The sequence below is a fragment of the Parabacteroides sp. PF5-9 genome (genome assembly GCF_029893105.1).
Taxonomy (GTDB): domain Bacteria; phylum Bacteroidota; class Bacteroidia; order Bacteroidales; family Tannerellaceae; genus JARXWG01.
Genome location: NZ_JARXWG010000016.1, coordinates 1 through 101,644, shown reverse-complemented (window position 1 = coordinate 101,644; position 101,644 = coordinate 1). Strand labels below are relative to the sequence as shown.

General features: G+C 40.9%; 101 protein-coding genes. 44 read left to right on the top strand and 57 right to left on the bottom strand.

Annotated elements, in window-relative coordinates; translation table 11 throughout:
• Positions 1-324: 324 nt before the first annotated feature.
• The 4 genes from M2135_RS10510 to M2135_RS10495 form a co-directional block, all read right to left on the bottom strand.
• Entirely contained in the window at positions 325-1,569 is a 1,245-nt protein-coding gene (locus tag M2135_RS10510; RefSeq protein ID WP_280748457.1) for a hypothetical protein, read from the bottom strand.
• A gap of 34 nt (positions 1,570-1,603) precedes the next feature.
• Positions 1,604-3,580: an OmpA family protein gene (locus tag M2135_RS10505; RefSeq protein WP_280748456.1), complete on the bottom strand. Its 1,977-nt coding sequence runs from the start codon at positions 3,578-3,580 to the stop codon at positions 1,604-1,606.
• A gap of 226 nt (positions 3,581-3,806) precedes the next feature.
• The gene (locus M2135_RS10500; protein WP_280748455.1) at positions 3,807-5,066 is read right to left on the bottom strand and encodes an AGE family epimerase/isomerase; all 1,260 of its coding nucleotides are present in this window, start codon (positions 5,064-5,066) and stop codon (positions 3,807-3,809) included.
• Between the two features lie 7 nt (positions 5,067-5,073).
• Positions 5,074-7,593: a glycoside hydrolase family 9 protein gene (locus M2135_RS10495; RefSeq protein ID WP_280748454.1), complete on the bottom strand. Its 2,520-nt coding sequence runs from the start codon at positions 7,591-7,593 to the stop codon at positions 5,074-5,076.
• 754 nt (positions 7,594-8,347) lie between these two features.
• Between M2135_RS10495 and purH the strand changes: the two genes are divergently transcribed.
• The 14 genes from purH (at position 8,348) to M2135_RS10425 (ending at position 26,473) form a co-directional block, all read left to right on the top strand.
• Positions 8,348-9,871, top strand: a complete 1,524-nt coding sequence (gene purH / locus M2135_RS10490; RefSeq protein WP_280748453.1) for a bifunctional phosphoribosylaminoimidazolecarboxamide formyltransferase/IMP cyclohydrolase — start codon at positions 8,348-8,350, stop codon at positions 9,869-9,871.
• Between the two features lie 19 nt (positions 9,872-9,890).
• Positions 9,891-10,910, top strand: a complete 1,020-nt coding sequence (locus M2135_RS10485; protein WP_280748452.1) for a rod shape-determining protein — start codon at positions 9,891-9,893, stop codon at positions 10,908-10,910.
• Between the two features lie 76 nt (positions 10,911-10,986).
• A complete protein-coding gene (gene mreC, locus M2135_RS10480) occupies positions 10,987-11,841 on the top strand; it encodes a rod shape-determining protein MreC (protein ID WP_280748451.1) in 855 nt (284 codons plus the stop codon).
• Positions 11,834-12,352 (top strand): rod shape-determining protein MreD, encoded by a 519-nt coding sequence (gene mreD / locus M2135_RS10475; RefSeq protein ID WP_280748450.1) that lies wholly within the window; start codon positions 11,834-11,836, stop codon positions 12,350-12,352. Before mreC ends, mreD begins: the two co-directional genes overlap by 8 nt.
• Entirely contained in the window at positions 12,342-14,195 is a 1,854-nt protein-coding gene (gene mrdA, locus M2135_RS10470) for a penicillin-binding protein 2 (protein ID WP_280748449.1), read from the top strand. Before mreD ends, mrdA begins: the two co-directional genes overlap by 11 nt.
• Entirely contained in the window at positions 14,185-15,630 is a 1,446-nt protein-coding gene (gene rodA / locus M2135_RS10465) for a rod shape-determining protein RodA (protein WP_280748448.1), read from the top strand. Before mrdA ends, rodA begins: the two co-directional genes overlap by 11 nt.
• Positions 15,631-15,732: 102 nt before the next feature.
• Entirely contained in the window at positions 15,733-16,086 is a 354-nt protein-coding gene (rpsF, locus tag M2135_RS10460) for a 30S ribosomal protein S6 (RefSeq protein WP_280748447.1), read from the top strand.
• A complete protein-coding gene (gene rpsR / locus M2135_RS10455; RefSeq protein WP_280748462.1) occupies positions 16,086-16,355 on the top strand; it encodes a 30S ribosomal protein S18 in 270 nt (89 codons plus the stop codon). Before rpsF ends, rpsR begins: the two co-directional genes overlap by 1 nt.
• 22 nt (positions 16,356-16,377) lie before the next feature.
• Positions 16,378-16,821: a 50S ribosomal protein L9 gene (gene rplI, locus M2135_RS10450; RefSeq protein ID WP_280748446.1), complete on the top strand. Its 444-nt coding sequence runs from the start codon at positions 16,378-16,380 to the stop codon at positions 16,819-16,821.
• A 177-nt stretch (positions 16,822-16,998) separates the two neighbouring features.
• Positions 16,999-18,189, top strand: a complete 1,191-nt coding sequence (locus M2135_RS10445; protein WP_280748445.1) for an N-acetylmuramoyl-L-alanine amidase — start codon at positions 16,999-17,001, stop codon at positions 18,187-18,189.
• A gap of 31 nt (positions 18,190-18,220) precedes the next feature.
• Complete coding sequence (locus M2135_RS10440) at positions 18,221-19,105, top strand: MlaD family protein (protein ID WP_280748444.1); 885 nt, start codon at positions 18,221-18,223, stop codon at positions 19,103-19,105.
• A 363-nt stretch (positions 19,106-19,468) separates the two neighbouring features.
• Positions 19,469-20,866 (top strand): chromosomal replication initiator protein DnaA, encoded by a 1,398-nt coding sequence (gene dnaA / locus M2135_RS10435; protein WP_280748443.1) that lies wholly within the window; start codon positions 19,469-19,471, stop codon positions 20,864-20,866.
• Between the two features lie 256 nt (positions 20,867-21,122).
• On the top strand, positions 21,123-23,660 hold the full coding sequence (locus M2135_RS10430; RefSeq protein ID WP_280748442.1) for an adenosylcobalamin-dependent ribonucleoside-diphosphate reductase: 2,538 nt from the start codon (positions 21,123-21,125) through the stop codon (positions 23,658-23,660).
• Between the two features lie 125 nt (positions 23,661-23,785).
• Positions 23,786-26,473, top strand: coding sequence for a 4-alpha-glucanotransferase (locus M2135_RS10425; RefSeq protein WP_280748441.1), 2,688 nt, complete (start codon positions 23,786-23,788; stop codon positions 26,471-26,473).
• A gap of 10 nt (positions 26,474-26,483) precedes the next feature.
• Here M2135_RS10425 and M2135_RS10420 read toward each other — a convergent pair whose 3' ends face one another.
• Entirely contained in the window at positions 26,484-27,698 is a 1,215-nt protein-coding gene (locus tag M2135_RS10420) for an alpha/beta hydrolase (protein WP_280748440.1), read from the bottom strand.
• Positions 27,692-28,582 (bottom strand): TIM barrel protein, encoded by an 891-nt coding sequence (locus M2135_RS10415; protein WP_280748439.1) that lies wholly within the window; start codon positions 28,580-28,582, stop codon positions 27,692-27,694. Before M2135_RS10415 ends, M2135_RS10420 begins: the two co-directional genes overlap by 7 nt.
• A gap of 75 nt (positions 28,583-28,657) precedes the next feature.
• Here M2135_RS10415 and M2135_RS10410 point away from each other — a divergent pair, with 75 nt between their 5' ends.
• The 3 genes from M2135_RS10410 (at position 28,658) to M2135_RS10400 (ending at position 31,902) form a co-directional block, all read left to right on the top strand.
• Positions 28,658-29,989 (top strand): MATE family efflux transporter, encoded by a 1,332-nt coding sequence (locus tag M2135_RS10410; protein WP_280748438.1) that lies wholly within the window; start codon positions 28,658-28,660, stop codon positions 29,987-29,989.
• 65 nt (positions 29,990-30,054) lie between these two features.
• A complete protein-coding gene (locus M2135_RS10405) occupies positions 30,055-31,332 on the top strand; it encodes an O-acetylhomoserine aminocarboxypropyltransferase/cysteine synthase (RefSeq protein WP_280748437.1) in 1,278 nt (425 codons plus the stop codon).
• An 87-nt stretch (positions 31,333-31,419) separates the two neighbouring features.
• The gene (locus M2135_RS10400; protein WP_280748436.1) at positions 31,420-31,902 is read left to right on the top strand and encodes a YkgJ family cysteine cluster protein; all 483 of its coding nucleotides are present in this window, start codon (positions 31,420-31,422) and stop codon (positions 31,900-31,902) included.
• Between the two features lie 870 nt (positions 31,903-32,772).
• Here M2135_RS10400 and M2135_RS10395 read toward each other — a convergent pair.
• Genes M2135_RS10395 through M2135_RS10380 form a run of 4 tightly spaced genes read right to left on the bottom strand, consistent with a single transcriptional unit; the run spans position 32,773 to position 35,048 of the window.
• Positions 32,773-33,183, bottom strand: coding sequence for a secondary thiamine-phosphate synthase enzyme YjbQ (locus M2135_RS10395; RefSeq protein WP_280748435.1), 411 nt, complete (start codon positions 33,181-33,183; stop codon positions 32,773-32,775).
• 7 nt (positions 33,184-33,190) lie between these two features.
• Positions 33,191-33,490, bottom strand: coding sequence for a nitrous oxide-stimulated promoter family protein (locus M2135_RS10390; RefSeq protein ID WP_280748461.1), 300 nt, complete (start codon positions 33,488-33,490; stop codon positions 33,191-33,193).
• 10 nt (positions 33,491-33,500) lie between these two features.
• Positions 33,501-34,376: an NAD kinase gene (locus M2135_RS10385; protein WP_280748434.1), complete on the bottom strand. Its 876-nt coding sequence runs from the start codon at positions 34,374-34,376 to the stop codon at positions 33,501-33,503.
• Between the two features lie 12 nt (positions 34,377-34,388).
• Positions 34,389-35,048 carry a CBS domain-containing protein gene (locus M2135_RS10380; protein ID WP_280748433.1) on the bottom strand — a complete coding sequence of 220 codons (660 nt, stop codon included), beginning with the start codon at positions 35,046-35,048 and terminating at the stop codon, positions 34,389-34,391.
• Between the two features lie 86 nt (positions 35,049-35,134).
• On the opposite strand from M2135_RS10380, the gene M2135_RS10375 reads away from it, so the two are divergent.
• From M2135_RS10375 to M2135_RS10320, 12 genes are all read left to right on the top strand, one after another.
• The gene (locus tag M2135_RS10375) at positions 35,135-35,854 is read left to right on the top strand and encodes a pyridoxine 5'-phosphate synthase (protein WP_280748432.1); all 720 of its coding nucleotides are present in this window, start codon (positions 35,135-35,137) and stop codon (positions 35,852-35,854) included.
• A 23-nt stretch (positions 35,855-35,877) separates the two neighbouring features.
• On the top strand, positions 35,878-36,594 hold the full coding sequence (locus M2135_RS10370; RefSeq protein ID WP_280748460.1) for a MotA/TolQ/ExbB proton channel family protein: 717 nt from the start codon (positions 35,878-35,880) through the stop codon (positions 36,592-36,594).
• A gap of 38 nt (positions 36,595-36,632) precedes the next feature.
• On the top strand, positions 36,633-37,043 hold the full coding sequence (locus M2135_RS10365) for a biopolymer transporter ExbD (RefSeq protein WP_280748431.1): 411 nt from the start codon (positions 36,633-36,635) through the stop codon (positions 37,041-37,043).
• A 34-nt stretch (positions 37,044-37,077) separates the two neighbouring features.
• Positions 37,078-37,905, top strand: coding sequence for an energy transducer TonB (locus M2135_RS10360; RefSeq protein ID WP_280748430.1), 828 nt, complete (start codon positions 37,078-37,080; stop codon positions 37,903-37,905).
• An 18-nt stretch (positions 37,906-37,923) separates the two neighbouring features.
• Positions 37,924-38,472, top strand: a complete 549-nt coding sequence (locus tag M2135_RS10355) for a DJ-1 family glyoxalase III (protein ID WP_280748429.1) — start codon at positions 37,924-37,926, stop codon at positions 38,470-38,472.
• 489 nt (positions 38,473-38,961) lie between these two features.
• Positions 38,962-42,141 (top strand): SusC/RagA family TonB-linked outer membrane protein, encoded by a 3,180-nt coding sequence (locus M2135_RS10350; protein ID WP_280748428.1) that lies wholly within the window; start codon positions 38,962-38,964, stop codon positions 42,139-42,141.
• 12 nt (positions 42,142-42,153) lie between these two features.
• Complete coding sequence (locus M2135_RS10345; RefSeq protein WP_280748427.1) at positions 42,154-43,737, top strand: RagB/SusD family nutrient uptake outer membrane protein; 1,584 nt, start codon at positions 42,154-42,156, stop codon at positions 43,735-43,737.
• Positions 43,738-43,823: 86 nt separating this feature from the next.
• Positions 43,824-43,955, top strand: a complete 132-nt coding sequence (locus M2135_RS10340; protein WP_280748426.1) for a hypothetical protein — start codon at positions 43,824-43,826, stop codon at positions 43,953-43,955.
• A 108-nt stretch (positions 43,956-44,063) separates the two neighbouring features.
• Positions 44,064-44,243 carry a hypothetical protein gene (locus tag M2135_RS10335; protein ID WP_280748425.1) on the top strand — a complete coding sequence of 60 codons (180 nt, stop codon included), beginning with the start codon at positions 44,064-44,066 and terminating at the stop codon, positions 44,241-44,243.
• A gap of 43 nt (positions 44,244-44,286) precedes the next feature.
• Complete coding sequence (locus M2135_RS10330; RefSeq protein ID WP_280748424.1) at positions 44,287-46,731, top strand: glycoside hydrolase family 9 protein; 2,445 nt, start codon at positions 44,287-44,289, stop codon at positions 46,729-46,731.
• Between the two features lie 17 nt (positions 46,732-46,748).
• The gene (locus M2135_RS10325; RefSeq protein ID WP_280748423.1) at positions 46,749-47,978 is read left to right on the top strand and encodes a DUF5009 domain-containing protein; all 1,230 of its coding nucleotides are present in this window, start codon (positions 46,749-46,751) and stop codon (positions 47,976-47,978) included.
• Between the two features lie 647 nt (positions 47,979-48,625).
• On the top strand, positions 48,626-49,321 hold the full coding sequence (locus M2135_RS10320; RefSeq protein ID WP_280748422.1) for a S24 family peptidase: 696 nt from the start codon (positions 48,626-48,628) through the stop codon (positions 49,319-49,321).
• 550 nt (positions 49,322-49,871) lie between these two features.
• Here M2135_RS10320 and M2135_RS10315 read toward each other — a convergent pair.
• Positions 49,872-50,708 (bottom strand): S1-like domain-containing RNA-binding protein, encoded by an 837-nt coding sequence (locus M2135_RS10315; RefSeq protein WP_280748459.1) that lies wholly within the window; start codon positions 50,706-50,708, stop codon positions 49,872-49,874.
• Positions 50,709-50,908: 200 nt separating this feature from the next.
• On the opposite strand from M2135_RS10315, the gene M2135_RS10310 reads away from it, so the two are divergent.
• The 8 genes from M2135_RS10310 (at position 50,909) to M2135_RS10275 (ending at position 59,346) form a co-directional block, all read left to right on the top strand.
• Positions 50,909-51,736 carry a polysaccharide biosynthesis/export family protein gene (locus tag M2135_RS10310; protein WP_280748421.1) on the top strand — a complete coding sequence of 276 codons (828 nt, stop codon included), beginning with the start codon at positions 50,909-50,911 and terminating at the stop codon, positions 51,734-51,736.
• Positions 51,737-51,769: 33 nt separating this feature from the next.
• The gene (locus tag M2135_RS10305; RefSeq protein ID WP_280748420.1) at positions 51,770-53,377 is read left to right on the top strand and encodes a Wzz/FepE/Etk N-terminal domain-containing protein; all 1,608 of its coding nucleotides are present in this window, start codon (positions 51,770-51,772) and stop codon (positions 53,375-53,377) included.
• 23 nt (positions 53,378-53,400) lie between these two features.
• On the top strand, positions 53,401-54,855 hold the full coding sequence (locus M2135_RS10300; protein ID WP_280748419.1) for a hypothetical protein: 1,455 nt from the start codon (positions 53,401-53,403) through the stop codon (positions 54,853-54,855).
• Position 54,856: 1 nt separating this feature from the next.
• A complete protein-coding gene (locus tag M2135_RS10295; protein WP_280748418.1) occupies positions 54,857-55,786 on the top strand; it encodes a hypothetical protein in 930 nt (309 codons plus the stop codon).
• A 59-nt stretch (positions 55,787-55,845) separates the two neighbouring features.
• On the top strand, positions 55,846-56,607 hold the full coding sequence (locus M2135_RS10290; protein ID WP_280748417.1) for a glycosyl transferase family 2: 762 nt from the start codon (positions 55,846-55,848) through the stop codon (positions 56,605-56,607).
• The gene (locus tag M2135_RS10285; protein WP_280748416.1) at positions 56,601-57,644 is read left to right on the top strand and encodes an N-acetylneuraminate synthase family protein; all 1,044 of its coding nucleotides are present in this window, start codon (positions 56,601-56,603) and stop codon (positions 57,642-57,644) included. Before M2135_RS10290 ends, M2135_RS10285 begins: the two co-directional genes overlap by 7 nt.
• A 12-nt stretch (positions 57,645-57,656) precedes the next feature.
• Positions 57,657-58,166 carry an HAD-IIIA family hydrolase gene (locus tag M2135_RS10280; RefSeq protein ID WP_280748415.1) on the top strand — a complete coding sequence of 170 codons (510 nt, stop codon included), beginning with the start codon at positions 57,657-57,659 and terminating at the stop codon, positions 58,164-58,166.
• 217 nt (positions 58,167-58,383) lie between these two features.
• A complete protein-coding gene (locus tag M2135_RS10275) occupies positions 58,384-59,346 on the top strand; it encodes a sialidase family protein (protein ID WP_280748414.1) in 963 nt (320 codons plus the stop codon).
• Between the two features lie 105 nt (positions 59,347-59,451).
• Here M2135_RS10275 and M2135_RS10270 read toward each other — a convergent pair whose 3' ends face one another.
• From M2135_RS10270 to M2135_RS10245, 6 genes are all read right to left on the bottom strand, one after another.
• Complete coding sequence (locus tag M2135_RS10270; RefSeq protein ID WP_280748413.1) at positions 59,452-60,636, bottom strand: glycosyltransferase; 1,185 nt, start codon at positions 60,634-60,636, stop codon at positions 59,452-59,454.
• On the bottom strand, positions 60,633-61,877 hold the full coding sequence (locus tag M2135_RS10265; RefSeq protein WP_280748412.1) for an O-antigen ligase domain-containing protein: 1,245 nt from the start codon (positions 61,875-61,877) through the stop codon (positions 60,633-60,635). Before M2135_RS10265 ends, M2135_RS10270 begins: the two co-directional genes overlap by 4 nt.
• Positions 61,878-62,075: 198 nt before the next feature.
• Positions 62,076-62,912 (bottom strand): phospholipase A, encoded by an 837-nt coding sequence (locus tag M2135_RS10260; protein WP_280748411.1) that lies wholly within the window; start codon positions 62,910-62,912, stop codon positions 62,076-62,078.
• A gap of 167 nt (positions 62,913-63,079) precedes the next feature.
• Positions 63,080-64,390: a Gfo/Idh/MocA family oxidoreductase gene (locus M2135_RS10255; RefSeq protein WP_280748410.1), complete on the bottom strand. Its 1,311-nt coding sequence runs from the start codon at positions 64,388-64,390 to the stop codon at positions 63,080-63,082.
• 45 nt (positions 64,391-64,435) lie between these two features.
• Positions 64,436-65,200: a porin family protein gene (locus tag M2135_RS10250; protein WP_280748409.1), complete on the bottom strand. Its 765-nt coding sequence runs from the start codon at positions 65,198-65,200 to the stop codon at positions 64,436-64,438.
• Positions 65,190-66,311, bottom strand: a complete 1,122-nt coding sequence (locus tag M2135_RS10245) for a PCMD domain-containing protein (protein WP_280748408.1) — start codon at positions 66,309-66,311, stop codon at positions 65,190-65,192. The genes M2135_RS10250 and M2135_RS10245 overlap by 11 nt, the downstream gene beginning before the upstream one ends.
• A 476-nt stretch (positions 66,312-66,787) precedes the next feature.
• Between M2135_RS10245 and M2135_RS10240 the strand changes: the two genes are divergently transcribed.
• The 4 genes from M2135_RS10240 (at position 66,788) to pdxB (ending at position 71,527) form a co-directional block, all read left to right on the top strand.
• Positions 66,788-68,248 (top strand): Gfo/Idh/MocA family oxidoreductase, encoded by a 1,461-nt coding sequence (locus M2135_RS10240; RefSeq protein ID WP_280748407.1) that lies wholly within the window; start codon positions 66,788-66,790, stop codon positions 68,246-68,248.
• Between the two features lie 64 nt (positions 68,249-68,312).
• Positions 68,313-69,287 carry a sugar phosphate isomerase/epimerase gene (locus tag M2135_RS10235; protein ID WP_280748406.1) on the top strand — a complete coding sequence of 325 codons (975 nt, stop codon included), beginning with the start codon at positions 68,313-68,315 and terminating at the stop codon, positions 69,285-69,287.
• 252 nt (positions 69,288-69,539) lie between these two features.
• Entirely contained in the window at positions 69,540-70,364 is an 825-nt protein-coding gene (locus tag M2135_RS10230; RefSeq protein WP_280748405.1) for a DUF6383 domain-containing protein, read from the top strand.
• A 50-nt stretch (positions 70,365-70,414) separates the two neighbouring features.
• Positions 70,415-71,527: a 4-phosphoerythronate dehydrogenase PdxB gene (pdxB, locus tag M2135_RS10225; protein WP_280748404.1), complete on the top strand. Its 1,113-nt coding sequence runs from the start codon at positions 70,415-70,417 to the stop codon at positions 71,525-71,527.
• Positions 71,528-71,542: 15 nt separating this feature from the next.
• On the opposite strand, the gene M2135_RS10220 is transcribed toward pdxB, so the two are convergent.
• Both M2135_RS10220 and M2135_RS10215 read right to left on the bottom strand, forming a co-directional pair.
• Entirely contained in the window at positions 71,543-72,643 is a 1,101-nt protein-coding gene (locus tag M2135_RS10220) for a glycosyltransferase family 4 protein (protein ID WP_280748403.1), read from the bottom strand.
• Positions 72,640-73,716 (bottom strand): radical SAM protein, encoded by a 1,077-nt coding sequence (locus tag M2135_RS10215; protein WP_280748402.1) that lies wholly within the window; start codon positions 73,714-73,716, stop codon positions 72,640-72,642. The genes M2135_RS10220 and M2135_RS10215 overlap by 4 nt, the downstream gene beginning before the upstream one ends.
• Before the next feature lie 146 nt (positions 73,717-73,862).
• On the opposite strand from M2135_RS10215, the gene M2135_RS10210 reads away from it, so the two are divergent.
• Positions 73,863-75,179: a UDP-glucose/GDP-mannose dehydrogenase family protein gene (locus M2135_RS10210; RefSeq protein WP_280748401.1), complete on the top strand. Its 1,317-nt coding sequence runs from the start codon at positions 73,863-73,865 to the stop codon at positions 75,177-75,179.
• On the opposite strand, the gene M2135_RS10205 is transcribed toward M2135_RS10210, so the two are convergent.
• Positions 75,180-76,979, bottom strand: coding sequence for a DNA mismatch repair protein MutS (locus tag M2135_RS10205; protein WP_280748400.1), 1,800 nt, complete (start codon positions 76,977-76,979; stop codon positions 75,180-75,182).
• 426 nt (positions 76,980-77,405) lie between these two features.
• Between M2135_RS10205 and M2135_RS10200 the strand changes: the two genes are divergently transcribed.
• Complete coding sequence (locus tag M2135_RS10200) at positions 77,406-78,896, top strand: glycoside hydrolase family 30 beta sandwich domain-containing protein (RefSeq protein ID WP_280748399.1); 1,491 nt, start codon at positions 77,406-77,408, stop codon at positions 78,894-78,896.
• Positions 78,897-78,911: 15 nt separating this feature from the next.
• The gene (locus M2135_RS10195; RefSeq protein ID WP_280748398.1) at positions 78,912-79,562 is read left to right on the top strand and encodes a pentapeptide repeat-containing protein; all 651 of its coding nucleotides are present in this window, start codon (positions 78,912-78,914) and stop codon (positions 79,560-79,562) included.
• 550 nt (positions 79,563-80,112) lie between these two features.
• On the opposite strand, the gene eno is transcribed toward M2135_RS10195, so the two are convergent.
• From eno to M2135_RS10010, 37 genes are all read right to left on the bottom strand, one after another.
• Entirely contained in the window at positions 80,113-81,396 is a 1,284-nt protein-coding gene (gene eno / locus M2135_RS10190) for a phosphopyruvate hydratase (protein WP_280748397.1), read from the bottom strand.
• Between the two features lie 170 nt (positions 81,397-81,566).
• Positions 81,567-82,088 (bottom strand): 50S ribosomal protein L17, encoded by a 522-nt coding sequence (rplQ, locus tag M2135_RS10185; RefSeq protein WP_280748396.1) that lies wholly within the window; start codon positions 82,086-82,088, stop codon positions 81,567-81,569.
• 7 nt (positions 82,089-82,095) lie between these two features.
• Positions 82,096-83,088 (bottom strand): DNA-directed RNA polymerase subunit alpha, encoded by a 993-nt coding sequence (locus tag M2135_RS10180; RefSeq protein ID WP_280748395.1) that lies wholly within the window; start codon positions 83,086-83,088, stop codon positions 82,096-82,098.
• 5 nt (positions 83,089-83,093) lie between these two features.
• Positions 83,094-83,702 (bottom strand): 30S ribosomal protein S4, encoded by a 609-nt coding sequence (gene rpsD, locus M2135_RS10175; protein WP_280748394.1) that lies wholly within the window; start codon positions 83,700-83,702, stop codon positions 83,094-83,096.
• A 122-nt stretch (positions 83,703-83,824) separates the two neighbouring features.
• Positions 83,825-84,214 carry a 30S ribosomal protein S11 gene (gene rpsK / locus M2135_RS10170; RefSeq protein WP_280748393.1) on the bottom strand — a complete coding sequence of 130 codons (390 nt, stop codon included), beginning with the start codon at positions 84,212-84,214 and terminating at the stop codon, positions 83,825-83,827.
• An 11-nt stretch (positions 84,215-84,225) separates the two neighbouring features.
• Positions 84,226-84,606, bottom strand: coding sequence for a 30S ribosomal protein S13 (gene rpsM, locus M2135_RS10165; protein ID WP_280748392.1), 381 nt, complete (start codon positions 84,604-84,606; stop codon positions 84,226-84,228).
• 35 nt (positions 84,607-84,641) lie between these two features.
• Positions 84,642-84,758 carry a type B 50S ribosomal protein L36 gene (gene ykgO / locus M2135_RS10160; RefSeq protein ID WP_082913950.1) on the bottom strand — a complete coding sequence of 39 codons (117 nt, stop codon included), beginning with the start codon at positions 84,756-84,758 and terminating at the stop codon, positions 84,642-84,644.
• Between the two features lie 12 nt (positions 84,759-84,770).
• Positions 84,771-84,989 (bottom strand): translation initiation factor IF-1, encoded by a 219-nt coding sequence (gene infA / locus M2135_RS10155; protein WP_280748391.1) that lies wholly within the window; start codon positions 84,987-84,989, stop codon positions 84,771-84,773.
• A gap of 15 nt (positions 84,990-85,004) precedes the next feature.
• Positions 85,005-85,790, bottom strand: coding sequence for a type I methionyl aminopeptidase (gene map, locus M2135_RS10150; protein ID WP_280748390.1), 786 nt, complete (start codon positions 85,788-85,790; stop codon positions 85,005-85,007).
• 2 nt (positions 85,791-85,792) lie between these two features.
• On the bottom strand, positions 85,793-87,136 hold the full coding sequence (gene secY, locus M2135_RS10145; RefSeq protein WP_280748458.1) for a preprotein translocase subunit SecY: 1,344 nt from the start codon (positions 87,134-87,136) through the stop codon (positions 85,793-85,795).
• Positions 87,137-87,583, bottom strand: coding sequence for a 50S ribosomal protein L15 (rplO, locus tag M2135_RS10140; RefSeq protein ID WP_280748389.1), 447 nt, complete (start codon positions 87,581-87,583; stop codon positions 87,137-87,139).
• A gap of 28 nt (positions 87,584-87,611) precedes the next feature.
• A complete protein-coding gene (gene rpmD, locus M2135_RS10135) occupies positions 87,612-87,788 on the bottom strand; it encodes a 50S ribosomal protein L30 (RefSeq protein ID WP_280748388.1) in 177 nt (58 codons plus the stop codon).
• A gap of 17 nt (positions 87,789-87,805) precedes the next feature.
• Entirely contained in the window at positions 87,806-88,315 is a 510-nt protein-coding gene (gene rpsE, locus M2135_RS10130; RefSeq protein WP_280748387.1) for a 30S ribosomal protein S5, read from the bottom strand.
• Positions 88,316-88,320: 5 nt separating this feature from the next.
• The gene (rplR, locus tag M2135_RS10125; protein ID WP_280748386.1) at positions 88,321-88,665 is read right to left on the bottom strand and encodes a 50S ribosomal protein L18; all 345 of its coding nucleotides are present in this window, start codon (positions 88,663-88,665) and stop codon (positions 88,321-88,323) included.
• A 21-nt stretch (positions 88,666-88,686) separates the two neighbouring features.
• Positions 88,687-89,238: a 50S ribosomal protein L6 gene (gene rplF, locus M2135_RS10120; RefSeq protein ID WP_280748385.1), complete on the bottom strand. Its 552-nt coding sequence runs from the start codon at positions 89,236-89,238 to the stop codon at positions 88,687-88,689.
• Positions 89,239-89,254: 16 nt separating this feature from the next.
• A complete protein-coding gene (gene rpsH, locus M2135_RS10115; RefSeq protein ID WP_280748384.1) occupies positions 89,255-89,650 on the bottom strand; it encodes a 30S ribosomal protein S8 in 396 nt (131 codons plus the stop codon).
• Positions 89,651-89,707: 57 nt separating this feature from the next.
• Positions 89,708-89,977, bottom strand: a complete 270-nt coding sequence (rpsN, locus tag M2135_RS10110; protein WP_280748383.1) for a 30S ribosomal protein S14 — start codon at positions 89,975-89,977, stop codon at positions 89,708-89,710.
• A gap of 6 nt (positions 89,978-89,983) precedes the next feature.
• On the bottom strand, positions 89,984-90,547 hold the full coding sequence (gene rplE, locus M2135_RS10105; protein WP_280748382.1) for a 50S ribosomal protein L5: 564 nt from the start codon (positions 90,545-90,547) through the stop codon (positions 89,984-89,986).
• Positions 90,547-90,867 carry a 50S ribosomal protein L24 gene (rplX, locus tag M2135_RS10100; protein ID WP_280748381.1) on the bottom strand — a complete coding sequence of 107 codons (321 nt, stop codon included), beginning with the start codon at positions 90,865-90,867 and terminating at the stop codon, positions 90,547-90,549. Before rplX ends, rplE begins: the two co-directional genes overlap by 1 nt.
• Positions 90,868-90,885: 18 nt before the next feature.
• The gene (gene rplN, locus M2135_RS10095) at positions 90,886-91,251 is read right to left on the bottom strand and encodes a 50S ribosomal protein L14 (RefSeq protein WP_280748380.1); all 366 of its coding nucleotides are present in this window, start codon (positions 91,249-91,251) and stop codon (positions 90,886-90,888) included.
• Between the two features lies 1 nt (position 91,252).
• A complete protein-coding gene (gene rpsQ, locus M2135_RS10090; RefSeq protein WP_280748379.1) occupies positions 91,253-91,510 on the bottom strand; it encodes a 30S ribosomal protein S17 in 258 nt (85 codons plus the stop codon).
• 9 nt (positions 91,511-91,519) lie between these two features.
• Positions 91,520-91,717, bottom strand: coding sequence for a 50S ribosomal protein L29 (gene rpmC / locus M2135_RS10085; RefSeq protein WP_280748378.1), 198 nt, complete (start codon positions 91,715-91,717; stop codon positions 91,520-91,522).
• 5 nt (positions 91,718-91,722) lie between these two features.
• Complete coding sequence (gene rplP, locus M2135_RS10080) at positions 91,723-92,157, bottom strand: 50S ribosomal protein L16 (protein ID WP_280748377.1); 435 nt, start codon at positions 92,155-92,157, stop codon at positions 91,723-91,725.
• A gap of 19 nt (positions 92,158-92,176) precedes the next feature.
• Positions 92,177-92,920 (bottom strand): 30S ribosomal protein S3, encoded by a 744-nt coding sequence (gene rpsC, locus M2135_RS10075; RefSeq protein ID WP_280748376.1) that lies wholly within the window; start codon positions 92,918-92,920, stop codon positions 92,177-92,179.
• Positions 92,921-92,926: 6 nt separating this feature from the next.
• Positions 92,927-93,337, bottom strand: a complete 411-nt coding sequence (rplV, locus tag M2135_RS10070) for a 50S ribosomal protein L22 (protein ID WP_280748375.1) — start codon at positions 93,335-93,337, stop codon at positions 92,927-92,929.
• A gap of 49 nt (positions 93,338-93,386) precedes the next feature.
• A complete protein-coding gene (rpsS, locus tag M2135_RS10065; RefSeq protein ID WP_280748374.1) occupies positions 93,387-93,656 on the bottom strand; it encodes a 30S ribosomal protein S19 in 270 nt (89 codons plus the stop codon).
• Positions 93,657-93,676: 20 nt separating this feature from the next.
• Positions 93,677-94,501, bottom strand: a complete 825-nt coding sequence (gene rplB / locus M2135_RS10060) for a 50S ribosomal protein L2 (protein ID WP_280748373.1) — start codon at positions 94,499-94,501, stop codon at positions 93,677-93,679.
• 7 nt (positions 94,502-94,508) lie between these two features.
• Entirely contained in the window at positions 94,509-94,802 is a 294-nt protein-coding gene (gene rplW, locus M2135_RS10055) for a 50S ribosomal protein L23 (RefSeq protein ID WP_280748372.1), read from the bottom strand.
• 11 nt (positions 94,803-94,813) lie between these two features.
• Complete coding sequence (gene rplD / locus M2135_RS10050; RefSeq protein WP_280748371.1) at positions 94,814-95,443, bottom strand: 50S ribosomal protein L4; 630 nt, start codon at positions 95,441-95,443, stop codon at positions 94,814-94,816.
• A complete protein-coding gene (gene rplC, locus M2135_RS10045; protein ID WP_280748370.1) occupies positions 95,443-96,060 on the bottom strand; it encodes a 50S ribosomal protein L3 in 618 nt (205 codons plus the stop codon). Before rplC ends, rplD begins: the two co-directional genes overlap by 1 nt.
• 20 nt (positions 96,061-96,080) lie before the next feature.
• Complete coding sequence (gene rpsJ / locus M2135_RS10040) at positions 96,081-96,386, bottom strand: 30S ribosomal protein S10 (RefSeq protein WP_005634728.1); 306 nt, start codon at positions 96,384-96,386, stop codon at positions 96,081-96,083.
• A gap of 68 nt (positions 96,387-96,454) precedes the next feature.
• Positions 96,455-98,584 (bottom strand): elongation factor G, encoded by a 2,130-nt coding sequence (gene fusA, locus M2135_RS10035; protein ID WP_280748369.1) that lies wholly within the window; start codon positions 98,582-98,584, stop codon positions 96,455-96,457.
• A 32-nt stretch (positions 98,585-98,616) separates the two neighbouring features.
• The gene (rpsG, locus tag M2135_RS10030) at positions 98,617-99,093 is read right to left on the bottom strand and encodes a 30S ribosomal protein S7 (protein ID WP_280748368.1); all 477 of its coding nucleotides are present in this window, start codon (positions 99,091-99,093) and stop codon (positions 98,617-98,619) included.
• A 147-nt stretch (positions 99,094-99,240) separates the two neighbouring features.
• A complete protein-coding gene (gene rpsL, locus M2135_RS10025; RefSeq protein WP_280748367.1) occupies positions 99,241-99,630 on the bottom strand; it encodes a 30S ribosomal protein S12 in 390 nt (129 codons plus the stop codon).
• A gap of 360 nt (positions 99,631-99,990) precedes the next feature.
• Positions 99,991-100,419 (bottom strand): HU family DNA-binding protein, encoded by a 429-nt coding sequence (locus tag M2135_RS10020; protein WP_280748366.1) that lies wholly within the window; start codon positions 100,417-100,419, stop codon positions 99,991-99,993.
• A gap of 168 nt (positions 100,420-100,587) precedes the next feature.
• A complete protein-coding gene (locus tag M2135_RS10015) occupies positions 100,588-101,052 on the bottom strand; it encodes a hypothetical protein (protein ID WP_280748365.1) in 465 nt (154 codons plus the stop codon).
• Positions 101,053-101,143: 91 nt separating this feature from the next.
• Positions 101,144-101,323, bottom strand: a complete 180-nt coding sequence (locus M2135_RS10010) for a hypothetical protein (protein WP_280748364.1) — start codon at positions 101,321-101,323, stop codon at positions 101,144-101,146.
• Positions 101,324-101,644 lie beyond the last annotated feature (321 nt).

Below are 101,644 nucleotides of genomic sequence, written 5' to 3'. Positions count from 1 at the left end.
TTTTATTTCCTAGCCCAAAAATCCTATCTATTAACTTATTAAGTTTTTAGTAAACCAATTGACGGTCGTTTATTCTTTTAAATCTAATTATAAAATTAGACCTAACGTCTATTGTACTACTTGTTGAATATGTAAATCTTTCAAAGAACTCTTGTTTTTCCTTTCAAAAAAACTGCAAACGACTTCTCGATTGCGGGTGCAAAGGTAGTGTTTTAAAACATACTTCCAAATGTTTTTGAAGATTTTATTATTTATTTTTACTCAACCCCTATCGATCAAAAAGCACTACACTTTTCTAACTACATGAAAATGAATAATTATCACTTAAGGAAATGGTTGATAAAGATAAATTTCTTTTTTCTTCAAACGCTTTCCTTTTATCGTATAGCCTATACTCCAATAGAGATATTGCGCCTTACTGAAACGGTTTGCCCGTATACCAAATGTTCCAAAGAGATTATCTTTCAAATATGCTTTAGCGCCAATTATTTGATAAAAGCGATAATCATAGTCGTTTGTATGAAGAATATTATACCCCAGTTGCGCAAAGAAAGAGACATAAGGCAGAGACATCTCCCCTTTAATGGAAAGCCCCAAAGAGAATCGGTTGTGCCACGACCCCAGTTTAACCCGATCATAAAACATTCCATCATCAGGATGTTGTTCCCGCCAAACCTTCACTTCAGAACTTTCATCATACACTAACTCCACACTTGGCCCCCACTTATATTTATAGTTCGGTACGAACAACGTTGCATAACTTAATCCGAACACCTTAAAATCCCGATCTAAATAGCGGGAAGGAAGTCCGGTTTCCAGTGTATCTATTTTAATATGCCTTGATGTTGTAGTAAAAACGATATCATAGTCCATTCGCTTTTCAAATACAGGAGGAGTCAGTTTCTCTTTTGATGTAATACCTACAGGTTTATCATTAAAATTATAGACCAATTCAACAAAAGGGGCAAAAAGATTGACACCTTTATTAGGTAATCGCTTCGCACCATTAGAAAAATGTGTTAGTCCCAACCCGAAATTAAGATCCCAAACCTCATTCAATTTTTTCTTCAAATAAACATTTGCGCCAACATGCACATTCGTCTGTCCTCCAACAGCCACATTCTTCGGATTATCAAAAGCGTCATAAGGAGTCCAGTTAAACGACATTCCGAGATTAAGTTCATATTTGAGAGGCAATGATCCTATCTGGCCTAAGTCGCCTCCCTGAAACAAATAAAAGGAAAGAGGCACCCCTAAACCTTTTTTATTATAAAACTTAGCGACATAAAATCCGACACCATAGTAAGGCATACCATAAGCAACGTCCTCCCATTCATCTCCAGTAGAACGAATGCCATATTTTAAAGAAAAAGAGTTATAAGCCGGAATTCTACTTCCTTCTTTTATATATTCATTGGTTTTAAGAATTAAACCGCCCATTGTATTCACGGCTAAAAATTGCGGTTTCCTCTTCTGATCAGATATACTGTCCCGAAGGAGTCCCTGAGCAACAGAAACACCTCCTATTAATATAAATAGTAGTAGAATTAGTAGTTTGTTATTATACATAAATTATTTTCAACTTATATCACTTACTCTTCTATTAAAACAGGTTATAGTTCGTTCTTAACACTTTGAATTCTGTTCGTCTGTTTATTTGGTCTGCGATCTCCTGCTGTTCCGGAGTCAATGCCAAGACAAACTCCTCCGTCAATACATCACCTTCATTCAAAAAGTCATATTCTTCGGCCATTTTCTTATTGATCACTTTGGGCATACTCTCACCATATCCTTTTGCTTCCAGACGATCTGTTGCAATTCCCTCGGCAATTAAATAATCGACAACCGATTGTGCTCTGCGCTGAGCCAACCGCTCATTATACTCATCCGTCCCTTTACGGTCTGTATGTGCTCCCAGTTCAATTGTCACATTCGGATTATCATTCAGCATTTTAATCATCTCATCCAATGCTTCTTTTGACTCAGGTCGCAAAGTGGCACTATCGAATGCATAGAAAATATTCTCTATAACAACCGGCTTACTCAATGGAGAGAGGTAAAAATCTACTACATAGGTTTCATTTGCCTCTTCCGGATCGGTTTTCAGTTCAAAATTCTGATTCAGATATCCTGGAGCACTGGCCATCATTACATAACTGATATCCCGCTCAAGTTCAACCTTATAAGTTCCATCCTTTCGCACCAAAGCTTTTTCATTCAGCCCATCACGACCAACAATACGAACCGTAGCCTCTTCGATCGGATACTCATCCACATCAAATACGATTCCTTCTATAAATATCGTATATGTTGGATATTCAAAAGAATAAATATGATCATACCCACGGGCATCATTTCTATTTGAACTAAAAAACCCCCATTCATTCTTTCCTGCAAAAGTAATTCCGAAATCGTCTCCCATTGAATTGATTGGAGCACCCATATTCTCTACAGTCCAATGCCCCACACTATCCTGAGTCGCTTTAAAAAGATCCAGACCTCCCATTCCCGGGTGTCCGTTAGAGGCAAAATAAATCGTTACCGAATCTCGTACATACGGAAACATTTCATCTCCCGGCGTATTTATTTCCGGGCCTAAATTTTCCATCGGCCCAAAATCACTTCCCACCAAACGGCAACGAAACAGATCTTTCCCTCCATAACCACCTACAGCATCCGACACAAAATAGAGATATTTCCCATCCGGCGATGCAGCCGGATGCCCCAAAGCGGTAACAGAATCTTTAACAATACTTGTCCGCGTCCCTTTCCCCCACTTTGCACTGCTACGAGTAGAAACATATATTTCCGATGTCCGGGATCCTTCCGGATCCTGCGCGCAATAGGTATAATACATGGTATTGCCATCGGGAGAAAAAGAAGGGGTTCCCTCATCAAATTCAGTATTAACTCCATCCTCCAGTTCCTCCGGATTCAACCAAACGCCTTGTTCGTTTTGCTTGACGTGATAAAAATTATTATTATTCTGTCCGGTAATCGCACTGGTTTTTGCATCTTTGTCACGCGAACGTGAAGAGGCAAAATACAATTGATCGTAATTATCACCCGCCAACATCGGACTAAACTCTCCCCGGCGAGAATTGAATTTTTCAAATCGCCTCACTTCATATTTTGTCGGATTATTCCGCCACACCAAAGCCTGTTCACTTCCTTTTATGCCATTTAGAGCTAAAGTATTCTCCGGATCATTCAATAGATATTCCTTATAATACTTAATCGCATCAGCATATCTACCGCCCTTTTGATACATCTGACCTAAACGCAAATAGAGTATACTATCCGGATAATTATAACGCAGTGCATTCATATAACCACTGGTTGATCTGGCAGTACTATTAATTAGTCGATAACATTCTGCCATTCTGAATGCTACATACCCGCGTAAATCTCTTTTTTGTGGAGAAGTTTTCGTATATATTTTCCTGTACATCCCGGCTGCTTCAAAATATTCGCCAATCCGTTGTTTCTCTTCTGCATCAGCCAACTTAACCGTCTTGCAGGAAAAGAGTGATAAAACCGAAAACAGGAATAATATATAGGTAATAAACCGTGATTTCATTAATCAGTCAGACATTATTGTGCGTGCAAATATAACGAATTCATCTGAGGGTTATTGTATTTCGGGTTGGATTAGGTCAATCAAACAAAAAAAGAGGTAGTTTCAAAAACCATCAGACATTAGCCTGTGATAATCTACTCCTAACCCCTTGCTGATACATAAACAAAATTAAAACTGTTTTAGTTCAACAAACACCTTGATTTATTTTGTCTGCAACAAAATGTCACTACTCTTCCAATAATTCATGCCTCACATATAATTCAAACCCCATACGGCTATTATGGTACGGGCATTTCCACATATCAGCTTTTGCACGGCTCTTTCGAGGAGAACCATCCAACATCACACCTCTATACCATTCGCCGAATTCTTTATCGATCAAATGGTCTTTTATCCAAGTCCATGTTTTGAATGCAGCATCCAAATATTTCTGGTCTTTAGTTATCTGCCAGGCATTATAAAAAGCGACCACCGCTTCAGCCTGAGGCCACCAATCCAAACCACCTTTGATTTCACCTTTATCTCTTTCATATAACAAAGCTCCATCTTGGGTCCTTCCCTCTTCCATCTGGGTATCTACAAGCTTCAAGGCTATGTGACCTATTTTTTCAATAATTGTCTCATCACCCAACACTTCAGCTGCTTCAAACAACAACCACGACAACTCCATATCATGTCCGTAAGAGTCGATCTCTTCCAGGTTTTGCCAATCCATGGAGAGAAACAATCGCTCGTGCCATCTCTCCTGATCCAGAATTTTATCTGTAAAAACATCGATAAGACCTCTCAATTGTTTTTCCAAACCACGATCTTTCCAAACCAGATAAAGCGTGGTATAAGCTTCGAGAACATGCAAATGTGTATTCATCGTTTTTGCGGCAACGCCTTTTCCGTCATATCCATACCGCTCCGGTTTTTGCCAGTCACGCGTAAACGATTCAATATATCCACCGTTTACCGGATCATAAGCATACTTTTCCAACGTTTCATACAATGCAATCGCCTGTTGTAAACTCTCTTTATTGCCTGTTGCTCTGAAATGTTCTGCCAGACCATAAACTGCATAAGCTATACCATAGGTTTGTTTTTCGACATTGGCCGGAGTTCCATCTGCTGCTACACTCCAATAAGAACCCCCATATACCGGATCAATAAAATTGCGAATAAAATAGTGTTGTGCACGATCTGCCATCTCTTTGTATATCGCGTCTCCAAACAAACGATAAGCTGTAGAGAACGTCCAAAGGATACGTGCATTTAAGACTCCGCCTTTTTCGACCTTTTCCATCGGCGTTCCGTCATTACGGATACCGCCGTAAAAACCGCCAGCCGGATCGGGAGCATACTGCAACCAGAAAGGCAGAATATTCTCTTTTAAATCTTTTACAGCCTCATCTACCAACTCCTTATCAGGTTGGTCTTGTGCAGTTATACATGATGATAACTGCACAAGTAGAATAAGACATCCGGCAATCCAACACCTCATATATGACTTATTTAGACAATAACTGTTGAGCAGCCAGTACCAAGAACATATAATGAGAAGATCCACCCCCCATTACATATTCAACTTGTTGCCAGAGATAAGGAAACTCAAGAAGTTCCGGAAAATCAGGTCTAATCAAAGCCGTTCCAGACACCACCCCACCCGGGATATACGACCAGTCGGCTCTATTCAAACCATAACCGACAGTAGCCGAAACGGCACCTACACCCGATGCAAAAGAAGAGGTATTAGACCCTGGATGACAACCTAAAATAAAGTTCAATGCATTATAGATATAATCCGGCCCGAAAATATCGGGATAAGCGGTGTGTAAAAAGTAATGATTATACCCGAACGATTGAATATTCCATCCGGCTCCCCATATATGCGGACGATACGGAATGCCATAAGGAGTTTCCGCCCCCTGTTTGTCCAGTTCAGTACGTAACCCCTCCAAAGCATTACGAACCGCCTTGGTAAATTTAGCATCATTCAGTTTCTTCTCGGCACGACCGATAAACCAACCTACGCGACTAATATTTCCGGTTATAAACTCCGTCTGATCTAAAAGATATTTCTTGTATTTATCTTCTCCTGTTGTGAGATATAACTCCGTTGCAGCATGCACTTTTGCCGATCGCGAACGGTTAGTCTCTTCCGTTACATCGAACAATTCACGCGCGCATTGCAAAGACTGCACACTCAACGTATCATTAAAACCTTTCAACACCCGTGACGCGGCTGCCATTTGTGCAGCAGTAGTCAGTTCCCTACTCGGGTTGTTTTCAGTAAACACCCACCGGTCGTCTTCATTTCCCGGTACATTATCGGTCATTGCCGCCGCATCACCCAATAAGACATACCGACGCAGATCTTCCGTAATAATCCCCCGGTAAAGACGTCCTAATGCACGATAGCCACCCACTACCGTTAGTGCACCATTCTCTATCTGTTGTAAAAGGTCCGGTTTTCCATCCGGTTGATGAATTTCCGTAATTCGCGAGAGTTGATCGATCGAAGTCACATCATAATCCACATCAAAAGCCTCATAAGCCAACGTCAGGATATAAGTCTCACCAGCCTGAGACTCCACCCTGAGGTCAAAATCTCCGGCATCATGCCAACCACCGATATTCAGTCCTGGCACAACATCTCCCGGATTATATTTAGTCAATGTGGAAACACCTTGCACATAACCGTCGATATGATTAAAATCAACCGGCGCCATACGGGCATCATCCATATGGCAGTAGTCGTGCCATACCCGATATTTCTCATTGATACGCATATGACACATCTGTACAGGCAGAAAATATTCCAATACAGGCTGCCAGACACCACGGTCGTACACATCTTTCGCTATTCGAAAAACAGAAGAAACGGCATCCCCGTAACGCACCTGATAAAGCCCCTCATCGTTGACATCAGAGAAATCAAATTTCAGATAATTATAACGCAGGAACTGCCCCCACTCTTCTCCTTGTTTCACAGCCACTTCGCGTTCTCCTTCGGAAGTGATCTTGTACAATGTTGGTTTGTGGCGGTTATAATCCCTTTTATCCAGTTCTATGATTGCCGCTTTGGGCTGGTTCGGATGATATCCGATCTGCGACGTTTGTACGACTGGTTTATACAACCAATCATTTACTACATTCGGAGTTATTACCCATTGGATAGCTCCTTTCGTTTTACCGGCAGGGACTTCACTCCGTACAACAAACCAACCGTTATTATGATTCATTCGTCCATCGTATAATTTCAGGTCGGCTCCCTTTGTCTCAATAGTATATTTATTATATGGATCATCCGGACGTACAACAAATCGTTTGCCTATCGCATAAGGCTCAGCCACAATATCATCGGCAATCATCGGGCTATACCCTTTACCTGTCAGCTGTTCTGCCGAAGCTTTTCCTTCGGGATTAAAATTCCCCCGATGCGGATGATTAGCCGGTTCGTACTGTGTCGGCCCGTTAGGCTGTTGTGGGAAAATACCTGTTTGACTATCCATAATCCATGGTTTACCGAAAAGCGCTCCCGGGAAAAGTTCCAGGTTAAAACCGACCTTTCCGAGAAATTGCTGTGGAATCGGACGATCCAGGTCGACTGTCACGATAACAGAGCCACCCTCACCTTTTACCGTGACCGTATAGTTAAAGACCAGATCAGGATAGATCATCGGGTTAAAACCTGTCATATGACGGGATGTGTCGGGATAACTCAGATAAGCCGTAATTGTATTGCCGGAAGGATCCACTTTGCGATCACGTTGTTTAGGCACCGGCTGCCATTGCCCGGGAGTCGGCTCGAAGCGGATATCACCGTTCGTTGCCACACGATTTCCATGCATAATCAGCGACACTCCTCCCTGATGTCCCTCAGGGTAAATATCGTCGAATGCCATCACCTCAACACCCTTCTCTTGAAAATAACCGGTGGTACCCACCTTAAAACCCTGCGCATAAAACAGAGGCATTGCAAACAGAACATTCAATAAAATAAGACAGATCAGTCTGTGTTTCTTCATATTTTTCATTTTTTAAGGAGGAGATCCCGTCTGTTTGGGTTCCTCATCGTTAGTTTTTCTTAATCACTCACACACGTTAGTTTTATGCAAATGTATATCAATCTCCTGGATTTTTTTTCATGATTTTATGGAATCCCCCATATTTTTATCTGCCTACAAAGTCAATCACACCGATCTGATCTTTACAGAAGGCATCTATAGCCAAAGTAGACACACTCCTGTATCATTCATTCACCTGCAAACAACCATAGATTAATACAGCATCAGCGTTGCCTGTTCCTTCATCTAGTTTTCGAAAAATCCACAAGCTATTTTCGACATCACCCCATGAAAATAAAACATGGTTTCGACTGTTTCCCTGTAGCATGCGGACTACTTTTCTGTTACACCTACCTCTGTTTTCTGTTAGAGGTACGTCTAAAACAATTTAGAGGTACGTCTAAATTCATTTAGAGGTAGGTGTAAAACATTTTAGAGGTACCTCTAACAGAAAAGTGTTATAAAGTGCCCAAATAAACCGATAGCAACGTTACGCTTTTTGTTCTGATTCGTTCACGATGTAGCGCTGTAAATAAGGGGAATTTGTTGGCTGCTTCATTTTTTACGGATAACACAGTCCATTTCAATATTTTCAAAGAATTCAAAAATTCTACGGTTGATTTGCGAATTGTATAAAATTTAAACAACCTCAGTTACAGAGATTAGAAATTAATAGCTACTTTTGTGTTCAAAAAACATTAAAATATCCGATAAAATGACAGAAAAAAAGCAGATCAAGCGTGCGCTGGTCTCCGTATATTATAAAGAGGGACTTGACGATATTCTGAAAAAGCTTCACAAAGAAGGGGTTAGTTTCGTCTCTACAGGAGGGACTCAATCATTTATCGAATCATTAGGTCTGCCTTGTGAGGCAGTGGAAGACCTTACCGGCTATCCTTCTATTCTAGGTGGACGTGTGAAGACTTTACACCCTAAAGTATTCGGAGGAATTTTAACACGACGTGACAATCCGCAAGACCAGTCTCAAATTACCGAATATGAGATTCCTGAAATCGATTTGGTCATTGTCGATCTTTATCCCTTTGAAGAAACAGTTGCATCGGGAGCGGAAGATCAAGCGATCATCGAAAAAATAGATATCGGTGGAATTTCTTTGATTCGCGCTGCTGCAAAAAATTATAAAGATGTAATTATCGTTGCATCTAATGCACAATATCAACCCCTGATGAATCTGTTAAACGAAAAAGGAGCAACAAGCACACTGGAAGACCGTCGCTGGTTTGCCAAAGAGGCCTTTGCTGTTTCATCCGGATACGACAGTGCCATCTTTAACTATTTCGATCAGCAAAACGGTTCTTATCTTCGTCTGGCTGTAGACCACCCGATGTCTTTACGGTATGGAGAGAATCCGCATCAGCCGGCTAAATTCTATGGAAAGTTCAATGAGATGTTTGAACAGATCCACGGGAAAGAGATCTCTTACAACAACCTGTTGGATATCGATGCCGCTGTGAACCTGATCGATGAGTATGAAGAGTTGACCTTTGCTATTTTAAAACACAATAACGCTTGTGGTATTGCCTCTCGTCCGTCTTTATTAGACGCATGGAAAGATGCTTTGGCCGGAGATCCCGTATCTGCCTTTGGCGGAATTTTGATCACCAACCAGGCCATAGACGCTGTTACTGCAGAGGAGATCAACAAAATATTCTTTGAGGTTATTATTGCTCCCGCATATGATCCGGCTGCATTGGAAATCTTACAACAAAAGAAAAACCGGATTATTCTTGTCCGCAAACCTGTAAAGACCGGATCTGAACAAATCAGAACCCTACTGAACGGTGTGTTATCCCAAGAAAAAGACCTGAGCATTCAGACAGCTTCCGACTTGGAACCAATAACAGATAAAAAACCGTCCAGTCAGGAAGTTGAAGACCTTCTGTTTGCCAACAAACTTGTCAAAAACAGCAAGTCGAATGCCATCACATTGGTTAAAAACAAACAGCTTTGCGCCAGTGGTATCGGACAGACATCTCGTGTAGATGCATTGAGACAAGCGATTGAAAAAGCAAAATCTTTCGGATTTGATCTGAATGGAGCCGTGATGGCTTCGGATGCCTTTTTCCCTTTCCCCGATTGTGTAGAGATAGCCCATCAGGCAGGAATCACTGCAGTGATTCAACCTGGAGGATCTGTCAACGACCAACTCTCTGTGGACTATTGCAATGCACATAATATCTCTATGGTAAAAACAGGCATTCGTCACTTCAAACATTAACCTAAATAACAAAAGAAATATGGGTTTATTTTCTTTTACACAAGAACTCGCCATGGATTTGGGAACTGCTAATACAATCATTATCAGCAATGGTAAAGTGGTAGTAGACCAACCATCGGTTGTCGCTCTCGACCGGCGCACAGACAAGGTACTGGCAGTTGGGGAAAAAGCGCGACAAATGCATGGGAAAACACATGAAAACATACGAACAATCCGTCCTTTACGCGACGGGGTGATCGCCGACTTCTTTGCTGCCGAACAGATGATTCGCGGTATGCTTAAAATGATCAACCCCAGAAGCCGGTGGTTCTCTCCTTCTCTACGCATAGTCGTCTGTATCCCTTCGGGAAGTACGGAAGTAGAACTTCGTGCGGTTCGCGACTCTGCCGAACATGCCGGCGGACGTGATGTCTATATGATTTACGAACCGATGGCTGCGGCAATTGGTATCGGCATCGATGTAGAGGCGCCGGAAGGAAACATGGTCGTGGATATCGGTGGAGGAACGACCGAGATTGCCGTTATCTCATTGGGCGGGATCGTATCGAATAAGTCCATCCGTATAGCCGGAGATGATCTGACTGCCGACATCATGGAGTATATGCGTCGTCAGCATAATGTAAAAGTCGGAGAACGGACTGCCGAAATGATAAAAATCAATGTTGGTTCGGCACTTACTTCTTTGGAAAATCCACCGGAAGATTATACGGTTCACGGGCCGAATCAGATGACAGCCCTCCCGATGGAAGTACCGATCTCTTATCAGGAAATTGCGCATTGTCTGGAAAAATCCATCTCCAAAATGGAAGCGGCTATTCTAAGTGCATTGGAGCAAACGCCTCCCGAATTATATGCCGACATCGTTAGAAACGGTATTTATCTGGCTGGTGGAGGAGCGCTTATGCGCGGATTAGACCAACGGTTGACCGACAAAATCAATATCAAGTTCCATATCGCAGAAGATCCTCTGCATGCTGTGGCAAAAGGAACAGGTATTGCGTTGAAAAATATTGATAAATTTAATTTCCTTATACGATAAAAACAGCCGTCAGAAGAGACAATACAAACAAAATGATTGTCTCTTCTAACTATTCGTTATTATTCTACTGTAGCTTATGCGTAAACTGCTCGATTTCCTGCTCAGGAAAAGGCATTGGTTTCTATTTATTTTATTGGAAGCATTGTCACTGATGCTGGTTTACCGGAATAATGCATATCAGCGAAATATCTTTATCAGTTCAGCCAATGTCGTGACAGGGCATATCGCTTCTCTATCGGGAACCATCACCTCCTATTTCGACCTGCGCAACATCAACAAACAACTACTGGAACGTAATGGAGAATTGGAAATTCAATTATTGGAGTTGCAAGACCGCTTAGAATATCTTTTAGAAGATACGATGCGTTTCTCCGGTATGACAAACGACTCCATCGGATGGTTTCCTTACGATTTTATAACAGCAAAAGTGGTCAACAATAGCATAAGCCACCTCTCCAATTATATTACAATCAATAAAGGTCGGAAAGATGGTATCATTCCGGATATGGGAGTCGTCTCCCAATATGGTGTAGTCGGACTAATCTCTACCGTTTCCGAACATTTTTCGGTGATTATCCCTATATTAAACCCGAAATTTCGCCTGAGTTGTAAAGTGCTTGGCAATAATTACTTCGGTTCTTTAAGTTGGGATGGCAGAGATGCGCAATATGCCCGGTTAGACGAGCTACCTCGTCATGTACAATTCCAGCAGGGAGACACGATCGTCACCAGCGGATATTCGGCTGTATTCCCAGCCGGTTTGGTTGTCGGCACAATCGCCGATTTCGAACGACAGCAAAACGATAATTTCTATTCGTTAAAGATCAAACTGGAAACAAATTTCCAGACTTTACGAAACGTCAGAGTTTTCCGGAATTATCAACAAAATGAACAAATAGAAATCGAACAGGAGGCTAAAAAAAATGATTAACAACATTATACGTAGTCTGATCTATTTTGTTATGCTGGTATTGGTGCAAGTACTTGTTTTAAACAACATCCAATTTCTGCGCATGGCTACCCCCTTTCTCTATCTATACTTTATCCTTAAGCTGCCGTTTGGGATATCACGTTCACAGCTTATTTTTGCCTCATTCCTCATTGGTATTGTCATCGATGCGTTCTCCAATACTCCCGGGATGCATGCTGCCTCATGCACGTTAGTCGGCTTTCTGTGCGATCCGTTCATACGCTTTTTTATTGGTAAAGAATTGACGGACGGCACTTTCCCCTCTTACAGGGTATTTGGTTTCGCAGGTTTTCTCAGATATACGTTAACAATCGTATTGATTCATCATACCACACTTTTTTTAATTGAATCGTTTACGCTATTTGACCCCTTGTTTCTTATTCTTCGTATATTTGCAAGTGCAGTGACCACTACATTATTAATATGTATAGTGGAGGCGTTTAATATGGAACCTCAAAAAAGTGGAGACTAACAAACACTATTCATTCGAAAACAGACGTTTTGTTCTGGCCGGGGCTGTCATTGTCACCGTCATTATTTTTATTGTCCGTTTGTTTTTTCTGCAAATCATAGATAATGACTACAAAACATGGGCCGACAGTAATGCATTTCTGAAAAAAACACTTTACCCTTCACGTGGAATGGTGTATGACCGAAACGAAAAACTACTGGTATACAACCAGCCGGCTTACGATGTCATGTTGATCATGCGCGAAATTCAGCCATTCGACACCTTAGATTTCTGCAATACGCTGGGAATCACAAAAGAGATTTATGAAAAACGAATTATTGACATCAAAAACCGTAAACTGAATCCCGGATATTCCCCATTTGTCCCCCAGGTATTCATGAATCAGCTATCGGCACAAGAATATGGCATATTGCAAGAAAAACTGTACAAGTTTCCGGGATTTTATATACAGAATCGCACTATTCGTGAGTATGAATATCCTAATGCCGCACATGTTTTAGGGAATATCGGAGAGGTTAATCGCCAAGACATAGAGAACGACTCTTACTATGTACAAGGTGACTATTCCGGACGTAATGGAGTGGAGCTCTCTTACGAAAAATTGTTACGCGGCGAAAAAGGGGTAGAGATACTTTTACGGGATGCCCATGGGCGGATCAAAGGGAAATATGAAGATGGGGCTCATGACATTGCTCCTGTTTCAGGGAAGAACCTGCAACTCTCCTTAGATATCGACTTGCAGGCTTACGGTGAACAACTTATGCAAAATAAGCTGGGCAGCATCGTCATGATCGAACCCGCGACCGGAGAGATTCTCTGTATGGTTTCAGCACCAACGTTCGACCCGCATATACTCGTCGGAAGACAAAGGGGACGCAACCATGATCTGTTATCCAAAGATCCCAACAAACCTCTTTTCGACCGAGCTTTAATGGCTCAATATCCACCGGGCTCAACATTCAAACCGGCTCAAGGCCTTATCTTTTTACAGGAAAAAATTATTACTCCGGAAACACTCTATTCATGCGCTTACGGATATACTTACAGGGGAGGTAAACCGGCTTGCCATGGTCACTATTCGCCATTATCGCTGGTTCCGGCACTCGCAACGTCGTGTAATTCCTATTTTTGCTGGGGATTACATGAGATGCTCGACAGTCGCCGCCGTTACCCTTCTATTCAAGAGGCTTTTGAAACATGGAAAAACCATATTGTCACGATGGGATATGGTTACCGCCTTGGGGTTGACTTGCCGGGAGAAAAAAGAGGATACATCCCGAACAGTCAGCTTTATGATCGCACGTACAAAGGACGTTGGACATCAAGTACAATCATCTCCATAGCCATCGGGCAAGGTGAGATAATGGCCACTCCTCTGCAGATCTGCAACCTGGGAGCCACTATTGCCAATCGAGGTTATTTCTACACACCACATGTCGTTAAAGAGATTCAAGATTCATCTTTGGACACGCTATATACCAATCCTAGATACACCTCAGTCGAACAACAATACTATAATTATGCCGCAGAAGGAATGCTTCAGGCCGTACTAAACGGTACCTGCCGGGGAGCAGCAATTCCCGGTATTCAGGTGTGTGGCAAAACCGGTACGGCAGAAAACCCCCAAGGAAAAGATCATTCTATTTTTATGGGATTCGCTCCATACGACAATCCCAAAGTGGCTATTGTTGTTTTTGTTGAAAATGCAGGTTTCGGTGCAACTTACGCTGTGCCGATCGGAAAACTGATGATGGAAAAATACTTGAACGGAGAGGTTTCCGAAGCCAGTAAATATACTGAAAACTATATCATGAATGCGATAATCACCCCACATGCGTTATAGGAAAGGTGACATCTGGAAAACGGTAGATTGGCTGACCATACTGTTGTATTTTATAATGGTTATTGCCGGATGGTTTACGATTTGCGGTGCAAGTTATGAATTCGATAGTACCAGCCTATTTGACCCTGCCGGCCGTCCCGGATCACAGCTATTGTGGATGGGTCTGTCGCTCATCCTGATCTTTTTTATCCTGATGCTGGAAAGCGATTTCTACGATATATTTGCCTATCTCATTTACTTTGCCATTATCGCCTTATTAATCGCTACAATATTCCTAGCTCCGGACATTAAGGGTTCGCGCTCCTGGCTCGTGATGGGACCTATTCGTATACAACCGGCCGAGTTTGCCAAGTTTGCAACAGCCTTAGCGGTGGCAAAGCTGCTCAACAGCTATGGGTTTAATCTGAACACATTAAAAAGCTATCTGACAGCATTATCACTGATCGTTCTTCCTATGATCTGCATCTTAATGCAGAAGGAGACAGGATCGGCACTCGTCTATCTCTCTTTTCTCCTCGTATTATACCGCGAAGGGATGTCGGGATATATTCTATTAGCCGGTATATCAGCGATTCTTTTTTTTGTCACCAGTATGAAATATTCGGAAGAGATGGTAGGCATCACTCCTTTGGGGGAGATGATTGTTTTATGTATGATTTTGCTGTTGACAGCCGGACTCGTCTGGTTTATCCGAAAAGATAAAAAAACGGCTAAAATCATGCTTATTATCATGGCCGTCGGTTTTCTTGCCGGATATATGGCATCCTTCTTCATTCCTGTCAATTTTGTCTGGGTTGCCCTGGGATTGATCGGATTGACTCTCGTATATCTCTGCTATCTTTCCTATAAAAACTGGGTGCGTCATTATGCGCTGATCGGATTCTTCACCATTGCCGCAGTCGGATTTTTATATTCGGTAGACTATGTCTTTGATGAAATACTGGAGCCGCATCAGCAAATCCGCATCAAGGTTTCCTTAGGGCTGGAAGACGATCCCACAGGCGCAGGGTATAATGTCAACCAATCTAAAATAGCAATCGGCTCAGGGGGCTTTCTGGGTAAAGGTTTTCTGAATGGGACACAAACCAAATTAAAATATGTACCCGAACAAGATACAGACTTTATCTTCTGTACGGTAGGAGAAGAAAAAGGGTTTGTTGGATCAACTCTTGTACTTATTATCTTCACCATATTTATCCTGCGGTTAATTGTATTGGCCGAACGTCAGGACAACACATTTTGCAGGGTTTACGGATACAGTGTAGCCTCTATCTTCTTCTTCCATCTGGTGATTAATATCGGCATGGTGATCGGCCTGACCCCAGTGATCGGCATTCCGCTCCCTTTCTTCAGCTATGGCGGATCATCGCTGTGGGGATTTACTATTTTGTTATTTATCTTCCTCCGTCTGGATGCTTCACGCAAAGAACGGTAAAATCAACACACAAAATATACTTCATAAAACATTTGTCACTAAACAAATTATCACTATCTTTGCACCGCATTTTTTATTAACATTTAAAATAAAACAGCGTTTATGAACAATTACGAAACCGTTTTCATTTTAACTCCCGTTTTGTCTGATGCACAGATGAAGGAAGCGGTAGAAAAATTCACAAACCTCCTCAAAGCAGAAGGAGCAGAGATTGTGAACGAAGAGAACTGGGGATTGCGCAAGTTAGCCTACCCTATCGACAAAAAAACAACTGGTTTTTACCAATTGGTTGAGTTTAAGGCCAATCCTGAAACAATTGCCAAATTGGAAATCAACTTCCGTCGTGACGAACGTGTTATTCGCTTCTTGACTTTCCGCCAGGATAAGTATGCAGCCGAATACGCCGCTAAGAGAAGAAATCTGAAATCATCTAAAGAAACAGTAAAAGAAAATTAATTATGGCAGCACAATCAGAAATCAGATATTTAACTCCGCCGTCAGTAGACGTTAAAAAGAAAAAATATTGCCGTTTCAAAAAGAACGGTATCAAGTATATCGATTACAAAGATCCTGAGTTCTTGAAAAAATTCCTGAACGAACAGGGTAAAATTCTTCCGCGTCGTATCACTGGAACTTCTTTGAAATTCCAGCGTCGTATCGCTCAAGCTGTAAAAAGAGCACGTCATCTGGCGTTGCTTCCTTATGTAACCGATTTAATGAAATAATAATAAAGAGAGGAGACAGAATATGCAAGTTATTTTGAAAGAAGATATGCCTAACTTAGGCTACAAAGACGATATCGTAACAGTAAAAAACGGTTACGGACGTAACTTTCTAATCCCCCAAGGCAAAGCTGTGATCGCTTCAGAATCTGCCAAGAAAGTATTGGCAGAAAACCTGAAACAACGCGCACACAAACTGGCAAAAATAAAAGAAGATGCCATTGCTTTAGCTGCTAAGCTGGAAGGTGTTTCATTAACAATCGGCGCAAAAACAAGTTCTACAGGTACAATTTTTGGCTCTGTCGGAAACATTCAGGTAGCTGAAGCGTTAGAGAAAAAAGGATTTGAAGTAGATCGCAAGATCATCTACATCAAAGATTCAGTAAAAGAAGTAGGTACTTACAAAGCGACAATCAAATTACACAAAGAAGTTTCAGTAGAAATTCCATTCGAAGTAGTTTCTGAGTAATTCAGTCGTAAGAAAATAAAAAAAGGCTGTCCTAAAATAAAAAAAGGATAGCCTTTTTTATGTTTATAAGGAAATTTTCAAATAACATCCTCTCTTTAGCATGATTAAATAAACAAATGTTTATTCCAAATCAGTAAAAATCACTACATTTGCCCTAAATTTAAAGGGAATTAACACGTGCACCAAAGGTTTCTTTTACATATCGTTCTATTTTCACTCCTTCTCTTTTTCGTACCGCCCCTTCTTGCACAAGATAAAAATTTTACAATTGTCATTGATGCCGGTCATGGAGGAAGAGACCCCGGAGCAGTAGGAGTTACTGCCAAGGAGAAAGATATCAACCTGGCTGTCGCTCTTAAACTGGGCAAATTGATATCCTCTAACCACAAAGATGTCAAGGTCGTTTACACACGTGACAAAGATGTTTTTGTCGATCTGGACGAAAGAGCAGATATCGCCAATAAAAATAAAGCCGACTTATTCATGTCTATTCACGTGAATGCAGTCAGCAGACGAGGAAGTACTGTTGAAGGAACAGAAACATATACATTAGGGTTGGCACGTACCGAGGAAAATCTCGAAGTGGCCAAACGTGAAAATGCGGCCATTCTGCTTGAAGATGATTATATGCAGAAATATGAAGGATTTGACCCCAACTCCACAGAATCGTACATCATCTTTGAACTCATGCAAAACAAACATATGGAGCAAAGCATCAGCCTGGCTTCTGAAATACAAAAATCGTTTGTTGGTGCTAAAAGAGAGGATCGCGGAGTGAGACAGGCTGGATTCCTGGTGTTAAGAAAAACAAGTATGCCAAGTGTCCTTGTAGAATTGGGCTATATATCCAACCGCAATGAAGAACGGTTTTTAAGTTCCAACCAGGGACAAAACCAATTATCTGCCGCATTGTATAACGCCTTTGAAAAATTCAAACGGGAGTACAACCGTAAGCAGGGCGGTGCACTGGCCGGTAGTACTGTTCAAACCCAAACGCCGCCACCTCCGCAAGAGGAAGTGATTATTCCGGAAACAACTCCTACCCAGGAGAAAAAAACAACTCCGGTTGCCAATCCGAAAATCAACGAAACTGTAACCGTAACCACTCCCCAAAAACAACCGACACCGGAGGAGGCGGTTATATACCGTATCCAAATATTTACATCCGGCGAAAAATTGAACGAAGATTCGCGCCATTTCAAGGGATACAAAAACGTTAGCTACTATGTGGAAAACGGAATATATAAATACACATACGGCGAAACGTCCGATCCCAATGAGATCAAAATACTTCGGGAAAAGGTGAGCAAAGATTTTAAAGACGCATTTGTTATAGCCATTAAAAACGGCAAAAAAGTAAAAAATTGAGAGAACGATATCTATATAATTATTGAAGAAGATGAAACTATCATTTACGAAAGAGGCAAAAATAGGACTGGTTACAATCATCAGTTTAGCGTTATTATATGCTGGGATAAATTACCTTAAGGGTATTAACCTATTCAAACCGGTCAACCATTATTATGTCGCTTTTAATAATGTAAAGGATCTGGCGATTTCCAGTCCGGTATATGTGGAAGGATTTAAAGTCGGACTGGTTCGTTCTATTTCCTACGACTATAACTCGATCGATAAAATAATCGTAGAGATCAATCTGGATAAGGAAATGAGAATTAACAAAGACAGCTATGTTGTTCTTGAGAAAACACTTATGTCGGGGGGAGAACTGCATCTTCACTTAAACAAATACGTATCTGAATATATCAAATCAGGCTCAACAATAGAAGGACGTTCCGGCAGTGATCTGTTGCATACAGTACAGGAGAATATTTTACCTGGAGTAGAAGCGCTATTACCTAAAATCGATTCGATCCTGGGAGGACTACAGAACTTAGTAAACCACCCGGCTTTAACCCAATCATTGGGCAATATCGAACAGACTACTAAGCATCTGGCAATCTCCAGCCAGCAACTCAATCAGTTATTAAATAAAGATGTGCCGGTAATTGTCACAAACCTCACAACGATGACTGAAAATTTTGCAGATGTAAGCAACGACTTAAAAACGCTTGATTTTCAGTCGACTATAAATTCAATCAACGAAACCTTAGCCAACCTCAAGGTGACAACCGATAAATTGAATTCGCCGGATAACAACCTGGGACTTTTATTGAACGATAAAACACTTTACAACAACTTAACCTCTACTACTGAAAGTCTCGATAAGCTTTTAATCGATTTCAGAGAAAATCCTAAGCGTTATGTGCATTTTTCGGTGTTTTGAAAATCATGACACCCACTAATCTTTATTTAGAATCATTCTAATTTGCAAAAAAATATGTTCGCCATTTAAGCCCCCCTGTTAAGATATTCAGGGCAAGTTATATAGAGAAATCTTACCTACTTTTTAGCTTTATGAAGCTTAATTTTAACAATCGCCAAATCCCCGATGGATTGGCGACTCTTGATTTTAACAATCAAAACAAAGCATTGAAAAACAAGAGATTAACCGTAACACACTGAGAGTAAACCGTATATTAAAGATATAAAAACCACAAGCAAAAACCTGTTTTTTTTTTCAGATTTTAATTTTAAACTTTGTACGACAGAAAGAAAGAAATGAAAGTTATTGGGATAATTTTGAAACATGCAAACTGACCATCAAACATTATGGAATAAATGCCTTAACGTTATTAAGGATATCGTGCCTGAACCAGCATTTAACACGTGGTTCATGCCAATAATACCGTTATCATACGAAGAGAATAAGTTTACTATTCAAGTTCCGAGTCAATTTTTCTACGAATATTTAGAGGAGAAGTATATTAATGTATTAAAAGTGACCATCCACAGGATCATCGGAGCAGGAACGATTCTCAACTACCGGATTATGGTGGATAAAACGACAGGGGGAACTGTTGATTATCCGACAGAACATAATTCCATCGCCGTAAAAAAGATCACGCCTAAGGACGCCAACAAGGCTCCTACACCATTCACACAGACCGCCCCACAGGACTTGGATCCGCAATTGAATCCGAAATACAGTTTCGATAATTATTTCGAGGGGGTCAGCAATAAACTGGCGCGAACGGCGGGAGAAGCTGTTGCTCAAAATCCGGGCAAAACAACATTCAATCCTCTTTTTATATATGGAGGTTCCGGTGTTGGGAAAACGCACTTATGTCATGCAATAGGCGCACGCGTGCGCGAACTGCATCCTGAAAAGAAGGTTCTCTATGTATCATCACACCTTTTCCGGGTTCAATTTACAGACGCTATCCGGAAAAATACGACCAATGACTTTTTGAATTTCTATCAGAATATTGATGTCCTGATCATTGATGACATACATGAACTGATAGGGATGGATAAAACTCAGAATACATTCTTCCATATCTTCAATCACCTCCATCAGTTAGGTAAGCAATTGGTTTTAACATCCGACAAGGCGCCAGTAGACTTACTCGGCATGGAAGAACGATTGATCACCCGCTTGAAATGGGGATTGACGGCAGAGTTAAGTCGTCCGGATGTTGAACTTAGAAAGAAAATCCTGAAAGACAAGATCAATCAGGACGGCATATACATATCAGATGATGTTTTTGACTTCATCATTAATAATGTGACGGATAATATCCGTGATCTGGAAGGTATACTGGTCTCATTAATGGCTCACGCTGTTATTTACAACCGTGAAATCGACCTCGCTCTAGCAAAAAGAGTGATCAGTCAGGCCGTCCGATTAGAGAAAAAACAGTTATCCGTTCAGAAAATCCAGGAAGTAGTCTGCAAGTATTTTAATCTTGAATTGGCTCTTGTGCAAACCAACTCACGCAAGCGTGAGATTGTTCAGGCTCGACAGATCACCATGTATTTATCTAAAAAATATACCGACTGCTCGTTCTCACATATCGGTAAAATTGTAGGCAAAAAAGATCACGCCACCGTACTACATGCCTGCAAAACGATAAAAGATCAAATAGAAACAAATAAATCATTCCGTCTTTCGGTAGAAGAAATTGAAGGGCTATTGAAAAACTGACCATAGAGATCTCTAAAAAAAGAAAAGGATGTTTCGTCATTGAAGCATCCTTTTCTTTTTAAGACAACCTACAACTAACACTTGTTTCCCTTTTGGGAAAACTTTTCATCCATCAAAAAAATATAAAGTGTTAATTATAAATCAAATCGAAAAAAAAACGGAAAACTTTTCAACAATTAGAGTTTTTGATTTGTTATAATTTGGATACTTGACAAAGTATTTTTAAACTTGCAGTCTCAAGTAATACCAACATACAGTGAATCAGAAAACGTATACATTTGACGAAGCGTACAAAGCCTCATTAGGCTACTTTACCGGTGATGAATTAGCCGCTAAAGTATGGGTTAACAAGTACGCCCTTAAAGATGCATATGGGAAAATCTACGAACAATCTCCCGAAGACATGCATCGCCGTTTAGCAAGAGAAATTGCCCGTGTAGAGAAACAGTATCCAAACCCTTTATCAGAACAAGAACTTTTTGAGTTGTTTGATCATTTCCGATATATCGTTCCACAAGGGAGTCCGATGACCGGAATAGGAAACAATTTTCAGATAGCCTCTCTCTCAAACTGTTTTGTGATAGGTTTAGACGGAGAAGCCGACTCCTATGGTGCTATTATCCGGATTGATGAAGAGCAGGTGCAATTAATGAAACGTCGTGGAGGCGTTGGTCACGACCTCTCTCACATTCGCCCCAAAGGATCACCGGTAAAAAACTCAGCATTGACATCCACAGGTTTGGTTCCTTTCATGGAACGTTATTCGAACTCCACCCGCGAAGTGGCTCAGGATGGAAGACGTGGAGCATTAATGTTAAGTGTTTCGATTAAACATCCCGATTCGGAATCATTCATTGACGCCAAGATGACCGAAGGGAAGGTTACCGGAGCCAATGTTTCCGTAAAAATAGACGATGACTTTATGAATGCCGTCATTAATGGCATCCCATATACCCAACAATATCCGACAAATTCGAACTCTCCGACCTATACAAAAGAGATCGATGCTGTTGCATTATGGAAAAAAATAATCCATAATGCATGGAAATCTGCCGAACCGGGCGTTTTGTTCTGGGATACGATCATTAAAGAATCCGTACCTGACTCCTATGCAGATCTTGGTTTCCGTACCGTATCAACCAATCCTTGCGGTGAGATTCCGTTATGTCCATACGATAGCTGCCGCTTATTGGCCATTAATCTTTACTCGTATGTCGTCAATCCATTTACTAAAGAAGCCTATTTCGATTATGAACTATTCAAAAAACATGTCGGACTGGCTCAACGTATTATGGATGACATCATCGATCTGGAATCAGAAAAGATCGAAAAAATACTTGAAAAGATTGATGCAGACCCTGAATTTTTAGAAGTAAAGCAAACAGAACGGCATTTATGGGAAAAGATTCAGAAAAAAACATTACAAGGACGCCGTACCGGTGTTGGCATCACAGCCGAAGGGGATATGATCGCAGCATTAGGTTTACGCTACGGATCGGAAGAAGCCATTGAATGTGCAGAAAATGTACAAAAAACATTAGCATTAGCAGCTTATCGTTCTTCTGTAGATATGGCAAAAGAACGTGGTGCGTTTGAAATTTTCGATGCTAAACGAGAAGAGAAAAACCCGTTCATCAACCGTTTGCGTGAAGCCGACCCCGAGCTCTATAAAGACATGAAGAAATATGGACGCCGGAACATCGCCTGTTTAACAATTGCTCCAACCGGAACAACCAGTTTAATGACACAGACCACCTCCGGTATCGAGCCAGTCTTTCTTCCTGTTTATAAACGTCGTCGTAAAGTAAATCCGAATGATGCTGATGCACGTGTAGATTTCGTGGATGAAACAGGAGATGCGTATGAAGAATACATCGTATTCCATCATAAATTCGTCACTTGGATGGAAGCGAACGGCTATTCGGTAGTCAAAAAGTACACCCAGGAAGAAGTCGACGAACTGGTTGAAAAATCACCTTATTACAAAGCCACATCCAATGATGTAGACTGGCTTCAAAAAGTACGTCTGCAAGGCAAGGTTCAGAAATGGGTAGACCACTCTATCAGCGTAACAATCAATCTGCCGGCTGATGCTACTGAAGAACTGGTAGAATCCTTATATATCGAAGCTTGGAAATGCGGCTGTAAAGGATGTACAGTCTATCGTGACGGTTCACGTTCCGGCGTTTTATTATCCGCAGAAGAGAAGAAGAAAGAAGATTGTAACTGCATGGAACCGCCTGTTATTGTCTCCACCCGTCCGCGTGAATTGGAGGCAGATGTGGTCAAATTCCAAAACAACAAAGAAAAATGGATCGCTTTTGTCGGTTTATTAAATGGCCGTCCCTATGAAATCTTCACCGGTTTAATGGATGATGATGAAGGATTAATGTTACCCAAAAACATCTCCAAAGGAACCATCCTCAAGAGTTATGACGATGACGGACATAAACATTATGATTTCCAGTTTAAAAACAAACGAGGCTTCAAAATGACCTTGGAAGGACTGGATGGCAAATTCGACCCGGAGTTCTGGAACTATGCCAAGTTAATTTCAGGAGTACTGCGTTACGGTATGCCGATCGACCAGGTCATCAAACTGGTTCAAGGTATGGAACTCGACAGCGAATCGATCAATACCTGGAAAAACGGGGTTGAACGGGCACTGAAAAAATATCTTCCGAACGGCACTGAAGCCAAAGGACAAAAATGTCCGACTTGTGGATACGAAACTTTAATTTATCAGGAAGGATGCCTTATCTGCACCAATTGTGGAGCATCCAAGTGCGGATAATTAACCGACAACATATTTTCAGCTAAATGAAGAGTGGGAACTTTTGCAATATACTATTTGCAAATTAGAAGTTCACCACTCTTCTTTTTTATACCTTTACGTCATTTAATCAACAAAATCATCAGATGAAAGTCACTTTCAATATAAATTTCCATACGGTATGGGGACAACGTATATGCATCGTCGGTTCAACAAAAGAATTAGGTCTATGGGAGCCTACTTTAGCCAAAGAAATGCATTACATCGGTGATGGTAATTGGCAGCTACAGCTTGAGATCTCCCCGGAAACCTCCTACATTGAATACCGCTATTTTCTTTGTATCAATGAAAAACAGATCTTTGAGGAGTGGGAAAAGAATCATCGCATAGATTTCACTGATAATAAACAACAATACACCCTATATGATCACTGGCAAATCCGTCCTGCCAACCATTCTTTTTACACCTCTGCTTTTACTAAAAGTTGGTTTGCACATCCTTGTTCGGGCAACGAACAAACGGTAAACAGTCACCGGAAAATAATCATTCAGGTATTTGCCCCACAAATAGAAAAAAATCAAACAGTAGCCATTTCCGGTAATCAAAATTACCTGGGCAATTGGAACCCTGATCATGCATTAACCTTACACTGCCCATATGCTCCTTTATGGTCTATTGAGTTAGATGCCAATCGGATCAGTTTTCCTTTAGAATACAAATTTCTGATTCGTACAAACAATGCACCTCAAACGGTTCAATGGGAAGAAGAAGCAAACAGAGTATTCAACCCATCTGTACAGCAATCAAATGAAACTATTGTTATTTCCGGTTTATATTTCCGCGACAAACAGTTCGATTGGAAATGTACCGGCACAGTTATTCCTCTCTTTTCTCTTCGCTCCGAAAAGAGTTTTGGCATTGGAGACTTCAGTGATCTGCACCTATTGATTGACTGGGTCAAAAAAACAGATCAACGCCTGATTCAAATATTACCTATAAACGACACGACCATGACTCACAGTTGGCGTGATTCATACCCTTACAGCGCCATATCCATTTATGCTTTACACCCTATATACATCAGTTTACATGGGTTGGGAAAATTAGACAATACAGATAAAATGAGGAGATATGCCGCCAAACAATTGGAGTTAAATGCAAAAGCAAATGTCGACTATGAGGCTGTCCTTACCTGTAAAATGGATTACTGTCGTGATTTTTTCAAACAGCAAGGAACTGAAATCCTACATACAGAAGCATTTCAATCATTCTTCGCCGATAACGAAACATGGCTGATCCCATATGCCAGTTACTGTTACTTAAGGGATATGTACGGAACATCTGATTTTGATCACTGGGGGAAATACAGTTCCTATAACCCAAATCAGATTCATCAGCTTTGCCGACCGGAACACGAAGCTTGGCCCGAAATCTCTTTTTACATCTTCCTTCAATACATCTTACATATACAATTTAAAACCGTCTCCGACTACGCACGTAGCCAAGGAGTTGTTTTAAAAGGAGACCTGCCTATCGGGGTCAACCGGACCAGTATTGAAGTCTGGACCGAACCTAAATACTTCAATCTCGACAGCCAATCAGGAGCACCACCGGATGATTTCTCGCTGATCGGACAAAACTGGGGATTCCCGACTTACAACTGGGATAAAATGGAGAAAAACCATTTTGCGTGGTGGAAAAAACGTTTCCATAAGCTAAGTGACTATTTTGACTGTTTCCGAATCGATCATATCTTAGGCTTCTTTCGGATTTGGGAAATACCGACCGACTATATACAGGGACTTTGCGGACATTTTTATCCTGCACTCCCGTTATCCCGAGATGAAATAGAACAATACGGGTTCCCTTTTGACGAAGTCCGTTTCACAACTCCGCATATCAACCGTACATTCCTCGCCGAATTATTTGGCGAATACACGCAAGAAGTTGAAGGAACCTACCTGATACAATCGTCTTCACATCATATGGTATTGAAACCTTTTTGTGAGACACAACATCAAATAACAGACTTATTCGCAGGAAAAACAGATGAAAAATCCATGATCATAAAAAATGGATTATATGCGATTGCCAACGAAGTCCTTTTCCTTCATGACCCGCGTGATCAATCCAAATTTCATCCACGAATATCTGCCAGTTCATCTTATATCTACAAAGAATTAAGCGCCACAGAGCGCTACGCTTTCGATCAGCTATACTGGGACTTCTTTTATCATCGCCATAATGAATTCTGGAAAACACAGGCCTACAAACGATTGATCCCATTGATGAATAGTACCGAGATGCTTGTCTGTGGCGAAGATTTGGGAATGATTCCACAATCTGTACCCGAAGTGATGAATAAACTGCAAATCCTCAGTCTGGAAATTGAACGCATGCCGAAAACATCCGAGCGTGAGTTTACCGACCTGCAACACCTGCCCTACCTATCGGTATGTACAACTTCCACACATGATATGTCACCTATCCGCAACTGGTGGAAGGAAGATCGTCATAAGACACAACGCTATTATACCGACATATTAGGATATTCCGGAGATGCACCCGGGGAGTGTACTGCTGAACTGGCTACGCAAATCATCCACAATCACCTGATGAGCAATTCGATGTTAACAATCATACCCATGCAAGATTGGTTTGCTATTGACGATTCCATCAAACAGCAAGATATTTCATCCGAACGCATTAATATCCCTGCCGATCCTATGCATTACTGGCGCTATCGTATGCATATTTCGCTGGAAAAATTGATTCAAGCCGATGAATTCAACAATAAGATAAAAGCCTTAATCCATCAGACAGAAAGAAAATAGACACAACACATTATTGTTCGGTATTAAAGACCAATCGCTGCAATACCGCCAGATAAAAACTGACAGCCGTTTCTTTGTGGTCTGCCTCAACCGCAATCAATTCAACCTGAGATCCGGCTGATTGAAATGCACGCATGGCATGTTCGGCATTGACAAATGGCACAACCTCATCTTTTGTGCCATGAACAAGCAAGAGCGGCGCCTTTGGTCGCCAGTCGATAACTGAATTTTCCCTTAAAAAAGTATAGAGTTTTCTGAATTCCGGATTCAGTTCCGGCGTAAACATATCCGGATGCATATAATCCGACATCCGATGAGAACCAATAGCCCGATCGATCTGTCCCAATGAATACAATTTACTGACACACCATGCGTCGTAGTTCGAAAGCAACGGTTCCAGAAATATCTGAGAAAAATCCAGATTCAGCTGATCGGCATAATTCAATCCTACAATCGTAAACGGAACGACAGACGGCTTATCGATATCATTCTGCATAATATAAAGATCCATCATCACCTCCGGTTCATAAGGTCCTCCTCCGGCAAAAATAAAATTAATCGGGAGCTGCTCCGCATATCGCTCTTCTGCCATTTGAGCAAATGCTAAAGCGACATAGCCCCCTTGCGAATAACCGACAACAGTAATCGGGTAATCAATCGCTTTCCCCAACTGCTTCATATACTCCCTGACGGCAAAAACCATATCGACCGAAACCCGCCCCGAACTCTCGGCGTGCAGATAAGGATGGGGCAACGTCACCGTAGCACCGAACCCCAGATAATCCGGACAAATCACCACATAACCAAACATTGCCAATGCCGCCTCTACAGAGATCATCTGTATTGTAGGCGATTCACGATCGGCCGCAATGGTATAATGTTCACCGACAATCACACCGCGTATCACTCCCGATGTCGGATAAGCGACGATTCCTGAGGCTTCAACCGGATTCCCTTGCGGATCTTTTGTCCGATAACGCAATGCGTCTACCTGAATCTCTTGCTCGGGCAATAGTTGCAGATTGCTATTTTCCGGATCAGCGCCCAACCGCTCCGCAACCGTAAAACGGTTAAGTTCAACCGAGTTTGTAATAGCGACCAGATAAGGTTCATCCGGTTCTTCAGGCAAAGGATAATGTGGTGGCAACTCCCATATCGGTAGGCAGCTGAAACTGCCTACCAGAAACAGGGTCAATAAAAATATATACTTAATCTGTTTTACCATTTGACATAAGGTGCATGCATCAGAAAGTCAAAATCATACTTCAACGCTTCCAATGGAGTCATGTTATAACGTTCCTGCTCAACATAATAATCTTCCAACACAGCCATATCAGCGACAGCAAATAAGGCTTCAAAATCAACCAATCCTTTACCAAATTCCGTACTCCCTTCTCCATCGGGATTGGCATCCTTCAGGTGCCAGTTTGCAAAACGACCCGGATAGCGTTTGACATAATCGTCACAGGCATATCCGCCATAGACCATTTGTGCCGTGTCGATCTGGAAAGCGACCAACCCTTTTTCCGTATGGTTCAGCATCACATCGAACGGAACCTCATTCTCCAATATACGGAACTCATCGACATGATTATGAAAAGCAAATCTCAAACCGGCAGCTTGGGCTATTTCACCACAGCGATTAAACTGGTCGGCCAGCCTTTTCACATCCGAAATCTGTTGAATTTGCCTTGCCGGATAACTCGCCTGAACGATCCACTTACAACCCAACTCTGCCGTATCATCTACATTCTTTTTCCAGGAATCCCATTGTTCCGTTTGTTCTCCTTCACCCAATAAAGGCAGTCCGGTATGCGATCCGGTCATCTGTCCACCCAAATCACGCATATACTGCTTCATCTCCTTGGGAGTTTTCCCAAAGAATTTCCCGTCGCGGTAACCATACGATTCAAAACGTTTATACCCTATTTCAGCTAAAGCTTTCATGGTTCCGTCAAAGTCTTTCTGGAGTTCTTCGCGTACACTATATAGCTGAACTCCTATCGCTTTCTCTTTCGGCGTAGAAGAACATGCGGTAAATCCATTCGGCACCGCACAAAGTGCAGCCAGTGCTGCCCCCGTTTTCAAAAAATCCCGTCGCGTTGTCATTGTATTTTATTTTAGATTAACTCGCAATAAAGGTAAGGAATTAATTCTTACTTTTGCGCCAAATTAAGCCGAAGAATGCAAGGAACAAAGAACCTGACCAACGGGCCTATCACGCGCCAACTATTCAACCTGGCTCTTCCAATCATGGGAACTTCGTTTATCCAAATGGCTTACACCCTGACCGATATGGCCTGGGTTGGCCGATTAGGTAGCGAATCCGTTGCTGCAATCGGGTCAGTAGGAATCCTGACCTGGATGACCAGTTCCATCGCCTTATTAAATAAGGTTGGCGCTGAAGTCAGCGTCGGACAAAGTATCGGTACCGGAAACACCAGCGATGCCCGGAATTATTCTTCACATAACCTGACCATCGCATTGCTTCTTTCGCTCTGTTGGGGAATCGTTTTATTTACTTTTGCCGATCCGATAGTCGGACTATATAAACTGGAAACAGCGATCTCGGAAAAAGCATCCGATTATCTCCGGATCGTCTCAACTGCTTTCCCTTTCATTTTTCTCTCTTATGCTTTTACCGGTATACATAATGCTGCAGGACTAAGTAAAATCCCATTTTACATCAATGCTGCAGGATTGATTCTCAATATGATTCTTGACCCCTTGTTGATCTTTGGATTCAATCTGGAAACAAATGGAGCGGCTTGTGCCACCTGGCTTTCTCAGGGTACGGTCTGTCTGCTTTTTATCTGGCAACTCAAACGCAGAAGCCGTTTATTCGGAGGATTCCCTTTCTTTGTTCGTCTCAAAGGCAATTACACCCGTCGTATTTTAAAATTAGGTTTACCGGTAGCCATGCTGAATACGTTCTTTGCCGTCATAAACCTGTTGATGACCCGTACAGCCTCGACGTTTGGAGGACATATCGGAGTCACTTCCATGACAGCCGGCGGACAGATTGAAGCAATCGCCTGGAATACCTCACAAGGATTCAGTACCGGACTAAGTGCTTTTGTTGCCCAGAATTTTGCTGCCCGGAAAAAAGACCGGGTGTTAAGCGCCTACTATACGACATTAAAGATGACCTCCGTATTCGGCCTTTTTTGTACCATTCTTTTCGTGTTCTTCGGCAGCGAACTCTTTTCCGTGATTGTTCCGGAACGCGAAGCGTATGAAGCCGGAGGTATTTTTCTTCGCATCGACGGGTATTCTATGATTTTCATGATGCTCGAAATCACCATGCAAGGACTGTTTTACGGTACGGGGCGTACCATTCCTCCGGCAATTATCAGCGTCACATTTAATACACTCCGCATACCTATTGCGATCGTTCTTGCAGGAATGGGACTTGGGGTCAACGGTGTTTGGTGGGCTATCAGCATCTCCAGTGCACTCAAAGGCATTGTCTCTTTTATCTGGTTCCGCCTGTTGCAAAAAAGGATCTTAAAGTAAAACCGGATGATTTTTCTTACATTTGCGCTCATTCACTCAAAAATTTATTTAATAATTCCATCATTATGAGTAATCAATTCAAACCCGCAACCCTGTGTGTACAAGCAGGGTGGCAACCTAAGAAAGGAGAACCTCGCGTCTTACCGATTTATCAAAGTACGACCTTCAAATACGACACAAGCGAACAGATGGCCCGCCTCTTCGACCTCGAAGAAAGCGGTTATTTTTATACCCGTTTGCAAAACCCGACCAACGATGCCGTAGCATCAAAAATCGCAGCACTGGAAGGTGGAGTCGCCGGTATGTTGACCGCCTCCGGCCAAGCGGCAAATTTCTACGCCATCTTCAATATTTGTGAGGCTGGTGATCATTTTGTGACGGCAACCAGTATCTATGGAGGAACCTACAATCTCTTTGCTGTGACCATGAAAAAGCTGGGGATCGAATGTACGTTCGTCGATCAGGATGCTTCCGAGGAAGAGATCAGTAAAGCGTTTCGCCCGAATACCAAAGCGTTGTTCGGAGAAACCCTCTCCAATCCGGGAGTGATGGTGTTAGATATCGAAAAATTTGCCCGTATAGCTCATGCACACGGCGTTCCATTAATTATCGACAACACCTTCCCTACTCCGATCAATTGCCGTCCATTCGAATGGGGTGCAGATATCGTGACCCATTCGACCACCAAATATATGGATGGACACGCCACGGCAGTAGGCGGATGTATCGTCGACAGTGGAAATTTCGACTGGGACGCGCATGCAGATAAATTCCCCGGACTCTGCCAACCGGATGAGTCCTACCACGGACTGACCTACACCAAAACTTTCGGCAAAGCGGCATATATCACCAAGGCGACCAGTCAACTCATGCGCGATCTCGGTTCCATCCAGGCGCCAGAAAATGCATTCCTGCTCAATCTCGGCCTGGAGACATTACACCTGCGCATGCCTCAGCATTGTAAAAATGCACTTGCCGTAGCCAAATGGCTCAAGCAAAACGAACATGTAGCCTGGGTCAACTATCCCGATCTGGAAGACAACAAATATTGTACGTTAGCAAAAAAATACCTGCCGAACGGTTCCTGCGGCGTCCTCTCATTCGGATTGAAAGGCGGCCGTGAAGCATCTATCCGGTTTATGGACAGCCTGAAACTGATCGCCATTGTCACCCACGTGGCCGATGCCCGTTCTTCTGTCTTACACCCGGCCAGCCATACCCATCGTCAGTTAACCGACGAACAGTTAAAAGAAGCCGGAATCGCTCCCGACCTGATCCGTTTTTCTGTTGGTATAGAGCATGCAGAAGATATTATTGCTGATATTGAGCAAGCGTTGAAATAACACCTCTCCCCTAACCCCTCTCCACAAGAGAGGGGAAAGAACGCACTCACATCATTCATAATTCATCATTCATCATTTATTCCCCCCATGGATCTGAAATCCCTTCCTGAAAAAGCGCAAAAAGTCGAAAAAGAAACCCGTCAATTTTTCAAATCGATCCGTAAAAACCGTTTACGTGAACTCGACGACACCATGCAGGCGCTTCATGAAGAGGTATTTGAGGAGATCGACTGTCTGGAGTGTGGCAACTGTTGCCGCTCATTAGGCCCGCGCCTGACCGACCGCGATATCGAAAAAATAGCTACGACATTACGCCTCAAACCGCAGGAGGTCGTCAGCCGTTACTTACGTATCGACGAAGACAACGATTATGTTTTTCAAGAAATGCCTTGCCCTTTTCTGTGTAGCGACAACTATTGCAGTATCTATATCAACCGCCCGAAAGCCTGCCGGGAATATCCCCACACCGATCGCAAGAAATTTTTCCAGATCGCATCCCTCACCGTTCGGAATGCCGCAACATGCCCGGCCGTTTTTGAGATACTCGAACGACTAAAAAAAGAGTTTTAAACTTAACAATAGATAATATCATTTTGTCGCCAAAACAAATCAATTAACGACAAAAATCACACAAAACGAAGTTTGAACCAACTCGCACTTTGACTATTTTTACTCAAACAGGAGGCTTTTTCCTCTATTTCTACCAAAAAACCGCTGGTGTTTGCCTATTTCTTCTGCATCGTTCACTGAATTGATCTAAATAATTTTTAAAATCATTTAGATAACCTTGGAAAAACATCTAAATAACTCTACCAAGTCATGCAGATCATTTTTTAAGGGGTCGAAAACGGGCAAAAAAGTAACACCAAAACCGGCCATTTTTCTCCAGATTCACTTTTTTTTCAGAGCAAATAAATTGAGATGAGAAGATAATAATCAACGCCTATTAAAAAAACAACCTCCAAATCCTTCCGTTTTTTCCGAACAGTGTTGTAGTGGGATTCGAATAGACGATTGTCGGAAGGGTTAAAATGACAAAATGGTAAAACTGACAGATTGTAACTTTGTGGATTTCGGAAGAACAAATGTATAATGTAAAACTAAGCTTTTGAATGAATGTCGATCAGTATAATTAACGTGAGTAATAACGTATAAGTTTCAAATAGTGTAAGATTGGAAGGTTTCAAAATTAGTAAGTGGACATTCTCTGCTCCTTGCCTGAACAGGCGAGGGGGACCGCTGCCCCGCAGCGGTGGAGTGGTTGAGAATATTGCAAGTATTTTAGTAATAGACATTTAACTTTAAAACACAACCTCTCCACCCCCGCAAGCGGCGGTCCCCCTCTCCTGGCCAGGAGAGGAGCCAAGATAGCACTGGTCACTATATTTTGCATCTTCAAGTATTCTTCCATTCAAAACCCATTATTTATATCACAAACACTTATCCGATAATAGTAGCCATAATCTTTCGACTTCCTCCATGATTACGAAATTCGCACAAATAAATCCCCTGCCATGTCCCGAGATTCAGTCTCTGTCCGGTTATCGGTATACTGACCGAGGCTCCGATAAGAGATGATTTAGCATGGGCTGGCATATCGTCATCTCCTTCATACGTGTGTTGATAATAAGGTTCACGCTCTTTAACCAGATGGTTCAGGATGGACTCCAGATCTGTCTGCACTTCGGGATCTGCATTTTCATTGATGGTAAGGGCAGCAGATGTATGTTTGATAAATAAATGTAATAGACCATTTGAAGGTAGAGCGGGAAGGTTGCGCATGATTTCTTCAGTGATCAGATGAAAACCTCGGCTTCGTGGGCGTAAATTGAACTCGGCTTGTGTGACCATAATGGGATTATTTATTGAACAGATGCCTGATAGCAGCAACAGGATGATAAAAAATCATCCGTGGGCCGGAGAAACGCATGACTTTCTGCATTTTAATTCGCATAGCCGGCTTATAACAATGCACGGAGCATTTTTTACACGCCTTTTTGTTTTCTCCAAACGGGCAATGATCCAGACGGGCTTGTGCATATTGAAGAAGCGCCTGGCACTCGGAACATAGTTCACTGTTTTTCTCCTTTTTTGAACAGTACAAACGAATCATACGTTCGACAGTCTCTTTTTCCCGGATTATGCGTGAAACAGCCATCATTCGTTGATTATTTCATACGGGTATCAGCACCCCACATGAGTTTTTCGCGTAAGGTTTGATAAAAAGTGTGATTATAACGTTTGATGACTTTGGCTCCATAGTCGGCCTTTTTCACCTGGAATGTCATGCCTGTGGGGCATATCTCCGAACGACCATCCAAAGCAATCAGAAAATTACCCGAACGGCTCTCTACGCTTAAAGTGATCTCGGATGAATCGGGAATAACCAATGGTCTGACATTCAGAGAATGAGGAGCAACCGGACTGAGAACAAGGCTGTTATTTTGCGGAACGATGATCGGTCCGTTCACACTCATCGAATAGGCTGTTGATCCTGTAGGTGTTGCAATGACCAGACCGTCGGCCTGGTAAGAGGTCAGATATTCTTCATTCAAGAAAGTATGAATGGTAATCATCGATGAAGTATCCCGTTTTAAAATGGCCACTTCGTTTAAGGCATAATTATATCCCTTGAAAACAGGCTCTTTGGTCTGAAGAGCAAGTAATGTTCGTTCTTCTATTTTATAGTAGTTCTTGAACAACTCTTCCAACGCCTCTTCGATTTCATTACTGCCGATATCGGCAAGAAAACCGAGCCGCCCCGTGTTAATACCCAATATAGGAATATCTTGTTTATTGATACGGGCGATTGTTCTCAAAAACGTACCGTCTCCGCCTATGCTTAACGCCAGATCCAGATCAAACGGCTCTTCGCGCAGAATGCCGTTGATGGATGGAGAATAATTCAAACATCCGGCAAGGTAGCTGTGAAACGTATAGTCGACAAACACATCGGCCTCCAACGCCTGTAGTTTTTCAAACAAACGTTTGATGATCAACTGTTTTTCAACCTGATGTTCACTGCCAAAAATCCCGATTTTCATGTTTTTTAATGATTACATATTGATGTAATGAATCAGTTCATTCATACGTTGCTGCAAGGCTTCGTCTACCATCCCTTTTTCCATAAAATGATAGAGAACGGTATAATTAAAACGTTCAAAACTACGAATGACTGGAGAGGCGTCTTCAAGATCAATTTTTATCGTGATAATCAGCCGCCCGGTATCTTTATCCGTATAGGAAAGTAAGTTCTGAACATGTGCGTTGTTGGATTCGATGATGCGTGCGATTTCGGAAAGTGCATAATCCTGCGGTAGCATTTCGAGAACGATCACACTGCCGCTACTGTCGGCGTTGCATAATTCGGCCAAAGCATCGATCAGCCGATCCCGGGTAATTACCCCCAGATAATGTCCGTCTGTCGTAACAATCGGCAAAAGACTTAACCCATAGCGAGTCATTAAGGCCAATACCTCATGCAGGTGACCGTTTTCTTTGACAGAAGGGGCAAACAAAACCGGTTCGCCTATTGTTACTTTAGGGTCGGATATAGCTAACAACTCTTTATCCGAGACAAGACACCGGTAAGTATTCTCCTCTAAAAGTGGAAGATGTCTGAGTTTGAAATCGTCCATCAGGGATAACCCGTACTCTACAGTGTCAAAACTTTTTAACACCGGAATTTCTTTTGTTATGAAATCTTTCGCTAACATTGTCTTATATATTCCCCAAATCCTGTTAAATTTGCCGATACATTTATTGCAAATGTAAACAAAGAAAAAGATTTAATAGTAAACGAATGACAAATTTAAGTGTAAACATCAACAAGGTAGCAACGATTCGTAATGCACGAGGCGGTAATATGCCGGATATTGTGAAAGTGGCATTGGATTGTGAAACTTACGGTGCTCAGGGAATTACCGTACATCCCCGGCCGGATGAACGGCATATACGTTATGCCGATGTTTACACATTGAAACCGCTTATTAAGACCGAATTTAATATTGAAGGATATCCTTGTGAACAGTTTGTCGATCTGGTATTGAAAGTCAGACCGACACAGGTCACTTTAGTGCCGGATGCACCGGATGCTATAACCTCGAATGCCGGATGGGATGTGCAGGCTCATTTTGACCAACTCAATGAACTGACCGATCAGTTTAAAGGGTATGGAATACGCACTTCCTTGTTTGTCGGTACCGATCCGGAGCAGATCAAATGGGCGGCAAAAACCGGGACAGACCGGGTCGAATTATATACAGAGCCGTATGCCAGTCAGTATACAATCAACCGGGAAGAAGCGGTAAAACCGTTTGTCGAAGCCGCTCAATTGGCCAAGAGCCTCGGTCTGGGCGTGAATGGCGGACATGATCTTAATTTGGAGAATCTGGCTTGGTTGAGTGAGCATATCCCCTGGCTGGATGAAGTTTCTATCGGTCATGCCTTGATTTGTGATGCATTATATTATGGATTAGAGAAAACAATCGATTTATATAAACAACAGTTGAACAAGAAGTAATCAATTAATAATAAAACGGAATGATGAGTATTTTACTATCCCTACAAGCCGTAGTAGGCGAACAATTGGCAGAACAAATGCCTGAGATCACTGAAATAACGACAGTTCCCACAGAAGCACAGATAAATGTTTTGGATCTGGCGATTAAAGGGGGATGGATTATGGTTGTTTTATTGTTATTGTCGCTTATGGCAATATATGTTTTCATCCAGCGGTTACTGGTAATCCGCCGGGCGGGAAAAGAAGATGAAACATTTATGAATCGTATAAAAGATTATATACATGAAGGGAAAGTGGATTCGGCACTGAAGCTTTGCCGTACAACAAATACCCCTTCTGCACGTATGATCGAGAAAGGAATTACGCGGTTAGGACGTCCGATGAATGATGTCCTGGTAGCGATTGAGAATGTCGGGAACCTTGAAGTAGCCAAACTGGAAAAAGGATTTCCCTTAATCGCAACAACTGCTGCCGGAGCGCCGATGCTTGGATTCCTCGGAACGGTCACAGGGATGGTTCGTGCATTCTTCGATATGGCCAATGCCGGCACGAATGTCGATGTATCATTACTGTCTAATGGTATTTATGAAGCCTTGGTGACAACAGTCGGTGGGTTGATCGTTGGTATCATCGCCTTATTTGCTTACAACTATCTGGTATCCCAGGTCGACAATGTGGTCAATAAGATGGAAGCCCGCACGATGGAATTTATGGATTTATTGAACGAACCTGCAAATTAATTGTCAATTATCAATTGTCAATTGTCAATTAGAAAGTCATGGGATTAAAAAGAAGAACAAAAATAAACGAAGCATTCAGTATGGCATCCATGACGGACGTCATCTTTCTATTGTTGATATTCTTTATGGTAACCTCAACAGTGGTGATACCGAATGCGATCAAGGTGACTTTGCCTCAGGCCCAGAAACAAACGGCGGCTAAACCGCTAACAAGGGTAACGATCGATGCCGGCCTGAACTACTATGTAGCGTTTGGCAATCAACGGGAGAAGAGGGTCGCCTTTGAGGATATCACTCCTTTTTTACAGGAGAGTTATATCAAAGAACCGGAAATGTTTGTCGCATTGTATGCGGATGAAACAGTCCCTTATAAAGAAATTGTAAAAATACTCAATATCGCCAACGAAAATAAATTCAGGATGGTACTGGCAACCCGTCCTCAACGATAGAAAGAGCCTGTTAAAGTGAGGTATTGAGAAGCGTATGAAATATACAAAAGATGACATATTTAGTCTGGTTGGAACAGTAGGGTTTCATGCATTGATCCTTTTACTTCTATGGTTCACCGTACTCAAAACGATCGTACCGGATGAAGAAGAGGGAATCTTGGTGAATTTTGGAAATCTGAATGCGGCTGCCGGTACTTTCGAACCGCGTTATACGGGAGAGATCAGTACGCCTGTCACTCCCCCTCCTACTCCTCCGCAAGCGAATAATCAACAGGAAGAATTGATTACACAAGATCAGGAAGAGTCGGTCGCATTGAACAACGCACAACGAGAAGCTGAACGCCGGGAAGAAGAACGAAAAAAACGGGAAGAAGCTGAAAAGGAACGTTTGCGAAGAGAAGAAGCCGAACGGGTACGTCTGGCAGAAGAACAACGTCGCCGTGAGCAGGAGATCAGCAACCGCGTAGCCGGAGCCTTTGGTATTGGTAGTGCAGAAGGCACTAGCCTGGGAGATGCCGCATCGGGTACCGGAAACCAGGGCAGTCCCTTTGGGAACTCCGACCAGGGAGACAATGAAGGGGTTGGTGGAAAAGGATCGTTTAATCTGGATGGACGTTCGATCGGCTCGGGTGATCTGCCTCTTCCGGCTTATACGATACAGGAAGAGGGTCGGATTGTGATTAATATTACAGTTGACCCAAAAGGCAATGTGATTAATGCCATTATCGGCAGAGGTACGAATATTGACAACGCCTCCATGCGCAAGAGCGCCTTGGAAGCTGCAGGCCGTGCAAAGTTCAATAGTATCAACGGTGCAAATAATCAAAGCGGTACGATTACATATATTTATCAGTTGAGATAATCATTCAAACACAACAATATGAAAAAAGCATTTGTATTCTTGGCAACAGGCTTTGAAGAGATGGAAGCCGTTGGAACAATAGACATTTTACGTCGCGGAGGTATCGATACAAAAGTCGTATCCATAACCGGAAAACCGGTAGTAGAAGGTGCTCATGGGATCGCTGTTCAAGCAGATGGATTGTTTGAAACCGTAGACTTTTCAAATGCTGATATTTTGATCCTTCCCGGCGGTATGCCCGGCAGCAACAATCTGAATGCGTGTGAACCTTTGAAAGAGTTATTGATCAAACAGTATAACAGTGGAAAAATTGTAGCTGCGATCTGTGCCGCTCCTTTAGTGTTAGGCGGACTGGGTATTCTGAAAGGGCGTAAAGCAACCTGTTATCCCAGCTTTGAGCCTCAACTGATCGGCGCAACAGTCGTTGAAGAACCCGCTGTAACAGACGGCAATGTCATCACCGGAAGAGGTCCAGGACTGGTCTTTCATTTCGGATTAGCTATTGTTCAGGCATTGCAAGGCAAAACAGTGGCTGATGAGGTAGCGGCAGGGTTATTACTCGCCTGATTTTTTCAAAAAAAATACAATTAGCACCCAATTGATTTTAGACAAATCAATTGGGTTTTTTTATGTCTGAAATTATCGAACAAGAAGAAAATAGCAACTATTTCGTGTTAATAAGAGAAATCACAAGACAATTCACCCTATACTTAAATATCTAACAATAAATCACTTGATAGAATTTAAACCTTTTATGTTAGCAATCAAACCCGATATAAGGAATTTATAAATAGTATTGTGCCAAGAAAAAGACTCGTGATGTTGCTTTAGGGATAGAAGATCCCTGTTCGCCTAAAAAAACACAAATAACTTGAGATAATTCTGGAGAGAATTAGCCTTAGTCGATTTATACTATTAAATAATAACTTAAAAAAAATGCCTATGTGAAAACGCTTGGAAAACACACTTAATAAAGTGGAAGAAACTCAATTAATTAAACTTTTGCTGTTTTATACAGCTGTTACCTTAGATTATAAATTAGAAACAGATTAAAGTATGGAATTACACACAATTCGAAAGAAACTCAGTATTCTCTTCACTCAAAAATCGTTCGCTGTAAGATCGCTTTGCTTTGTATTTGTCCTTAGCGGAGGAACTGCTATGGCCAACACCGTTATAAACGATGAGATTATCCCAGTTGTTGGGAACGAGGTATTGACTGTTAGTCAACAAGCGGTTACTGTTACAGGAACCGTTACAGATGAACTTGGCGATCCGATGCCAGGGGTAAACGTTGTGGTCAAAGGAACTACAAACGGTACAGTTACTGGCATGAATGGAGAATACTCATTAAATGTATCCAATAGTAATGCTATTCTCGCATTCTCTTTCCTGGGATATACAACAACAGAAATGCCTGTTGGTAACCAACGGGTAATTAATGTGCAGATGGGAGAAGACGTAGCCCGTATAGACGAAGTGGTGGTGACTGCTTTGGGTATCGTCAAAAAGGAAAAATCATTGACCTACTCTACACAAATTGTAGATGGAGACGAACTGACCCGCGCCAAAGATCCGAATATGATCAACTCATTGGCAGGCAAGACTGCCGGGGTACAGATTAATAAAAGTGCTTCGGGACTCGGGGGATCAGTTAAGGTCGTTATCCGTGGTAATCGCTCGGTTAGTGGAAGTAACCAACCATTATATGTAATCGATGGTGTACCCATCAATAGTTCCTCTAATAATCAAACAGCAACAACTCTCGGTGGTCAAAACGATGCTGGAAACAGGGATGGTGGTGATGGCATCTCCAACCTAAACCCGGATGATATCGAAAGCATGAATATCTTAAAAGGTCCTGCTGCTGCGGCTTTGTATGGTAGCTCTGCTGCAAACGGTGTCGTTGTAATTACGACGAAAAAAGGACGTACAGGTCGTACAGAGATTACCTTTAATTCGAATACCACATGGGAAAATGCGGTACATGGCATACCTGAATTCCAGAGTAGTTATGGAGGCACAACAACCAGTTGGGGTAAAAAACCGGATACGGATGAATACATAAAAATCAATGGAAGTCCTGATTATACGAAAGATCTTTTTAAAACAGGTTTCACAACCATCAATTCACTGGCATTAAGTGCCGGATCGGAAACGATGCAAACCTACTTCTCTTACGCGAATACGTATGGTACAGGTGTCATAGATAATGGTAAATTAAGTAAGCATAATTTTAATTTCCGTGAAACGGCAAGTTTCTTCGACAAACGCTTAACTGCTGATGCGAATATCAACTTATTGTATCAAAATGTGGAAAACCGTCCGTCTCCGGGGGGATTCTATATGAATCCATTAGTCGGCGTTTATCGCTTCCCAAGAGGTGGTGTATATGGTGGTGAATCTTTTGCTTATTACAAAGAGAACTATCAGTATATGGATACAGGAAGAAATATGTACCTGCAAAACTGGTACACCGAACCGACAACATTTGAACAAAACCCATTCTGGCTGATCAATAAAACACCTAATGAAGATGAGCGTTACCGTACAATTGCAAATTTAACTCTCTCTTATAAAATCAATGACCATTTCACAATACAGGGACGTGGTAATGCGGATTTTATTACCGATAATTATGAAATGAAAATGTACGCCGGGACAACTCCTTCTTTAGCCGGTGGTACAAACGGTCGCTATTTGGTGTCAGAATCAAATAGCCTGAGCTTATATGGTGATGCGATGTTGACCTATCAACAATCATTCAAAGATTTTACTGTTAACGCAACCATAGGAGCTAGTATAAAAGATGATAAAGGTAAATCATTAGGATTAGATTCCAGACCGGGTGGTTTATACAATCCGAACCTTTTCACTGTTGGAAATATGGATTTAAATGGAGGTTCACCATCTATGAATAAGTATCATGCACAAGAACAAGCTGTGTTCTTTGCCGGACAAGTAGGTTTCCGTGACTGGTTATTTTTAGACGTGACAGCACGTAATGACTGGACTTCTACTTTAGCGTTTACCAAATATAAAAACAAAGGATTCTTCTATCCTTCCGTAGGTCTTACGTATGTGATTAATGAATCTTTGGAATTACCGGAATTTATCAATTTAGGTAAAATCAGAGGCGCCTGGTCAAAAGTAGGTAATGGACTGCCCAGATATAGAAGTAACCCGCTTAATAGTGTTGGAAGTGGTGGAGTTATTAGTTATAACTCAACAGCACCATTTAGCGAATTAAAGCCTGAAATGACAACATCTATTGAAGTTGGAACCGAGTGGCGTTTATTTGGAAGCCGGTTAGAATTTGATTTTACGTATTATAAAACAAACACGAAGAATCAGCTCTTCTCGTTGTCAGCTCCTTCCGGATCAAAGTATACTACTTATTACATGAATGCGGGTAATATCCAAAACCAGGGTATTGAGATCGTATTAGGAGGATCACCTGTATGGGTTGGTGATTTCAGATGGAAAACAGGAGTGAACTTCTCTTTAAACCGTAATAAAGTAAAAGAATTAGTAAAAGAATTACCTGATTATTACTTCAATATCGGTGGAGGTGGTAGCAATAGCTATACAATGCGTTTAGAAGAAGGTGGTTCTTTCGGTGATTTCTATGGAAGAACGTTTAAGCGTGACGAAGCTGGCACTATTCAATATGATGACAAAGGTTTGCCGATACCTGAAATGAAAGATTTGATGAAATTAGGAAACACATCTCCCGATTTCAATCTTGGATGGCAAAATACCTTTACTTATAAAGATTTCTCTTTATATTTCTTAATTGACGGACGTTTTGGAGGAGAAGTTCTTTCTTTAACTGAAGCTGAATTAGATAAATATGGAGTAAGTAAGATTACCGGAATTGATCGAGACAGAGGAGGGGTACGTTTTGACGGTAAAGTATTCGAAAACGTAGATGCTTTTTATAACAAAGTCGGAGGACGTGACGGTATCACTGAACATTATGTGTACAGTGCTACGAATATTCGTCTTCGCGAATTATCTATCGGCTATTCCTTACCTCGCAGTATAATTAATTCTATCGGATTTATTAAAGGAGCAAATATTTCTTTAATAGGACGTAACTTATTCTTCTTCAAAAACGATGCACCTTATGATCCGGATGGTTCCCTTTCTGTTGGAAACAGCTTGCAGGGAGTAGATGTATTCGGGATGCCAAGTAGTCGTTCGTTCGGGTTCAATCTTAAAGTTAATTTTTAATTCGGTAATAATATGAAAAAGATCATAAAATATACTTTAGCTACTCTGTCAGCAGTTGCTATTTTATCTTCTTGTACAGATGGCTTTGATAAGATGAATACATCTCCTTTTGGAGTTACAGATAATGAATTGACCCAAGACAATAATATTATAGGGATGCACTTCCCTCGTATTCAACAGTCAATCTATTTTAATTACGGAGGTTGGGGTTATCAATATCAAACCTTTCAAAATCTGAGTGCAGATATATGGGGAGGTTATATGGCTACCCCAAGTAATTTTAAGGGAGGTATCAATAATCAAACCTACTTCCTGAATAATGACTGGAATGATTCTTTTTGGTCTTTAACCTACAGTGGGGTTATGGTCAACCAATTAAAGGTGAGCGAGAAATGTAAAGACCTGGGATATGAAACATATGCTCATTTTGATGCTATTAACACCATACTCAGAGTTTTTGCCATGTCTCGGGTAGTTGACCAATTTGGCCCTGTTATTTATTCCCGGTATGGTGAAAGCATGACAGGAGGTGTATATGATTCAGCGCAAGATGCCTATAAACTTTTCTTCCAGGAACTGGAACAGGCTGTTGGTGTATTGGATGACGCTGCTTCTAAACCGGTTGCCTCTTTTGCTAAGTTCGATATGTGCTATAATGGTAAATTCGACAAATGGGCTAAGTTTGGTAATACATTACGTCTGCGCCTGGCGATGCGTATTGTTAAATATGATGCTGACTGGGCTAAACGCGAAGCTGAGGCAGCCATTAAAGCTCCACAAGGCGTAATGGGCAGTACAGACAGTTATATTATTAGCGGATATAGCTGGAAGCATCCATTATTTACCATCTCTCATGAATATAATGATATATTTATCAGTGCGAATATGCAATCTATTCTGGAAGGATATGATGACCCCAGATTACCGAAATATGGTGTACCCAAAAGTGGAGGTAACGTAGTAGGTGTCCGTACAGGAATACCTAATCTGGATGTATTGGCAGATCAATATAAACCAATTATTTCGAAGATAAACGTTGAGAAAGAACAATCCGGTGTATTATTTCCTGCCGCAGAAGCTTATTTTCTATTAGCAGAAGCAGCCTTAAGAGGCTGGGATGCCGGTGGAAGTGCTCAATCATTCTACGAACAAGGAATCAATGCTTCTTTCTCACAATGGGGTGTATCGGCAGGCGACTATACCAGCAGATCAAACTTACCAGCAGATTGGGTAGATCCAATTCGTGAAGATTTTAATTCTCCGGCTGTAAGCAAAGTTTCTCCAAAATGGGAAGATGCGAAAACAGATGAAGAAAGATTAGAAAAAATCATTACACAAAAGTGGATTGCCGGTTTCCCGGAAGGAGCAAATGCTTGGGCGGAATGGCGTCGTACAGGTTATCCTAAATTGTTCCCGATTCTTCTAAACGAAAGCCAGGGCGAAATACCGACTGAATTAGGTGTACGTCGTCTGACTTTTACAGTAAATGAATTCAATGAGAATCCGACTGGTTATGCCGAAGCGGTTAAGCTGCTCGGAGGTCCTGATACCGGTGCAACTCGTTTATTCTGGGATATAGATAAACCGAATATCTAAAAACAGAAAATATAGGAAGCATCTTATAACAACAGATGCTTCCCCTTTCGCTACTCATTCGTTAACCCAAGTCAGATCGGATATTTATGAAGAAAACTCTTTTTTTATTTTTTTGTACAGGTATAATGCAAGTGACAACGTTCGCTCAAAATAATGTTGTCGCTATTGATTCCATGCTACCCGAACGGGGATTGGCTATTGCCACCCCTTCGGTGTAGAAGGTGGATCTGTTCCTGAAATTTATTGAAGAAGATCTGGCTTCGGCAGATTTTAATCCATTCATTCTACGGATAGATTAGAATTTTGATTACCAAAGCCACCCGGAATTGAAAAGTCCGAATCCTTTGACACTGGCAGATGATGTTCTGAAGATCGTTGCTGTCTGCCGGAAAGAGAGGATCAGGATTGCCCCACAGATTAATCTGTTGGGGCATCAATCCTGGGCAAAAACGACTTATGCCTTATTACGTGAATATTCGCAGTTTGACAAAACAGCTCACGCTTAAAACACTGATGGAAAATATAAACAAATGAATAATTGATAGATATATGAAAAGAATAACAGGAATGATGCTTGCTCTGGCATGTTGTGCCACAGGGGTATTTGCTCAGATTGATGAAAAATTAAAAGAAGATATCCGTAATACAGGATACGTACATAGTCCGCTTCCTTTGGATTATAGTAAATCATATGAGACTTTCGGTATACAGAAAAAGATATTGAAGTCTGACATGCTCTGTGATATGGAGGATATGAGTAAATGGTCGCATAAAGGCATTGGAGGATTTTACCAGACAGACGAAAGAAGTATCACCGGTAAACATAGTCTGAAGTTGGTCGCTCCGACTACCGTGGATGAGTTTCTGGGTTGGGGACTTGGATTCGGTACTTCTATGGCCATGTACGAAGTAGGCGGTCAGAACTGGGAAAAATATAATCGTATTCGTGTACGTGTGTATCCCGAATGTGAAGGGGCGAGAAGCATTTATCTGAACCTGTATGTAGAGAATGACGGAAAGATAAAAGTACCGGATAAATACGGCCGTGAAGGGTATCATGAAATGAATCTGATCAACGGACAATGGAATGATTGCTTTGTTGAAATGACGGAATTGGCTCGCGATAAAGTCACCAAACTATCATTTGCCATTGAAGTATTCGGAAAAGAACGGACGATGGGCGACTCCCTAAAGTTTATGATAGATGCTGTTGAACTGCAAACGATAGAAAACCCGGAAACTGTCAGCGGATGGCAACCGGCGGAGGAGCGGATTATATTCTCGACATCCGGATATCGTGTGGATAGTGATAAATCGGCGATCATACGGGTGAAGAACCATAACGGTAAGTTCCAATTGATCGACTATGCGACCTATCAGACCGTGTATGAGGGAGATATCAAGCCGGCAAAAACAACTATCGGAGCATTCGAAACAATTGATTTCAGTGAATTCAAACGCGAAGGGAAATATCTGCTTCAGGTGGGAGATGTAACTACATACCCGTTTTATATCAACCGGGATCTTTGGGATAACTCGGCCTGGCGTATGTTGAATTTTATGTTTGTAGAACGTTGTGGATATCCTGTTCCGGAGAAACATGGCGTTTGCCATACCGACCTGAACGGGGAGCACAACGGATTGCGTTTTACGGTAAACGGAGGCTGGCACGATGCAGCCGATATGTCACAGCAAACGTTACAGACCGGCGAGATTGCCTATTCGATGTTTGAGATGGCCAATCGGGCAAAAGAGAAAAACAATACCGATCTCCATTTGCGCTTAATGGAAGAGGCACAATGGGGACTCGACTATATCTTGAAAACACGCTTTGGCGACGGCTTCAGGGTGCAGACATGGGGCACCAACCTTTGGACCGACGGATTTATTGATACGAAGGATGATGAAGGTCGTCGTCGTGTCAGAGTACATGACCGGGCATTTGAGAACTTTGTTTTTGCAGGTATTGAGGCATATGCATCTATGACCATTGAAAAAGATCTGATGTTGAAAGAACATCTGCGCAAAGTGGCCAAAGAAGATTTTGCCTTTGCTGAAAAACGATATAATGAGTTTGGTTTTGCCGAACTGTCGCAAGGTGGCGGTGGTGGCGACCATGCCGCAATGGCCTCACAAAGCCAGTATATGGCTAATATCTCCTGGGCGGCAACAATGCTTTATAAATTAACCGGTGAGAAATATTATGCAGACAAAGCGGCTGAAGCGATTAAATACACCATTCAGTGTCAACGCACAGAGCCTCTGAAAGATAAAAATAAAACACGTGGATTCTTCTATCGTGATCTGGAAAAGAAATCGATCGTTCACTATACACATCAATCACGCGATCATTATTATATGATGGCATTGACTTCACTTTGTGAAACACAACCCAACCACCCTGATTATAAGAATTGGGCAAAAGCGATTGAGTTGCACGGTGAATATCTGAAAAACATCATGCAGTATGTACAACCTTACGGAATGATTCCAAGTGGTGTATATCATATTGATGAGGTAAAAGATTCGGCAAACTTCTATGTCGTACAAGTTGGAATCCGCCGGGGTGCTGATGCCGACTATAAGGAACAATTGGAAAATGGAGTCAAATTGGATAATGAACATTATCTGCGTGTATTCCCTGTCTGGTTCTCCTTCAAGGGTAATGCTGCCGTTCATCTGGCTACCGGAAAATCAGCCGCACTTTGCGGAAAATTCCTGAAAGATAAAGAACTGATGAACATTGCCGAACAACAACTCTTCTGGATTGTCGGAAAGAATCCGTTCGGACAATCGTTGATTTGGGGCGAAGGAAGTAATTATATGCAGCAATATACGGCATTGCCCGGTGAAACGGTCGGTGAAATTCCGGTGGGTATGCAGTCGCGTTTCAATGAAGACACCCCTTACTGGCCTCAGTTTAATACGGCGACTTATAAAGAAGTCTGGGGTGGTCCGGTTTCGAAATGGTTCTCACTGATCTCTGAATTTTAAATAAAAATCTAAGTGCGATGAATACAAAAATTACCGATTTTACCCAACGGAATGTAGCCATTGACCTATTACGAGCACTGACAATGTTCGTGATGATCTTTGTCAATGATTTCTGGAAGATACATGATGTTCCACATTGGTTGGAACATGCAACACGGGGTGAAGACTTTATGGGACTGGCAGATGTCGTTTTCCCATGTTTCCTCTTCGTTGTGGGGATGTCTATCCCATTTGCCCTTGAGCGCAGATACAGCAAAGGTTATTCTGCAGAATCAACGATCGGACATATCTTATCCCGTACATTGGCACTGTTGGTGATGGGTGCTTTTATTTCCAATTCGGAAGCGCGATTATTACCGGATGTGTTTTATAAAATAGGCGTTTACTGGATCCTGATGGTCATAGCCTTCATCTGTATCTGGAATCAATATCCACGTACAGATGATCTTAATAAGAAACGGCTGTTTACGATTCTAAAAGTTGTAGGAGTACTGATTCTTTTCTTCCTGGCCATTACATTCCGGGATCCTAAAGGAGGTGTTTTTGCTGCCAGATGGGGGATCTTAGGATCTATTGGCTGGACCTATTTATTATGCGCCTTTATCTATATATTTACACGTGATCGTTTGAAATACCTGATACCGATATGGATTGTTTTTGTGATTATCTGTATACTGGGTTCACGTATGAACGAGACATGGGGCAGTGAAGCCATCCTGTCGCTTCCACGTCCGAATTTTTATAATGAAATGTTGAATATCCTCCATATTGGAAACGGTGCGTTACCCGCTTTCACTATGGGTGGTATTATTCTCTCCCTGATCAGTACAAAGTATGTGCATGTTGAGAATCGCAAAAAAGTAATTTTCACTGTGATTACCGTTACTCTTCTGTTTCTTGCCGGTATTGTTGCGCGTCAGTTCTGGATCTTGTCCAAACTGAGCGCAACACCGACTTGGATATTTTATGTAACAGGCATAACCGTATTGACCTATGCCGTTTTGTATTGGCTGGTAGAGAAAGGTAAAGCCGGATGGTTTAATATCATCAAACCGGCCGGAACAGCCACATTAACGACTTACCTCATGCCTTATGTCGCCTATGGACTGGCAGACCTTACCGGTATTATCCTGCCTGATTGGTTTACGCATGGCTTTATGGGGATTGTCAATTGCCTCTGTTTTGCACTGGTCATTATAGGTGCAACCTGGTTATTAGGAAAGGTGCATATCAAACTTAAAATATAGATTTAAGAATAGGTAGAAGTTTCATGAAGGTGTAGAAAAGAGCTTTCCTCGTGATGAGGAAAGCTCTTTTTTATTACGTGGTTCCAAATTGTTTTACATGTGAAACAAAAATTCATTCGACAATTGTGAAATAATCGTTCGACAATTGTCAAATGATCATTCCATAGTTATAAAACGATCATTCCACAATTGTCAAACGAATCTGTGTTGGTTTTTTTTCGACAGAGTGAACGTTGTTTTTGTAAAAAACAAATTCGCTCGTTAAACTTACTGTTGAAAGAGTTGAGTCGGAGGCATTACGCCTAATTTGCTTGTGTCAGAGCATTGTTTATTCCTCTTTTTCCATCTGTTTTTACGACGACCGGTCGGCTTTTTTGGTAGACGGAGCATTTTATCTCTTTTCTTTTTTTTATCTTCCTTTCACTCCATATCAAATGATATTTATAGATAAATAGTTGTTTATTAAAATTATATCACTACATTTGTTGTCATAAACAGGTTTTATGATTAAACAATAAACAAGAACTCAATTTCGACTATTTTTATGTTATAACACACATTCACTACGATACGTCGGCGAAAATAGACATCACTCATCGCTTTTTCGTCAAGCTGTTTCACACAAAGTCAATACAAAAAAAATAGATATGGAAACAACTATCAATGAAAGAATTAAACTGATTTCCGAAAAGCATTTTAACGGAAATCTTTCTGCGATGTCTCGCGCTGTGTCGGTTAGACAACCTACTTTACGCGACATTGTCGGTGAACGACAAAGTAGTCCCGGCTACGATACCATCCGCAGTATTGTCGACAGTTCGTCATTAGGGATCAATGCCGACTGGTTGATCACAGGCGAAGGAGAGATGTATAAGTCAGGAAATATTCAGCTGATTAATCAACCCCAAACGTCAGAACAGCGGTTGGAGGAACAAGAGGTCGCCTTGTATGATGTAAGCGCTGCTGCAAATCTGAAAGCATTATTCTGTGCTAAAACCCAGCATATTCTGGGAAAAATACGAATTCCGGACATGCCAAAATGCGACGGCGCCATTTATGTCACGGGAGACAGTATGTATCCGTTACTAAAATCGGGTGATATAGTGATCTACAAAGAGATACAAGACTTTCAGAATATTTTCTACGGCGAAATGTATTTATTGGCTATGGAGATTGAAGGCGATGAATATCTGACAGTGAAATATGTCAACAAATCAGAAAAAGAGGGTTCGATCAAGCTGGTAAGCTACAACACACACCATGAACCGATGGATGTATCATTAACAGATATCCAGGCAATGGCACTGGTTAAATTGAGTATACGGAAAAATACAATGAGATGAATCGTTACTTTTTTCAATAATTAATCAGAAAAGGTAAAACAACATCATGAAACTACGAACAGTTTTTCTTTTATTGTTTTTCATGGTTTCATGCGACCAGTTGACAAAAGGACTTATATTAGATCGGTATATGTCTGTCGAATTTGATATACTACCACCACTGCTCCGGTTTTCACCGGTTTTTGACACAACATATGCCTACGATCGTGTACACTACCCTTCTAGTATCTTTGTTGAAAATATGCATATTTTCTTTCCGACAATCTTTATCCTATTATTTATATTCTACCGATTCGCCCATATAATATTTGGAGAATATCGTATTATACATTACGGCTTCCTGTTACTGATGACCGTTTTGATTTGCAATTACATGGATTTAACACTGTGGAAAGGGAATCTACAATATCTTCACCTGTATACTTTTGCGAAATTCAACTTAAAGGATATTTATAGCGTCTGCATTCTTTTATTCGCCGCAAAGTTGGTGTACACGGTTTATCGATTGGACAACAAAGACTAATTGTCATGTAATCTTGAATCGAAGGATTCACTTCTTCAATAAACGGATACCATCTTGCTCTATCGTAATCATTTTTTGTTTATAGAGTAAGCCGATCGCTTGTTTAAAAGCTTTTTTACTGCAACGGAATAAGGAATAGATCAGTTCAGGCTCACTTTTGTCATGAACAGCCAGGTATCCGCCCTGGATTTTTAAGGCATCAAGAATAAGACCACTCACTCCTTCTACTTTAATATAACCCAGTGGAGTCAGACTGATATCGATTTTCTCGTCTTCCCGCACTTCTTTCACATACCCTTTCAACTCCTCCCCTCTTTCCAGTCGCTGAAAAACTTCATTCCGATACACCATGCCCCAATGAAGATTATCGACAATCACCTTATAACCGATTTCAGCTTCACTGACCACCATAATATTTACCTCCTGATTAAAGGTGTAGTCCGGAATGACATTGCTCAAGAATTTTTCAATCCGAGCAGAGGCCATGATACGTCCGGTTATATTGTCGACACGAACATACACCGGATACCAATATCCTTCCTGCATCTCTGTTTTTTGCTCTTTGTATGGAACAAGCAGATCTTTCATAATCCCCCAATCCAAAAAGGCACCGGTATCGTTGACCGATTTCACTTGCATAAACTTAAACTCACCGACAATCGCATGAGGTTTGGCGGTAGTGGCGATCAACCGACCTTCATTATCATGGTAAATGAATACCTCTATTTCATCTCCCGGTTGAAGGTTTTCCGGCACATAGCGTGTTGGCAATAAAATTTCACGTCCGTCACCACTATCCAGATAGACACCAAAATCAACTGTTTTGACGACTGCAAGTTTGTTATATTTTCCTATTTCCATTATCGAATACTTATGGTGCAAACTTACGTATTTATTGATGAAATAAACGACACGCAAATACTTTTTATTTTTCTTCTTATGCAGCAATATATCCATAAATGCATCGTTATAGATGTAGCTTTGTATTTCGTTCCTTAAATCTCATCAGTCATAAACTTAAAAGTCGTATATTTGCGCGTTATTTTGAAGAAAATAAATTTTTTATGAAAATTAAATTATTATCAGCGGTTTTCCTGTTAACCCTTTTCTTAGGTGGGTGTAAAGTGCCACAAGACATCACCTATTTCCAAGGGCTTGACGAACTCAGTCCGGAGCAATTAGCTCTAATGAACAAATCTTATTATTCAAGGGTGGTACCGGATGACCTATTAACCATTACCGTGACTTCATGGGATGCAAATAGTGTTGCTCCCTTTAATCCGCCTGTTTATGTAACAACTATGCCTGGAGAGTCAGAGATTCAGCAATCTCAACAATTACATACATATCTGGTCGACAAGGACGGTTTCATTAACTTCCCGGTCTTAGGAAAAGTGCGTGCGGGAGGATTGACCAAACAGGAACTGACAGAATATCTGCAAACGCATATTTCCGAATATGTCTCTGATGCATTGGTGAATATACAGATTGTCAATTTTAAAGTAACTGTATTAGGCGAAGTGACTAAACCCGGAACGATAGACATCAAAAACGACCGTGTTTCTATCTTAGACGCTTTAGGACAGGCTCAGGATATGACGATCAACGGAAACCGTAAAAATGTATTAGTCATACGTGATGTTGATGGAGAAAAAGAATACGGACGGTTAGATTTAACCCAACCTGATATCTTCGCTTCTCCATTTTATTATCTCACTCAGAACGACGTTGTCTACGTTGAGCCAAACAATGCCAGAAAGAAGAATTCGACTTATAGCCAGGCCGACCAATTTAAGATAACTATTATGTCTAGTGTTCTGGGTGCAGTATCTACAATAACTACTATGGTCATTTTATTGGTTGATAAGTTTAAGAAAGATAGTGGTAGTTAATGAATATTAATTTGATAATACATCAATTTTACAATGAACGAGAATACAGTGTCATCTGAAAATGAAAATATCGGTTTAAAAAAATACATTGTCAGCTACATCCGTCAGTGGAAATTGTTTGTCGGTGTTTTCCTGTTTTCCTTTATCCCTGCTATTTTATATTTAGTATTTATACCGAGTACTTACGAAATAACGGCTCAGGTACAAATCCAGGCTGATGAAGAAGGAGGAATGAGTCTGGGTTTAGGTGAAGCTGCCGGATTGATGAAATCGTTTGGTTTGGGTGGTGGATCTGTCGGAACTGTCAGTATTGAAGATGAAATGACTATTCTGGCTTCCAATCATCTATTAAGAAAGGTGATCGATTCGTTGGAAATGCAGGTACAATATATGAAACCCAATATGTATAACTATAAGTTATATCATAATTCTCCATTTATCCTGACATTTGATGATTCGACCAACAAAAACATTTTTGATGAAATTATTTTCAAGGTAGCTGTTTCAAAGAGTGGGAATCTACAGGTGAACGTTCAATCGGAAGATGATGGGAAAAAGTATTCATTTAATTTCAATTCACTTCCGGCAACCATCTCCTTAGATCAAGGAGATTTTATTTTAAACTATCGTCATCCCGATCAACCGGTGGCCTACTCGAAAATGAAGATCAAAGTGCTTCCTCTTACTTGGGTGGCCGAAGAATTAGCCGAAGAGTTGCAAGTGGATGATGTGAGTAAAACGGCCAATATCATTACGTTAACCATTGAGGACTATGAACGGAAGAGAGGCGTTAATTTCCTAAACACATTAATTGATCTTTATAACAAACAGACGATTTCAGTCAAAAAAGAGCGAGCACAGCAAACACTCGGTTTTGTTGAAGGACGCCTTAATGATGTAATGAGAGAGTTGCATCAGACTGAAATGGAGATAGAGACATACAAGAAAAAAAACAAAATGACCGAACTGGAATATGACATACAGTTGTATACCACTCAGGTAGAGTCTTTGCAGCGAGCAATTATTGAACTGGAAACACAAATTCAGGTAATCAATATGATGGCCGAATTCGTGAAAGACCCCGCCAATAAATACAACCTGGTGCCAACTTTGATTGATCAGGTTGGTGATGGCGGAGCAATTTCACTTTACAATCAGAAGTTAATGGAACGTATGCAGCTCTTGCGATCTTCACAATTACAACAACAAATTTTAACCCAAATAGATGAAAGTTTAGGGCCTTTACGTGAAAATGTATTCCTCTCTATCTCCAATGCACGTGATGGGCTGCGTAACTCAATCAATGAACTGAGGAGACAAGAAAAAGAGATTTTCGATAAAATGGGAAATGTGCCGACAATGGAACGTGAGTTTATTGATTATCGACGTCAACAGGAAGTGTATCAGGGGGTATTTCTCATTTTGCTCCAACGGCGTGAAGATACGGCTTTAACATTGGGCGACTTAAAAGATCGTGCGATCGTGATTGATGATCCATACGTAAAACAAAAAAGAGTTGCTCCGCGCAAATTATATGCAGCTATTGTAATGATGCTTCTCACACTTGTTTTCCCTATCGCTTGGATAGAATCCAAACGTTTATATTTGCAGCTAAAGGAAGAGTATAAGCAGACGAAATAATCATTTGTGGGATGCTATAAGAAATGTCTTCTGTCATTAAATCTATACTAAGAAATAAAATCATTTTATACATAGGTTCACGTTATGTAACTTATGGTATACAGTTTGTAAATTCCATAATCATTGCCGTTGCTTTAGGCCCTTTCTATTTAGGGGTTTGGGGCTTTGTCAATCTGGTCTTACAATATATTGCACAGTTTAACTTCGGAGTCAATTATTCGCTGAATGTTCTATTGGCAATTAATAAAAACGACACCGTTAAAGCTGGATCCTTGTTGTCGACTTCTCTATTTTTGTATACTTTTTTGTGCGGTTTTATTTTACTCGCTGCATTGTGTTTACATCTGTTTGGTATAGACATAGGCAGTAAATATGCATTTGATAAGTATCTCTTGTTTGTGCTGGCAATTGCGATTCTGACACATTTCAACTCCTTATTTGTCAATTATTTCAGAGTATATAACAAACTTGGTGAGATAATTTTTTTTCAATCGATCACTCCCGTTATCACATTGGTCATTCTTTTTTTAGGAAAGGGAGAGTCCTTGTTATATTTGTTGTTATGGGTCATGCTTGGCGGACAGTTGTTTTCTTTCCTTCTGTTTGTGATCAATTCACGAAAACATTTATCGACTCCTGACTATTCTTATATAACGGTGTTGCTGCGTAAGGGATTTTTTCTTTTTATTTACAATGCTTCGTTTTATATGATAATGCTTTCTACACGGTCTGTTGTCAGCGGGTTTTACACAGTAGAGGAATTTGGATTTTTTACGTTCTCTTTCACGTTAGCGAATACGATCATGTTACTGTTCGACTCATTTAATTTTCTGATTTACCCCAAAACAATAAACCGTTTTGGTCATGCTAAGGATTCGAACGAAATAATTCGAATTCTAGATCTAATACGGGTAAACTATATTGTGTCGATTCATTTTGTGATGTATTTGTTTCTTCTGATTTTTCCTTTTATCATCTCCTTATTCCCTCAGTATAATACGATCTTCAAACCTTTTGCATTAATAGCAATGACTACAGTGTTTTACAGCAACTGTTTTGTTTTTTCCAGTTTGCTGACAGCCTATGGAAAAGAGAAAATGTTGAGTTTTATGGCATTGCTTACATTAATACTGAATGTGGTCTTTGCATTGGTTATTGTGTTGCTCGTAAAAGCCGGATATGAATATGTGATACTAGCAACGATGCTTGCGTATGTTATATATAATGTGTTACTATCACGTTACTCGTATCATGTGATCCATAGACCTCAATCTGTAGGTACTTTTGTGAAAGAAAATTTCCCCTATCGGTTATTTATACCCTTTGTTTTGTGCCTTATGATGATTATTTTTGATGCGGCTCAATGGACATACTATTTTCTTTTTTTACTTTTTGTTGTATTGAACAGAAAAGAGTTAGTAAATATCAAGAACGTTTTGGGTAAGATCCTTCGTGATCCATCAATAATTAATATTTAAGATGAAGAAAGAATGTTACATATTTTCCAAACCTCTTCAATATTTCAATATACGAAATACGGATTACAGAAAACGAGACACTCATAAAACGCTTATTGTCTTAGGCTATTTCATTGATGCGAAAACGTTTGCCGAGAAGATCAGGGAGCATGATGACACCTGGGACAAAGTTGTTTTTCTGAAAAACAAATACCAGGAATATCTCTATCTCTTCTTCCATCGATTTGAGAATCTGTTTGTTGAGTATGATTCGACTTTTGTAATGGGTTTATTACACAAGCTTGGGGTATATAAACGCATGTATATTTTTGAAGAAGGATACGGCAGCTACAGACGGGATCGGATAGAAAATCCTAAAGGTCTAAAAAAATGGATCAATAAGTGGACTGGTGTAGGAAGCCATGTCGGGTTTTCTCGTTTTTTAGATGGCCAATATCTTTATTTGCCCGAACTATATAAAGCACAATTTCCCGGCTATGATAAAGAGATCAGAACTTTTGAAAAATTGTTTAATGAACGGGTTCGTGAAGAGTTACCTCTCTTCCAGCATTTATCCGGATGCTATGAAGATTTTTTGTCGCTTAGCCATCAGAAAATAACTATTTATCTGACAACTCATGATTTTAATCGGGAAATTTTAGAAACGATTATAAAAGAGAGTAACCAAGATGAATTATTATATGTAAAACCTCACCCGCATCAACGTGATTTAAGTCTGTTGGAACAATATAACCTGAATGTGATACGTTCCAATATAATGGTGGAATTCTTATTGGTTTTACTCTTGGAAAACGGAAATAAGCTGACTGTTTATCATGAGAATAGTACGGCTGTTATCTGGTTTCAGCATCAGATAAAAGATATAAACATGGGGAAAGAACTCAAAGATTATGATATTGTTGCTTCTTATGTGAAAGAGCATAAACTATAATCTTAGAGATGTTCAAATCAGTAGAAAATGAAATGTATCGCTTAAATTGAATAGAGGAGATGAATACAGAAAAAACAGTTTTCATTATTCAGGCACGACAAGGCTCATCCAGGTTACCAGGGAAAATCTTACTCCCTTTTTATGACAAAAAATCGTTGATGGATCTATTAATCACCAAATTATTAGCTGTTGAAAATGCAGAAATCGTTGTGGCCACTTCTACGGCTAAAGAAAATGATCAGATAGAAAATTTGGCAAAAGGCTACGGAGTCCATATTTTTCGTGGCGAAGAAACAGACGTTATCCAACGGTTTATCGACGCTGCCAGATCTGTTCATGCAAATAGTTTTATACGTGTTTGTTCGGATAACCCTTTTTTGGAATTAGATGCGATAAAAGCATTAGTGAAATTTTCGGCACAACAGGAATGCGACTATGCAAGCTTTAATATAATGGGTAAACCGTCCATCAAAACGCATTATGGCTTTTGGACAGAGTTTGTGACATTGGAGGCATTGGAGAAAGTGGTGAGTTGTACGGATGAAAAACTTTATCACGAACATGTTACTAATTATATTTATGAACATCCGGAGATCTTTAATCTTTGTTGGATTCCGGGACCTTCTGAATTAGAAGGACATGAGCATATTCGATTAACGATTGATACGGAAGAGGATTTTAGAAACGCTCAACAGATCTATGCTGATTTAGTCAAACGTACACCCTATCCGACGATTAATCAGATCGTATCTTATCTGGATACTCATCCGGACTATTACATTTCCATGCAGAAGCAAATAAACAAAAATACAAAATGGTAAAAGAAACATATATCATAGGAGAGATCGGACAGAATCATAATGGCTCGGTAGATATAGCCAAATTGATTGTCGATCTGGTTGCACGTCCGGTGAAAGAGGAGGTCTTTGGCCTTGACCTTAAACCGATGAATGCCATCAAGTTGACAAAAAGAGATTTGAATGAAGAATTGACGAATTCTCAGATGAATCTTCCATATGACAACCCGAACTCTTTTGGGAAAACATATGGTGAACATCGCGCTTTCCTGGAGCTGTCCGACGAAGATCATTTCGAGGTATACAAACATGCCAAATCATTAGGTTTGGAATTTGTAGAGACTTTATGTGCTATAGGTTGTATGTCTTTACTGAAACTATTTACTCCTGATTATTTAAAGGTAGCAAGTCGTGATCTAACAAATATACCTTTATTAGAAGTAATGGCAGAGACTAAGATTCCGATCATTCTATCAACAGGTATGGCCGGAAAGAAAGAGTTAGATGATGCCCTTGCCGTCATCACTAAATACCATTCTGACATCTCTATTTTACATTGTGTTTCACAATACCCGACACAGCCTGATAATTTAAATCTGAAAACTATCCTGTATCTTAAAAAGCATTATGGGCAGTATCGGATCGGTTTTTCTGATCATACAATCGGCATATCCGCACCGATAGTCGCTGTGGGTATGGGAGCCGAGATTATTGAAAAGCATATCACAATAGATCGCCGAATGAAAGGAACCGATCAGGCCGGATCATTGGGTCCTGAGGGGGTGAACAGGATGCTGAGGGACATTCGGGTGACCGAAAGATGGCTGGGAGAAGAAGATCTGTATATTGACAAAAGTATCGCTTCGGCCAAGGTGAAACTAGAGCGTTCTATAGCGACTAAACGTGAGTTAAAAGTTGGAGAAGTCATTACAGAAGAAACGCTTCATTTATTGAGTCCGGGTGACGGATATAAATGGAATGAACGTGCCTCTGTTATCGGTCATAAAGTAAAAGTAACTATACCGGCCAACGAAATAATTTACCCCGAACATCTCTCTTAAAATAAACAACAGATGAAGTTACCTCAACTGATATTAACTGATATTGATGGTGTGTGGACAGATGGTGGAATGTATTACGACCAGACTGGAAACGAATGGAAAAAATTTCACACATATGATAGTGCCGGAGTTATGATGGCTCATAAGCTAAATATACCTGTTGGCATAATCACCGGTGAAAACACGCAGATCGTTGCACGACGGGCGGAAAAACTCAAAATTGATTTTCTCTTTCAAGGGGTCAAAGACAAAGTAGTTGTCGCTCAGCAATTAATCGATAAGTTAGGAATTAGTTTTGAAGATGTGGCCTACATTGGTGACGATCTGAATGATGTCGCGTTACTGAAAAAAGTTGGTATTGCGGGTGTTCCGGAAAATGCCCCTGACTATGTTAAAGTTTATCGGACAATTGAGACGAAAAAAAAAGGCGGAGAAGGTGTTTTTCGTGAATTTGTAGAGGAGATCATCAACCAAACAGTTCAAAATTTTGATTTTTATAGTATATTATTGACCAACCAATAGGTGTAAATTGTGATAATATCGTGAAGCTGAAATCTGATATTTTTGTTAAAAACAGGAAAGTATGTTATTAATCCTAAAATAAATAATTATTTTTAGGGACAGATATACTTCGTTGAAAAATAGTTGGATAATAACGCTTTTGCTCCTTTTGTTAACGAATTCCTGTCGAAAGGATGATTTTGGATTTTCTTATCTCGAAGCAAATCCATATGTGGATATGATTACTGTTGAAGAAAGCGACTCTCATTTAGCCTTTCCTACAATCGCCGGACGGAAGAATGGTTCAAAGTTATTAATCGCCTATCGTGAAGGAGCAACCCATATTAGCTTCGACGGGCGTATTGTGCAGAAAGAGAGTTATGATTACGGTAAAACCTGGATAAACCGGAAAATCATTTATGAACCCAGCGAACCAAATGGGGATGCCCGTGATCCACAGTTTCTAACGCTCCCTGACGGACGTTTAATCTGTCGTTTTTTTGTTCGAACCAGCCGTGAAGAATCTGCTGTAAAAATGATTTGCTCAGATAATTGGGGCATTTCTTATTACCCAATGGTGGATGATATTCCTAAACCGTTTGAATCTGAAAAATATACAGCCGCCAGAGGAAATATGTTGTTGATAAATGACACGATCTATTCTACTGTATACAATCGTTGGCATGATAGTTGGTTATTGAAATCGACAAGTCTGGGACAAGATTGGGAGTTTGTCTCATGGATTAATCGTTCAGATAGATCGGTATATGATATTCATCGCGAATTGAATGAGTCCTCTTTATGTATTGAGAATGATATCATGTATATTGTAGCTCGTAGCGGTTATGACGCACCCCGGAAATTGCATATGGCAAAAAGCACCGATTGGGGAAAAACATGGGAGGCGTGGGAAGAGTTGCCGGTATATGGTCAAGCCCCTTCATTAACGGCTTATAAAGATGCCTATATTTTAAGTTACCGGAACAATAATACCGCTCAAAATGAACATGCCCTTTACCAGTTTGACTGTACCTTATTTAAAGGGGGAAAAGTTATTTCAAATCCTGTAACCATTTTAAGAAGCGGTTCTCCGGATATCGGTTATGGAGATGTGTTTACTTTTGACGATTTCTTTTTACTTTGCTGCTACGCCGACAATCGGATTTATTGTTTTAAAATGTTGTATGATATTTTCGACTAATAAAAACCATTCCTCTAATCCACACTAAAAACATCTTCCATCCTGTTTACCAGGTAAAAGCGAAACAAGGAACGTGGTTTTACCTAAGCCAAAACGGTCTGTTTATTATTTGTACAAAGACATTATTTGCTGGTAATATGAATTAACGGAAAAAAGATCTCTGGCTTTTTGAGCGATCGAATCATAGTCGAATTGATCATCAAAAACATCAAAACAGTGACGGATCATTTTCTGCAAATCAGATACATCTCCGGCTGCAAAAACAAAACCATTTTTACCCATTTCAATCACTTCCGGCATACTTCCCAGATCAGAACATAATACCGGGGTTCGCATACATAAGGAATCTTTTATGGAATAAGGACTATTCTCATAACAAATCGAAGGAACAGCAGTAAAACGTGCTCTAGCTATAATCCGTAAAGCATCCTCACGATCCACATATCCTTTAAATTCAATATTTGCTTTTTTATATTTCTCCTTATATTCGGCCATGCGTTGACCATCTCCCAGTACGATCAATTTATATGGCAGATCAGCCGCGGCTTCCAGCAGGACATCGATCCCTTTTTCTTCGGAAAGACGACCGGAATAACAATAATAATCCGCTTTAGACGGATCGACCTCCGGAAAACGAACATTCATCAGGTTATGAACTACATGTATTTTATCTGCCGAATATCCGAAATCCACCATCTTTTGCTTTAAAAAAGCGCTTGGAGAGATAAATGCATCCGTATACGTATTTAGAATTTTCGCATTCCAGACAAGCGCCTCTAAATAACCCAACACACTAGCTGGCAAGCTACCTTTTATACACTTATGTTGAATAACAGCTAAACGGTTCCCTAAACAAAGATCACAAGGTTTCCCTTCTCGCAGCAAAGCATAATTCGCACAAACCAATTTATAATCATGAACAGTCCATACGACTTTAATCCCCCGCTGATGCGCTATTTGAGCTATCCCCGGAGAAAGATAACTATGAATATTATGTAAATGAACGACATCGGGTCTGAAATCATCCAATATTCGAACAAACTGCTTTTTGACCGTTCTGGAAAAGAGAATACGTCCAACAGCACGTCGTCGATCATTGAAACCGGAAGATGTAAAATTTATTTCCGGAGCAAAATAGGGAGACCATTTAGAGGGTAAATTATCCGGGTGCATAGAACTGAAAGTTGCCACCTCATGCCCTCGTTGAGTCAACAACTCTTCTAATGAAAGAGCAGCGACACAATCGCCACCTCTTGGATAATAGAATTTATTTACATTTAATATCTTCATGTTATGACTTTCTTTGCATCTCTTGGGTATGGATTCACTTTGTGCGGCGACATATCTGAAAGCAGTAATGCCAACATCATCATCATAAACAACCCTCTGTTATGCGTAATCGTAGCATCGGAAGTACATTCTATCAGAAAGAAAGCGATGATCAATAAGCCGATAATCCCCTCCTGATAAAACCCGCTCCGATAACCTTTTAAAGTTTTAATCAACCAATGAATCCAGAATATAAAAAACAGCACAGCCCCTACAACCCCAAATTGAGCAAGAGCAGGATAATATGTATCCGCAATAAAATTGGGAGAGGCATTCTCCGTTAACCCATGCATCTGATCCATACCCAGCTGATTATATATTTTTGAATAATACTCAGATGAAGCCCATGTACCATATGTTGCAAATCCGGTTCCAAACGGGAAATAATTAGCAAACAATTCTAATGAGAAATAATACAAAGCCATACGGGCATATAAGTCGGCCTCCTGCCTACCCGAGCCAAATCCACCCTCAACAAAATACAATGTAATCTTATCTCTTGCCACAAATAAGACCCCGGCAATAATAACCAACAGAAAGACAATATTCTTTACATTGAATTTCATCTCAAATGACCGGTGCACAAAGAGTACAACAAATATACTGAGCGCATAAAATCCATAAAATTTGGAACGTCCTGATATTAAACCGATAGAAAGGATCAACAAATAGATCAGTTTATCTTTCGCACTATAATCACCACAATACAGATATACAACAGCTAATATCGTAACAGCTGTAGCAAAACGAGATTCGTGCTGCATCATAAACAAGAAAAAGCTATTACTCATGAATCCTATTACGCCTATAACTAAAAGATATAAAGAGAATAACAAGGCCACTTGCCTTAAGATCAGTTTTTGATTTTTAGTAAATTTGGGACATATAGCATAAACACAAAAAAAGCCGATGTATGGCTTCAGCTGGATAACAAAATCCATTATAATAGCGTTTCTGACATTACTTCCGATATAAAAGGAATACACCAGATAAAACAGAAACACGCCTAAAACAAATGCAAACAACCGATTAAACCCCCAATCTTTTGTATTATAGACATGAACGAAGTACAATACCATCAGTAATAATGTACAAATCTCATCTGTATAACTAAAGCCAAGCGTATCGTATAAAACAACACCAAAAACAAGTGTGAATAGAAACAGGTAGTAGAAACTTTTATTAATCGCTTCTTGTATCATATCTTATAATAAAGGGACAAACGTTGTCTTTTCTTCCTTTAACGGGTAATGATTCTTTTTATTATCCCGTAAGTCACTCAATAGAGGGATCGAAAGGAGTACAAAGTTACGAATATTTCCGGATATCCTCATTGGAGAATCTGGCCATTCGGAAGAGTTGGTCATCGATTAAGAAAGATTGCCGTTTTGTAAAGTCAATTAATAGATACTAAAATCCTGAGGTTTAATCACAAAACCTAACCTGAGCATATTCTTATGTTGTTTGTATTCAAGAAGGTTTTCTCCGTATCCATTGTAATATTGAATAAAAAGATACTGATTTTCACGTTTGTTGAATTTATAACTCAGTTCAACCTGTGTATTGAAATTACGCCAATCTTTTCGTTTGGTTAAAATGATCGCGCAGTTAAATCGTCGGTTATTGGTCATAAAGTTGCTGGCAATATGAAAAATACCATTATATTTCAATATGTCTTTATTGTTTCTGCTGTCAATATAAGGTACCCATGCTTTAAATTGTGCTTCCCAGTTTCGGGTAAGAATAAGGGCAGCGCCAAGGGACAACCGGTTCCAACTACGAGAAAAAATACTGTCTTTTCCATTGGATTCGTGCTCTAACATGAGATAAGCCTTACCGATATATTTATTATGCCTGACAATAAGATGTCCAAAACCTAGACCTGGGTTGAAGTTCAAGTCTCTCATCGGCAATGAATGTTGAAAGGCATTCCAAAAAACCTTTTGGGTAAACTGGATGTAAAGGTAGCTATCGAATGGAAGTTTGCTTTTGGTAAGGCGTTGAGCAATGCTAATCTGGAATTTAATATCGGAGTTAGTACGTGTCGGCTCATGACCGAGAGGAGCTCCTCCGACAAAATAGTTGTCTTTGAATAAAGAAAAATAAGGAGCCTTATCCAACTCAGCCCGAACACTATCCGCATTATAGATGACAGCGCCGATCTTCTCCTCTATCACCTGTGCATAAAGAGTACTCAGATTAAGCAGGAGAAAAAAGAATGGCATATATTTTCTCATAAACAATATTTCTCTTTATCTTTTTAACAATTGGGAGGCAAAGATACGAATGATTATTATTTATGCGAACCGGCAGTTAAAAGAGGGTATCCAAAAAGTCCGAAGGAGTTTCATGAAATTATAAATTGCAAACTGTCCTTTTTGAACACCCTCACTTGATTTATGACTTATACCTTAGGTAATTCCCACGGTGCACGATACGTTTTCGTCAGGTATTTATCTGCTTCCGCATCATGGAACGACCGACCATCCCACGACAGTTTTTTACCTGTCCGGTAAGCAATATTACCCAACTGAGAGAATTTGGCAATATGAGCGCCGATCTCAACACTGGCATTACAGTTGCGATTACGGCTCTTTATACACGCCAGATGGTTTTTGACATGTAGGTTCAAACCTCCTTCGCCATAACTCTTCTTTAATGCCACAGCTTCCATACGCGCTTGTCCGTTCACACGTTCAGGAATGACTTCCCAGCCACCACGATCAAGCACCAACGTGCCGTTTTCTCCGACAAATCCCAATCCATGGTTACGCCCATAAGCGCCATCATCAATCCCGATCGCATGATCCCACATCACCGTAAAATCTTTAAACGTATAGATCGTTTGCAAAAGGTCAGGCGTTTCACAGGCATCATCCGGATAACCAAATTTTCCTCCCGAAGCCATAATCGATTCAGGGGCTGTTACTTTCATGCCATACAAAGCATAATCCAACAGATGTACACCCCAGTCGGTCATTAAACCTCCGGCATAATCCCAAAACCAGCGAAAAGTAAAATGAAAACGATTCCGGTTAAAAGGGCGTTTGGCCGCAGGGCCTAACCACATATCATAATCGACTCCGGCTGGTACCGGCTCATCGGGTAATACCGGGATTGAAGGACACCATCCCTGATACGAAAAGACACGTACCGTCCGGATCTTCCCCAACTGACCACTATGAACAAATGCCATAGCATCCTGCCAATGCGGGTCACTACGCTGCCACTGGCCGACCTGCACCACCCGATTGTACTTTTCTGCCGCACGTATCATGATATTACACTCTTCGATACTATTTCCAAGCGGTTTTTCACAATAGACATCTTTACCCGCCTGACAGGCAGCTACCATTTGCAAACAGTGCCAATGATCGGGTGTCCCGACAATCACCACATCGATATCCTTATTATCGATCAGTTTACGCCAATCCTTATACAGGTTTTTTACTTTTTTCCCCGTGATTTTTTCCGTTTCTGCCGCACGTTCGTTCAATACAGTCTCGTCAATATCTGCCAGTGCAACACATTCGACTTCCGGATTTCGTAAAAAAGCTTTCAGATCTTCAAACCCCATCCCTTTGCAACCGATCAGGCCGACCTGGATTTTATCGTTTGCACCAATACTGCCTCCTGCTTTTATCAAAAAAGGAGAAACGGTTAATCCTGCGCCGATAAACGCAGTCTGCTTCAAAAAATCTCTTCGTGTAGTCATTAGTATTCTAATTTATAGGTTAATGAAAATATCAAAAATAGTCAATCACAGCCGATAAGCAAGCCCCAGACAAAAATAGATGTTATACATCTTATGGGAAATCCCTTCAAACGATGAAGGAAATATCGGTACCAAACCCCATGAAAGCTGGCCGGTTACCGCCATTTTAGAGGTAAAGAACCAATCGGCCGAAGCCATCAAACCGGCATCAAACCGTCTGACTTCATCCGAGAAGTCGTAACTCGCCTGGGTGACATTAATCCGGTCGCCCGTAGCCCCGCCCTCACGGATATAGCCCTCTGATGCAGCCCCGTCAAAACGAGCATTCCGTTGTGATGCCACATACCCTCCCAAGCGGAATGTCCATTGCTCCCAAGGACGATAAGTCGCCAACAGCGGTATAACCAGATAGTCATTCCGCACATGCGTTTTATTCTTTCCGGAAAACAGACCGGAAAACGTCCCGGTATTATCCCCTTCGCCTACCACCAGATTGGTGTACCAATACTTTACATCGGCATCAATCTTCATTCCTTTCAGATCGATAGCCAACCCCGATGTAATCCCCCACTGCGGATGCAGCCACCGGGTGACATGAAAAGCCAGTGTCCCTGAAAAACCAGGATTCCAAGAATTAATTTTTCGGATCTCCGCGGGCAATGGGAAAGGAGTCGTCCCACCCATATTATACCCGGCAAAGACCTTAAATTCCCAATGATTATAATGATCTTGCGCTTTAACGGAAGTTGCGACACAAGCCGCGACACACAATAGGGCAACCAATACCGTTTGGATCCGATTATTCTTCATCCCTCTTAATTTCTTCGGTGATTATTTCTATCTCATCGACTACTAAATGGCTCCCAGGCACTCCTTCGTAACGATCTCCATAAAAACTGGAAGAGAAAATGGTCGATAACTTATAAGTATATTTCTCAAAATCGACCTCAACCCCCTCCTTATAGTCAAACGCAATGTCAAAGTAGACAAAATCATCCCCTTCCGACTGCGCACGCATATCCGGAGGCAACATCGCCATAGCTACTATATTCGGATGCGTGCGTATATTTCTTCCATCAAGGCTCTGCAACTTATCATCCACACGGTAAAACACACTATACAACGCACAAGAGTCTCTCACCCCCGGTTTTACATTTCCATCCGGAGCGATATAAGCACCTGTTCCGGGCTTATATTTATAATAACCGCGCATCCGCTCCGGTTTCTCATTAAAAACATGTCCGAATTGAGTTGCCAACAGTGGGTCTATCATCGCATTCAACGGATTAAGTACGCCTGTAAACAATGAACCGGCGATTACCGGAAGATAAAGTATTCCCGCTATAGAACCCGGTCCGTCGCGGGTGGTCATTTCCGCTGCATAGTTACCGCTAACACAAGCGGTTGTCGGATGAATCGGATATTCTGCAGCAGTAGGATATTGTATATAAAGAGCTATTCCTTTATTGGTCGAATCCCAGATGTCCATTTCACGCCCCTGTTCATCATATTCATAAGGGGTTTCATATTTGATATTGGCACTTCGGGGTTTCCACAACTCGAAGTCATATTTATAAATAGAAGAGGAATACAGTTGAATCGTATAAATGCGCTGATGTTGTCCATCCGCTGAAGTCACGGTATAATTTACCGGGTTATTAAAATCACGGGGTTGAGATGGATCGGGAACGATAGTCGCCCCTTCGGTAATCGTTATTCGAGGTACAATATGCGACAGATCAGCCCCTTTTCGTACCGTCACGGAAATAATGTCCCGGTTAAAAACAGCTTGTGAAACCGCTATTTCTTCAGGCATCTCAAAGAGAAGAATATCCGCTTCGGGATTCAACGGTTCATCCTGTATACAGGAGACCGTCAAAGAGAGCAATAATAATAAAAGAGGTATAAGTTGTGTGCGCATAGGGTTCGCTTTAAAAATATCCTTTCAATAATAGTATCCGCTCAATAAACGATATAAAGAAAGTGATAATCAATGAATATTCTCATCTTAGATACAGTATTTAACAGATTTAAGAAGAAACCAAATGGTTTTTCAGTGCCTTTTATTTCGTTTTTGAGATGGATAATAACTGTTTTTCTGTTATACCTACTTCTGTTTTTTGTTAGAGGTACGTCTAAAATAATTTAGAGGTACGTCTAAATCCGTTTAGAGGTACGTCTAAAACATTTTAGAGGTACCTCTAACAGAAAAAGCATGCAAAACGTACAAATTATTCACTTGATAAATGTCAAAAAAGCAACATAGTAACCCCATTAGTTACATTTCGACCCCTTAAATTATACATTCACTCCAATATCGGCTCAATCTTTTTAATACCTTTGGTGCACTTTAATTGACTATATATTGTAATATTGATATTCACTAAAAGTTTTATCATGAAAGAAAACACCAAGAATGGCGTAAGCCGTAGAGAATTCTTAGGCTATTCCGCTTTGGGATTAGCTAGTTTAACAATCCTTCCCAGCTGGGCGCAAAACGGCGTTCGTATCGCTCCAAGTGATCGCGTAGTTTTAGGTTTCATCGGATTAGGCCAACAGGCATTGAACGACTTTGCAGGATTTGCTGCATGTCCGGGCGTACAGGTTGCTGCATGTTGTGATGTAGACAATATGAAAACCGAACGTTTCAAAAGACGCGTTGCTGCTTGGCAAGCATCCAAAGGGATGAACGAACGTTGCGACAAATATGAATTCTATGAAGATCTACTCGACCGCAAAGATATCGATGCTGTTGAAGTATGTACTCCTGACCACTGGCATGCACTGAATACAATCCACGCTTGTCAGGCAGGCAAAGATGTGTATTGCCAGAAGCCATTGGCATATACCATCGCAGAAGGTTTGGCTATGGTTCGCGCGGTACGTGGTAACAAACGTGTATTGCAGGTAGGTAGCCAACAACGTTCAAGTGCTGAATTCCAAAAAGCGATTGAACTGGTACAAAACGGTGCTATCGGTCACGTAGAAAAGATCTACGCACGCGTAGGTGCACCTCCGAAACCACTGGATTTGGCAGAAGAAAAAGTGCCAGCCAACCTCAACTTCAATATGTGGATGGGACCATTGAACGATCCGAAGATTCATTATCATCCAGATTTATGTCCTCCGATCTCTTTGGATCCTGTACAGAACGAAAAACTATGGGGTGCATGGCGTTGGTATCAGGAAACCGGAAACGGTTATACTGCTGACTGGGGTGCGCATATGTTTGATATTGCTCAGGCTGCATTGGGTATGGACGGATCTGGTCCGGTTGAATATATCCCACAAGGTTACAACGGCACAGAATGGGCGACTATGAAATATGCGAACGGTGTGGTTATGACCGAACAACCGTTCCTGGACGATAACGATGGTGCACAAGGTATCAAATTTATCGGATCAAACGGCTGGATTGAAGTAGCACGTGGTTATCTGGCATGCTCTGATCCATCTAAAGTACCGGCTGAAGTTGCAGGAAAACGTCCGGCAAGTCGCGAAGAGATGATGAAGATGTACGAAGAGTACAAAAAACGCATGGAAGAGGAAGCGAAAAAAGCGAAAAAAGGTGGCAAAAACAACCAAGCCCAAGCTCCTGTTGCTTTTGAAACAAGTGCTCCGCATATGCAAAACTTCATCGACTGTGTACGTTCACGTCAGAACCCAATCGCTCCGGTTGAAGTGGGTGCAAGCACGAATACATTATGCTGTCTGGCTAATATCTCCCGCGAATTGAACCGTCCGGTGAAATGGGATCCAGCAACATTATCATTTGTTAATGATAAAGAAGCAGCCAACCATCGCTTGTATGCTTACGAATATCGCAGACCATACAGCTTGCCTTGTTCTTGTAAATAAATAATTATAAACGATTTAGGAGGCATTGACCTCCTAAATTGTTTTCTCATAAAACTAAATCAACATGAGTAACAGAAGAGACTTTCTAAAAAACATATCTCTGGCTACAGCAGGAGGACTATTGGCAGGTAAAGCCGGGATAGCGAATGCATCCGATGCTGTAACAGCAGCATCACCTGTTGCTACAGCCAATAAAGCATTAGGTCTACAGATCTACTCCTTACAACAGGAACTATATGACAACCTGCCTCAACGCATGAAAGAGTTGAAAGAGATGGGTTATGTCAATTTTGAATTGGCCGGATACAGCAAAGGTAAAATTGGTCAGGTCGACTTTATGGAGTTCAAAAAAATGGCTGATGACAACGGTATAAAGATCGTCAGCAGCCATGTTAGTCCTTCTATTGAAGGTCAGCAAATGTTTGCTCCGTTTTCATACGACGATGTACCTAAATTGAAAGAAGATTGGAAATTCAAAACCGAAGAACACCAGAAACTGGGTTGTAAGTTTATGATCATTCCGATGTTTATGCCTATCATGTCGATGAAAACGTCTGACGAAGTCAAACAGATGTGTGACTACTTCAATCAATTAGGAGAAATAAACAAACAAGCAGGAATCATTTTTGCTTACCATAATCACAATTGGGAATTTAATCGTGTTAGTGTTCCGGGAGAACAACCGAGTCGGAATCCATTCGCTCCAACCGGAAAACAAATAGAAGACTTGATGATTGAATATACAGATCCGGCATTGGTGTCATTCGAATTAGATGTATACTGGACGGTTCGCGGAAGCAATGATCCTCTGGAATATCTAAAAAAACATGCCAACCGCATTAAAGCATTACATATTAAAGATACGGCTGTTCTCGGACAAAGTGGTTTGTTGAATTTTGAAAACATCTTCAACCAAATGTACGCGAACGGAGTTAAAGACTTCTTCGTGGAACTGGAAGCCATGCCTGACGGACGTTCACAGTTAGCTGGTGTCAAAGACTGTGCCGCTTTTTTGCAAAAAGCATCGTTTGTAAAATAAGCTGTTCTACATTATATAATATAAGGCTGTCCGAATCTGAACGGACAGCCTTTTTTGTTTTAATATGAGTTCAATAGAACCGAACAATCCTCATCTCTTACACGATTAGCCTACAATATTCTCACTATATTTGTAGAACATAGGATGCGCCTTGTATAAAATCTCAAACAAGCTTGGCTTTTATCTCTCGGCTTTTCCTATATTTGCATGTGACTATTAAATTTTCTATTGAAAAATAAAATTAGAATCGTTATGAAAAAAATGGTTTCTACTCTTTTGGCAAGTATAATGATGATGACCGGATTGCCGGGTTATGCAGAAACAACAACAGGAAACGAATCCGGAAGTATTGAACGTACAGTTAAATTCTTTAGTGCGAACAGTCCGGCGAAAATCCTTTGTGATGGTCAAACCGGAGAGTTGTCGGTCAAATATATACAGGGTGAAACAAAACCTCAATACCTGATTATGTCGGAGAAGCAAACAGAAGTTGGTTTTGTCACGGCTCGTTTTCTTGTTAACGATAAAGAGACTACCCACTTGAGTTTTATTAGAGGTCGTTTGTATGGAGATTCTCTTGTCGTCTTGAATACAAGTGCAGGAGAAAAAGAAATTCATCTGAACGCTTTCGACGAAAACTCTTATAATCCGGTACTGTTTTCATTCCGCTTAGTGGATGAAGATCCTGAAGGTGATTTTTTGATTGAGTCATGGAGTGCAGGAAACCAAACCGGAGAATGGATAAAAATACAAGAGGGTAGACCTGTTATCGCGCAGACCTCACTGGATGCCGCGTTGAAAAATGAAGCTGAAATATTTAATCTGAGCCTATTAAGTGGCAAGATGCTGACTTCAAACTCTATGAACGATAAAAGGAGTGAGATCTCTGTAAAAGCTGATTATGGAACAATCACAATCCATGGCGCTTCAGGTAAAAAAGTACAGATTACGAATGCGAGCGGACAAACGGTTGCCAATGAGTGGCTCAATTCCGACTATAAAACAATGTCGGTTCCTGCCGGAATAACGTTGGTTGCTGTTGAAGGTCAACCGACTATGAAAGTGGTAGTCAAATAAGCGTCTGAACAGACGTTTATTAAAATTGATCCGATAGCGATTGTCACAAAATGAAAATAATCGCCGATAAAACAATCCCTTATCTCAAAGGGATACCTGAATCATTTGCTGAAATCAACTATATTTCATCGGGAGGGTTTACTGCCGACACGGTAAAAAATGCCGATGTATTGATCGTTCGTAGTATAGATAAATGTACACGTGAAATTCTTGAGGGAAGTCGCGTGAAACTGATTACTACTGCCACTATCGGTTATGATCATATTGATACCGATTATTGCAACAATGCCGGAATTACCTGGAGAAATGCACCGGGCTGCAATGCCCTTTCTGTAGCCCAGTATGTATTGGCTTCACTCGTCACATTCTCTTTACGAAAAAAGATCTCTTTGAAAGGAAAAACCTTAGGCATCGTAGGAGTCGGCCATGTAGGAAAAGAAGTTGAACGATTGTGCCGGGCTTTCGGTATGCAGATTCTGAAAAATGATCCCCCGCGCGAGAAGTTAGAAGGCGAGAAAGATTTTGTTTCATTGGATGTCATTGCCAGAGAATCAGATATAATCACCTTTCATACCCCATTAACAACCGACGGCCCCTACCCTACTTTTCATCTGATAGACGAACCTTTTCTCAACAAACTAAAGAAAAAACCTTGGATCATCAATAGTTGCCGGGGACGCGTACACAATACCTCTGCTCTATTAAACGGATTAGCAAGCCAAAAGATCGGTGCATTGATTCTGGACTGTTGGGAGAATGAGCCTTTTATAGATCATGAGTTATTGAATAAAACAGCGATTGCTACTCCACATATAGCCGGTTTTTCTGCTGACGGCAAAGCCAATGCCACCCGGATGTGTCTGGAAGAGATTGAGACTTTCTTTCATATGCAAATCAATCGCATCCATGAAGTCACGCCTTCTCCTCCTGTCAATCCGGTTATTAATCTCAATCATTTTCAAGAGCACCGGATAGAGGAAGCTATACTTTACAGTTTTAACCCATTACCTGTGGATAAAGCTTTACGAGAAAAACCGGAGAACTTTGAATCGTTCAGAACAGATTATAATCATCCACGGGAATTTGCAGCTTATCAAGTCGTTAATGCCACACAAGAAGAGCGCCATTTACTCGTACAACTTGGATTTACTTGTTTGGATTAATCAAAAAGAGACTAATTAAGATTCAAGACATTGCTGATAAACAGCTGAAACTTCTTCTGCAATATGGTTCCAATTATACTTGGAAAGATCATAAGTTCTTGTCTGTTCAGGAAGAGCAAGTTGTTCCTTGAGTTTTTCAGTTAGATCAGAAAGATCATTCAGCTTGAAATAACACTGTTCAGGAAGAGCCACAACAAGATTGGCAGGTATATCGCTGGCCAGTACTTTGCGCTGAAAACTCATCGCTTCAAGCAAGGTTATAGGTAGTCCTTCGTGAGAAGACGGAAGAACAAAAAGCGCGGCATGACTGAATAGTTGGTGTAGTTTATCCCCTTTAACTGTTCCTGTAAGAATAACATGATTTTCATTGGCCAGGTTTTTCAAATAGAGGGAATAAGATGATTCATAGTCTGCATTCCCGGCAATGACCAGTTTATATTCCGGATTGTTCAACTGCACAAAAGCCTCTATCAAACGGTCAAACCGCTTCTCTTCAACAAAACGTCCGACGGCCAGTATATATTTTTGCGGTTGTACACCTATTTCATCCAAAAAAGAGGTCGTTGAAGGGTAAGAAGGCATAGTCGTTACTCCATTGAAAATGAGATGTACATTCCGTTCACGGTTGTATTTCTTTTTCAGAATATCTGTAATTACTGTTGAAATAGCAATAATATGATCTGCACATTTTGCTGTAAAATATTCGCCCAATTTGATGACGTTCCGGGAAATAAAGCCCCACTTCTCCCGATCATAATCAGGCCCATGATGAGTAATAACAAGCTTTAACCCCAACAATTTGGCTAATGGTGAAACAACAGCCGGGCCGATTGCATGAATATGAACAAGATCTGCCTTGATCCGATACGCATAACATACACCCAACAACGTATGTATTGCCGCTTCAAGACCGGTTATTTTCGGAGAATAAAGATCCTTAAAATGAATGCCCTTATACACTTTGCGTACCGGATTTTCCTTCACAAACCCTTTTCGACGAACAACAATAATTTCATCTCCTCTTTCTATTAAGCGGGGATATAATTCTTCACAGTGTGTTTCTATCCCACCCTGCATCTCTGGGAAACCTCTTAATCCTGTAACGACTATTTTCATTTTTCGCGATGCCTCAGGTTGCCTTGTTCAGGTGATTGGCCCACATCATACCACTTCCGTTCGAGACAAAGCGGTTTATTCAGTATGCTGTTGATCTTATTTTGCATCACCCACTTCAATGGATGTTTAATGTATTTTTTCATGACCGGCGAAGCTGTCCCGACCATCCAACAATTTTTCGGACAGGTTCTAACCTTTTCTCTTACTTTTTCAGCCTGTTCACTTTGCCAAATATCATCAAAATTTCTTGTTTGAAGGATATTCCCCATGCTCTCTTTCCAATACGCCTCCTCCAAGCCGTTACAGGGGTAGACTTCGCCATAAGGGTCGACAAAGAAATTGACCAAACCAGCTTCACAAGGAAGCATACGCCTGTTCCCTTCAATATAATTAATCAAACCATTATTAAAAAAGGCTCTGAACCATTTCTTCGGATGGTTTTCTTTCAATTGCATAGCAATCAGCTTCTCAAAGTTACCGATAACCTCTTCTTTGTTGGTTATCACATTATCGTATTTATGAAAATAGTACGAATTGTGAAAAGCAGCTGTGGCAAATTCCATATTCAGATTGTTTGCCAAACGATACAGATCCAACATATCTGCCGAATTATTATTGGAAACGGTAATACCAAAACCAATATCTTTCACCCCCATTTCCCGAAGTTTTAGTAAAAGACTCAAGCCTTTATCAAAACCGCCTTTACGTCCGCGCAATTCATCATTCACCACCGAAAGACCTTCAATGCTGACCCGAATACCAATCCGTGGAAATTTACGAGCCAGTTCAATCACCCGATCCTCAAACCACCCGGAAGTAGAGATGACCACTCGTGGAGATTTCCGGAACAACACCTCTACGATTTCATCCAGATCTTCACGAATAAACGGTTCTCCCCCTGTAATATTTACAAATTTAACATGGGGTAGCATTTCCAAGTCTTTCGCTTTGATCTCTTTACTTTTTTCCGTAGGATTATTCCAGATATCACACATTTTACAACGCATCGGACAGCGATAAGTTGTAATGATACACATATCAGTCGGTACAGGAATATATTTTTTATTATTCATATGAAGATGCTATCGTTTAGAAAAGCCTAAAGGTTTTTGTGTTTTTTGTTTATGATATATAAGAGTTTGTAAAATCAACACAAAGGTACAAATATTCCCTGAATAGTATTAATTTTGTAGTTCTTAATCAGAAAGGATAAATTAAAATGAAGGTAGCAATCGTAGGTACAGGATATGTCGGACTGGTCACCGGGACTTGTTTTGCTGAAATGGGCACCGAGGTCTATTGTGTAGATGTTGATACGGAAAAAATTGACAATCTGAAAAAAGGAATCATCCCCATCTATGAGCCAGGACTTGATGAAATGGTTTGCCGCAACTACGAAGCAGGGCGCTTACACTTCACAACCGAGCTCAAGGAAGTGATCAATCAGGTAGAAGTCCTTTTTTCTGCCGTAGGGACTCCCCCTGATGAAGATGGTAGCGCAGACCTTCGATATGTGTTGGACGTTGCCGAATCGGTCGGAAAGTATATGGATAAATATATACTGGTCGTTACTAAGAGTACGGTTCCTGTAGGAACGGCAGAGAAGATCAAACAAACCATCCTTGCCGAACAGAAAAAGAGAGATGTACATATCGATTTTGATATTGCCTCAAACCCGGAATTTTTAAAAGAAGGTGCTGCCATTAAAGATTTCATGAGCCCCGACCGGGTTGTTGTCGGTGTTGAGTCCGAAAAAGCCAAGACCATCATGTCAAAGCTTTACCGTCCTTTCCTGCTCAATAATTTCCGGGTCATTTTTATGGATATACCCTCCGCCGAAATGACAAAATATGCAGCAAATGCTATGCTCGCGACCCGCATTAGTTTTGTGAATGAGATGGCCAATTTATGCGAATTAGTTGGTGCCGATATCAATATGGTCCGGAAAGGGATCGGCACTGACTCACGTATTGGTAGCCGCTTTTTATATGCCGGTTGCGGATATGGCGGATCGTGTTTCCCCAAAGATGTAAAAGCGTTAATCCATACCGCCAAAGATTACAATTACCCCATGCGGATACTCAATGCAGTAGAAGAGGTCAATGAAGTACAAAAATCAATCCTGTTCAACAAACTATCCGATTATTATACGACAGATCTGTCCGGTAAACATATCGCAGTCTGGGGATTGGCTTTTAAACCTGAAACCGACGATATGAGAGAAGCACCTTCTTTAGTCTTGATCCACAAGCTGTTGGATGCCGGATGCAGGGTGACGGCTTATGACCCGGTAGCAATCGCTGAGGCTAAAAGACGATTTGGCGATCGCATACAGTATGCCAAAGACATCTATGAAACGGTGGTCGATGCGGATGCATTATTAGTCATTACCGAATGGAAAGAATTTCGACTACCCGCATGGACGGCTATCAAAAAATTGATGAAAAATCCGGTGGTTTTCGACGGACGCAACTTATACGATAAAACCGAATTGACAGAAGCCGGCTTAATGTATCATTCGATCGGGCGAAACTAATCAGACCGTTATGCCCATCTTTTTCATCAGGAAATAAGCATTCATATTCTGCGCCACACCTTCACGAAGCAAATAGGAGAATGATAATTCATCATTCGTAATATCTGCTTCAAATCTGTAGTTCTTAATTTGCTCGGGAAACTCCTCTTCCAATGTGCCTAACACCAAATCATGAGTCGCTATAATTCCACAGGTTTTATAGGCCACCAACTGCTTCATTAATGCGATCGATCCTTTTTGTTTATCTATCGAATTCGTCCCTTTCAGGATCTCATCAAGAATGATAAACAGTTCCTCGCCAGCTTTCAAACGATCAATGATCATTTTAAGCCGTTTCAGTTCTGCAAAAAAATAGGATTCGTTACTGGCCAATGAGTCTGATGTTCTAAGACTGGTCACTAAATGAGCAGGGTATACAGTTAACGATTCGGCACATACCGGTGCCCCCATACACGCCAACAAGAAATTAACACCAACCGTTCGTAAATAGGTACTCTTTCCGGCCATATTGGCACCGGTAATAATCAAGAACCAAGGACTTTTATGAATCTGTATATCATTCTTCACACACGCTTTACGATCCAATAAGGGATGCCCCAAAGCCTTTCCTTCCATCTTAAAATAGGAATCGGTGATCTCCGGAAAAACAGCGTCAGGATGATTAAAGGCAAAACCGGCTAATGAACTTAATGCATCAAAATGCGCCAACGCATTAAACCATCCTTCAATCTCTGAAGCATAAGCCTCTTTCCATCGCTCCAGACACATCGCATGACGGGTATCCCGCATATACAAAATATTCAATATAAGCCCCATCGCACTGAACCGCTGATCTAATCCTCCGATATATTGGGATAGTTTTTTTATCGCCTGTGATGCCGTATGATTGTTTTTCCCTGTTAGTCGGCGACTGATTTCAGCCAACTCTTCCGCCTGAAAAAAATCACCTTCAATACGCACCATCAGATCCGAATAAACCGAAAAAATCTTGTGCATCTTATCGACCGAATTATACAAAACGGTCACTTTCTTGGCTGGAAGATAGGCTATCAAAAAACTAATCAGAAAATAAAGGCCAAACAACCCTTCCGGAACAATTCCTACTATCATCCCCAAGATGACCAACGTCCATCCGATTGGTATAATCCAAGTCAAGATCTTCCAAAGTGTACTGTTTATAAACTGAAATTTGCCTGCCGACAACGTATATAATACATCGGCATCATTCTTACGACTTTGCTGCGAACATCCCTGTACATAGAAATCCTGCCGTAAATGAATATAAGAGGTACTCAGTTCACGAATCGCCTGTTGCCGCCGGAGAATCTCTTTTTTATTCGTCAACGGAGAAAGAAACCACTCGACCAACAACTCTCTTCCTAAAGGAGTCACTGTTCGATTGACCGATTGAAACAAGGAATGGTCTCCAAAAAGATCCAAATCCAAACTATATGAATGTGCAGAAGAACTCTTTTCCGGAGCTCCGTCAAAAGCACTAAAATCATAATCCAAACCACTTAACTCATTCTCGTTTAACCGGATAAGTGCATTAACATACTCCTTCTTAACAGCCAGTTTATTATGATAAATCATGAACACCACAAACGGGATCAGATATAGGATCAACACCCCTGTAATAAGCTGCCAATCAGCATTCCGTACAAACCAAACCGAAATCAATGCCAACAAAACAAGCACCAAACGCACACTTCCCAACAAGTGAATACGTCTTTTTAATCCATTCAATTGAATAGTATATTCTTGAACTTGCTGCAAATAATAACCACGCACTTTCTCCATGGACGCAAAGGTATAAAAATAGAACCATCTGAAGATATTCTTTTTTTATGCAAAACCATTTACAAAACCGTTTGCGACACTTTTTTGTTAGAGGTACGTCTAAAATTGTTTAGAGGTACCTCTAAATCGATTTACACCTACCTCTAAATTTGTTTACACCTACCTCTAAATTATTTTAGACGTACCTCTAACAGAAAAATGTCCCTGGCTGTCCTGTTTTTTCCCTTCGAGGAAACAGAAAAACCTTCGCATGAGAAGATTTTTTCTTCCTATATTGTGTTAAACGATGTCTATTATTTGAAAAATAATTCCTTAATTGCGCTGTTTTCGATCAGGAAAAAAACTCGTACAAGCGTTATTTATCATAATTAACCCATTATTTGTGAATTTACTTTTTTATTAAAATAACCTAATCACTAAATTATCATGCGAAAAAAACTTATGGCGGCTTTATTGCTGAGTGGCTTTATAAGCGCCGGATGGGCACAACAAACCCCATCTTTTGAGATTGAAGCCTGGGTTACAGAACCTGACCGTTCGGTTCTATTCCAACAACAAACGGAAAAAATTCCTTTTTCCAGTACACCACAAGGTCGAAGAACCGGTTCCACGATTGTTATTGACGAACAACATGCTATGCAAAGTGTCGATGGTTTCGGATATGCTCTGACTGGTGGAAGTGCGGAGTTGATGATGTTGATGACCCCAGCTGCCCGAACTGCTCTTTTACAGGATCTATTCTCAACCAAAGGTAATCACATCGGAGTCAGTTATATTCGTCTGACTATCGGAGCCTCCGACCTGAATAGTTTTGTATTCTCTTACAACGACCTTAAAGCAGGAGAGACAGATGTTAACCTAAATAAATTTGATCTGGCACAGGACAAAAAGGATGTTATCCCGGTGATGAAAGAGATTTTGTCTATCAATCCGGATATTCAGATTCTGGCTTCTCCCTGGTCGCCCCCAACGTGGATGAAAACCAACGATAAGGTGAAAGCCGGCGGATTGAAACCGGAATATTATGAGGTGTATGCCCGTTATTTTATCAAATATATTCAGGCCATGAAAGCGGAAGGGATTGAAATTGATGCGATCACCATTCAGAATGAACCGTTGAATGCCAACAATACCCCGAGTATGCGCATGTCGGCACAGGAACAGGGCGAATTCATTAAAAAATATTTAGGTCCACAATTGGCTAAAGCAAACCTGAAAACAAAAATCGTTTTGTTTGACCACAACTTAGACAGACCGGATTATGCATTAGCCATTTTGAATGATCCTGAAGTGAATCCCTATGTCGATGGTTCAGGCTTTCACCACTACGGAGGTGATATGAGTGCCATGACTGTTGTTCATAACGCTTTTCCGGATAAACATCTTTATTTCACTGAACAGATGATCACCGAACGTCCGGGAAGTCCGAATATCGCTATTGCAGCGCAAGTGAAACGTATGATTATCGACGTGACCCGCAACTGGAGCCGCAACGTGATCCTTTGGAACTTTGCAGCCGATCCGCTGAATGATCCGCATACGGATGATGGAGGTTGTTCGATGTGCCAGGGGGCTGTGACCATTGATGGGGATAAGGTGACCAATAATCTGGCTTACTATGTGATCGCACATGCTTCTAAGTTTATCCGTCCGGGCTCTGTACGCATCGGTTCGACCAATGCTGGTGACATGACCGTGGCATTAACAACTGATGAGGAACGCAGAGAGGTCACTCGTGTGGCTACTTTTAATAATATGGATGTACTACCGAATGTGGCTTACAAAACACCGGAAGGCAAAACGGTATTGGTGGTAGCCAATACGTCCTTTAATACACAAGGGTTCAGAATCCAGTATAAAGGACAGTATGCGAATATCCGACTTAATCCGGGAGCGGTAGGAACGTATGTGTGGTAAAAATTGATAACAGATATGATAAAAATAACAGCGCCACGGCTTGCCAATAAATTGAACGAAATGAGCGACCTCCTCGAGGTATTGAATGAAAAAGACAATGAGTTGACAGAGATTTCATTCAGTAATCAGTCGGTCGAATCTGTGAAAAGAGAACGGTTGATTATTTATGGCTGCCTATTTTCTAACTGTATTTTTACGGATAGCCATTTCCGGAAAGCACAATTGAATGATGTGGTGTTTAAAAATTGTGACTTATCGAATATTCATCTCTCGGGGAGTAGTTTTACCCGTGTGGAATTCAATGGCTGTAAATTAACCGGAACGAACCTCTCTGAAACACAGCTAAACCATGTCCTCTTCAGAGAGTGCCGGGGGGAGTATATCAACTTATCGGGAAGTAATCAACGGAATGTATTTTATCAACGATGTAATCTCCGCGGTGGCGCATTTGATAATTGTGTGATTCATGAAGTGGGTTTTGAAACCTGCAATCTTGTGGAGGCTGAGTTCTATCAAACCGCACTCAAAGGGGTTGATCTTTCCGACTCTGAAATAGCAGGGATACGGGTAAGTACCGTCGTTTCTCCCGAACTACGGGGTGTCACAGTCAATACTTTACAAGCGTTGGAACTGGCCAATTTGCTTGGAGTAAAGATCCGGGAGTAAATGGTCGCTCCATCCACTTATTGTGTGATGTGTTCGAATAGTTCTGATTAAATGTAAACAGACGAACCGAAAATCTCGATTCGTCTGTTCTCTCATGATGCTACTTATAATTCGCATCACTCTTTCTGATTAAAACGGTTAAATCTCATAAAGTATAACAAAGCGCACAACTTATTTAACTAACTAAAAATATATATGGCTTCTACTCTGTTTCTTCTTCTTTTTGTTTGATAAAGGTAGGATGTTTTTGCCTCACAATACAGATATTCACCTGGTAATCAACTATTATTTATTTCAAAATTCAATTATCGTAAATAAGCTTCATGCATTCTCCGTAAAAGGAGGTTTGACGGGGGGCTTATTTGTCATTTATTACAGTTTTTTAAAAAAAATCCCAATTTGAGACATATTTTGTGTCTTTGAGACATCTTGGTCTAAAGTACGACATCAGTACGAAGAGATGTCCCTTCCAATAAAAAAACCTCCTGACAATATATAGCTGCCAGGAGGTTTATTTTCTTATTCAGGGAGTAAACCCCTTCTGAATAGCTTATTTTTTATACGTTTTATAGCCATAAACAGCCAATGCACCTAATTCTTCCTCTATACGAAGTAATTGATTGTATTTGGCCATACGGTCAGAACGGCTCAATGAACCGGTCTTAATCTGTCCGGAGTTTGTGGCTACGGCGATGTCGGCAATGGTTGAATCTTCTGTTTCTCCTGAACGGTGTGACGTTACTGATGTATACCCATTGCGATGAGCCATTTCGATCGCATCTAATGTTTCCGACAATGAACCGATCTGATTTACCTTAATCAGAATAGAGTTTGCACAACCCATCTCAATCCCTTTCTTCAGGAATTCGACATTGGTAACAAACAGGTCATCACCTACCAACTGGCATTTATCGCCAATTTTGTCGGTCAATAATTTCCAGCCATTCCAATCATTTTCATCCATACCGTCTTCAATAGAGTCGATCGGATATTTACTGACTAATTCTGCCAAATAATCAGCTTGTTGAGCAGAAGTGCGCTTGGCTCCATTGCTGCCTTCGAATTTAGTATAGTCGTAAATACCGTCTTTAAAGAACTCTGAAGAAGCACAGTCTAAACCAATCATCACATCTTTACCTGCTTTATAACCTGCAAGTTCGATGGCTTTGATGATCGACTCCAACGCATCTTCTGTTCCTTTCAATGCAGGAGCAAAGCCTCCTTCATCACCAACAGCAGTACTCAGACCACGGTCGTGAAGCACTTTCTTCAAAGCATGAAAGACTTCAGTTCCGCAACGCAAACCTTCTTTAAATGAAGGAGCGCCTACCGGACGGATCATAAATTCCTGGAAAGCAATAGGGGCGTCGGAGTGAGATCCTCCATTGATAATATTCATCATCGGTACCGGCAATACATAGGTATTTGTTCCGCCAATATAACGATACAAAGGAAGATCCAGATAGTTTGCAGCAGCTTTGGCCACCGCCAGAGAAACACCTAAAATCGCATTTGCACCGAGTTTAGATTTTGTTTTTGTGCCGTCTAATTCGATCATTTTGTGGTCGATCGCTCGCTGTTCCAAAGCGCTCATACCCAATAATGCCGGAGCGATCAGTTTGTTGATATTTTCAACCGCTTTCTGAACACCTTTACCTCCATAGCGTTTCTTGTCGCCATCACGTAATTCGATAGCTTCATTTTCTCCTGTTGAGGCTCCGGAAGGAACAGCTGCACGGCCAAAGGCTCCTGATTCCAAATAAACATCGACTTCGACAGTCGGATTTCCACGAGAATCCAAAATCTCTCTACCTACGATTTTTACAATTTCCATTGTCTTATACTTTTATTTGTTATGATTTAATCCTACAAAGATACAATAATATCATAATCAGAAATCTGGCTGAAAGGTATATTATCTTTTTCCTTTAATTCTTCACATATCAAAAAAAAACGGCCTGTATACTGATTATACAAGCCGTCTTTATCCGATCAGAATGTTATTTATTCTTCTGTTTTTTCTTCTTTTACTTCTTCAGCCGGTGCTTCGACTTCCGCTACTACTTTTTCTTCTGCAACAGCTTCTACAACCGGAGCAGCTTCTGTAGATTTCTTACGAGAACGTCTTGCTTTCGTCTTCTTCTTAGAAGTATCTTTCAACATGTTTTCATTATAGTCGACTAACTCAATAAAACACATTGCAGCATTATCACCCAAGCGATTACCTGTTTTAATGATACGGGTATATCCGCCCGGACGTTCACTCACTTTCTGAGAAACTTCCTTAAAAAGTTCTGTTACTGCATATTTATTCTGCAGTGTACTAAATACGACACGTCTTGAATGCGTAGTATCTTCTTTAGACTTCGTGATAAGGGGCTCCACAAATTTGCGCAGTGCTTTTGCCTTGGCTGTTGTTGTAAAGATTCTTTTATGCAGAATCAAAGAAGAAGCCATATTCGAAAGCATCGCCTCACGGTGAGTATTTGTACGACCTAAATGGTTGAATTTCTTATTATGTCTCATCTCTTTCTTACTCTTTATCTAATTTATATTTTGAGATATCCATACCGAATGAAAGGTTTAGGCTTTCAAGCAATTCATCAAGTTCAGTGAGAGATTTTTTACCGAAGTTGCGGAACTTCAATAGGTCATTTTTATTGAATTTGACTAATTCTCCCAATGTTTCAACATCTGCGGCCTTCAAACAATTCAAAGCACGTACTGAAAGATCCATATCTGCCAATTTACTCTTAAGCAGTTGACGCATATGAAGCACTTCTTCGTCGAATTCTTCATTGCCATCTGTATCAACCGTCTCAATAGCAATCTTTTCATCTGAGAACAACATGAAATGATGTATCAGAATTTTAGCAGCTTCTTTCAACGCTTCTTTCGGATGAATAGAACCGTCTGTGGCTATTTCAAGAACCAACTTTTCGTAGTCCGTCTTCTGTTCAACGCGGAAGTTTTCAACACTATATTTGACATTACGGATAGGGGTGAAAATAGAATCAATCGCTATGACAAGAATATCCGCATTAGGATCTCTATTTTCTTCTGCAGGTACATACCCACGCCCTTTATTAATAGTCAATTCGATTTGAAAACCTGCTTTCGGCTCTAAATGACAAATAACCAAGTCGGGATTCAAAACTTCAAATCCTGTCAGTTGTTTGCCTATATCACCGGCTTTGAACACTTCCGAACCCGAAACAGTAATACTTACTTTTTCATTCTCGATATCATCTACAATATGCTTGAAACAGACTTGTTTCAAGTTCAGGATTATGTTAGTTACATCTTCTATAACACCGGGAATTGTAGCAAATTCATGTTCAACTCCTTCGATCTTAATGGATGTAATAGCAAAACCTTCAAGAGATGATAGGAGAATACGGCGCAAGGCATTACCAATAGTAATCCCATAGCCGGGTTCTAACGGACGAAACTCGAATTTTCCGAAGAAATTGTCCGCTTCTAACATTAATACTTTATCGGGTTTTTGAAATGCTAATATCGCCATGGAAATTAATTTTTAGAATATAATTCTACGATCAACTGTTCTTTGATGTTTTCAGGAATATCCGCTCTTTCAGGCAGATGTAATAATTTCCCGCTCATAGAAGCTTGATCCCACTCAATCCATGGATATTTGCTATGATTGAAGCCTGCAAGGGCGCCAGAGACAACTTCCAAAGATTTTGATTTTTCTCTTACTCCTATAATCTGACCGGCTTTTACTGCATAAGAAGGAATATTGACAACCTTACCATCGACAGTGATGTGACGGTGAGAAACCAATTGACGGGCAGCAGCGCGTGTGGGAGCAATACCCAAACGATAAACGATATTATCCAAACGGCCTTCTAACAATTGCAGAAGCACCTCACCGGTAATACCTTTCGAGCGTGAAGCTTTATCAAACAGATTTCTAAATTGTTTTTCCAATACACCATAGGTATATTTCGCTTTTTGTTTTTCTTTCAGCTGAATACCATATTCAGATGTTTTTCTTTTACGAGAGTTACCATGTTGACCCGGAGGATAATTCTTTTTAGAAAGAACCTTATCCGGTCCAAAGATAGCTTCGCCGAATTTGCGGGCAATTTTTGTTTTTGGTCCAGTATATCTTGCCATTTTTAAATTGTTTTAATGTTCTGTTTGAATCTTAAACCGTGCAGCCGCGATTACAGAGAGGATAAGGTCAATATGCAATCTATTCACAATTAGGGATTCAATATCCAGGAAACTATAGTTAATTATACTCTTCTCTTTTTAGGAGGACGACATCCATTGTGTGGTAATGGAGTAACATCAACAATTTCTGTTACTTCAATCCCTGCTCCATGAATCGTTCTGATCGCAGACTCACGTCCGTTACCAGGTCCCTTTACGTATACCTTGACTTTTCTCAAACCAAGATCATAGGCCACTTTTGCACAATCCTGTGCAGCCATCTGAGCAGCATACGGAGTATTCTTTTTAGAACTTCTGAATCCCATCTTACCTGCAGATGACCAACTGATTACCTGACCATCGCCGTTGGCAAGAGTTACAATGATATTGTTGAAAGAAGAATGAATATGAGCTTGACCATAAGCGTCAACCTTCACGTTTCTCTTCTTTGCTGCGACTGTTTTTTTTGCCATATTAACTCTTATTATTTAGTAGCTTTTTTCTTGTTTGCAACTGTTTTCTTCTTACCCTTACGTGTACGGGCATTGTTTTTTGTGCTCTGTCCTCTTAAAGGCAAACCGATACGATGACGGATTCCACGGTAACAACCGATGTCCATCAGACGTTTGATATTCAGCTGAACTTCTGAACGAAGATCTCCTTCAACTTTATACCCTTCACCGATCACTTCACGCACTTTCGCTGCTTGATCATCTGTCCAGTCTTTGACTTTGAGATCACGATCTACACCGGCTTTCTCTAAAATAGAGTTTGCTGCACTACGACCAATACCATAAATATAGGTCAATGCAATTTCTCCTCTTTTATTTTGTGGTAAGTCTACCCCAACTATTCTTATAGCCATATTCCTTATTTATAATTATTTGCAAAAATAATAATTTATCCCTGACGTTGTTTGAACTTGGGATTTTTCTTGTTAATTACATATAAGCGGCCCTTTCTTCTGACAATTTTACATTCTGGGGTACGCTTCTTTAATGATGCTCTTACTTTCATATCGTGTTTATTTTATTTGTATCTAAAAGCAATTCGACCTTTGGATAAATCGTAGGGTGACATCTCTACTTTCACTTTATCACCGGGAAGGATTTTGATATAATGCATACGCATCTTTCCCGATATATGTGCTGTTATCTCATGTCCATTCTCCAATTCAACCCGAAACATTGCGTTCGACAACGCTTCTATTATTATTCCATCTTGCTCAATTGCTGCTTGTTTAGCCATATATAAAATCCTAAATTAAATCGCTTTGTCGCCTAACACATTTTCTAAAAAATCAAATGAAGATAAAATCTGCGAACCTTCCGGGCGGATGGCAATGCAATGCTCAAAATGAGCAGAACACTTTTTATCCTTTGTCCGTACAGTCCAACCGTCACTTTCGAAAACAACATTTCTGCTTCCTTGGTTAATCATAGGCTCAATACAGATACACATTCCATTACGTAATAAAGAACCAAAACCACGACGCCCATAATTGGGAACCTCCGGCTCTTCGTGCATCTTCTGACCGATACCATGTCCGACTAATTCCCGAACTACAGTATACCCATTCGATTCACAATACGTTTGAATGGCATTAGCAATATCACCAATCCGACCTCCTTCAACGGCCTTTCCTATCCCCTGATAAAGCGCTTCTTTTGTTGTTTTCAACAACTTCAGCACTTCAGGTGCAACTTCTCCTACACAAAATGTATAAGCCGAATCGCCTACAAACCCATCCAGTATAGTTCCACAGTCGATAGAAATGATATCACCTTCTTGCAAAATGGTTTTCGCAGAAGGAATTCCGTGAACAACCTGTTCGTTGAGTGAAGCACATATCGAATTCGGGAAACCTCCGTATCCCAAAAATGCCGGAACGGCACCATTATCTCTAATGAATTCTTCAGCAATTTGATCAAGTTGAAGCGTAGACACCCCCGGAGCAATATATTTGGCTAATTCGCCTAGTGTTTTGCCCACTAGTTGGTTGGCATTACGCATCAACTCTATCTCTTCATCCGTTTTTAGATAAACCATGCTTAATAAGCGGCAACAGAGCCTGAACGTCCTTTAATTCTTCCAGATTTTAACAGTCCGTCATAATGACGCATCAACAAATGGCTCTCAACCTGTTGCAATGTATCTAACACTACACCAACAAGGATAAGCAATGATGTTCCACCGAAAAATTGTGAAAATTCCATACTCACACCAAACAGACGAGCAAAGGCCGGCATAACAGCAACCAATGCAAGGAAAAATGCTCCGGGAAGCGTGATACGACTCATAATCTCGTCCAGATAATCCTTGGTAGCCTTACCTGGCTTCACCCCTGGAATAAATCCATTATTCCGTTTCAAATCGTCTGCCATCTGGGTCGGATTGATCGTAATTGCTGTATAAAAATAAGTAAACAGAATGATCAACACTGCAAACACAAAATTATACCAGAAGCCGGTATTATCCATAAATGCAGCCCAGAAAGGACTTTGATTGGCCGAACTGGAAAAACCAACAATTGAAATCGGGATAAACATAATAGCCTGTGCAAAGATGATCGGCATAACATTCGCAGCGTTCACCTTCAATGGGATATATTGTCTGGCTCCCCCATATTGTTTATTTCCAACAATTCGTTTTGCATATTGCACCGGCACCTTACGTGTACCTTGTACCAATAAAATAGCACCTGCAATAACAAGCAAAAGGAACAACATTTCAAACAAGAACATCACCAAACCGCCTGTACGTTCACTTGTTCTGGAAACAAATTCCTGAAACAGCGATTGTGGTAAGCGGGCGATAATCCCCACCAGAATGATAAAGGAAATACCATTTCCAATACCTTTATCAGTAATACGTTCTCCTAACCATAAAACAAACATACTTCCTGCCGCCATGATCACGGTAGAGGAAATAGTAAAGAATATACCTGCAGGAAGAACTGCACCTACTGCTCTAAGCTGTACACTTAAGTTCACAAGATACGTCGGTCCCTGGAACAAAAGAATAGCAATAGTCAGATAACGCGTCCACTGATTTATTTTTCTACGACCACTCTCCCCTTCCCGCTGTAATTTCTGGAAAGAAGGAATTGCAATGGCCAACAACTGCATAACAATAGAAGCAGAAATATAAGGCATGATTCCCAAAGCAAAAATAGACGCATTTGAAAATGCACCTCCGGAAAACATATCCAACAAAGCTAATAATCCTCCTCTTGTCTGCTCTTGCAAAGCGGTTAACGCTTTAGGGTCAATACCTGGAAGAACTACATATGTACCAAAACGATATATAGCTACAAGTAACAGGGTAGTGAGGATTCGATTTCTCAAATCCTCAATCTTCCAAATATTTTTTATTGTTTCAACTGCTCTCATGATTTAGAGTTTAACAACCGTTCCACCTGCGGCTTCGATAGCTGCTATTGCACTTTTAGAAAAAGCATGTGCTTCTACTTCTAATTTTGCACTCAGACTACCTTTACCAAGAATTTTAACTAACTGTGAAGAAGAAATAAAACCTGCTTCAATCAACTCATTGACTCCAACTTTTGTTAACTGTTTCGCTTCAACTAATTGTTGAAGAGTCTCCAGATTTATTGCTTTATATTCTACACGGTTAATATTCTTGAAACCAAATTTAGGTAAACGTCTTTGAATAGGCATCTGTCCACCTTCGAAACCAATCTTTCTGGAATATCCCGAACGAGATTTGGCTCCTTTATGACCTCTTGTTGAAGTACCTCCTAATCCTGAACCCGGACCACGTCCGATTCTCTTTCTGGTCTTGGTAGATCCTTCAGCCGGTTTTAAATTTGATAAATTCATATGTATAATTTATTATTTCAACCCATTATTACTTTTCTACTGAAACCAAATGTTTCACTTTCTCAACCATACCCAGGATTGCAGGAGATGCTTCATGTTCAACAACCTGATTCATCTTCCTCAGACCTAATGCATCCAATGTTCTTTTCTGGTCTTTCGGGCATTTAATTCTACTTTTGATTTGCTTTACTTTAATCGTTGCCATAAAATAGTCCTCCCTAATTAACCTTTAAACACTTTTTCTACAGAAATACCTCTGTTCTGGGCAACCATCAATGGATTTCTCAATTCACTCAGTGCAACAATTGTCGCTTTAACCAAGTTATGAGGATTTGATGAACCTTTTGATTTTGCCAAAACGTCAGTAACTCCTACACTTTCCAATACAGCACGCATAGCACCACCAGCCTTCACTCCAGTACCGTGAGTAGCCGGTTTAAGGAAAACTTGTGCACCGCCAAATTTAGCTACCTGCTCATGAGGGATAGTTCCCTTATGAATAGGCACTTTTATCAGATTCTTTTTAGCAGCTTCAACACCTTTAGCGATAGCTGTCGTTACTTCACCGGCCTTTCCTAAACCCCAACCGATGATACCATCTTCGTTTCCTACAACGACAATCGCAGCAAAACTAAAGGTACGTCCCCCTTTTGTTACTTTAGTAACACGGTTGATAGCGACCAATCTGTCTTTCAACTCTAAATCGTTGGTTGATTTAACTCTGTTTACCATCTTGTTTAAAATTTAAGGCCACCATTACGTGCTGCATCTGCTAATTCTTTAATTCTCCCATGATACAGGTAACCGTTACGATCGAATACAACCACCTGAATACCGGCTTCCTGTGCACTCTTCGCGATCAATTCACCCACTTTAGCTGCCAACTCTTTTTTAGAAATTTTCTCTTCTATTTTTAAAGAAGAAGCAGCGGCCAGTGTTTTACCTGTCGTGTCATCTATAACCTGTGCATAGATCTGTTTATTACTTCTAAACACAGTAAGGCGTGGACGCTCAGTCGTACCTGAGACTTTACCACGAATCCCTTTCTTTATTTTTATTCTTCTTGCGTCTTTCGTTGTCATGATAATTTCTGTTTACATCAATTATTTACCAGCTGACTTACCAGACTTTCTACGAATCACTTCACCGACAAACTTAATACCCTTTCCTTTATAAGGTTCAGGTTTACGGAATGAACGGATTTTCGCACAAACTTGTCCGATTAATTGTTTATCAGCCGATTCAAGGATAATAAGTGGATTCTTGTTTCTCTCGGTTTTTGTTTCCACTTTCACTTCTGAAGGCAACAACATATAAATATTATGCGTATAACCTAAAGATAGATCCAGTAACTGTCCCGCATTAGATACACGGTAACCTACACCAACCAATTCAAGTTCTTTTTTATATCCTTCTGAAACACCAACTACCATGTTATTGATCAACGAACGATACAACCCGTGCAACGCACGATGATTCTTTTCATCACTTGGTCTCGACAACTGAAGTATTCCATCTTCTAATGAAACGGTAATATCAGGATTAACATCCTGTTTCAGTTCGCCTTTAGGACCTTTCACTGTGACTACATGATCTTTGATAGTCACTGTAACACCTGCCGGTACCTGAATGGGTAATTTTCCTATTCTTGACATTCTACTTTCCTCCTCATTAATAAACGTAACATAATACTTCACCACCGATCTTCTGATCACGGGCTTCTTTGTCTGTCATCACTCCTTTAGAAGTAGAAAGAACGGCAATACCTAAACCATTCAATACACGAGGCATGTCTTTGTAACCAGTGTACTTACGCAAACCTGGAGTTGATACTCTCTCCAGCTTCTTGATCGCATTCACTTTGTTTACTACGTCATACTTCAAGGCGATCTTAATCGTTCCTTGGGGGCCTTCATCTACAAACTTAAAATTAAGTATGTAGCCCTTGTCGAAGAGAATCTTTGTGATTTCCTTCTTTAAATTTGACGCCGGCACTTCTACTACTCTGTGCTTCGCTTTGATCGCATTACGCAATCTCGTCAAATAATCTGCAATAGGATCTGTCATATAATTAATGTTTAAATTGATCCCGACAGGTCGGGACAATATTTAAATAACGAAATCTTACCAACTTGCTTTTCGAACACCCGGAATTAAACCATTGGATGCCATTTCACGAAATTGGATACGTGAAATACCGAACTGGCGCATATACCCTTTCGGACGACCTGTTAATTTGCAACGATTATGCATACGTACAGGAGAAGCATTTTTCGGTAAAGCCTGTAAAGCATCATAATTGCCTTCTGCTTTAAGCTGAGCTCTTTTTGCAGCATATTTAGCAACCATCTTTGCTCTTTTCACCTCACGGGCTTTCATTGATTCTTTTGCCATATCTACTTAGTCTTTTTTAGCATTTTTAAAAGGCAAACCAAACTCTCTCAGCAGGGCATACCCTTCCTCATCTGTTTTTGCAGAGGTCACAAAGGTAATATTCATTCCCAATATCTTGGTAATATTATCGATATTTATTTCCGGGAAGATGATCTGTTCCTGAATTCCGAGGGTATAATTACCTCTTCCATCTAATTTACTTTCGATTCCCTTGAAGTCGCGAATACGCGGCAATGCCACACGTACTAATCTTTCAAGGAATTCATACATTTGCTCACGACGCAATGTCACCATTACCCCGATCGGCATTTTCTTACGCAGTTTGAAGTTCGAAATATCTTTCTTAGAGACTGTAGCTACAGCTTTCTGACCCGTGATGTTGCTCAATTCACTGATTGCCACATCAATAATCTTCTTGTCGGCAGTAGCCATACCTAAACCTTGATTGATCACAATCTTCTTCAGCACAGGAACTTGCATCACCGATTTATAACCGAACTCTTTTGTCAAAGCAGGAACTATCCGCTCCTGATAATCGTTCTTAAGACTGGCAGTATTTGTCGTGCTCATCACTTAATTTCCTCCCCTGATTTTTTAGCGTAACGTACTAAAGTTCCTTTATCATTCAGCTTACGACCTATACGTGTTGCTTTTCCTGATTTAGGATCAAGCACGTTGAGGTTTGAAAGATGAATAGGAGCTTCTTTCTTTTCAACTCCTCCCTGAGGATTCTTTGCATTTGGCTTAGTATGTTTAGAGACCATATTAACACCTTCCACAATGGCACGGTTTTCTTTTACAAACACTTGTAAAACACGACCTGTTTTGCCTTTATCTTCACCGGTATTAACAAATACTATATCGCCTTTTTTAATATGTAATTTACTCATTACTTTACGATTTACGAATTAAAGCACTTCTGGTGCAAGTGATACAATTTTCATATTTGTTGCACGCAGTTCTCTGGCAACCGGGCCAAAGATACGGCTACCACGGATATCACCGGAAGCATTCAAGAGTACACACGCATTGTCATCAAAACGAATGTACGAGCCATCCTGACGACGAATCTCTTTCTTCGTTCGAACAATCACAGCTCTTGAAACTGTACCTTTTTTTACATCGCTGGCAGGAATAGTACTCTTAACAGCAACTACGATAATGTCTCCAACTGAAGCATAACGCTTGCGGGTTCCTCCCAAAACGCGAATACATAAAGCTTCTTTAGCGCCGCTGTTATCAGCAACTACTAATCTTGATTCTTGTTGTATCATCTTACTTAGCCCTTTCGATTATTTGTACTAACCTCCATCTCTTAGTTTTGCTCAGCGGACGAGTCTCCATAATTTTTACGGTATCGCCGATATTGCATTCGTTCTTTTCGTCATGAGCGTGATATTTTTTCGTCTTATTCACGAATTTACCATACATGGGGTGTTTTTCCTTCCATTTAATCGCAACAGTGATGCTTTTATCCATCTTGTTGCTGGTAACCACGCCCATTCTTTCTTTTCTTAAATTTCTAGTTTCCATCAGGCTCAATTATTTGTTGTTAAGTTCTCGTTGACGCAACTCAGTTTTGATGCGTGCAATCGTCCTGCGTTGTTGTTTAATCTGAGCAGGGTTGTCCATAGGAGAAATACTATGGTTGATTACCTTTTGATCATAAGAAGCTGTTTCAGCTTCAACCCTTTCCAGTAATTCTTTTGTACTTAATTCTCTAACTTCTGCAATCTTCATAACAATTACGCATTTTGATTTTGCATATCATAATCACGTCTCACAACAAACTTTGTTGTTACCGGAAGTTTCTGAGCGGCTAAACGCAACGCTTCTTTGGCAACATCAAATGGAACGCCTTCTATCTCAAAAAGAATACGGCCTGGAGTTACAGGAGCAACAAATCCTTCCGGATTACCTTTTCCCTTACCCATACGTACTTCAGCAGGTTTCTTTGTAATTGGTTTATCCGGGAAAATACGCACCCATACCTGACCCTGACGTTGCATGTAACGTGTCACAGCAATACGGGCAGCTTCAATCTGGCGACCGGTAATCCATTTACTCTCTAACGATTTTATCCCAAAAGATCCGAAGGCAATCTGGTTACCGCGTTGGGCTTCACCCTTCATACGGCCTTTTTGCATCCTTCTGAACCTGGTTTTCTTAGGTTGTAACATCTTTCTTAAATTCTAACGTTTAACGATTAGCTCTCTTCTTCTTGAAGTTTCTGTCTCCTCTTTCTCTGTTACCTCCGGCATTTTCATGTCTGCGGCCTGAATCTTTCTGCTGTGCAAATGAAGGAGCAAGATCTCTCTTTCCATACACTTCACCACGACAAATCCATACCTTAATGCCAAGTAACCCCACTTTTGTCAACGCCTCAGCCAGCGCATAATCAATGTCTGCCCTGAAAGTATGCAACGGAGTTCTTCCTTCTTTATACATTTCCGAACGAGCCATTTCAGCTCCGTTCAGACGCCCAGAGATTTGAATTTTAATACCTTCGGCACCCATTCTCATGGTAGAGGCTATAGCCATCTTAATAGCACGACGGTAAGCAATTTTTCCTTCCAGTTGACGAGCAATATTGTTTGCTACAATAACAGCGTCTAATTCAGGTCTTTTTACCTCAAAGATGTTAATCTGAACCTCTTTGTCGGTAATTTTTTTCAACTCCTCTTTCAACTTATCCACTTCCTGACCACCTTTTCCGATGATAATGCCCGGACGCGATGTGCAAACAGTAATTGTGATCAACTTAAGCGTTCGTTCAATAACGATACGCGATACACTAGCCTTGGCCAGACGAGCATTCAGATACTTACGGATTTTACTGTCTTCCAACAGCGTATCGCCATAATTCTTGCCGCCATACCAATTGGAATCCCAACCACGGATAATTCCTAAACGATTACTAATCGGATTTACTTTTTGTCCCATCTACAATTAATTTTGACTATCGTTTGTACTTAGTGTATCCACAAACAATGTTACATGGTTCGAACGTTTACGAATTCTGTAACCTCTACCCTGAGGAGCCGGACGCATTCTCTTCAATGTTGTTGCGCAATCTACGCTGATAGAAGAGACATACAACTCACCAGTTTCTGCTTTACGTTCGTTCTTCTGTTCCCAGTTGGCGATAGCCGAACGAAGTAACTTTTCTACTCTTGCTGCAGCTTCTTTATTTGAAAACTTCAAAACACCAAGCGCTCTGAATACTTCCATGCCACGAACCATGTCTACAACGAGACGCATCTTACGTGGAGAAGTAGGAACATTCCGCAATTTTGCGAAATACATGGTTTTTTGGGCATCCTTTCTTGCTTCAGCTGATATTCTTTTTCTAGCACCCATTTTATTCGATTCTTTTTATTTTCAGATTCCTGAGTTCCTGTTCCTATCGTTATCTTTTCTTATTACCGGCATGACCACGGAATACGCGTGTAGGAGAAAATTCACCTAACTTATGGCCTACCATATTTTCGGTAACGAAAACAGGAATAAATTTATTTCCATTGTGAACTGCAATTGTATGCCCTACAAAATCAGGCGAAATCATTGAAGCTCTTGCCCATGTCTTAATGACCGACTTTTTGCCTGACTCATTCATTGTCAGAACTTTCTTTTCAAGCTTTACATTAATATACGGGCCTTTTTTTAGTGAACGACTCATAGTTTACTTAATTAATCAGATTATTTCTTTCTTCTTTCAATAATATATTTTGAAGAATGCTTCTTAGGAGCTCTTGTCTTCAAGCCCTTAGCATATAAGCCTTTGCGTGAACGCGGATGTCCTCCTGAAGCACGTCCTTCACCACCACCCATCGGGTGATCAACCGGGTTCATAACAACCCCGCGGTTACGTGGACGACGTCCCAGCCATCTGGAGCGACCGGCTTTACCTGATTTTTCAAGACCATGGTCTGAGTTACCAACACTACCAATGGTAGCTTTACAAGCTGCAAGAATCTTTCTTGTCTCACCAGAAGGCATCTTAATGATCGCATAAGCACCTTCTTTAGAAGTCAGCTGAGCAAATGCTCCGGCCGAACGTACCATCTTGGCACCTTGTCCCGGACGAAGCTCAATATTATGAATAATCGTACCGACAGGTATATTTGCCATCGGCAAAGTATTCCCTACCTCAGGCGCAGCTTCTTTGCCTGAAATCACTGTCTGGCCAACTTCCAATCCGTTCGGAGCGATGATATAACTCTTTGCTCCGTCGGCATAATACAATAAAGCGATACGTGATGTACGATTCGGATCGTACTCAATGCTTTTTACTGTTGCAGGAATGCCATCTTTATTTCTCTTGAAATCGATAAATCTGTAACGTTTTTTGTGACCGCCACCGATATAACGCATAGTCATTTTACCGGTATTGTTACGACCACCTGAACGATTTTTACCTGTTACAAGAGACTTCTCTGGTGTACTTGCAGTGATTTTATCAAATGCACCAATAACTTTGTGTCTCTGCCCCGGTGTTGTGGGCTTTAATTTACGTATTCCCATTTCTTTTTTAGATATTACTAAAGAAATCTATTGTTTCTCCTTCTTTCAATGTAATGATCGCTTTTTTGTATGCCGCTTGTTTACCGGTAATAATACCCGATTTGGTATAACGACTTTTACGTTTACCTGAATAGTTGATGGTATTCACATCTTCAACGGTAACGTTATACATATCTTCGATCGCTTTTTTTATCTGCAGCTTATTGGCATCAGGAGATACACGAAAACCATAGCGAGTCGGCATCTTCTCTGTGATCGCTGTTTGCTTCTCTGTTATGATAGGTTTAATAATAATTCCCATTTTTCTACTCCTTATGCATTAAAATTTTTCTCAATGACAGCCAAAGAACTCTCAGTCAATACCAGGTTTCCTGCATTGAGGATTCCGTATGTATTTAACTCAGATGCTGTTATAACATTTGCTCTCTGTAAATTACGAGCCGACAAATATACAAAATTGTTCTTTTCCGGCAATACCACAAGCAGCTTTTTATCAGCGACTTTCAGGTTTTTAGCAATCGCAATAAATTCTTTTGTCTTTGGAGCTTCCATTACAAAATCTTCCACCACAACAATCGCTTGTTCTTTTGCCTTATAAGCCAACGCTGATTTGCGAGCCAGACTTTTCACTTTCTTATTCAATTTGAAGCTGTAGTCTCTTGGTTTAGGACCAAACACACGTGCTCCACCGACCAATACCGGAGAATTAATATCACCACGACGTGCACCACCCCCACCTTTCTGGCGGATCAGCTTACGTGTACTTCCGGAAATTTCACTTCTCTCTTTTGACTTATGCGTTCCCTGGCGCTGATTAGCCAAATATTGTTTTACATCCAGGTAGATCGCATGATCATTAGGGGCAATACCGAAAATCGCATCATTCAATGTTACTTTTCTTCCGGTATCTTCGCCTTTAATATTTAATATGCTCAGTTCCATTATTTCTCAATTAATACGATTGAACCTTTTGCTCCCGGAACAGAACCTTTCACCAATAAAAGATTATGTTCAGGCATCACCTTGATCACTTCCAGATTCTGAACAGTTACCCGTTCGTTACCCATCTGACCTGCCATACGCATTCCTTTAAATACCTTTGCAGGATAAGAACACGCACCAATACTACCCGGAGCACGTAAACGGTTATGCTGACCGTGAGTAGTCTGACCTACCCCGCCAAAACCATGACGTTTAACAACTCCCTGGAACCCTTTCCCTTTAGATGTACCAACGACATCTACAAAACCTGCATCTTCCAGATAATCCACGGTGATCACATCACCCAGATTGTATGCAGCTTCAAAATCTTTGAACTCGGCCAAGTATCTCTTGGGCGTTACACCAGCTTTCTTGAAATGACCCATCTCAGGTTTTGTCGTGTGTTTCTCTTTTTTATCATCGAAACCCAACTGAACAGCCTGATAGCCGTCTTTTTCAAGTGTTTTAATCTGTGTAACAACACAAGGACCTACTTCGATAACAGTGCATGGAAGATTTTTTCCCTCGGCACTGAATACGGATGTCATTCCGATTTTCTTTCCTAATAATCCTGGCATTTCACTTAATTTTTATGATCTCACACTTTTATTTCAACCTCTACTCCACTGGGCAATTCCAGTTTCATCAGAGCGTCAACTGTTTTTGCAGTTGAACTGTAAATATCTATTAATCTCTTATACGAAGAGAGTTCGAACTGCTCACGTGATTTTTTATTCACGAAAGTAGAGCGGTTCACTGTAAAAATACGCTTGTGCGTAGGAAGAGGTATCGGACCACTCACCACAGCACCTGTCGCCTTTACCGTCTTAACGATTTTCTCGGCCGACTTGTCAACCAGCGAATAATCGTAAGATTTCAATTTAATTCTAATTTTTTGGCTCATTACTAATTATAAATTATGTATTATAAATATGCATGGGGGAAAGAGCCATTTCCTCCCCCCATATTATTTTATTTTACTAAATCAACACGCCCTTGCACTTCTGTCAACACCTGCTTGGCGATTGCCGAGGAGGTGGCCATATAGTGCGAGAATTGCATGGATGATGTTGCACGACCGGATGTAATTGTACGCAATGCAGTCACGTAACCGAATGTCTCAGCCAATGGCACTTTTGCTTTTACAATACGGGCACCGGTACGGCTTGACTCCATACCTTCTACCTGACCGCGACGTTTATTTAAGTCACCGATCACATCCCCCATACTCTCTTCCGGAGTAACCACTTCGATCTTCATAATCGGCTCCAGCAATGTCGGACCAGCCTTAGCAGCAGCTTCTTTGAATGCCTGAATTGCAGCAATCTCGAAAGACAACTGGTCAGAGTCAACCGCATGGTAAGAACCATCGATCAGCGTAACTTTCATCGTATCCAATGGATAACCAGCCAATACACCATTCTTCATCGCTTTTTCAAAACCTTTCTGAACAGATGGAATAAACTCCTTCGGAATATTACCACCTTTCACCTGGTCAATAAATTGCAATGTACCTTCAAAGTCTTCGTCTGCCGGTTCAATACGAACAATGATATCAGCAAATTTACCACGACCTCCGGACTGTTTCTTATAAACTTCACGCAACTCTACAGGTTGAGTGATCGCTTCTTTATAAGTTACCTGAGGACGTCCCTGGTTACATTCTACTTTAAACTCACGACGCAGACGGTCGATAATGATATCCAAGTGAAGTTCACCCATACCACTGATTACAGTCTGACCGGTATCTTCATTTGTTTGAACACGGAACGTTGGATCCTCTTCAGCCAACTTAGCTAATCCCATTCCCAGTCTATCCAGGTCTTTTTGAGTTTTTGGTTCAACCGCAATTCCGATAACCGGTTCCGGGAACTCCATAGACTCTAACGTAATCGGATGTGCTTCATCGCATAACGTATCACCTGTACGTATATCTTTAAAACCTACTCCTGCACCGATATCACCACAACCAATCATCTCCATTGGATTCTGTTTGTTTGAGTGCATCTGGAACAGACGAGAGATACGTTCTTTTTTACCTGTACGGCTGTTATAGATATAAGATCCGGCATCCAACTTACCAGCATAAACACGGAAGAAACACAAACGTCCTACATACGGGTCGGTTGCGATCTTAAATGCCAATGCGGTCAAAGGCTCTTCATAGATCGGTTTACGGATGATTACTTTGTCCGGATCACTCGGATCCGTTCCTTCGATCGATTCGGTATCCGCCGGACTCGGCAGGTAAGAACAAACGGCATCCAATAGCGGTTGCACCCCTTTGTTCTTGAAAGAAGATCCGCAAATCATCGGATTGATCTGCATAGCCAATGTACCTTTACGGATAGCTACACGGATTTCTTCCTCTGTAATTGTAGAAGGATCATCAAAATATTTTTCCATTAAGACATCGTCACACTCTGCCAAAACTTCCAACATTTTATCTCTCCACTCTTCTGCTTCAGAAAGCAAATCGGCAGGAATTTCTTCAACAGAATATTCAGCACCCATGGTCTCATCATGCCAAAGGATCGCTTTCATTTTTACCAAGTCGACAACCCCCAGGAATTTTTCTTCTGCTCCGATAGGGATCTGGATCGGACAAGGATTTGCTCCTAATACATCTTTCACCTGACGCACCACTTCATAGTAGTTCGCGCCTGAACGGTCCATTTTATTTACATAGCCGATTCTGGGTACATTATATTTATCCGCCTGACGCCATACTGTTTCAGATTGTGGCTCTACACCACCTACTGCACAAAAAGCAGCAACAGCACCATCCAATACACGCAACGAACGCTCTACCTCAACAGTAAAGTCCACGTGTCCCGGGGTGTCGATCAGGTTGATTTTATATTTATCGTTAGCGTAATTCCAGAAAGTGGTGGTAGCAGCAGAAGTGATCGTAATACCACGTTCTTGTTCTTGCGCCATCCAGTCCATGGTAGCAGTACCATCGTGCGTTTCACCAATCTTATGTGTCAGACCGGTGTAGAAAAGAATACGCTCTGAAGTCGTCGTCTTTCCCGCGTCAATGTGTGCCATGATACCAATATTTCTGGTATACTTTAATTGTTCATCAGCTTTACTTGCCATATTTTTTCTTTATCTCTTAAATTTGCCTTAAATTAAAATCTGAAATGGGCAAAGGCACGGTTAGCCTCAGCCATACGATGCATATCTTCCTTACGTTTAAATGCACCTCCCTGATTGTTGAACGCATCAACAATCTCTGCCGCCAACTTGTCAGCCATGGTCTTACCACCACGCTTACGGGCATACAAAATCATATTTTTCATCGAAACCGATTCTTTACGATCAGGACGGATCTCTGTAGGTACTTGGAATGTAGCTCCTCCCACACGACGGGATTTCACTTCAACCTGAGGAGTAATATTATCGAGTGCGGCTTTCCATATCTCCAGCGAAGATTTCTCTTCATTCGCTAATTTAGCCTTTACATTTTCCAGAGCGGAATAAAAGATCGTGAAGGCAGTGCTCTTCTTGCCATCATACATTAAATGGTTAACGAATCTCGTCACCTTTACATCACCGAAGACCGGATCCGGGAGGATCTGTCTTTTCTTTGGTTTTGCTTTTCTCATTTGAATTTCAAAATTTGTTCTTGTCTTTGGTTGCCTTTTGTCTGTCTTCAACGGTTCCTCCGAACCATTTACTCAACCCTTATATAGCGTATCCAAAAAACTCAAACCGTTTTTTAATACTGAATTAAATCTCTGTTTGAAGGGGGATTACTTTTTAGCTGCTCCTGCTTTCGGACGTTTTGCTCCATATTTGGAACGTCTCTGCGTGCGACCGTTTACACCAGCTGTATCCAACGTACCACGAACAATATGATAACGTACCCCTGGAAGGTCTTTTACACGACCACCACGCACCAACACGATCGAGTGTTCCTGCAAGTTGTGTCCTTCTCCCGGAATATAAGAGTTCACCTCTTTACCATTTGTCAAACGTACCCTGGCTACTTTACGCATAGCTGAGTTCGGTTTCTTTGGGGTTGTAGTATACACACGCACACATACGCCACGTCTTTGCGGACAAGCATCCAATGCAGGTGATTTACCTTTTTCCACCAAAGTTTCCCTTCCTTTTCTAACTAATTGTTGAATTGTAGGCATTTCTTTTCTTTATTTTTTAAACTTTGAATGTATCTTAATCGTTATTCTACCTAAAAATAGCGGGTGCAAAGATAACCATTATTTTCGGACAATCAAGTAGTTGCCGATAATAATTTGATACCCTGCTCCAAAAAGTGGTGCAAAGTTACAGAAATGTTGCTTTCCTTTTTAGGGAAGATTGGATATATTATTATTTTTTAACAATCAAAGATTGTCTTTTTCGCCTCCAACAGAAACAGATCACCGCTACATACAACAACACCGAACAATACACCCGCAAAAGTGCAGGTCTCCCCAAAGCCACAAAACAACAGGACAATCCCGCTCAATGTGAGCAGGATTGCCATAATAAGTTGCAGGTTAGTCTGCATGAGGCCGTTCACAATCATCTGTGATTACGATCGGTTTATCCTCTTCATACTTCACCTCCGAACCAGCCTTACGCAGACTGCTACCCGGACTGAATACAATTTTCGCTTTGCGGATATCCGCCGCTGAAAAATCGTCCGCCGTATCGGTACCATTCGAGCTGATCGTCAAACGGAAATTACCCAGTTCGCCCACCTGTACGATATTACTCGACTGCAGTTCCACTTCCATCACCCAGTTCAACGAATCGAGCACCGCCTTCACATCCGCACTCGAAATAGATGAGCGCGCCGAGATCAGCTTACATAATTTCGGCAGATCACAATATCCGTTCGATTTTGCCACTGCATAAGTTTTCACCTGTCCTGCCGATTCTCCGGCCAATAACTTACGTTCTACTTTTCTAAATTTTAATGCCATGATTTTGAATGTTTAATTTTTAATGATTAATGATTAATTGTGATCACATTGCAAATGTAGGCTGACGAAAAAAAGCAGAACTGCTGTAATAACGCAATAATATAGGGAGAGACAAAAGGATCTGTCGTTTGATTTACAGATAATTAAACCACTCTATTCTGTCGTATTTCAACACTCTACCGTGGCGTATTGCAGCATATCCATTAACTCTTCGGGAGTAAAACGAGCAGTACGGATACAATCACCCAAAGTGCTTATTTTCAACGAGTATTTAAAAGAGAGCAGAATACAAAAGCCCAAATGGTTGAATGAGACTTTATGATTTTTTCGGTTTTTCTCCAATAAATTGAACACTTTTTTAAACAGTTGCGGCTCTTCCAACGAATAGGTCAGTTCGCCCAGAATAGTCTCCCGATGGAGATAATCCAGAAACTGCTGCCAATCGTGTTGTACCAGGTTAATCAGAAAGGTACGATACCATCCGGGAAGTTCCTCCCAGTGATACACTGCCATCGTATAGGCTTTACGGTAATAGTTGGTTTTTTCTTGTGGGGTAAGATGTTGGATGGCGCGATTAAAGCATCTGACGGAGGGACGTTTCCCTCCGAATAGTTTTTTCAAGGGGTTTGACATAAGTATTAAGGTTTGATTAATGTACCAAAAAGAGTCTGTTAAAATAGAGCGAGTACGCTTACTACGCTTTTATAATTTCAAGAACTGCAAATCAACAACGGTAACTGCTTGGATCAGACATCACGGCACGAACCATCCGTTGATCAAAGTCTTCAAAATTTTGCATCTCTCCGATCAAATCCAGTGCATAATGGAAAAAGAAAACAGCAATTCCCATTTTACCATACACTAAACCGGGACATTCCGTCAATGTGCCGTTAAGTAAAAGCATTTCGGCTATTTACTGGAGGTCTTGTAGTATAAGATTACGAGTATGTACTATCATGTTAATTAATCAATAAATAAAAGAAGATGGAAGATGGAATACTGAAGTTAGAAAGTAGAAAAAAAAGATATAATTCACAGCCACGAAAGGCTAACTTCTATCTTCCACGAGTATTCCGAGTAATCACTTCCTATGCGCATTCATCATTAATAATTAATGTCCCTTCTTATATTTTGCCAACATAATCACCGGATTGGATTCTTCATGTAATCCCGCTGCAATCTCTTTAAGTTTGCCTTTTAGTTGACCTTTTTCGTAAGCATCAAG

What these genes read in the sequence shown, in the direction of transcription:
- M2135_RS10405 (WP_280748437.1), top strand. Translation starts at nt 30,055, where the DNA reads ATGAGTAATCAATTCAAACCCGCAACCCTGTGTGTACAAGCAGGGTGG.
- M2135_RS10270 (WP_280748413.1), bottom strand. Translation starts at nt 60,636, where the DNA reads ATGAAGATATTAAATGTAAATAAATTCTATTATCCAAGAGGTGGCGAT.
- M2135_RS10280 (WP_280748415.1), top strand. Translation starts at nt 57,657, where the DNA reads ATGAAGTTACCTCAACTGATATTAACTGATATTGATGGTGTGTGGACA.
- rpsF (WP_280748447.1), top strand. Translation starts at nt 15,733, where the DNA reads ATGAACAATTACGAAACCGTTTTCATTTTAACTCCCGTTTTGTCTGAT.
- M2135_RS10300 (WP_280748419.1), top strand. Translation starts at nt 53,401, where the DNA reads ATGTCTTCTGTCATTAAATCTATACTAAGAAATAAAATCATTTTATAC.
- rodA (WP_280748448.1), top strand. Translation starts at nt 14,185, where the DNA reads ATGCGTTATAGGAAAGGTGACATCTGGAAAACGGTAGATTGGCTGACC.
- rplO (WP_280748389.1), bottom strand. Translation starts at nt 87,583, where the DNA reads ATGAATTTATCAAATTTAAAACCGGCTGAAGGATCTACCAAGACCAGA.
- M2135_RS10240 (WP_280748407.1), top strand. Translation starts at nt 66,788, where the DNA reads ATGAAAGAAAACACCAAGAATGGCGTAAGCCGTAGAGAATTCTTAGGC.
- M2135_RS10370 (WP_280748460.1), top strand. Translation starts at nt 35,878, where the DNA reads ATGAGTATTTTACTATCCCTACAAGCCGTAGTAGGCGAACAATTGGCA.
- M2135_RS10350 (WP_280748428.1), top strand. Translation starts at nt 38,962, where the DNA reads ATGGAATTACACACAATTCGAAAGAAACTCAGTATTCTCTTCACTCAA.
- M2135_RS10195 (WP_280748398.1), top strand. Translation starts at nt 78,912, where the DNA reads ATGATAAAAATAACAGCGCCACGGCTTGCCAATAAATTGAACGAAATG.
- rplP (WP_280748377.1), bottom strand. Translation starts at nt 92,157, where the DNA reads ATGTTACAACCTAAGAAAACCAGGTTCAGAAGGATGCAAAAAGGCCGT.
- rpsL (WP_280748367.1), bottom strand. Translation starts at nt 99,630, where the DNA reads ATGCCTACAATTCAACAATTAGTTAGAAAAGGAAGGGAAACTTTGGTG.
- mreC (WP_280748451.1), top strand. Translation starts at nt 10,987, where the DNA reads ATGCGTAAACTGCTCGATTTCCTGCTCAGGAAAAGGCATTGGTTTCTA.
- M2135_RS10015 (WP_280748365.1), bottom strand. Translation starts at nt 101,052, where the DNA reads ATGTCAAACCCCTTGAAAAAACTATTCGGAGGGAAACGTCCCTCCGTC.
- rplE (WP_280748382.1), bottom strand. Translation starts at nt 90,547, where the DNA reads ATGAGCACGACAAATACTGCCAGTCTTAAGAACGATTATCAGGAGCGG.
- M2135_RS10275 (WP_280748414.1), top strand. Translation starts at nt 58,384, where the DNA reads ATGATTACTGTTGAAGAAAGCGACTCTCATTTAGCCTTTCCTACAATC.
- M2135_RS10410 (WP_280748438.1), top strand. Translation starts at nt 28,658, where the DNA reads ATGCAAGGAACAAAGAACCTGACCAACGGGCCTATCACGCGCCAACTA.
- M2135_RS10210 (WP_280748401.1), top strand. Translation starts at nt 73,863, where the DNA reads ATGAAGGTAGCAATCGTAGGTACAGGATATGTCGGACTGGTCACCGGG.
- M2135_RS10290 (WP_280748417.1), top strand. Translation starts at nt 55,846, where the DNA reads ATGAATACAGAAAAAACAGTTTTCATTATTCAGGCACGACAAGGCTCA.
- rpsG (WP_280748368.1), bottom strand. Translation starts at nt 99,093, where the DNA reads ATGAGAAAAGCAAAACCAAAGAAAAGACAGATCCTCCCGGATCCGGTC.
- M2135_RS10230 (WP_280748405.1), top strand. Translation starts at nt 69,540, where the DNA reads ATGAAAAAAATGGTTTCTACTCTTTTGGCAAGTATAATGATGATGACC.
- M2135_RS10425 (WP_280748441.1), top strand. Translation starts at nt 23,786, where the DNA reads ATGAAAGTCACTTTCAATATAAATTTCCATACGGTATGGGGACAACGT.
- M2135_RS10340 (WP_280748426.1), top strand. Translation starts at nt 43,824, where the DNA reads ATGAAGAAAACTCTTTTTTTATTTTTTTGTACAGGTATAATGCAAGTG.
- rpsM (WP_280748392.1), bottom strand. Translation starts at nt 84,606, where the DNA reads ATGGCTATAAGAATAGTTGGGGTAGACTTACCACAAAATAAAAGAGGA.
- M2135_RS10235 (WP_280748406.1), top strand. Translation starts at nt 68,313, where the DNA reads ATGAGTAACAGAAGAGACTTTCTAAAAAACATATCTCTGGCTACAGCA.
- M2135_RS10305 (WP_280748420.1), top strand. Translation starts at nt 51,770, where the DNA reads ATGAACGAGAATACAGTGTCATCTGAAAATGAAAATATCGGTTTAAAA.
- rplW (WP_280748372.1), bottom strand. Translation starts at nt 94,802, where the DNA reads ATGGGAATTATTATTAAACCTATCATAACAGAGAAGCAAACAGCGATC.
- M2135_RS10360 (WP_280748430.1), top strand. Translation starts at nt 37,078, where the DNA reads ATGAAATATACAAAAGATGACATATTTAGTCTGGTTGGAACAGTAGGG.
- ykgO (WP_082913950.1), bottom strand. Translation starts at nt 84,758, where the DNA reads ATGAAAGTAAGAGCATCATTAAAGAAGCGTACCCCAGAATGTAAAATT.
- rplV (WP_280748375.1), bottom strand. Translation starts at nt 93,337, where the DNA reads ATGGGTGCTAGAAAAAGAATATCAGCTGAAGCAAGAAAGGATGCCCAA.
- M2135_RS10020 (WP_280748366.1), bottom strand. Translation starts at nt 100,419, where the DNA reads ATGGCATTAAAATTTAGAAAAGTAGAACGTAAGTTATTGGCCGGAGAA.
- M2135_RS10245 (WP_280748408.1), bottom strand. Translation starts at nt 66,311, where the DNA reads ATGCGCACACAACTTATACCTCTTTTATTATTATTGCTCTCTTTGACG.
- rplD (WP_280748371.1), bottom strand. Translation starts at nt 95,443, where the DNA reads ATGGAACTGAGCATATTAAATATTAAAGGCGAAGATACCGGAAGAAAA.
- rpsE (WP_280748387.1), bottom strand. Translation starts at nt 88,315, where the DNA reads ATGGTAAACAGAGTTAAATCAACCAACGATTTAGAGTTGAAAGACAGA.
- M2135_RS10375 (WP_280748432.1), top strand. Translation starts at nt 35,135, where the DNA reads ATGACAAATTTAAGTGTAAACATCAACAAGGTAGCAACGATTCGTAAT.
- M2135_RS10485 (WP_280748452.1), top strand. Translation starts at nt 9,891, where the DNA reads ATGGGTTTATTTTCTTTTACACAAGAACTCGCCATGGATTTGGGAACT.
- pdxB (WP_280748404.1), top strand. Translation starts at nt 70,415, where the DNA reads ATGAAAATAATCGCCGATAAAACAATCCCTTATCTCAAAGGGATACCT.
- M2135_RS10385 (WP_280748434.1), bottom strand. Translation starts at nt 34,376, where the DNA reads ATGAAAATCGGGATTTTTGGCAGTGAACATCAGGTTGAAAAACAGTTG.
- M2135_RS10345 (WP_280748427.1), top strand. Translation starts at nt 42,154, where the DNA reads ATGAAAAAGATCATAAAATATACTTTAGCTACTCTGTCAGCAGTTGCT.
- rplQ (WP_280748396.1), bottom strand. Translation starts at nt 82,088, where the DNA reads ATGAGACATAATAAGAAATTCAACCATTTAGGTCGTACAAATACTCAC.
- rpsK (WP_280748393.1), bottom strand. Translation starts at nt 84,214, where the DNA reads ATGGCAAAAAAAACAGTCGCAGCAAAGAAGAGAAACGTGAAGGTTGAC.
- M2135_RS10365 (WP_280748431.1), top strand. Translation starts at nt 36,633, where the DNA reads ATGGGATTAAAAAGAAGAACAAAAATAAACGAAGCATTCAGTATGGCA.
- rpsJ (WP_005634728.1), bottom strand. Translation starts at nt 96,386, where the DNA reads ATGAGCCAAAAAATTAGAATTAAATTGAAATCTTACGATTATTCGCTG.
- purH (WP_280748453.1), top strand. Translation starts at nt 8,348, where the DNA reads ATGACAGAAAAAAAGCAGATCAAGCGTGCGCTGGTCTCCGTATATTAT.
- M2135_RS10420 (WP_280748440.1), bottom strand. Translation starts at nt 27,698, where the DNA reads ATGGTAAAACAGATTAAGTATATATTTTTATTGACCCTGTTTCTGGTA.
- M2135_RS10355 (WP_280748429.1), top strand. Translation starts at nt 37,924, where the DNA reads ATGAAAAAAGCATTTGTATTCTTGGCAACAGGCTTTGAAGAGATGGAA.
- rpsC (WP_280748376.1), bottom strand. Translation starts at nt 92,920, where the DNA reads ATGGGACAAAAAGTAAATCCGATTAGTAATCGTTTAGGAATTATCCGT.
- M2135_RS10255 (WP_280748410.1), bottom strand. Translation starts at nt 64,390, where the DNA reads ATGACTACACGAAGAGATTTTTTGAAGCAGACTGCGTTTATCGGCGCA.
- rplR (WP_280748386.1), bottom strand. Translation starts at nt 88,665, where the DNA reads ATGACAACGAAAGACGCAAGAAGAATAAAAATAAAGAAAGGGATTCGT.
- M2135_RS10440 (WP_280748444.1), top strand. Translation starts at nt 18,221, where the DNA reads ATGAAACTATCATTTACGAAAGAGGCAAAAATAGGACTGGTTACAATC.
- M2135_RS10395 (WP_280748435.1), bottom strand. Translation starts at nt 33,183, where the DNA reads ATGGTCACACAAGCCGAGTTCAATTTACGCCCACGAAGCCGAGGTTTT.
- M2135_RS10200 (WP_280748399.1), top strand. Translation starts at nt 77,406, where the DNA reads ATGCGAAAAAAACTTATGGCGGCTTTATTGCTGAGTGGCTTTATAAGC.
- map (WP_280748390.1), bottom strand. Translation starts at nt 85,790, where the DNA reads ATGGTTTATCTAAAAACGGATGAAGAGATAGAGTTGATGCGTAATGCC.
- rpsN (WP_280748383.1), bottom strand. Translation starts at nt 89,977, where the DNA reads ATGGCAAAAGAATCAATGAAAGCCCGTGAGGTGAAAAGAGCAAAGATG.
- M2135_RS10180 (WP_280748395.1), bottom strand. Translation starts at nt 83,088, where the DNA reads ATGGCGATATTAGCATTTCAAAAACCCGATAAAGTATTAATGTTAGAA.
- M2135_RS10325 (WP_280748423.1), top strand. Translation starts at nt 46,749, where the DNA reads ATGAATACAAAAATTACCGATTTTACCCAACGGAATGTAGCCATTGAC.
- M2135_RS10295 (WP_280748418.1), top strand. Translation starts at nt 54,857, where the DNA reads ATGAAGAAAGAATGTTACATATTTTCCAAACCTCTTCAATATTTCAAT.
- rpsH (WP_280748384.1), bottom strand. Translation starts at nt 89,650, where the DNA reads ATGACAGATCCTATTGCAGATTATTTGACGAGATTGCGTAATGCGATC.
- rplX (WP_280748381.1), bottom strand. Translation starts at nt 90,867, where the DNA reads ATGAGTAAATTACATATTAAAAAAGGCGATATAGTATTTGTTAATACC.
- rplC (WP_280748370.1), bottom strand. Translation starts at nt 96,060, where the DNA reads ATGCCAGGATTATTAGGAAAGAAAATCGGAATGACATCCGTATTCAGT.
- mreD (WP_280748450.1), top strand. Translation starts at nt 11,834, where the DNA reads ATGATTAACAACATTATACGTAGTCTGATCTATTTTGTTATGCTGGTA.
- M2135_RS10285 (WP_280748416.1), top strand. Translation starts at nt 56,601, where the DNA reads ATGGTAAAAGAAACATATATCATAGGAGAGATCGGACAGAATCATAAT.
- M2135_RS10505 (WP_280748456.1), bottom strand. Translation starts at nt 3,580, where the DNA reads ATGAAATCACGGTTTATTACCTATATATTATTCCTGTTTTCGGTTTTA.
- rplI (WP_280748446.1), top strand. Translation starts at nt 16,378, where the DNA reads ATGCAAGTTATTTTGAAAGAAGATATGCCTAACTTAGGCTACAAAGAC.
- M2135_RS10220 (WP_280748403.1), bottom strand. Translation starts at nt 72,643, where the DNA reads ATGAAAATAGTCGTTACAGGATTAAGAGGTTTCCCAGAGATGCAGGGT.
- M2135_RS10310 (WP_280748421.1), top strand. Translation starts at nt 50,909, where the DNA reads ATGAAAATTAAATTATTATCAGCGGTTTTCCTGTTAACCCTTTTCTTA.
- rpsD (WP_280748394.1), bottom strand. Translation starts at nt 83,702, where the DNA reads ATGGCAAGATATACTGGACCAAAAACAAAAATTGCCCGCAAATTCGGC.
- M2135_RS10390 (WP_280748461.1), bottom strand. Translation starts at nt 33,490, where the DNA reads ATGGCTGTTTCACGCATAATCCGGGAAAAAGAGACTGTCGAACGTATG.
- rplN (WP_280748380.1), bottom strand. Translation starts at nt 91,251, where the DNA reads ATGATACAACAAGAATCAAGATTAGTAGTTGCTGATAACAGCGGCGCT.
- M2135_RS10510 (WP_280748457.1), bottom strand. Translation starts at nt 1,569, where the DNA reads ATGTATAATAACAAACTACTAATTCTACTACTATTTATATTAATAGGA.
- M2135_RS10400 (WP_280748436.1), top strand. Translation starts at nt 31,420, where the DNA reads ATGGATCTGAAATCCCTTCCTGAAAAAGCGCAAAAAGTCGAAAAAGAA.
- rplF (WP_280748385.1), bottom strand. Translation starts at nt 89,238, where the DNA reads ATGTCAAGAATAGGAAAATTACCCATTCAGGTACCGGCAGGTGTTACA.
- dnaA (WP_280748443.1), top strand. Translation starts at nt 19,469, where the DNA reads ATGCAAACTGACCATCAAACATTATGGAATAAATGCCTTAACGTTATT.
- rpsQ (WP_280748379.1), bottom strand. Translation starts at nt 91,510, where the DNA reads ATGGAAACTAGAAATTTAAGAAAAGAAAGAATGGGCGTGGTTACCAGC.
- eno (WP_280748397.1), bottom strand. Translation starts at nt 81,396, where the DNA reads ATGGAAATTGTAAAAATCGTAGGTAGAGAGATTTTGGATTCTCGTGGA.
- rpmD (WP_280748388.1), bottom strand. Translation starts at nt 87,788, where the DNA reads ATGGCAACGATTAAAGTAAAGCAAATCAAAAGTAGAATTAAATGCCCG.
- M2135_RS10330 (WP_280748424.1), top strand. Translation starts at nt 44,287, where the DNA reads ATGAAAAGAATAACAGGAATGATGCTTGCTCTGGCATGTTGTGCCACA.
- M2135_RS10010 (WP_280748364.1), bottom strand. Translation starts at nt 101,323, where the DNA reads ATGCTTTTACTTAACGGCACATTGACGGAATGTCCCGGTTTAGTGTAT.
- M2135_RS10380 (WP_280748433.1), bottom strand. Translation starts at nt 35,048, where the DNA reads ATGTTAGCGAAAGATTTCATAACAAAAGAAATTCCGGTGTTAAAAAGT.
- M2135_RS10495 (WP_280748454.1), bottom strand. Translation starts at nt 7,593, where the DNA reads ATGAAGAAACACAGACTGATCTGTCTTATTTTATTGAATGTTCTGTTT.
- M2135_RS10260 (WP_280748411.1), bottom strand. Translation starts at nt 62,912, where the DNA reads ATGAGAAAATATATGCCATTCTTTTTTCTCCTGCTTAATCTGAGTACT.
- rpsS (WP_280748374.1), bottom strand. Translation starts at nt 93,656, where the DNA reads ATGAGTCGTTCACTAAAAAAAGGCCCGTATATTAATGTAAAGCTTGAA.
- infA (WP_280748391.1), bottom strand. Translation starts at nt 84,989, where the DNA reads ATGGCTAAACAAGCAGCAATTGAGCAAGATGGAATAATAATAGAAGCG.
- M2135_RS10215 (WP_280748402.1), bottom strand. Translation starts at nt 73,716, where the DNA reads ATGAATAATAAAAAATATATTCCTGTACCGACTGATATGTGTATCATT.
- M2135_RS10250 (WP_280748409.1), bottom strand. Translation starts at nt 65,200, where the DNA reads ATGAAGAATAATCGGATCCAAACGGTATTGGTTGCCCTATTGTGTGTC.
- M2135_RS10265 (WP_280748412.1), bottom strand. Translation starts at nt 61,877, where the DNA reads ATGATACAAGAAGCGATTAATAAAAGTTTCTACTACCTGTTTCTATTC.
- M2135_RS10500 (WP_280748455.1), bottom strand. Translation starts at nt 5,066, where the DNA reads ATGAGGTGTTGGATTGCCGGATGTCTTATTCTACTTGTGCAGTTATCA.
- fusA (WP_280748369.1), bottom strand. Translation starts at nt 98,584, where the DNA reads ATGGCAAGTAAAGCTGATGAACAATTAAAGTATACCAGAAATATTGGT.
- rpmC (WP_280748378.1), bottom strand. Translation starts at nt 91,717, where the DNA reads ATGAAGATTGCAGAAGTTAGAGAATTAAGTACAAAAGAATTACTGGAA.
- M2135_RS10320 (WP_280748422.1), top strand. Translation starts at nt 48,626, where the DNA reads ATGGAAACAACTATCAATGAAAGAATTAAACTGATTTCCGAAAAGCAT.
- M2135_RS10415 (WP_280748439.1), bottom strand. Translation starts at nt 28,582, where the DNA reads ATGACAACGCGACGGGATTTTTTGAAAACGGGGGCAGCACTGGCTGCA.
- rplB (WP_280748373.1), bottom strand. Translation starts at nt 94,501, where the DNA reads ATGGGAATACGTAAATTAAAGCCCACAACACCGGGGCAGAGACACAAA.
- M2135_RS10205 (WP_280748400.1), bottom strand. Translation starts at nt 76,979, where the DNA reads ATGGAGAAAGTGCGTGGTTATTATTTGCAGCAAGTTCAAGAATATACT.